At 34.7% G+C, this 94,034-nt stretch carries 64 protein-coding genes (1 of these 64 cut by a window edge); 24 read left to right on the top strand and 40 right to left on the bottom strand.

Features of this window, described 5'->3' with window-relative positions:
- Window positions 1-48: 48 nt before the first annotated feature.
- From GXM16_RS18270 to GXM16_RS18220, 11 genes are all read right to left on the bottom strand, one after another.
- Window positions 49-588: a hypothetical protein gene (locus tag GXM16_RS18270; RefSeq protein ID WP_163395937.1), complete on the bottom strand. Its 540-nt coding sequence runs from the start codon at window positions 586-588 to the stop codon at window positions 49-51.
- Complete coding sequence (locus GXM16_RS18265) at window positions 585-1,838, bottom strand: tyrosine-type recombinase/integrase (RefSeq protein ID WP_163395936.1); 1,254 nt, start codon at window positions 1,836-1,838, stop codon at window positions 585-587. The genes GXM16_RS18270 and GXM16_RS18265 overlap by 4 nt, the downstream gene beginning before the upstream one ends.
- 266 nt (window positions 1,839-2,104) lie before the next feature.
- Window positions 2,105-3,379, bottom strand: a complete 1,275-nt coding sequence (locus GXM16_RS18260; RefSeq protein ID WP_163395935.1) for an NHL domain-containing protein — start codon at window positions 3,377-3,379, stop codon at window positions 2,105-2,107.
- A 230-nt stretch (window positions 3,380-3,609) separates the two neighbouring features.
- Complete coding sequence (locus GXM16_RS18255) at window positions 3,610-3,912, bottom strand: hypothetical protein (RefSeq protein WP_163395934.1); 303 nt, start codon at window positions 3,910-3,912, stop codon at window positions 3,610-3,612.
- Window positions 3,913-4,097: 185 nt separating this feature from the next.
- On the bottom strand, window positions 4,098-4,268 hold the full coding sequence (locus GXM16_RS18250) for a hypothetical protein (RefSeq protein ID WP_163395933.1): 171 nt from the start codon (window positions 4,266-4,268) through the stop codon (window positions 4,098-4,100).
- Window positions 4,269-4,509: 241 nt separating this feature from the next.
- The gene (locus GXM16_RS18245) at window positions 4,510-5,088 is read right to left on the bottom strand and encodes a DUF4833 domain-containing protein (protein ID WP_163395932.1); all 579 of its coding nucleotides are present in this window, start codon (window positions 5,086-5,088) and stop codon (window positions 4,510-4,512) included.
- Window positions 5,089-5,331: 243 nt separating this feature from the next.
- The gene (locus GXM16_RS18240; protein ID WP_163395931.1) at window positions 5,332-5,763 is read right to left on the bottom strand and encodes a GtrA family protein; all 432 of its coding nucleotides are present in this window, start codon (window positions 5,761-5,763) and stop codon (window positions 5,332-5,334) included.
- Between the two features lies 1 nt (window position 5,764).
- On the bottom strand, window positions 5,765-6,451 hold the full coding sequence (locus GXM16_RS18235; RefSeq protein WP_163395930.1) for a CDP-alcohol phosphatidyltransferase family protein: 687 nt from the start codon (window positions 6,449-6,451) through the stop codon (window positions 5,765-5,767).
- Between the two features lie 154 nt (window positions 6,452-6,605).
- Window positions 6,606-7,412 carry a phytanoyl-CoA dioxygenase family protein gene (locus tag GXM16_RS18230; protein WP_163395929.1) on the bottom strand — a complete coding sequence of 269 codons (807 nt, stop codon included), beginning with the start codon at window positions 7,410-7,412 and terminating at the stop codon, window positions 6,606-6,608.
- 221 nt (window positions 7,413-7,633) lie between these two features.
- Window positions 7,634-8,422, bottom strand: coding sequence for an SDR family NAD(P)-dependent oxidoreductase (locus GXM16_RS18225; RefSeq protein ID WP_163395928.1), 789 nt, complete (start codon window positions 8,420-8,422; stop codon window positions 7,634-7,636).
- 658 nt (window positions 8,423-9,080) lie between these two features.
- On the bottom strand, window positions 9,081-10,382 hold the full coding sequence (locus GXM16_RS18220) for a hypothetical protein (RefSeq protein WP_163395927.1): 1,302 nt from the start codon (window positions 10,380-10,382) through the stop codon (window positions 9,081-9,083).
- A 413-nt stretch (window positions 10,383-10,795) separates the two neighbouring features.
- Here GXM16_RS18220 and GXM16_RS18215 point away from each other — a divergent pair, with 413 nt between their 5' ends.
- On the top strand, window positions 10,796-12,745 hold the full coding sequence (locus GXM16_RS18215; protein WP_163395926.1) for a metallophosphoesterase family protein: 1,950 nt from the start codon (window positions 10,796-10,798) through the stop codon (window positions 12,743-12,745).
- Between the two features lie 116 nt (window positions 12,746-12,861).
- Here GXM16_RS18215 and GXM16_RS18210 read toward each other — a convergent pair whose 3' ends face one another.
- Window positions 12,862-13,923 (bottom strand): phosphatidylinositol-specific phospholipase C1-like protein, encoded by a 1,062-nt coding sequence (locus GXM16_RS18210; RefSeq protein WP_163395925.1) that lies wholly within the window; start codon window positions 13,921-13,923, stop codon window positions 12,862-12,864.
- 461 nt (window positions 13,924-14,384) lie between these two features.
- On the opposite strand from GXM16_RS18210, the gene GXM16_RS18205 reads away from it, so the two are divergent.
- The 4 genes from GXM16_RS18205 to GXM16_RS18190 all read left to right on the top strand — a co-directional run bounded on the left by GXM16_RS18205 (window position 14,385) and on the right by GXM16_RS18190 (window position 21,045).
- Window positions 14,385-14,909, top strand: coding sequence for an RNA polymerase sigma-70 factor (locus GXM16_RS18205; protein ID WP_163395924.1), 525 nt, complete (start codon window positions 14,385-14,387; stop codon window positions 14,907-14,909).
- A gap of 83 nt (window positions 14,910-14,992) precedes the next feature.
- Window positions 14,993-15,916 (top strand): FecR family protein, encoded by a 924-nt coding sequence (locus GXM16_RS18200; protein ID WP_163395923.1) that lies wholly within the window; start codon window positions 14,993-14,995, stop codon window positions 15,914-15,916.
- Between the two features lie 75 nt (window positions 15,917-15,991).
- Window positions 15,992-19,270 carry a SusC/RagA family TonB-linked outer membrane protein gene (locus GXM16_RS18195; RefSeq protein WP_163395922.1) on the top strand — a complete coding sequence of 1,093 codons (3,279 nt, stop codon included), beginning with the start codon at window positions 15,992-15,994 and terminating at the stop codon, window positions 19,268-19,270.
- Window positions 19,271-19,275: 5 nt separating this feature from the next.
- On the top strand, window positions 19,276-21,045 hold the full coding sequence (locus GXM16_RS18190) for a RagB/SusD family nutrient uptake outer membrane protein (protein ID WP_163395921.1): 1,770 nt from the start codon (window positions 19,276-19,278) through the stop codon (window positions 21,043-21,045).
- Window positions 21,046-21,068: 23 nt separating this feature from the next.
- Here the strand turns inward: GXM16_RS18190 and GXM16_RS18185 are convergent, their stop codons facing one another.
- A complete protein-coding gene (locus GXM16_RS18185) occupies window positions 21,069-21,230 on the bottom strand; it encodes a hypothetical protein (RefSeq protein ID WP_163395920.1) in 162 nt (53 codons plus the stop codon).
- 205 nt (window positions 21,231-21,435) lie between these two features.
- Between GXM16_RS18185 and GXM16_RS18180 the strand changes: the two genes are divergently transcribed.
- The 3 genes from GXM16_RS18180 to GXM16_RS18170 are packed head-to-tail and all read left to right on the top strand — an operon-like array spanning window position 21,436 to window position 22,947.
- On the top strand, window positions 21,436-22,146 hold the full coding sequence (locus GXM16_RS18180; protein ID WP_163395919.1) for a hypothetical protein: 711 nt from the start codon (window positions 21,436-21,438) through the stop codon (window positions 22,144-22,146).
- Window positions 22,136-22,312, top strand: coding sequence for a hypothetical protein (locus tag GXM16_RS18175; protein WP_163395918.1), 177 nt, complete (start codon window positions 22,136-22,138; stop codon window positions 22,310-22,312). The genes GXM16_RS18180 and GXM16_RS18175 overlap by 11 nt, the downstream gene beginning before the upstream one ends.
- Complete coding sequence (locus GXM16_RS18170; protein ID WP_163395917.1) at window positions 22,309-22,947, top strand: hypothetical protein; 639 nt, start codon at window positions 22,309-22,311, stop codon at window positions 22,945-22,947. Before GXM16_RS18175 ends, GXM16_RS18170 begins: the two co-directional genes overlap by 4 nt.
- Before the next feature lie 272 nt (window positions 22,948-23,219).
- Here GXM16_RS18170 and GXM16_RS18165 read toward each other — a convergent pair whose 3' ends face one another.
- The gene (locus tag GXM16_RS18165; protein ID WP_163395916.1) at window positions 23,220-23,840 is read right to left on the bottom strand and encodes an FMN-dependent NADH-azoreductase; all 621 of its coding nucleotides are present in this window, start codon (window positions 23,838-23,840) and stop codon (window positions 23,220-23,222) included.
- Between the two features lie 112 nt (window positions 23,841-23,952).
- Here GXM16_RS18165 and GXM16_RS18160 point away from each other — a divergent pair, with 112 nt between their 5' ends.
- Complete coding sequence (locus GXM16_RS18160) at window positions 23,953-24,846, top strand: LysR family transcriptional regulator (protein ID WP_163395915.1); 894 nt, start codon at window positions 23,953-23,955, stop codon at window positions 24,844-24,846.
- A 245-nt stretch (window positions 24,847-25,091) separates the two neighbouring features.
- On the opposite strand, the gene GXM16_RS18155 is transcribed toward GXM16_RS18160, so the two are convergent.
- Window positions 25,092-25,550, bottom strand: coding sequence for an RNA methyltransferase (locus GXM16_RS18155; protein ID WP_163395914.1), 459 nt, complete (start codon window positions 25,548-25,550; stop codon window positions 25,092-25,094).
- A 195-nt stretch (window positions 25,551-25,745) separates the two neighbouring features.
- Between GXM16_RS18155 and GXM16_RS18150 the strand changes: the two genes are divergently transcribed.
- From GXM16_RS18150 to GXM16_RS18140, 3 genes are all read left to right on the top strand, one after another.
- Entirely contained in the window at window positions 25,746-27,401 is a 1,656-nt protein-coding gene (locus GXM16_RS18150) for a sensor histidine kinase (protein ID WP_163395913.1), read from the top strand.
- Window positions 27,398-28,030 (top strand): response regulator, encoded by a 633-nt coding sequence (locus GXM16_RS18145; RefSeq protein ID WP_163395912.1) that lies wholly within the window; start codon window positions 27,398-27,400, stop codon window positions 28,028-28,030. The genes GXM16_RS18150 and GXM16_RS18145 overlap by 4 nt, the downstream gene beginning before the upstream one ends.
- 116 nt (window positions 28,031-28,146) lie before the next feature.
- Complete coding sequence (locus GXM16_RS18140) at window positions 28,147-28,470, top strand: thioredoxin domain-containing protein (RefSeq protein WP_163395911.1); 324 nt, start codon at window positions 28,147-28,149, stop codon at window positions 28,468-28,470.
- Window positions 28,471-28,817: 347 nt separating this feature from the next.
- Here the strand turns inward: GXM16_RS18140 and GXM16_RS18135 are convergent, their stop codons facing one another.
- The 8 genes from GXM16_RS18135 to GXM16_RS18100 form a co-directional block, all read right to left on the bottom strand.
- Window positions 28,818-31,637 carry a M16 family metallopeptidase gene (locus tag GXM16_RS18135; RefSeq protein ID WP_163395910.1) on the bottom strand — a complete coding sequence of 940 codons (2,820 nt, stop codon included), beginning with the start codon at window positions 31,635-31,637 and terminating at the stop codon, window positions 28,818-28,820.
- Between the two features lie 18 nt (window positions 31,638-31,655).
- Window positions 31,656-33,722 carry a protein-disulfide reductase DsbD family protein gene (locus tag GXM16_RS18130; protein ID WP_163395909.1) on the bottom strand — a complete coding sequence of 689 codons (2,067 nt, stop codon included), beginning with the start codon at window positions 33,720-33,722 and terminating at the stop codon, window positions 31,656-31,658.
- A gap of 67 nt (window positions 33,723-33,789) precedes the next feature.
- Complete coding sequence (locus GXM16_RS18125; protein WP_163395908.1) at window positions 33,790-35,208, bottom strand: alpha/beta fold hydrolase; 1,419 nt, start codon at window positions 35,206-35,208, stop codon at window positions 33,790-33,792.
- Complete coding sequence (locus tag GXM16_RS18120) at window positions 35,208-37,211, bottom strand: TlpA disulfide reductase family protein (RefSeq protein WP_163395907.1); 2,004 nt, start codon at window positions 37,209-37,211, stop codon at window positions 35,208-35,210. Before GXM16_RS18120 ends, GXM16_RS18125 begins: the two co-directional genes overlap by 1 nt.
- A gap of 63 nt (window positions 37,212-37,274) precedes the next feature.
- On the bottom strand, window positions 37,275-38,672 hold the full coding sequence (locus GXM16_RS18115) for a RagB/SusD family nutrient uptake outer membrane protein (RefSeq protein WP_163395906.1): 1,398 nt from the start codon (window positions 38,670-38,672) through the stop codon (window positions 37,275-37,277).
- Between the two features lie 10 nt (window positions 38,673-38,682).
- The gene (locus tag GXM16_RS18110) at window positions 38,683-42,276 is read right to left on the bottom strand and encodes a SusC/RagA family TonB-linked outer membrane protein (protein ID WP_163395905.1); all 3,594 of its coding nucleotides are present in this window, start codon (window positions 42,274-42,276) and stop codon (window positions 38,683-38,685) included.
- Window positions 42,277-42,370: 94 nt separating this feature from the next.
- The gene (locus tag GXM16_RS18105; protein WP_163395904.1) at window positions 42,371-43,570 is read right to left on the bottom strand and encodes a FecR family protein; all 1,200 of its coding nucleotides are present in this window, start codon (window positions 43,568-43,570) and stop codon (window positions 42,371-42,373) included.
- 99 nt (window positions 43,571-43,669) lie between these two features.
- Complete coding sequence (locus tag GXM16_RS18100; protein WP_262892359.1) at window positions 43,670-44,185, bottom strand: RNA polymerase sigma-70 factor; 516 nt, start codon at window positions 44,183-44,185, stop codon at window positions 43,670-43,672.
- Between the two features lie 593 nt (window positions 44,186-44,778).
- Between GXM16_RS18100 and GXM16_RS18095 the strand changes: the two genes are divergently transcribed.
- The 7 genes from GXM16_RS18095 to GXM16_RS18065 all read left to right on the top strand — a co-directional run bounded on the left by GXM16_RS18095 (window position 44,779) and on the right by GXM16_RS18065 (window position 57,766).
- Window positions 44,779-45,372, top strand: coding sequence for an RNA polymerase sigma factor (locus GXM16_RS18095; RefSeq protein WP_163395902.1), 594 nt, complete (start codon window positions 44,779-44,781; stop codon window positions 45,370-45,372).
- Window positions 45,373-45,568: 196 nt separating this feature from the next.
- A complete protein-coding gene (locus GXM16_RS18090; RefSeq protein ID WP_163395901.1) occupies window positions 45,569-46,612 on the top strand; it encodes a FecR family protein in 1,044 nt (347 codons plus the stop codon).
- A 184-nt stretch (window positions 46,613-46,796) separates the two neighbouring features.
- On the top strand, window positions 46,797-50,177 hold the full coding sequence (locus tag GXM16_RS18085; RefSeq protein ID WP_163395900.1) for a TonB-dependent receptor: 3,381 nt from the start codon (window positions 46,797-46,799) through the stop codon (window positions 50,175-50,177).
- 12 nt (window positions 50,178-50,189) lie between these two features.
- Complete coding sequence (locus GXM16_RS18080) at window positions 50,190-51,560, top strand: RagB/SusD family nutrient uptake outer membrane protein (protein WP_163395899.1); 1,371 nt, start codon at window positions 50,190-50,192, stop codon at window positions 51,558-51,560.
- 65 nt (window positions 51,561-51,625) lie between these two features.
- The gene (locus GXM16_RS18075) at window positions 51,626-52,573 is read left to right on the top strand and encodes an ABC transporter ATP-binding protein (RefSeq protein ID WP_163395898.1); all 948 of its coding nucleotides are present in this window, start codon (window positions 51,626-51,628) and stop codon (window positions 52,571-52,573) included.
- A 10-nt stretch (window positions 52,574-52,583) separates the two neighbouring features.
- Window positions 52,584-54,845 carry a Gldg family protein gene (locus GXM16_RS18070; RefSeq protein ID WP_163395897.1) on the top strand — a complete coding sequence of 754 codons (2,262 nt, stop codon included), beginning with the start codon at window positions 52,584-52,586 and terminating at the stop codon, window positions 54,843-54,845.
- A 110-nt stretch (window positions 54,846-54,955) separates the two neighbouring features.
- Window positions 54,956-57,766: a M16 family metallopeptidase gene (locus GXM16_RS18065; protein ID WP_163395896.1), complete on the top strand. Its 2,811-nt coding sequence runs from the start codon at window positions 54,956-54,958 to the stop codon at window positions 57,764-57,766.
- A 32-nt stretch (window positions 57,767-57,798) separates the two neighbouring features.
- On the opposite strand, the gene GXM16_RS18060 is transcribed toward GXM16_RS18065, so the two are convergent.
- The 3 genes from GXM16_RS18060 to GXM16_RS18050 form a co-directional block, all read right to left on the bottom strand.
- Window positions 57,799-57,942: a hypothetical protein gene (locus GXM16_RS18060; protein WP_163395895.1), complete on the bottom strand. Its 144-nt coding sequence runs from the start codon at window positions 57,940-57,942 to the stop codon at window positions 57,799-57,801.
- 270 nt (window positions 57,943-58,212) lie between these two features.
- Complete coding sequence (locus tag GXM16_RS18055) at window positions 58,213-58,791, bottom strand: Crp/Fnr family transcriptional regulator (RefSeq protein WP_163395894.1); 579 nt, start codon at window positions 58,789-58,791, stop codon at window positions 58,213-58,215.
- Window positions 58,792-58,795: 4 nt separating this feature from the next.
- Window positions 58,796-59,836, bottom strand: a complete 1,041-nt coding sequence (locus GXM16_RS18050) for an SDR family oxidoreductase (RefSeq protein ID WP_163395893.1) — start codon at window positions 59,834-59,836, stop codon at window positions 58,796-58,798.
- Between the two features lie 338 nt (window positions 59,837-60,174).
- Between GXM16_RS18050 and GXM16_RS18045 the strand changes: the two genes are divergently transcribed.
- Both GXM16_RS18045 and GXM16_RS18040 read left to right on the top strand, forming a co-directional pair.
- The gene (locus tag GXM16_RS18045; protein ID WP_163395892.1) at window positions 60,175-60,624 is read left to right on the top strand and encodes a response regulator; all 450 of its coding nucleotides are present in this window, start codon (window positions 60,175-60,177) and stop codon (window positions 60,622-60,624) included.
- A 17-nt stretch (window positions 60,625-60,641) separates the two neighbouring features.
- Window positions 60,642-63,878: a PAS domain S-box protein gene (locus tag GXM16_RS18040; RefSeq protein ID WP_163395891.1), complete on the top strand. Its 3,237-nt coding sequence runs from the start codon at window positions 60,642-60,644 to the stop codon at window positions 63,876-63,878.
- Window positions 63,879-63,951: 73 nt separating this feature from the next.
- Here the strand turns inward: GXM16_RS18040 and GXM16_RS18035 are convergent, their stop codons facing one another.
- Window positions 63,952-64,710, bottom strand: a complete 759-nt coding sequence (locus GXM16_RS18035; protein ID WP_163395890.1) for a DUF1349 domain-containing protein — start codon at window positions 64,708-64,710, stop codon at window positions 63,952-63,954.
- A gap of 102 nt (window positions 64,711-64,812) precedes the next feature.
- Here GXM16_RS18035 and GXM16_RS18030 point away from each other — a divergent pair, with 102 nt between their 5' ends.
- A complete protein-coding gene (locus GXM16_RS18030) occupies window positions 64,813-65,583 on the top strand; it encodes a response regulator transcription factor (RefSeq protein ID WP_163395889.1) in 771 nt (256 codons plus the stop codon).
- Here the strand turns inward: GXM16_RS18030 and GXM16_RS18025 are convergent, their stop codons facing one another.
- Both GXM16_RS18025 and GXM16_RS18020 read right to left on the bottom strand, forming a co-directional pair.
- On the bottom strand, window positions 65,584-66,240 hold the full coding sequence (locus GXM16_RS18025) for a 3-keto-disaccharide hydrolase (protein ID WP_163395888.1): 657 nt from the start codon (window positions 66,238-66,240) through the stop codon (window positions 65,584-65,586).
- 210 nt (window positions 66,241-66,450) lie between these two features.
- Window positions 66,451-67,665, bottom strand: a complete 1,215-nt coding sequence (locus tag GXM16_RS18020) for a T9SS type A sorting domain-containing protein (protein WP_163395887.1) — start codon at window positions 67,663-67,665, stop codon at window positions 66,451-66,453.
- Between the two features lie 301 nt (window positions 67,666-67,966).
- Here GXM16_RS18020 and GXM16_RS18015 point away from each other — a divergent pair, with 301 nt between their 5' ends.
- Window positions 67,967-69,073: a pectate lyase family protein gene (locus GXM16_RS18015; RefSeq protein WP_163395886.1), complete on the top strand. Its 1,107-nt coding sequence runs from the start codon at window positions 67,967-67,969 to the stop codon at window positions 69,071-69,073.
- Between the two features lie 201 nt (window positions 69,074-69,274).
- On the opposite strand, the gene GXM16_RS18010 is transcribed toward GXM16_RS18015, so the two are convergent.
- A complete protein-coding gene (locus GXM16_RS18010; protein ID WP_163395885.1) occupies window positions 69,275-69,625 on the bottom strand; it encodes a helix-turn-helix domain-containing protein in 351 nt (116 codons plus the stop codon).
- 213 nt (window positions 69,626-69,838) lie between these two features.
- On the opposite strand from GXM16_RS18010, the gene GXM16_RS18005 reads away from it, so the two are divergent.
- Window positions 69,839-70,228, top strand: coding sequence for a winged helix-turn-helix transcriptional regulator (locus GXM16_RS18005; RefSeq protein ID WP_163395884.1), 390 nt, complete (start codon window positions 69,839-69,841; stop codon window positions 70,226-70,228).
- A 170-nt stretch (window positions 70,229-70,398) separates the two neighbouring features.
- On the opposite strand, the gene GXM16_RS18000 is transcribed toward GXM16_RS18005, so the two are convergent.
- The 10 genes from GXM16_RS18000 to GXM16_RS17955 all read right to left on the bottom strand — a co-directional run.
- Window positions 70,399-70,854: a hypothetical protein gene (locus tag GXM16_RS18000; RefSeq protein ID WP_163395883.1), complete on the bottom strand. Its 456-nt coding sequence runs from the start codon at window positions 70,852-70,854 to the stop codon at window positions 70,399-70,401.
- A gap of 141 nt (window positions 70,855-70,995) precedes the next feature.
- Window positions 70,996-71,391: a transposase gene (locus GXM16_RS17995; protein ID WP_373285437.1), complete on the bottom strand. Its 396-nt coding sequence runs from the start codon at window positions 71,389-71,391 to the stop codon at window positions 70,996-70,998.
- 382 nt (window positions 71,392-71,773) lie between these two features.
- Window positions 71,774-72,790 carry a hypothetical protein gene (locus GXM16_RS17990; RefSeq protein ID WP_163395882.1) on the bottom strand — a complete coding sequence of 339 codons (1,017 nt, stop codon included), beginning with the start codon at window positions 72,788-72,790 and terminating at the stop codon, window positions 71,774-71,776.
- 2 nt (window positions 72,791-72,792) lie between these two features.
- Window positions 72,793-78,642, bottom strand: coding sequence for a fibronectin type III domain-containing protein (locus GXM16_RS17985; RefSeq protein ID WP_163395881.1), 5,850 nt, complete (start codon window positions 78,640-78,642; stop codon window positions 72,793-72,795).
- Between the two features lie 56 nt (window positions 78,643-78,698).
- Window positions 78,699-81,155 (bottom strand): TonB-dependent receptor, encoded by a 2,457-nt coding sequence (locus GXM16_RS17980; RefSeq protein ID WP_163395880.1) that lies wholly within the window; start codon window positions 81,153-81,155, stop codon window positions 78,699-78,701.
- Between the two features lie 87 nt (window positions 81,156-81,242).
- The gene (locus tag GXM16_RS17975) at window positions 81,243-87,767 is read right to left on the bottom strand and encodes a T9SS type A sorting domain-containing protein (protein WP_163395879.1); all 6,525 of its coding nucleotides are present in this window, start codon (window positions 87,765-87,767) and stop codon (window positions 81,243-81,245) included.
- Between the two features lie 16 nt (window positions 87,768-87,783).
- Window positions 87,784-89,139, bottom strand: coding sequence for a hypothetical protein (locus tag GXM16_RS17970; RefSeq protein ID WP_163395878.1), 1,356 nt, complete (start codon window positions 89,137-89,139; stop codon window positions 87,784-87,786).
- Between the two features lie 4 nt (window positions 89,140-89,143).
- On the bottom strand, window positions 89,144-90,835 hold the full coding sequence (locus GXM16_RS17965) for a SprB repeat-containing protein (protein WP_163395877.1): 1,692 nt from the start codon (window positions 90,833-90,835) through the stop codon (window positions 89,144-89,146).
- Window positions 90,836-90,894: 59 nt separating this feature from the next.
- Window positions 90,895-92,964 (bottom strand): fibronectin type III domain-containing protein, encoded by a 2,070-nt coding sequence (locus GXM16_RS17960; RefSeq protein ID WP_163395876.1) that lies wholly within the window; start codon window positions 92,962-92,964, stop codon window positions 90,895-90,897.
- Between the two features lie 2 nt (window positions 92,965-92,966).
- Window positions 92,967-94,034, bottom strand: partial view of a hypothetical protein gene (locus GXM16_RS17955; protein ID WP_163395875.1) — the 3' portion only. Its footprint extends 3,717 nt past the window's final position; 1,068 of the gene's 4,785 nt are visible here — the last part of the coding sequence; the start codon falls outside the window, past its right edge; it ends in the stop codon at window positions 92,967-92,969.

Raw genomic sequence — 94,034 nt, 5'->3', positions numbered from 1 at the left:
ATCAGGTGGTCACTTTGCTACGGAACGCGTGGTCAATTTACTCCGGAATTAGGTGGTCAAATTGACCGGTTTTTCCATTAAATACTCTTCAGTTGATTTATGTAATAATTTTAAATTTTTATCATCTACAATTTTTAATTCTATTAGTTTGCCAATTAAAATGGAATAATCTCTCTTTCTTTTACTAAATATCCATTTTCCTTCTTCTGAAATTAGTCCTGATTTTATTGCAGACTCTTTGAATCTTTCAAATTTATTTTCCTTAAATAGTGACTTGAAATTTTTCTCAAGTATCTCGGTATTATTTGCAAACTCTATTTCCATGTTTGCTTCTTCAGTGAATAAAAGTTTAAAATATAAAATACCTATTATTAGTGCAGCAACAATAATGCCGACAACTACTATTTTGTAAATGCCTTTTGCTACATAAAATTGACTATCAAGAAAGAAAAAGGCAATTAAAAATAAGCCAACCATAATAGAAATAATGATACCCGTTCTTGGTTGCTTTCTCTTTTTTTGAGGAATGTGAGCGTGATCGGAAGGCTTTGACTGGTCTTTTTTTTCTATCTTCTTTTTCCATTTCATACAGTTTTTAATTTTAAATCCACATTAAAAACTTCATCCATAGCTTCCTTTTTCTCAGGTTCACTTATTTGATAATATTGATTCAACGTTTTCATATCATTGTGTCCAGTTATCGATGCTATCAATTTATCACTTTTGCCTTGTCTTTTCATCATAGTAATAAAAGTTCTTCTGGCAGTATGAGTACTAATTCTATCGTAAAAAAACATTTCTTGCTTAATATTTTCTTTTCCTTTTGTGGTCACCTTTTGGACTTTACTATTGTATTTCATTACCTCAAATACGTCCTTTATATATTTGTTTTGCTTTTGATTGGCTATCAATGGAAGCTTATAGTCATACTTAAGTAAAATATATCTCGAAATACTGGTTAATGGTATCTCTCTCGTTTCTTTAGTTTCATCTTTATCTTCTTTAAGTAGAATAGACTCATTTGTGACGTTACTTCTTCTTATCAATGATAACTCACCGAAACGCATGCCAGTTACACAAGCAAAAACAAAAACATCACGAACTTTTTCGAGTTTTAAACTTTCAAATTCAAATTGCATTAAATTATTCAGATCATCAATGGTTAATGCTATCTGATTTGTTATTACTCTTTCAACTTTTTTGAATTCAACAAAGTTGTCATTGTATGTAAATTTGTTTTTTTTTGCCCAAAACATAAAGGTTTTAAAAAGCCCTAGATTCCTGGCGTATGTATTGTTAATGTGCTTCAGATCATCCATGCAATAAGACGTAAGTTCGCGATGAAAAGCATGGTCTATTTTACTAAAGGTTAATTTAAACTTTCTGGCAGTTTGAAAATTTTCAAGTATATTTCTGATATTTTTATATCGTTTTATTGTCGATTCTGACCATTCTTTCCCACTCACTTTTTCTGCGGTAAATTGATCATAAGCGTTAAAAAATAAATTTTTGCCAGCTGGAGCTTTTTTAAACTGTTCATCAAATATTTTTTTTAAATTCTTCGATGTAAATGGTTCATTTATTCGTTTATATAGACTTTCTGTTTCTAAAAATAAATCAGAATAACGATTCAATTGAAGCTTTATACTCTGAGCAAATTTTGATTTCTTTTTGCCATTTATAAAAGGAAGTCTATTTTCAAAATCCCAATTTTCAGGAAGTATTTTTTCGCCCGTCGAAAAGACAAATTTTTTGTTTTCTGTCTTAAAGTAACAGGAAAATAAAATCAAAGTTTCTTTATCAATTTTAGGTTCTTTTAAATTGAAAGTGTATTTCATCAGTTGACAATTTAGTTGACAAAAAAGTTATATTTAGTTATATAAATACAACCAAAACAAATATAATAATTTCTTTAAAATTAACGTAATTTATTGATAATCAATTATTAAAAATCTAATCGGATATAGTTAGGTCAATAGCCGGCGACTCCACAAAAAAAGCCTGTAAACTTTTTGTTTACAGGCTTTTTTTATTTTTGATAATGTAAATGTAAGGTTTTTTATGTACAGCAACTTGATAGAAGACAAACTATAAACAAAAAAACTTACTCCTTAACTATCTTTATCGATTTGTTGTTGTTATTAGTATCTGTTATCATAACAATATAAGTACCTAGCTGAAGTCCGGCGGTTTCAATAAACGATTGGTTGCTACTTGCTACTTTTTGACCTAGAAGTGTAAAAATTTCAATTTGTTTTAGGTTTTCTACTGCAACATTCAAGACCTCTTTTACAGGGTTTGGATAAATAGTTATTGGATTTTTAGCATCAAAATCTTCGGTAGAAAGTGTTGAACCAATTTTTCGTATTTTATTATTACTATAGTCTGCCACATAAACATTGCCCGAAGCATCAACAGCAACTCCAGAGGGATAATTAAAACTTGCTGCCAGGCCAACAGCATCAATATTGCCAGCAACTCCTGAACCTGCCAAGGTGCTTACTACTCCTGCAGGGGTAATTTTTCGTACCTTATTATTATTTTGGTCCCCGACATACACATTGCCCGAAGCATCTACAGCAACTCCTATAGGGTAGCTAAAACTTGCTGCCGTACCAGTAGCATCGGTATTGCCATCAGTGCCTGACCCTGCCAAGGTACTTACTACTCCTGCCGGAGTAATTTTTCGGATTCTATGATTAAATTGGTCGGCTACATACAGATTGCCCGAAGCATCCAGGGCAACTCCAGTGGGATGATAAAAACTTGCTGCCGTACCAGTAGCATCGATACTACCTTGAGAACCTGATCCTGCAAAAGTACTTACAACTCCCGCTGAAGTAATTTTTCGTATTTTATGATTACCTTGGTCTGCTACATACACGTTGCCCGAAGCATCCACGGCAATTCCAGCGGGTCTATTGAAACTAGCTGCTGTGCCAGTAGCATTGGTATTGCCAGTGTTTCCCGATCCTGCAAAGGTGCTTACTGCTCCCGCAGGTGTAATTTTTCGTATTGTATGATTACTTTGGTCTGCCACATAGACATTGTCCGAAGCATCCAGGGCAACTCCAGTGGGATAGTAAAAACTTGCTGCTGTACCAGCAGCATCGATACTGCCTTGTGAGCCTGATCCTGCAAAGGTACTTACTATTCCGGTTGGACTAATCTTTCTTATTTTATGATTACCTGTGTCTACCACATAGACATTGTCCGAAGCATCCACGGCAACTCCATAAGGAATATTAAAACTTGCTGCTGTACCAGTAGCATCTGTACTGCCGGTGTTTCCCGATCCTGCAAAGGAGCTTACTGTTTGTGCGTTGTTGATTTGGCTTGTTAAAATAGCTAATGCTAGTTTAAATAATTGTTTTTTCATTGGTGCAAACTTAATTTATTATATTTTGTATTTACTATTTTACTTTCATTGTTCTTGTCAATTTGCTTCTAAAAGTTAGAAGTCTAAAGGCTAGCTTTTCATGAGAACACTTCGGAAAGCGCGGTATCTTCATATTCGTCATTCACATGAAGGATGAAATATCAGAACTTTATGGATATAAAATGACTGTTTGAAAAAGCTCAATTCCGTGCTTGTTACATTTTTATTTCTCAAGGAATAACTATTTTGCGTTTAATTTTCCTTTCAATTTCGGGTAATACTTTGTCATTTAAAAGGTTATTCATACTTAGGTCAATATTTGGATAATTAGGAGGGCTAAGTATATTTTTCTTTTTAATATTGCTAATATTTCCAACATTAAAATTTGAAACTACCTCATTTGTTTCTAAATTTATAAAAACATTATTTAAAAAAATATTTGTTCTTTTATCTCCGTTAAAAACACCTACTTTTTCAAATTCTATTCCAAACTGACCATAAACAACAAGCAAATAGTCTATATTGTATTTCATTTTTAAGTTTTTCAAATCGGCAATGTAATTAGGGGAATTCTCCTCACTAATTGTGTCTTTGACTTGCGTAATTTCAAGTTTTAAAGAATCTAAATTTTTTAAATAGGCATTAACTATTCTTTCAGTTGGATTTCCTTTTCCGGTATCTAAAAACCTGTAAGCGCCATAAAACAAATCCTTCTTGTCTAAAAAACGTTTGATTTTTCAATTGTATTAGGGACCGCTTGTCTGGTGATTCTGTAAGGACCATTTATATTAAAAATCACACCTAGTTTTTTCTTTACAGGATTTTGAGAATTGCCAAAATTAAAAAGTACAGCTGTACATACAATTAGAAATATTCTTCTTTGTTTCATTTTTATTTAATGTTAATTGAAGATTTTGAATAAGTATTTTTTGTGAACTTTATATCTTCCGTTAGTTTAAAAAGCCGTAATCATACACATGATTAACAAAGTTTCTAAATATAAATACAAAGCAAATGTAATTATTTACTGAATAAAATATGAAAAAAACTTACTTTTGTTTTTTCTTTATCTTTTCCGTTTTGTAAAGCTTTAAATGAAGAAGTGCATTCTTTGGCAAGTATATAATAACTTATTTTAACAATATCCTTTCAGCAATTATCTTATTTGAAGAAACATCAATTCCGGTAACTTCGACATATTTTACATTCGGTAACCAAAAAGAACCTCCTTCAATCCGCACAAATATTTTTTCTACCTGTATTTTTTTCTGGTTTACATTTACAAAAACATGGTATTGTTGATCTGAATCTAACTTTTTCAAGGTTAAGGGTAACTTTTTATAGGATACAAACTGAAGTTCAAAGTCTTCACTATTTAAGGCTTTACTTTCTATTCCGTATGCAAATTTGCGTTGGATATAACTAAAATCTTTTTTTTCTCCTTTCTCAGCATATCGAATCCAATACGCTTTTATGGGATTTTTTTTGTCTATTTTTCCATTTTCCTGATAGTTTAGGGCATAGATAGCTGTGTTTGTATTAGGGTCACGCTGAATGTAAAAAAGCATATTATCTATGTTTTTAGGCGTTGGAAAATGTAATGGCGATGGATTTTTGGATTGTGCCGATAAATTTTCGGAAGTTATAGTTACTAAGATCGTTATAACGGTTAGTGATTTTGTAAAATATTTAAATGATAATTTGTTCATAATGAAATGTTTATGTGTTACTTTAGGGCGTAATTATTTTAACGCATAGAAGCATAGGTTTAGAGCGTTTAAAAAAGACGTTTCACTTGTTTAAACAAATTTAGTCGGCTATGTGTTAGAAACTAATTTCTTTTTGTTTTCTGCTTTTAGATATAAAAATCTATGTTTGTATGTGTTATAGAAAAAACACGACGAGTAAGAAGCGACCAGACGAAGTAATTATACTTAACAGGTTATTATATACTAATTTGATTCGATTATGTTGTGTTTTTCATTTACTTTAAAAACCCAATTTTTAATCAGTGGATAATTAAAACCATAAGAAACAAATAGATCCGTGATCAATCTTCCGATTCTATAATCAACTTGAAATACTTTTTGAAAAATAAGCGTGCCAACTGATTTTAAGGTAATGCTTCCCAATACAACCAATGTAAATTTAAAAAGCTGATTATTGATGGGACTGCTATAACCGGATTGATTTTTAAATACCCAAAATCTATTGATGCTGAAATTAATAATGGCACCAACGGTTCCGGAGATTAGAATGGAAAAGGTAAAATGTAATTTTAATACTTCTGTGAATACAATCATTAAACCATAATCGGTTATACCACCTAAAAATGCCGCAATTTGTGCTTGCAGAAAAGTGTAAATGGCTTTTTTCCTGAACATATCAGTCTTGCTTTTGATCTCTTAAATCGCCCAACTTTAAAAGTTTTATGCTGTCTATGGTATTGATTATAAAAAGGATAATAGTAATTAAGCCGGCCAAATAGGTAATAGATCCCTGATATAAAACTTCTGTAATCAAAATGAATGCAATAATAAATCGAAGTTCTGTTGGACCTACGAAGCCGGAATCGATACTGTATTCATTCGTGATTTTGTAGCGCAACTGGCTGATGATGATTGACCAGCCATACAATGCGACAAAAGCAAAGGCTATTATTTGTGTGCCATTTTCAGCATAAATATAATAGCCAAATCCTATAAGTACAATACCAATCCAGTCAGCAATAATGTCGAGTGCAAAACCATACCAACGGCGTGGAATATTTCTGTAATAAGCAAGTCTTCCATCTAAAGAATCGCCTAACCAATTTATAATCAAACCGATATTGCCCAAAAGCAAATACCAGTTTGTTACATAAGTACCTAAAATAAAAGCTAGAAATATTAATCCCGAACCAAGTGTACCCATTACAGTAAGTAAGTTTGGCGAAATGAATTTAGGTACTTTTGGAAGTAAAAATACAATCGTTGCCTGTTCTGCACTTTTTAGGATATTAGTTCGCTTGCGGTCTGAAAATGTCCTTTGCACAATTGCTGTATTGCCTTCAATCTGTGTTTCTTTCACCATTAATTGCTCAATATTTGCAAGCCAGATACTATAGCCAGCTCCAGTTTTACAATTTTTAATTTTATTTTTCTTTGGGTATTTTTAAAAAAATCAGAGGTACGTTTTAGCTTACCTGATCTAACCAGATAACTAAATGCGATAATAAACAGCATAATTATTTAACAATACCCGCAAAACGTTGATAAAAAACCGTTGGGCTGTTCTCGTCTTTAGGAGCGTATTTTCCAGCTATGATTGGAATGTAAATAACTCTTCGTCTGCTTTCTTCGCCACGAACAGATGATTCTGCTACTCTGTGCCACAAACGGCCATCGTGAATGGTTAAATCTCCGGCTTCCGGATTGATTGAAATTTCCTCCGGATCGGCTTTATGATCTAAAAAGTATTTTTTACGAAAAAGCATCTGATAAATACTTTGCTTGTGGGTACCCGGAATGATTTTAAGGCCGCCGTTTCCGGGTTTCAGAGTGCTTAAGTGGATCCCCACATTTAACATCGGGTTTAATTTTGCACCATAAAAAATATCTCTCAAACCGTCTGTATGCCAGCCCATTTTTGCAAACTTACTTTCCGGTCCATTGATATAATGATTGAAAACCATTCCGTCTTTTTCTTCAGTACCTAATCTTGCGCCATCACCTGCCAATGGTAGTAAACCATTAAATCTTGGGTCAAGTAAGAGACCGCTTAAGGTTTGGTGGTGCTGATTGATAAAAGCAAAACGCTGTACGATAAGAGATCCGTCCAAATCTTTTCCGTATTTAATGGGAACACCATTTACTTTTTGAAGGTCATTATCAATCCATTTTTGCTGCACTTCTTTTGAGGCATCAATGATTGATGAAACAGTTTCCGGATTTATGAATTTTTTGAAGTGGATAAAACCATGTTGGTTAAAAAAGTTGATTTGCTCGTCAGTCAATTGATTACCCAGGGTGAATGTTTTATATGAAGATACCATGATAAATATATTTAATAATTGAAATAATAAGTTTGAAATTTTATATAAAAGTTTAGCAGCAGCAACAACAGCAGCACATTCGCATCATTGCGTGCATTCGGCTTTTATAAAAATTAAACGTATTTCTTTTATTATACATGTTCTATCGAATTAGTGGACATTGCAAATGTAATATAATTTTTCATTTGAAATGATTTTTTTTTCATTTTTTTGAAAAAAAATTAAATCTTATAAATTCCCGCTGCCGTTTTTTCGATGAAAGCCTTGGGTAGTATACGATTCGCGTAAACTGAAATGATATTTGTAAAACCCGGAATAACCTCTGATTTTTTGCTGAACATTGCTTTTACAGCCATTTTTGCTACTTCATCAGGCTGCATGTTAAACTTTTCAGCCATTTTGTTAAGAGCGTCTAAACCAGCTCTTGATGCAAAACCTGTAGCAACCGGACCCGGACTAAAACAGGTTACTGAAATTGAAGTTTGGGAAAGTTCAAAACGCAGGGCACGGGTAAATGATAAAACAAAAGCCTTTGTAGCCGAATAAACAGCCAGTGTAGGGACAGCCTGATAAGCTGCAGTACTCGATATATTTAAAATGTAGGCTTCTTTTTCCTGTGAAAGTATGGGTACTAATAAATGTGAAAGTTCTACCACCACATTCATGTTAAGCTGCATCATGCCAAGCTGATCGGTTAGGGCAGACTTGCTAAAATCGCCCCACACACCGTAACCGGCATTGTTTACTAAAATGCCAACCGGATAGTTATTGGTTTTTATCCAGTCGGTTACTTTTAGTGATGCATCATTTATCGAAAGATCAATCGATAAAAATGGAGTATTGATGCCGTATTTAGCCTGAAGGTTGTCAGATAGTGTTTTTAATTCCTCTTCGCTTCTTGCAACAAGCAATAGCGGATAACCCTTTTTTGCCAATTCGTAAGCAATAGATTTTCCAATACCTTTGCTGGCACCGGTAATTAAGGCATACGGTTTTGTTTTTTCGCTCATTTTATTAATTTGAGCTTCAAATATAAAGATTAATTAATTCTTATATAGTAACGCATCAAATAAAGGTAAAATGCTTATTCTCTAAAACTTTTTTCTATAACATATCAACTTAGAAACAATCATCAAAAATAAAATGTTTTGAGGTGTTCTACAATTGAATACCTCAAAGCATTTAATGGTACAACGCTTTTACAGCCCTTTCATTTTTCAGGATTATTGCAGTAGTCCCTCACCAGAATGTAAACTGAAAAAGCCAATAGGAGTATACAGATTGTGGTCAATCCTGTTTTTCGAAACTTCAGCTTTTCGCAATCAAATTCGTCATACAATAGGTTTATAACTATGAATGGGATGATTCTATATATAAAGTGCAATAGGTTGATTTTTAGTTTACAGTTTCTTTTCATAATTTTTTATTAGGGATTTCCTAAAAATTCAAACTCTACATCAATTCTTTCAAAAAAAATACTTTTTAATTTTTCCAGCATGGATTGCCGAAATACGGGATATATCTGTTTTAATATCAGTAAATTGAGTTTTTTGATCAACATAAACAGTTCAGAATCATAAAATCCTTCTGAGTATTTTTTTTCGATTTTCTTAATTATTGATCTTGGCAAATAGTATTTTATATTATTTTGAATTGATCTTTGATTTCTTACTGCTTTTTTTTTAGTCTTTCAGGATAAAATACTAATTGAATTAAATTATATTCCAATTGACTGAAGTTAATTTTCTTATTACCCATTTCAAATTCAGAAAATGGATACCATCGCAGATTAGTTCGCAGCACGATTACCTCGTCTGTTTTGCCTGGCACAATATCCCATCCCATTGTAATTCCCGGTTCAAATTGACCGGAAAATGCAACTCTCTTTTTAATACCATCTTTAGTCTCTTCGTATTTTAATTTGTCGTAGGCTAAATTTACACCTATGTAAGGAGCGAAACCAGTGTAATCAGTCAGGTATTTATTTATCTCAAGTGCAAACGATGTCTTTTTAATGGTTTGTTTGTCTCCAAATCCTTCAGTTTCAAATTTGGGATTTCTAAAAGATAAAGCAGTGAAAAAATTAGCCTTATTGAATTGATAACCAACTGATATATCAAAGTAATTACTAGAGGTAAGCTTCTGTTTTAAATAAGGGAATTGACTTTTATTATAATCTGATTTTTGGAGTGAGAAGCTAAGAGAAGGTCCTGCCCCGATAAAAAAGTCTCCGAATTTTGCAGCTCCGTAAGACAACGGAGACACAGTAGGGAAGCTGTTCCACTTTTCGATTTCTTCTTTTGTATTTTCTTTTGATGTCTCATAAGTATAAAGTAATCCAACCTGAAAAGTCAACGGTGGTGTTTTAATTTCAGCCATTTGTGTTTTACTGACAGGATATTCCCATTTTGTATCCGGAAAGTAGTTTACAGAGAACCGAAATCCAAAATTGTCATAATTGTACATCAGTCCCAGATCATAGTTTAACATAAAGTCCTTTGAAAGTACGGGTTGGTTCTTATTGGGTTTTATTTTTTGCTTAAAGTCTAACGCTCCCCAGTTAAAACCAATATATGGTCTCAGTTTTTTCTCTTTCATAGCCCACGGATAAATTCTTGCCCCGGTTGATACGGAATGCGAAATCTGGTAGTCTGTCTGATCATTTTTATTTAATGTTAGCTGACTAAGAGGAAATGTCACATATAATTCTGTATGTCCCCAAAAGTGAAATGCACCCCAGGTAAGATAAGAATTGATAGCAGCTGAATGTTTGAAGGGAGTGATCTGATTATTATCATTTAATTTTTTTCCATCAAAAGATGCGGTATAAATACCACCGCCTTCAAAATACATCTTGGCAAATTCTAAACGTTCTTTTTTGGGTTTCGTGATGAGGGAATCGTATTGTGCAAACAGATTTGTACTAATCATAATTACCAATGCGAGTGTAAATAAACTTTGCTTTTTCATTTTTTTTTAGTTATAATTTTGAAGCAAAACTATTTGGAGAGTAATCACTTTACAATCGGGCAAATGGATTATTTTAGGTAAAAAATCAAATATCATACAAAAGTATGAGGGAAAATAAAGTCAAAGTGTAGAAGAAAAAAATAGATTATTATGATGGAAATCATGACAACCCTATAAAGGACAGATTCTTAAAAGTAATCCAGATATCCATTCAGTAATAAATGATCGTAAAGATTGAAATCACCCGTTAATTCGTAAATTTTGAGTTTAATAAAGTAATGTTGCGGAATCTAATATTTTATCATTCCATAACAATATGATAAATGAATTTAGGGTTTAAATCTATAAAATTGCAGCTTATTTTGAAGAAGATTATCTAGTCAGATAAAAACCAATTTACAAAAGATTAACCTATGATTTTGAAAAATACATCTTCATATAGAAATGATAATTCTATTTGTTTTTTAATTCTTTTTTTGATTTTCCTTACTGGCAATGTTTCAGCACAAAAACAGTCAAAAACAGATGGCGTTCAGATTGCTTTTTTATCCGATGTACACTTGCAGGATTTGTTTGGGAAATTTTCAGATAGCGATTACCAGGGTATTTTGAACCCGAAAACAGGGAAATATACTTTATTGAGAACAATGGCTTCGCAATTGCATTCTACCCGAATTTTTAATGAAAATTATTTTGCCTTTATTGCCGCTCTTGGTGATATCGCAAAGCGAAAGATTAAATATGTAGCGCTTCCGGGCGATTATACTGATGATGGACAGCCTATTCACGTTCGCGGATTAGAAGAAATCCTGAATCGTTATCAAAAAAAATATGGTATTGAATTTTTCATCACAACCGGAAATCATGATCCCGTTGGGCCTTTTGCTCAGGAATCCGGTAAAGAAGACTTTTTAGGAAAAGACGGAAAAAGCCAGCCTGTTTTCAGTAAAGGCGGCATGTATCTGCCGAATTTAGCTACCGAAAATCCCGTTGTAATAACGACTGATATTGCAAAAATGGGATATTTAGGAATCACAAATGGTTTACAGCATTTTGGTTTTTATCCGGATAAAAAATACAAATTCTGGGCAACGCCTTTTTCAACTTATACCAGTCAGAATTACAGCTATGACAAGGCTTTGCAAGAAGCTGTATTATCTAAAAGGGTTTATGATGTTGCACCGGGTTATGAAGTTCCTGATGTAAGTTATGTGGTTGAACCAATTGAAGGGCTTTGGCTGATGGCTATTGACGGCAATGTTTATATTCCGAAGAAAAATGCACCTGCAGATCCGAAAGATCCTAAAAATTATCCGGAAGCCAGTACGGGTTACAACAATGTGCTTTCAAACAAAAAACATTTAATAAAATGGGTCGAAGCTATTTCGGCGCAAGCAAAAGAACAAGGCAAAATTTTGATTGCTTTTAGTCATTTCCCGATGATTGATTTTAATGATGATGCTTCTGCAGAAATAAAAGAATTATTGGGGCCAAATAAATGGCAATTGAACCGTGTTCCGGTTGAAGAAGTAGCGCAGGTTTTTGCAGATGCCGGGCTGAAAATTCATTTTGGCGGACATATGCACATCAACGATACCGGAATTCGCACGACGGCAAAAGGAAACACCCTGGTCAATATCCAGACGCCTTCATTGGCTGCTTATATTCCGGCGTATAAATTACTGACGATCCAAAAAGACAATTTAGTAGATATCCAAACAATTATAATTGATAAAGTAAAAGGTTATGATGAGCTTTTCGATTTGTACAAAATGGAATATCAGTTCTTAGAAAGTCAGAAGTCAAAAGATATTTGGAACAAAGCCATTTTAGAAACCAAAAATTACCATGATTTTACCGATTTTCATCTGAAAGAACTGGTTCGCCTTCGCTTTTTAAAAGATGACTGGCCTGAAGGTTTTAAAGATTTTATTATGAATGTTTCTGCGAAAGAGTTATTGGTTTTTGCCAATATCGAATCAGATCAGGATTTTAATTTTATTCTTAAAAATAAATCCCAGTTTCAAAAAGAATGGTCAGAAGCCGAAGTTAAATCAGAAAAAATCATGAATGAAAATAAGTTGAAAAAGAAAAATTTCAACTGGACAGGCTATGATCTTTTAATCGATTTTAATCGTTTCAGAAGCGCCGATGAACTGGCTTTTGCCGATGTTGGGATAGAAAGAGCAAAACAATATAAAGTAATCTCAAAGCTGTTTTTAGAAAATACTTATAAAGAAACTCCTTTGCAAAAACAGATGAGACTATTCTTTATCATCTTCAATAAATTCATGCACGAAGTTCCTGCGGATCATTTTATGGTTGATTTGAAAACGGGTGAAATTAACCGCAAAGATCGCTAAGGTTTACAAGGAAGAGAGTTTTTCAAACAGATTCTCTCATTTTTGTCATCCTTTGTGTGAAAATTTTGTTTCAGGTTTCAAGTCCGGCGAGAACCGGAAACCTGAAACAAAAAAACTTATTTCCCTCCATTAACAGGATTAGCTCTCAAATAAGTCCCGTCATCATATTTTATCTGGTATGGAGAATCAAAAAAAGTACTTGGTAAATAATAATCCGTTGTGATGATTTGTGCTCCGGATTTTTTAGCAGCTTCAAAATGCGAATAATCATTAGCACGGGCTTCTTTGGTGTCAGAATCGGCTCTGGTTCTGATGAAGTATCCTTTTTTGACTAAATCCGTAATCGTTGGATCTTCAGAATTATTGCGGAATAAAGTCGCGGCTTCCGGTTTTCCGGGCTCGGCATTAATAAAAACGGCACGGCCTTTTAATGAGGGATGATTTAAAGCATATAAATCTCTTTTGGCTCCGTTATTATCTAAAATAAACAAAAATTTACCTTTTGATTTTTTAAGGGTTGGCCAGTTGTTGTTCAAAACCGCTTCTTCGAGCGTTTTGTATTTTCCACGTACCATGTCTGGTGTGATTAACTTATTTCCTAAAACTTTACGAAGTTCTTTGTCTAAAGCGTCGAACAATTCGGGGGTAAATTTCTCTGCTTTTGTGCCTAAATAACTATCATCATCTTTTGGCTCCAGCGTAATAAAAACCGGAACGTGATCCGGATTGGCATCAGACCATTTTTTTAATTCAGCAAGACAATTTTGAAACGTGTAACAAGAGGTTCTAAAATCGATATCAATCATATGGAAAACTTTAAACCCAGGTTTCTTCATTTCGCCATTTGGGTCATAAGCTTTATCAGATTTTGCAATATCCAGACCTTTTGGATGCGTATATTTTCCGCCTTTGGAATCAGCCTGAACATCAATTTCAAGATTTCTCAAGCCTTTATTTAACTGGTCTGTAATGCTGATATGAGTGTATTGTAAACCTTTTAGTGAACGTGAAGTATCCTTTGCCTGAATGGCATTGTATAAGTCAGTTTCGATAGCCTGTCTGTAACTGTTGTGTGAGCCAATAACCTGAAGTTGATTGATTTTTAAATCATCGCTTTGTGCAGTTGAAGTGTAAGTTACAGCTGCGGTAATTAAAAATGTAAACAGAATTCGTTTCATAATTTTTTTTAATAGGAATTAATAAATAAAGTGGTAGTGAGACCAATGTCAATAAATTGATCAGTTTTAGCCGTCACTTCGAGTGATTTTATACATTAATGCGATAGCTTTAATATATAAAATTGTATCGAGAAGCTTTAAGTACACAAAGGTTCTCGATACTTCGTAATCATTTTCTATCGCAAATTATTACTCAACTCGAACTGACGAATCCTTAACATAAGATATTGACGAGACAGGTGAACTTTGTCATTTTTGAGATGTACTAAATTAAATCCAATATATGATTTTTGTGTTAGATTAAGAAAAAGAAATCACAAACAGGCTGTGATTTTTCTTTTGAAAAAGTAGTATTAATAAAGCAAGACGAGGGATTCCTTAATTTAAAGATAACCTTCAGGAAAAAAGCATTGGTATTACATTTTATTATTTTACATCATAAAATACCACTTCGATAATCTATGAATAATCCTGAAATTTTTGAAAAAACGTATACCCAATACTGGAAAAAATTAACTGCTTTTTCCTATACGATGACTCAGGATAACGACTTGTCACAGAACATTGTTCAGGATGTTTTTGTTGACTTATGGGAAAGAAAAAGTGAGGTTGAAATAACCGCCATCGAGCCTTATTTATTCCGGGCCGTAAAAAATCAGGTTTTTAAACATTACCAGAATAACAGATTTGACAAAACGATTCTGGAAGACAAATTCGAAGATTATGTCATTGATCATTTTGCGACGATTGATCCGGATGTGATGGATTTGCTGTATTCATTATTAGATAAGCTTCCCGAAAAAAGAAAAGAAGTTTTACTGATGTACAAAATGCAGAATATGACGATTGATCAAATTGCGGATGAACTCGGAATATCGAAACAAACGGTTAAAAATCAAATATCGTCAGGGTTGAAACAATTGCGTGCAGGCTTGAAAGACCTGGCATGGCTTGCGCCATACATCATTTTACATCAAAAATTTTAAAATAACTTTCTGTTCATGTTTTCATAATATTTCCCGATAGTACGATTTTAGATTTCCGGTACTTATAGGTAACAATAAGTATTATGGTAAAAAGAATAAAACATAGTTTAGAATATCTTATCGATAAAAGCCTGCGTAATAAAGCATCTGAAACAGAAGAAAATCTGCTTACTGATTTTGCTTTATACGAATATCAGGAATCAAAATGGGATAACATTTCAATGGGGAATCCTCAGGAGGTTTCCCAAAATATATACGAAGGAATTCAATTTCGAATAGGGGAAAAGAAAACCTTCAAACCGTACTTAAAATATATAGCTGCTGCCAGTATTTTTTTTCTTGTTGGTTTGGGATTTTTATTCAGACCAGGTGTTGCCCATGAAAAGCAACTCACATTCAAAACATCAGATGTCCCCAAGTCTATCAAATTAAGTGATGGCTCGAAAATTTATCTGGCAGCAAACTCATTATTTCGATATCCTGAAAAATTTGAAGGAGACCAAAGAAACGTTTCCCTGTTAAAAGGAAATGCATTTTTTGAAGTGGCTAAGGACAAAAATCATCCTTTTATTATTACCTCAGGAGAAATTAAAACAAGGGTTTTAGGAACTTCATTTCACATTCAGTTATCAAAATCAAAATGTGAGGTGATTGTGGTAACGGGAAAAGTAAATGTTACTTCAAAAGGGCAAAGCATAGACTTGGTTCCTTATGAAAAAGCATTGTTTTCAGGCGAAAAATTAACCAGGCTTCAGGTCGATAAATCATTGCTGATTAACTGGTATGCTTCAGATGTTACTTTAAACGAAGCTACACTTCAGCAGGTTGTTACCATTTTACAATACAAATACGGCGTAACATTTCAATTCGAAAACAAATCGGTTTTAACAGCTCCGATAACGGTATTCATCGAAAAGAATGCCTCGCTTGAAAGCGTTTTGCAACAAATAAATTATATCACAAACCTAAACTTTAATGTGTATGACAAGACAGTAAAAGTGAACTAAAATCTAAAAAAAAAAAGCAGTTGCTGAGAACAACTGCGATTAATAATTAAGTATCGAAAACCAATAACTTAAATCATGTATTTTAAACGAATCAATTTAAATTTTCTAAAGAGAACTTTCTTTTTAGCTCTGGCACTAATGACTGTTCACGGCGGTTACAGTACCACTGTTCTTAAAAAATCAAATGTAGAAAATAAAATAGAAAAAGCAACATTAGTTTCTATTTTTTCAAAACTTAGTCAGCAAACCGGCTATAAATTTAGCTACGGACAAGCCATTATTGCTGATAATTCAGTTTATGCAGTAAATTATGGCAATGAATCTGTAGCAGTGATTTTAAGCGATCTTTCTAAAGAAGCTAATTTTAATTATAATATCAACGGAAAGCTGGTTTTAATTAAGAAAACAATTGCAAAAGCTACATCCGGACAGGAAAAAATTAAAGTAAAAGGAAAAATTGTTGACGAAAATGGTGTGCCAATGCCTGGTGTAACCATTTTGGAAGCAACTACTAAGAATTCTTCGATAAGTAATTTTGACGGAGAATTCGAGATTAGCGTTCAGGAAGGCAGTAACCTTGAGGTTTCATATTTGGGTTATAAAATGAAAACTGCTGCAGTTCAAAAAAGTTTCATGATGATTCAATTAGAACCAAATACATCAGAATTGAGCGAAGTATTGGTAGTAGGTTATGGAAAACAGTCTAAAAAAGATGTGACTGGAGCAGTAACACAATTGGAAGCAGCGAATTTTAAACAAGGGGTAAACGTATCGGTAGACAATTTAATTCAGGGAAAAGTTGCGGGCGTACGTGTGGTGAATTCAAGCGGAGAGCCTGGAGCAGGAGTAAATGTCACGATTAGAGGAGTTGGGTCTATCAGAAGCGGTAGTACACCTTTATTCGTTGTAGATGGTCTGCCTTTGTCAAATGATGATGTAAGTCCGGCAGGGACGAATGTTGGTTTTGGGGCATCTGCTGCAAAAAATCCACTGAACTTTTTGAATACAAGTGATATCGAGTCGATTACCGTTTTAAAAGATGCTTCGGCAGCTGCTATCTATGGAGCCAGAGGTTCTAACGGGGTTATCCTTGTTACCACTAAAAAAGGAGCAAAAGGCGAGGGAACTATGACTTTTGATTCGTATGTAGGAATTGCAACTGTAGCCAATAAATTAGATGTTTTAAGTGCAGATGAATATAGAAAAGCGATAAAAGATCCTGCTTTTGATTATGGAGGAAACACAGACTGGCAGGATGTAATTTACAGAACGGCAATTACGACCAACAACGCACTTTCTTTTGCAAGACAAACAGCTTCAGGAAATTATTATGCTTCTGTAGCGCATATGGATCAGGAAGGAATTATCAACAACAGTAATTTCAAACGTCTTACGGGTAGAATTAACGCTGCGGAATCCTTTTTAGACAACAAACGTTTAAAATTAAAACTGAACCTTACTGCTAGCGAGACCAAAGACAACGGAGTTCCAACAAGTGATGACGGTGGTTCAAACGGACAATTGATTGTGCATACTTTAATGGCAAATCCAACAAGGCCTGTTTTTGATGCCAATGGAAATTATACGAATTTTAATAAAAACGCGCATTACAATCCGGCTTATCTTTTAAGCATTTACGAGGATGAAACACGTACATTGAGAGTGTTAGGGAACTTAGAAACTTCTTTTAGAATTATCGACGGATTAGAATATAAATTAAACATAGGTATTGACCGTTCTACAGCTGAAAGAAATACTACGATTTATCCAAACAACACCGATTTAAACTCAACAGGAAGATACGCTCAGAGCAATCTGGATTCTAAAAACTCACTTATAGAGCATTACCTGACTTACAACCTCAATTTAGACAAGCATAAAATTGAAGCTTTGGGTGGTTTCTCTTACCAGAAATTTGAAAGAGCAGGGACCAATTTTACTATCGAAAATATTAATGCTAAGGGAGTTGGGGTAAAACCATCACTGAATCCGGGAACTAAAGGAGAAAAACCGGTAGTAACAGGTTATGCTCAGGAAAACGAGCTGCAGTCTTATTTTGGAAGACTTAATTATACGTTTAATGATAAATACCTTTTAACGGCTTCGATGAGAGCAGACGGTTCGACTCGTTTTGGAGAAAACAACAAATACGGTTACTTCCCGTCATTTGCTTTGGGATGGAATATCTCTAAAGAAAGTTTCCTTGAAAACGCTACTGCTATCAGCAACCTAAAACTGAGAACAAGCTGGGGACAAACCGGAAATCAGGAAGTAGAGAACAAACTGACAAAAGCAAGTTATTCGTTAGCAGGACCGGATGGATATTACCTGTATGATGATTTGAATCTCGTAAACGGAATTTCTGTAGTAAGAACAGCCAATCCTGATTTAAAATGGGAGGTAGTGACGCAATTTAACGTAGGAACAGATTTTAGTTTATGGAACGATAAATTGTACGGAACGGTTGATTATTTTACTAAAACAACAACAGATGCGATCTTAAATGTTCCTGCACCGGTATTGAGCCCGACCACAACAATCTGGACGAATATTAAAGATGGTAAAATCATCAACAAAGGTATTGAGATTATGTTGGGTTCAAAAATAATCGATTCTAAAGATTTTACATGGAATGTGGATGTAAACGGTGCTTCATTACGAAATAAAATAGAAGATTTACCGGTTTCAGAAATCTTAACCGGAACTGTTTCCGGACCTGGACAATCCGGCGTAAATGCGAATATTTATAAAAACGGTTACTCTGCCGGATCATTTTATATGAGAAAACATATCGGTTTTGATGCTGACGGGAATGATATTTTTGAAGACCAGAACGGAGATGGGAAAATTGACAACAGCGACCGTGTTATTTTTGAAGGAGCTTTGCCAACTTTCTATTACGGACTTAACAGTGATATGAAATACAAAAACTTCAGTTTTTCATTCTCTATCATTGGCCAGACAGGAGGGTATTTGTTTAATAATACAGGGCTGAATGCTTTAAATATTAACAACCTTGCTTCAGACAGAAACGTAGCGACACAGTATTATGAGTCCGGAGCAAATTCTGCCAACTCTCCGGTTTTATCATCGCTTTTCCTTGAAAAATCAGATTTTATCAGATTAAACACAGCTCGTTTAGGGTATGATTTTAATCTGAAAAACCTAACCTGGATAAACGGACTGACACTTTATGTAACAGGTCAGAACCTGCTTACGATTACCAATTATTCAGGATATGATCCTTTAATAAATACTCCTAAATCAAATGGAGGAAATCAATCTATCGGTATTGATTACGCCAGTTATCCAACTTCCAGAACCTTCAGTTTTGGTGCAACTTTAAAATTATAATCATCATGAAGACAAAAACGATATTCAGTTTAAAAATTATAACACTTTTCTCTTTTATTTTTCTCTTTACCAGCTGTACCGATTTGGATGAGGTGGTATTGGATGAAGTATTAGGAGGCGAGGCATCAGATCCAGCAGGAGCACTAGCTGCGGCTTATGACAGATTAGGTGACAGAACATTTACAGATCATGGAGGTGTTTTTTCACTACAGGAATACACGACAGACGAAGCGATTTTGCCAACCCGCGGAAGTGACTGGGGAGACGGTGGAAAATGGAGAGATATGCATGAATTCACCTGGACTTCCAACAATGCCATTGTTGTGGATAACTGGAATTTACTGACCAACGGAATTACACGTTCTCTTACTGCAATTAAAGCTATTGAAGAAAGTACGATTCCTGAAAAAACGATATTTTTAGCCGAAGCCAAAGCACTTTTAGCATTTTACACCTATCACACCTTAGATTTGTACGGACAGGCACCATACAAAGATCCGATGATTCTGAAAGCACCTTTGCAGGTTTTTAAAGCGGATACGCAGATTGATAAATTAATTACCGAAGTAGAAGCTTTAATACCGGATTTAGCTGATTTTGGTACAGAACGTACACACCACGGAAGATTTACAAAACAGGCTGCCTACGCTTTTTTAAGTACGATGTATTTAAACCGTGCGGTTTTTAAAGACCGTTACAATGCCACTTCAAACTTCAATTTTAATGAAGCAGCTGTTTCAGGTTCAGGAACCGATATGGATCGTGTTATTTATTATACTTCATTGTTGATTGATTCTGGAAAATTTTCTTTAGAAAGTGATTATTTTAAAAACTTTGCAAGAGATAATAACAATGGTAAAGAGCTGATTTTTGCCATTTCTCAAAAAATAGATGGTATTCGCAACGGCTCAAACAGTTTTGCATATGTATGTGTAGAGCGTAACCAGAGAGCATCTGCCCTGAATAGAGGGACCAATGCCGCTTGTACCACTCCGGAATTTTATGCTACCTGGGATGGGAATCATGATGATCCGAGATTTCACCAGCATTACCAATATGCAGATGGAACATGGTTTATGAATGACGGTACAGATGTAAGTGTACCTGCAACAGATTTTGTGCCTAACAGCACTCCTCCAACTCCATGGTTCCACTTCAACAGAGGAATCCAGGCAGGTCCTCAGTATGGTCCAAAATTATTGACTTCGGCTTCTCTTGAAATGACAGGAAACCGTATCAAAGTTTCGCCTTTGTATATGGAAAAAAGTGCCGCTACAAGAATGGATTTTACACCATCATTAACTTTTACAAAACCGCTTGAATCTGTTTTTGCCCAAAACGAAATCAATCAGGGAGCCCGAATTTTTAAATATGAATTTGATCCTGAAGGAGGAAACGGTAACAGTAATGTTGATATTCCGTTATTCCGTTTAGGAGGAATTTATGCCATGAGAGCCGAGGCTTATTTCAGAAAAGGAAGCACAGGTTTAGCGATGATCGATTTAAATAAATTGCGAACCAGCAGACACAGGGAATCCTTATTCGCTAATGCTCCCGGAAAAGTACTTACCACTTTAGACGCAGCGCAATTGTATAAAGAATTAGGTTTCGAATTGTACTGGGAACTGCAAAGAAGACCACAAAGTATGCGTTTCGGAAAGTTTGACTTGGCCGGAACTGCAAAACCGGTTACAGAACCGTACAGAAGATTTTTCCCGATTCCGCAAACGGTTATAGATGCAAAAGATTTAGACCAAAACGAAGGATATAAATAAGTCAGTGTGTTAGTTTGTTTTTTTTACAAAATGCCTGTTTCGAAAGAGACAGGCTTTTGTTTTTTAATGAGGAGCTTGTTCCAGCTGTCCGCTATATTCCCGCTAACAAAAACTACGGCAAAAAAGCCTTGTTTTTCTAAAGCGGGAGATACCGCTTCCATCTGGGCTAGGGCAGCGGTTTTCATAAGAAGAAGAGTGTAGTATTTAACATCAAACAAATAAAAAAGCCTTTTGATAATTTGTAAGAAATAATAAATATATTTGAAAACTTACTAAGGCTGATATTTGTCAGACATAACTATCTAATTTAAGGTGTATAAGTCGGATATTGTCAGACATATATATAAGTTGTAGGATATTTTGAAGAACAGAAAGTTAAAAAGAAACAAAATGGAATCATCGGAATTATTAGAGTTTTTTGAAAATCAAAATTTAAACATTTCAAATGAAATTTGGAATGTAGAGATTTCATATTCTAAAACAAACTCTGAAAACAAAAAATCCGAAATTATAAAAGTAATTGAATTACAAAATAAATATAAATCAAATTCATTATTTGTCAACATTCAAAAACGGGATTCTGAAATTTATAAAAGTCTTGAAATAAGTGGTTTAGATGGAGGATTCTATCTTCATAAATCAACAGAGAATCATAAGAGTCAATCGATAAAACTAAATGAAAATAATTTAATTATGAGTTTAGGTTTTACAATTTTGTCGTTAAATCTAAACGAGATCGAAATTGATTGGATTTTAAGACCTGATACTACAGAATTATTTGAATTTTATGATTTAGAAAATGATATATTATTGAGAGGTGAACATCGAATTTTTCGCATCGATAAAAATGGAAACATAAAATGGGAATATGGTGGACGAGATATTTGGGTTAATTTAGAAGGTAAAAGCGAGGTGAATATTGAAGAAGATAAAATTAAGCTTTTCGATTTTGAATCTAACGAATATGTATTAAATTTTGATGGAGAATTATTAGAAGATAAACCAAGAATAATTAAAACGAAGAAGCCAACTTTTTTCACAAATCCTAGAAGATGGTTTAACCAAAAAGTTTGGGAGCATATGACAAAAAATGAAACTTAATAAAAAAACATCCTACAACACATGCTACAAGCAATTTGGGAATTTGGCTAATGGAAAAATTGGTTTGTATTTGGAAGTTTTGGCAAATCCGAAGATAGGGCTTAATTTAGTCCCAAACCCGCTGTGGTACCAGAACGTTACCAGCAATTATTCAAAACTATCATGAAAGCAACAAGAATTAGAATTTTGTTTAAAACTGGAGAATCAGAGTATAGAAGATTTTATTGGTTCGAGCTTAAAGAGAAAGATTTGTATTGGGGTCCGGGTTCAAAAACTGCTGTAGAAAATACTTCTGTCACATTTTCGACACCTAATGAAGGCCAAATATCAATCCCAGAAACTTTAGAGTTTGCGAAAAAAACTGAAGCAAAATATTCATATCATGAAAGCGGAAAAGTTCACCTTAAAAAGCTAGCGCCGAATGAATCTCCTATCTACGAAGATCATTCTACATGGAAACTAAAAGATGAGATCACAGAATTAACTCGGTTTTTTGCAATTATAACAAAACCAGTATTGAACTATGAATTATATAATAAAAAATTAGATTCAGGAGGGTCAAAACCTTTTATAATTGATACCGCAAATGATGTTGCAACAACTCGTCTTTATATAGAGCTTTTCATAAGTCCAATAGGAACATTTTCACTTCCCCCAAGTATATTAGAAGGACATTTAATAGTTGCCCAACAAATAAGATTGAATGAGAACTTAAGTCTTATCATTGCACTCAATCATTTCAAAGGAATTGACGAATGGCATGAAGATAAAGAAATCATATTTGTTCCTGAGAACATTTAGATTTTCAATAACTGCTGGTAACAGCAGTTTGTAGCGATTGCTAGTTTTTATTTTTACATATTCCCCGCTACGCAAAGTCTTTTTTCGGACTTTGCGTAATTTTAAAATGATATTTAAATCCTTAAAAGCATCAAAAGTCTCCCGACTTTTAACGGAGATATCTTCGTAAGCTATACGTTTAAAGAGTTATAGAAAAAACTAAAATATTAGCAACTGTTGCACAAAGGAAAATACTTCACAGCAATCTCAAAAATTGTATTTTTAAGATTGTATTAATTGGGAAACCATCTATCGATCAAAGTTTTTATTTCCAATTTCGCATTTTCAAGAATTGAATCTAATTGGTCTCTGTTTTGGTCAACCCCAAAAGCTGAAATCTGTTCTGAAGAGATACCCATAAAATCAAAATTTTGTTTTATGGTAGATGAAGCAAATTCCTTAATATTGTCGGAATTATTATAATCGAATCCGCTAACTACTATTGATAAAGCTTTTTTATCTTTACAAAGACCGCTAAAGCCTGTTTCAGGGCTAAAAGAAAATGTCTTATCACTAACGACAATAGCATCTATCCAGGCCTTTACTGTTGCAGGCATTGTAAAATTGTAAATAGGAAAAGCCAATACAATATTATCAACTGCAAGAAGTTCATCTATAAGTTTATGATGATTAGAGAGCGTTAAGAGTTCTGTTTCTGAAAAGTCTCTTTTACCCATATTCCATTCCATTATTAAATTCAAATTTTTCTCTAATAATAAGTCTGGTGGAGTTTCAGTTAAATCTAAATGTTTTATTTCTGTTTTTCCTTTTGCCAGTTCCACAAACGCATCAAATAAAATTTGGGTGTAAGAGCCTTTTCTGGGTGAATAGTTTATTACTAATGTTTTTGTCATTTTATTTTTTTTAAATAGGTTATTACTAATGCATTTGTGATTTTTTTACAAATATAGAATCAACACATTGATAATTTTAATTATTTTTGTTTACCTATTTATAATATATGTTATGATTAATTTGGAATGGCTGAGAACTTTCAGCGCTATATATGAATGTAAAAATATAACAGAAGCTTCACAGAAATTAAATATGACCCAACCCGGAGTTAGTAAACATTTATCTGCCCTGGAAAGCCATATAGGGAAAAAATTATTTGAAAGAACTACCAGGAAATTAGCACCTACCGAATATGGGAAATTTTTATATTCACAAATTAATAATCCATTAAGTGAATTAGAAAAAGTAGAATATTATTCAGGTCAAAGAACAAAAAAACAACGATCTGCAATAACAATTGGTTGTACCTCAGACTTTTTTAGGAAAGAATTAATACATCACATTTATACTTTTGACATGTATATAGTGACCCAATTTGGAACTGAAAAAGAATTGATTGAAGCTCTTGAAACGGAAAAAATTCAATTATTGGCCGGAATAAAAAAACACGATACTTACGACCATCAATTCACGTACTTAAAGACTGAAGAGTTAGAATTAATTTGCTCCAATTCTATTGTTATTCCAGAGAATATTGAAAAAAATGATACCCAATTCATCGCATGGTTACAAAAGCAAACCTGGTTTACCTATGACAATAACCAAAATGATATAAAAAAGTTCTGGGATTCCAGATTTAATACTAATCCCAGAATAGTTCCAAGATATATTTTACCCTCTTATCTGGACATAATAGAAACTTTAAAAAATAATAGTGGGTTTGGTATAGTTCCTAAACATTTATGTGATGAAGGATTAGACAAAAAATTAATTAAAACACCTATTAAGTCTTCTGAAATAATAGAGCAAAAATTATTTTATTCATTTAAGCTGAAGAACAATAACCTGAAAGAAATCAACCTTTTTATAGAAAAGATGAAAAAAGCTAATTTAGCACCTTATTAAATTGGTTTTTAAGAACACAACTAATATTCGTTTGAGTAATACTAAATTTTTAAAAACATTTATCTCCTATTTTGAAACTTAAAATTTTTTCAAAGCTTATTAATACTTGTTCTTCTTTAGCAGACAATTCTCTCTACGAATAGTCTTCTTCAAACTTTGCGTATTTTAAAATCGTATCACAATTCTGAAAAGTGTCAAAAAATCTTGGTAATGCATCGCTTAAAGAGTTGAAATAATGATTGGATTTATGATCTAGGCTTAGCCAGATTCCTGTCATACATAACAATTGTTCCAGCTACGGCGACGTTTAAGCTTTTTTCGGATTTGAATTTTACTAAATGATGGCATTTTTCCATTGCCTTTTTAGGTAAGCCATGATCTTCTGCCCCTAATAAATAGACACAGCGTCTTGGATGCTCAAAGGTTTCTAAATCGGAAGCTTTTTCATTTAATTCAACACCCACCAGTCGCGCTCCTTTAGGCAGATTTTCGAAAAAAGCTTCAAAAGTATCATAGTGAAAATACGGAATTGCCTTAACTGCATCATGGGTATCACAGGCTTGTTTGGCATATCGGTTGCCTATTGTAAATATAAAAGTAGCTCCTAAATTCTGAGCCGATCGCCACAAAACACCTAAATTTTCAGGAGTTTTGCCATTCTGGATGCCTATACCAAAGTATTCATTTACAAAATTGTCATTCATACCGCAAAAGTACAACTGTAAAACAGATAAATCAATTTTTGTTAAATGAAAAGCGATTTAAGAACGGTAGTATAATCTGAATTTAATAAATTACACACGCTGTTTTTCTGTAAAAGTTTCCACTAACTGACACGATATTTCATGAAATCTAAATTTAGCATTTGTATATTTACATAAATTAAAAAATAGATTTTAATGAACATCAAAACATTAATACTGATCATCATTAATAGTTTAATTGCGCTGGTAATTGCTTTATTGTCTTTTTCTTCATACAAGCAGTTTTCAAACGTTTTAAACGATCGTATTTTACTTCAGTTAAATTCTATTAAAACACTCAAGCAAAACCAGATTGAACATTTATTAAAATCAGAATGGGAGCGGTTTGAGGCTTCCGAATTTTACAGCCAAAAAATTGATACTACCTTATTAAAACTTCCGGACAGTATTAAAAACAGCAATGGAATTCACGATTTTACCCCTTATCAGGCTGCTAAAAAAACCACAATAGGGTTCATCTCCAATTCAAAAAGAGGTACAATAATTAAAGTATTAGATTACAACAAAATCAAACAAATACTCCTTGAACGTACCGGAATGGGGGATAGTGGCGAGTCTTATCTTGTGGGACAAGATTTCCGAATGCGTTCTCAGTCCCGTTTTTATCCCAATAAAATCCCTTACAACATATCTGTTAAAACAAAAGGGGTGACCAATGCTTTTAAAGGAATAAACGGCAGAGGTGTTTTTGAAGATTACAGGGGTATTGATGTGTATAGTGTGTACAGTCTCATAGTGGTCGGAAACTTAAAAATGGTTATTCTGTCTGAAATAGATGTTGATGAGGTTACGCTCCCGCTGAAAGAACTGAAGGAAAGACTAGTCGGTTTGACGCTAGCTATTTTTTTGCTGGCCGTAATGCTTTCTCTTTTTCTGACAAGATTTATTACCAACCCAATTAAAAATATGCAAAAAAGTCTCCGGATTATGGCACAAGGAGACTATAACCAAACCAATGAATTTATAAAAAATTCAAAGGAAATAAAGGAAATGTTTGATGCCCTGGCAAGTTTGAAAGCTTCTTTGCAGGGTGCCGTAAAATTCTCTGATGATATTGGCAAAATGAATTTGCATTCCGATTTTAAGCCTAAAAGTTCTAATGATCTGCTGGGGAAAAGCCTTTTGGCGATGAGAGATAAGCTTATAGAGTTTAGAAATAATGAAGAAAATACCAGAATACTGTCAAAACGGTTGTTGGTAAACGGTATGGAAGATGAAAGGCGCAGACTTTCGCGGGAACTCCATGATGGAGTAGGCCCGTATTTAACCTCTTTGAAACACTACATCGAAAACAGGGTTAAAAATGAAGAGAAGAAAGCAGAAATGAAAAAAATAGTGGATGATACCATTTCTGAAATAAGACTGATGTCAAATGCCTTGATGCCCGCTTCAATAGATGATTTTGGAATTGGAGTTACCTTAACCAATTTTATTGAAAGCCTGAAAAAATCGACAACTGTAAAGATTGAATATGAAGATTTAACCCAACAGGAAAGTTCTAATATCACCAACCATCAGGCGATTAATCTTTTTAGAATAACCCAGGAACTTATTAATAATTCATTAAAACATGCAGATGCAAAAAATATTCGGATTACACTTTCAGAGTTTGATGATTTTATCTCACTTTTTTATTTTGATGATGGAATTGGGTTTGATATCAGCACGGTTAAATTGGGTTTAGGAATTAGTAACATCAAAGAACGTGTAGAAATTTGCAATGGTACTATTACCATCAATGCAGCTCCCGGAAATACAACCTTTGAAATTGAATTACCTATAGAATTATGAACGAAATCAAATTAATAATAGCGGACGATCATGAGCTTTTCCGAAAAGGACTTGCTGAGCTACTAAGAAAGCATGACGATCTAAAAATAGTTAAAAGCGTTGGGGATGGCGTTGAATTTATGGAGCTTATAAACACCAAATTTGAGGCTGATATTGTATTGCTCGACATTACAATGCCAAACATGGATGGTTTTCAGGTCTTGAAAGAATTAAAAACTTTAAATTCTGATATCAGGCCTATCGTGATTTCGATGCACAATGATGGTAATTACATTGCAAAATGCGCTAAAATGGGAGCTTACGGCTACCTTTTGAAAAATACAGATGAAGCCGAATTAATCCTTGCGATAAGAAGTGTGGCTAACGGGAAAAAATATTTCAGCGCTGAAATTTCTGAAAAAATGATCAACTTTATGTCGGCACAAAGCATCAGTGAAAATGTTTTGTCTAATAAGGAAACCGAAGTTTTAGGGTTAATTGCCAAGGGTTTAACCACTAAAGAAATTGCGGAAAAACTGTTTGTCAGTTCACGCACAATAGAAACCCATCGTGCCAATGTTTTAAAAAAATTAGAAGTAAAAAATACAGCCGAACTTATTAAAAAAGCAGCAAAAATGAATTTAATATAACACATTTTAACAAAAATAGTATCCGTATAAATACGGATACAGATTGAGTAGATTCACATAATCCTAAAAACCTATTACAGCTTGTAACTTTGAAAAAACAGTAAAAAGTAATAGTCATGAAAAATATAGTATTGATTTTAGGAGTTTTATTTATGTCTTTCAGTGCATTTGCACAGGAAGAACCTACCAAAGTAAAACAGAGTGATTTAAAAGGTCCGGCTTTTAAAAATTATAAAGTTTGGGAGCACGAAACAGTGTCTACTAAAATATATTCAGAAAACAATAAAGAAGTACTGCAGGGACCAGCATTTAAAAATGCTCAGCCAGTGAAGGACACTCCAAAAAAAGAGTTGGTTGAAGTGAAAATAGGTAATCCTGAAAGACTAAAGTTAACGGGTCCAGCATACAAAAACCATGGTCCGTGGAGTAAAAAAGGATAATGTCTCAGGAATTGAATTAGATTTTACAGATGTTTGCCACTGTCTAAAATCTGATTCAATAACCAAAAAAGCAAAACAGGCTGTCTGAAAAGTAATTTTCGGACAGCCTGTTTTATAATTTGAAATCCCAGCTTTCAGCCATTCCAAATAGTCATTTACAGATGTAGGCTAGCAGTTTTACCTTTTATCCTGCCGTTAGTAAATGATCCTGATACTATTTAAGTCTTAGAATCTCTATATATAAAAAGAGCTGTCGGTAAAGACAGCTCTTTGGGTTTTTCAAGTTAGTTGTATAAGCTTACTAATTCAAAATACTTCTAAAAAATGAATGAAAAACCAATTTCTTACTATTTGGGTGCAGCAACCTGAGTTTTTGATTTCATGATTACTTCGACCGTTTTGGGTTTTGCGAAAAACTCTTTTGCAAAAGCTTTTATATCTTCGGCAGTTATTTCATTTACAGTCTTTTTATAAATTTCATCATCCTTAAAACTTTCATTATTTAACATCATGTTGTTGAGGCTGTTAAGCCAGAATCCGTTTGTCATTACTTTTTCGGCCCTGCCTTTCAGAACTGTGTTCTTAATAGACTCAATATCCACCTGTTTTGTTACAGTATTTTGCGTTAAATTAATCTGTTCGTACACAATTTTTGTTAATTTTTCTACCTTTTCAGGATCACTGTCAAAATTGATAGTCATAGAATATTCATCCGAAGGCAGTCTGCCGGCACTTGATGATAAATGGACACCATAACTTCCGCCTTCTTCTTCCCGAATCAGGTCAAGGTATTTTTTAGAAAGCAGTTCTGATAAGATATGCAGTGTAAAGAGATTTTTGTAAGTGTATGGAAACTGTTTTACAAAACGAATATACACACTGGCTTTTGGCACATTCATTTCACGAACCAACAGCTGTTTTGCAATTCCCGGCGCGGGATCCAGTTGGTTATCAATAAAATTTTCTTTTTTGGCCGTATCTGACGAAATACTTCCGATGTATTTTTCTAATAAGGGAATTGCATTTTCAGGAAGGTTTCCGGTAAAGACAAAAGTAAAATCAGCAGCATTTTGAATTCTTTGTTTATATAATTCTGAAGCTTTTTCGAAACTTAATTGCCTGATGAATCCTTCGTCAAACAGTGGGACTCTTTTATTATGGTTGTAGTTCAGCTGTGAAATTGTATCCTGAAACACTTTCGGATTGGTATTCGCAGCATTTTCCAAAGAATTTGTAAAACCTGTCAGCATTCTGTTATAAGAATCTTTATCAAATCTGGGCTGCTCAAAATAGAGATATAATAATTGCAATAAGGTTTCAAAATCTTTCTGGTTGGAAGAACCTTTAAAACCTTCGGTCAGTTCTGTAATATAAGGTTTCAGGCTTACAATTTTCCCATTTAGCTTATCACTTAAATCAGTACTTTTAAAAGCGCCTAAACCTGAATTTTCAACTAAACTTACAGCAATTTGTGAAGACGGAATATCTTCTGTTTTAATCAATGAACTTCCGCCTAAACTAAAAGCCGAAAATAAAACTTCATCTTTTGCCAAAGTCGTAGGATATAAAACAATCTTTGCACCGTTTTCTAAAATATAACTTTTTGCTCCTGAAATTCCCTGAACAGGTGTTTCTTTTGCCACTTTAGAACCTTTTAACTCCGCCTTGACCAAAGGCTGGTTGGTATCTGTTTCTTTATATTTTTCAAGAGGCATTTTCTTTACTGCCTGTATGATTTTGTTATATTCCTCTTTTGAAGGATAAACAACATCCTCCTTATCGGGACCGGTAACAGTCATGACAATATTATCAGACGTCTGCAGTTTTTTCAATGCCTCATTTACATCAGCCAGTGTAATTGATGCCAGTCTGCTTTTTATATTTTCGCATTGGGTCTCAATACTTTCAAACGGAACTGCTTTCAGGAAATAATTGACCAGTCCTTCCGAAAATTCATCATTTTCGATTTTGTCCTTATTCTGAAGTATATTTTCATAATAGCTTAAAACACTTTGTTTGTTCCTGTCCAGTTCTTTTTGTGTGAAACCATAACGGATGGCTCTTTCGGTTTCGACCATCATTTCTTTGAAACCTGCCAGTGTTTTGTTGTTCTTTGGCGTCACAAACAAATAACTTGCATCCGTTAATCTGGATACTTCTGATACACCAGCGCCAATTTTTAAAATAGCTGTTTCATTGTTCTGAATAAATTCCTGATAACGCCTGTTGAGCATATCGGTACACAAATTATCTATCAAATCCCTGCGAATCGTTTCATTGTTCTTGACTTTGCCGAAATCTCTTTTGTAATAAAGCACCACGTTTGTTTCCTGCGCTTCTCTATCTTTTGCCAGGACGTATTCCATTCCTTTGTTTTTCGGAATCTCTACATAATAACGTTCGGCAGGATTACCTGGCATTTCAATTGAAGAAAAAGTGGCAATAATTTTCTTTTCGATTTCTTTTACATCAATATCGCCTACAACAATAACGGCTTGTAGATCCGGACGGTACCATTTTTTGTAATAATCCCTTAAGACTTGGTAATCAAAATTATTAATGATGTCCAAGTCACCAATAACGTCACGTTTTGCATATTTAGATCCTTTGTAAAGCACTTTATCTGTCTGGAGGTTCAATCTGAAATCTGAATTCCTTCTGGTACGCCATTCTTCCCTGATAACACCTCGCTCTGCATCAATTTCAGCATCTTTGAGCAGCAGAAAACCAGACCAGTCATGCAGGGCCAAAAGGCATGAATCAACTAATTTTGAATCAGTTGACGGGACATTGCTTAAATTATAAACCGTCTGGTCCTGAGCCGTGTATGCGTTTATATCTGCACCAAACCGCACTCCTTTTTTTTCCAGCATATCGATAATCCCTTTTCCTTCAAAATGCTGCGTTCCGTTAAAAGCCATATGTTCCAGAAAGTGGGCAAGTCCATTCTGATCATCGTTTTCTAAAATAGCACCGACATTTTGGGCAAAATAAAAACAAACACGGTCTTTAGGATATTCATTATGCATTACATAATATTTCAGTCCGTTCTTTAATTGTCCCGAAACAACCTCTTTGCTCAACGGAATTGTTGTCGAAAATTGGGCAGCACTTTTAAATCCGATTAGAAGGATCAAAAGCCAATATTTTGATTGAAAGATTTTCATTTGCTATTTTTGTTGGGATTATTTTTTAAAATTCCGGACTCCTTCCTGAAGCCAGTTGTAGTACGCCTGAATATCAGGATTGTATGCCGAAGGTTTATTGAGGTCTTTTTCATTATGGTCCATTAATACATAATACGGCTGTGCGTTGGTTTTGTATTTTAAGATTTGAAGTTCACTCCATTTCTGTCCCGTATATTTCAGGACTTTTCCTGTGATTTTAGAAACTACCTGCTCGCTTTCCGGCAACGGTCTTTTGTCATCTACGTATAAAGAAATCAGTACGACATCATTGTTTAATACTGACAAAACTTTTGGGTCAGGCCAGACTCTTTCTTCCATTTTACGGCAGTTTACGCAGGCATAACCTGTAAAATCAATCATTACGGGTTTGTTTACTTTTTTTGCGTAAGCTAAGCCAAGGTCATAATCATGAAATGTAGTAATTCCGTTTGGACCACTTTCTGCGCCTTCCGGTAAAGCCGTTTTTTCTGCATTTACAGTGGTCGTATTTCCAAAACCATTTGGTGATTCACTATATTGTTTTGCGGGCGGAAACCCACTGATGTATTGTAAAGGAGCTCCCCAAAGTCCGGGAATCATGTAAACAACAAAAGAAACAACCAGAATACCTAAGCTTAATCTTCCGACAGAAATATGTGTTACCGGAGAATCATGCGAAAGCTGGATTTTACCAAACAGATATAATGCGAGCACAGAAAAAATACCAATCCAAATAGCAATAAAAACTTCTCTTTCTAATAAGTGTAATTGTAAAACCAAGTCGGCATTACTTAAGAATTTCAATGCCAATGCCAGTTCCAGAAATCCCAAAACTACTTTTACAGAATTTAACCAGCCACCCGACTTTGGAAGCGAATTCATCCAGCCCGGAAAAGCAGCGAATATGGCAAATGGTAATGCAATAGCTAATGAAAAACCAAACATACCTACTATAGGGGCAATTCCTGCCTGACCTGCAGCCTGAACTAATAATGTCCCGACAATTGGTCCCGTGCATGAAAATGAAACGAGTGCCAATGCCAAAGCCATAAAGAAAATGCCAATGAGTCCCCCAACTTCCGACTTCTGGTCGACTTTGGTCATCCACGAACTTGGTAATACGATTTCGAAAGCCCCTAAAAAAGAGATTGCAAAAACTACTAATAGTATGAAGAACACGATATTAAAAACGACATTTGTTGCCAGTGCATTTAAGGCATCGGCACCAAAAACAGCAGTTACAAGACTTCCTAAGATTACATAAATGGTAATGATAAAGATTCCGTAGAAAGCGGCATTTCTAATCCCCACAGCCTTATTTTTACTTTGTTTGGTAAAAAAGCTCACTGTCATTGGAATCATTGGGAATACACAAGGTGTAAGCAAAGCGGCAAGACCTCCTAAAAAGCTAAAGAAAAATAGTGTCCAAAGGCTATCATCAGAATTTTGGGATGACGATTTCCCGGGATCATTTTCCTGCGGTTTAAGAGTGTTCTTTTCGCTTGCTGTAACAGAAATTGTTGTGTCTTTTTTTATTTCCTGCTTTGTAATTGTATCACTACTAATTGTTGCAGTTTTTGTTTCTTCTGTGTTTGCCACTGTTACTGCCGCATCCTCTTTTATTGGAACATCCGATTTTTTGAAGGTGAATTTTAAATCTTTATCACCGGGAGGCAGGCAGCTGTTGTCATTACACACCATAAAAAATATGCTGGCGTTTATCGTAAAGGCATCTGCTGTTTTGCGTTCTATATTTTGCGTAAAAACCGCTTTGTCTGCAAAATATTTAATTCGCATGTTAAAAACAGGATCATCTACTTCATGTCCTTCAGGTTCTTTAACACCGCCAATTGTTTTATAATTTTTCGATTTCGGAAACGTAAAAGCTGTTGGAGCTGGCCCTCCCGAAGGAACATTCTGCGAATATATATGCCAGTTTTTATCAATCTTGGCTGTTATGATCAGCGTATATTTATTTTCTCCCAGTTCTTTTACTGAAGTTGTAAACGAGACCGGATCGTAAATCTGGGCAGTAACACTGCTTATCGTAAAGAGAAATACGATAAAAAAGATTAATTTTTTCATATTTTTTTTGAATTAACAACTGGCTTTCAGAGCCCTTTATTCTATTGTTTTTTGTCAGGTTAACAAACTAGGATTTGTTGTATTTTGCCAGAATCCATTTGGAGATATCTTCGAGGACTTCTGGAGCAAACACCTCATCAATTTCCTTGCTTTCGTTCTGGTTACAGGTGATGCAATGCTGATACATATGGTTCAGACCGGGATAAATTTTGGTCGTGACATCATTACTTTTTAAGTATTTCTTAAAGCTTCCTAAATTTTCTGCTGCAGGGACCATGATATCTTTGTCTCCGTTTACGGCAAATACCGGAATATCTATTTTAGGCAGATAATCCTGTGGATTGTAGTGAATGCTGTATCGGTACCATTTGCGTTCTGCATCATTGCCGTAGCGGTAAATGAAATCTTTTTCACGTCCGCCCCACATATGAATTTCTTTTAGTGTAGTTGAATCTTGTGTTTTTCTCCACTCATCCAGTTTTACCTGCAAAACCGGTGTTACAGAATCTGTTACTTTTGTATCGTAAACGGCTTTAAACATAATGTTGTACATTTCCATTTGTTTGTTGACCACTTTGTCTGTAAAGCCATAACTCTTAAGAATTGCAGTATTTTGCAGGTTTAGCATTTCAAGCCCGCTAACAGCAACGCCTGACAAACTCACCATGAATTTTACATTTTTGTTTCTGGCACTTACGATAGAGGCAATCATGCCGCCTTCGGAATGGCCTATTAAACCAATATGAGAAGCATCAATATTTTTATCACTTTTTAGATAATCGATCTGAGCATCTACATCATCAGCGAAATCTCCTGTTGTTGACTCTTTGAAATTGCCGGATGTTTTTCCGGTTCCTCTGTCATCAACCCGAAGTGAAGCAATTCCTTTACGGGCTAATTCATCGGCAAGGACTGTAAAAAACTGCCTGCCCATATAGGTATAATTACGATCGTGCTGACTTGTTCCTGAAATTAAAATTGCCAGCGGATATTTCTTTTTTCCTTGTGGGATTGTTAATGTGCCTCCGTAAGTTAGTTTGGTACTTTTTCCCAAAAAAGTCATGTCAATAACCTGATAAGGATAGGGTTTTTTAGGATGCTGCGCAAAATGTAAAGGCTGGATCTCTTTTTCTTTCTTTAAAACAATGGCCGTATTTGGAATGGAATAATAATCGAAAATCCCTGAAACAGCACTTTTGTCTGCAGTGTATTTTCCTTTGAAAGAAAAACCATACATTTCATTTTTAAAAGATATGCTGTCACCTTTTATAGTGGTTACTACTTTTTTATCAATTTCTAATTCAGGTATTTTAACACTTAGAGAATCGGTTTTGTATTTCGCCAAATCTCCTGACAAAATAACTCTGTATGAATGATGCTGGCCCTGCCAGATAGTTTGTGCAAAACTATACTGGCTGGTCATCATCAAGAAAATTGCCAATCCAAAAAGGACGCTGTTTCTGTTTAAATTAAATAAAACTTTCATTATTTTTTCTCTGCCTTTAAATGCTCAACAACAATTGAAATTTCATCTACTAATTCGCTTGGACTTCCAAAATAACCATTAGACATCCAACGTAATTTTCCGTTTGCATCAATAATCATTTTCTCCGGAATTCCGGAAAATTGAAATGCTTTTGCGTATTGTTCATAAGCAACATCCATTTTTCCTGTTTTAGGATTTTTTCCATCGTAAAGAACGTTAAAATCAAATCCTTTTTCTTTGATGAAAGCCTGGGTCTGTTCTTTATAATCTTTGATATATTCCATTGTATCTACAAAATAGAACTTTACATTTGGGTCATTTTTGTATTTGTCAACTGCCATCTTCATTCCCGGCATCGCATTTTTACATGGTCCGCACCACATTGCCCAGAAATCAAGTACTACAATTTTTCCTTTTTGGTCGGCCAGTTTTACTCTGCCACCTTTGCTGCTTTCTAAATCAAAACCTGCAATTGGAAGGTTTACTAATTCTGAAATTACTTTCTTTTTATGTTCTTCAATATTATTTAAAGATTTTAGAGATTCTAAGTAAGCGTCAAAACCTGCTGTTGTTCCGCCATCTTTCAAATAAAGTTCTTTTAATGAAGCTAATATTTCAGGAGTTACCTGATTTTGTTTTACCGCAAGTGCCATATAATTTTTAGCATCTGCTGTTTGTCCCTTTCTTATCAGCATTCTGGCATAAACCTCGTTGTAAGTAGCATCGTTGTACCCAAACAAAGGTTTGATTTTTGCCAGGTATTTTTCTTCCACATCATAGTTTTTTGTGGTTTCTGCTAGTTTTGCATACGTAAAATATTCTCTGGCCAGCATTTGCAATGCCTGATCCTGCCATTCTTTCAGAGATAATTTTCCTGCATACATTTTTGGAACAAATGTTAGTCTGTTCTCCAGTTCTGCCATAAAAATATCAGCGTATTTTTTTAAGGTTTCTATGTTCGCTTTTTCGGTTCCTTCATGATCTCTGTCGTAAGGAATTGATACTAAATGCCAGTGATAATCTAATAAGTTGCCAAAAGAAACCTTTTTGACACTGTTCAAAGCATAATCATAATCTTTGTTATTTACGATATAACCGTAAACAATAGATTTAACCATTTTATCATAAAACAAACTTTCATAATCGGTGTAAACATCCTCAAATTTGCTTTGCGGAAAATTCTTTTCGAAATCGGCAAATAATTTTACTTTAGTCTTAAAATCTGTTTCATTAAAAACCTTTTGAATTTGTCTGTCTCTTGCTAAAACTCCGTAAGGATATTTTGTCACCAACACTTTTTGAACAGAATCTGTAAATACTTTATCAGCTGGATTTTCTAATAAAAATAAAGTCTTCTGAATATCATATTGTGTTGTATTATCCAGATTTGGATCTGCCAACAGGCCACGCAATTCTTTTTTGATTGCTGCACCTTCATCTTTACCAGATGCTAATTGTTTTAATTTTAATCCATAATAAAAAACCTTTTTACGGCTTTCCGGATGGTATTGCAGTTCGTAATTGATCCACATCAGACCCACCTGATCGGCGATGTATGCGCTGTCATGGACTACATTCGGGACTTCATTCTGAAAGGCCCTGCTTCTCAAAATTCCCCAGCCTGTATAAGATCCGGGAACCTGTGCAAACATATAACCATTTGGGAATTTTTCTCCTTTGTCTACGATTGTATCTGATTTAAAAACACAATTAATAAACGAAGCATGGTTTGAAAGCTTCATTTTTGTTTCCCATTTTTTATCTCCGGCTGCTTTTAAAGAGATATCGTCTGCACGCCATTTAAAATTATCAAAAGTATATACAACTCCATTTACATACATAGCATTTGCAAGTGGTCCGTTTGCGGCATTATAAGTAATGGTAACTTCGTCTCCCGGATTTGGATGTTCCGGAGAAAGAGACAATACGGGCGCAGGTGCATCCTGAGCAAAAATTGCTGTGTTAATACTGAATAAAAATAAGATCAGTTTTAAATTTTTCATTTTTTGTTTTTTTTTGAATTAGTGCACTCAAAGTTTTTTGAGTGCACGTTTGAATTAACCTAATTATGGATTTTGTTGTAAGTTTGGTGCGTAATCATAATAAATTGGAGCATACGGCATTTGATAGCGATCGCTGTTTGGAGCAAGTGTGAAAGACTCCGTACCAAAAACGTGTGTAATTGTTTTAGCAAATTCAGGTTCTTTGTTTAATCGTTTCAAATCAAACCATCTAAAACCACTTGATCCCATAAGTTCTCTTCTCCTTTCTGCTAAAACTTTAACCAAAGCATCTTTATTGTCTGTTGCTGTCATGGCAGTATATTCTGACGCTCTGAATCTTTTTTGTCTTAGCTTATTGATTTCAGCCATTGCTGCTTCTCCAGAACCAGCTCTTGCCAGACATTCTGCTTTTATCAGCATCATTTCCGGTACCGTTGGCCCTCCGTTACGGCTTTCTCCTGTTAAACCTTCTTTCGAATAAGTTCTTCCTATTGTATAATCAGAACTAAAAGTACTGCTTGGCTGTGTAAACAATACATAACGCAAATCGTTTGTGTCAAATGTATCAATAAGCTCATTGCTTAAAGATAAAATCTGGGGTGCATAAGTCAGGGAACTGTATCCGTTGAACTTAGATAATATTAATTCTCTATCTAATCTTCTTCCTGGGAAAGTACTAAACTCAAAATCTTCCAGGTTATTTAACGTACTTTGAATCGCTAATGCTTTTTCTGCGTTTTCTAAAGCTTTAGGATAGTTACGCATATACAAATACGTTCTTGCCAAAAGTGCATAAGCTGATGCTCTGGAAGGAAAGGCTACATTATTACCCGAATTAATTGGTTTTAATCCTGAATTAACAGCATCGTTTAAATCACTTAGAATAATATCGTATGCATTTTGAACTGAAGTTCTTTTGATATCGCCTGAAACCGTTGGAGTTGTAAAAAGAACAATTCCCAAATCTGTAGCTGCAGTCGTCGCATCGTAGGCTTTTCCAAAAACATTTACCAGAGTTAAAAAGATATAAGCGCGGTGCACTTGTGCTTCTCCTTTAATGGCAAGTTTTTGAGCTTCTGTTCCTTCCTTACTTTGCATTACTTCATTGATCACAATATTAGCATTGTACAACGCAGTATACATAGTATTCATATTATAATCTAACTCACCGTCAAAATAAATTTGATTTGCCCACTTGTATTGATTCACAAAAGGACGAAGGTAATCTGACGCCCCTAATGCGGTGGTTTGAGCTTCATTTTGAAAACTTATATCGTCTGACGCTACATCTACATTACCGTATGTTATGTCTAATGTAGCCGAATTATTTAACAGAAATCTATAGTTTTCTGTTTCTTCAGGTATTAATCTACCCTCGGTTTTGATATCGACATAATTATCACAGCTAAAAACTACTGCTCCTAAAGCTATTATGGTGATGTATTTTAAATATTTTTTCATCTTTAAAAAATTAAAAATTAACATTAAAACCAATTGAGTACATTGCCATTGCCGGCAATTTCATATTAGATCCTGTGTAAGGCAAAAAGTCAGGATCTAAACCGTCTTTGTTTTTTCTCCAGAAGAAACCAAGATTTCTGGCCGTAAAAGTTACCGAAGCACCTGTTATAAAACCTCTGTTGATTAACTCATTTATATCGTATTTAAGTGAAAGCTCTCTAAAACGGATATGATCTCCTTCCATAATACGGTTGTCTGAAGAAAAATATCTCACAAGACTTACTCCGGATGAGCCTACAATTCCTGGAACTGATGTATTAGCCTCATCTCCAGGGGTTCTCCATCTTTGGTCAATATCACTATTTAAGTCGTACCTGCTAAATCTTCCGGATCTGTCTACATAACCTCCGTAAGTTGGTTTAAACATTACGTAATCAAATTTGTAAGTTGCCAAAATGTATAATGACAATTTTTTATACGTAAAGGTGTGACTGAAACTTCCGAAATAAGATGGAATATTGGTGCCCATGTATTTCATGTCCTCAATGTCTTTTAAAGAAGTAAAAGAGTTCACGATATTACCAGCCTTATCATATACCTGCGTTCTGCCGGTTGCATCTAATCCTGCTGATCTAAAAGCAAATACACTGCCCAACGGATAGCCTTCAACTGGCGGTGTCCCACCTGATCCATTTAAATACTGACTGAAATTTTTAAAACGGGAATCAGTTACTTCTGTAGTATTATATGTTACCACAAGACCGGAATTCCACGAAAAATCTTTTGCTTTTAGAATAGTTCCGTTTAAGCTTAAATCAACACCATTTCCGGATAATGTTGCTGCATTTTGTATTAACGCATCATTTTGAACACCGTAAAATGGAGAAATTGGGAACTCTACGATCAGATCTCTACTATTCTTTTTATAATATTCTACAGTACCGTTTAATCTACTGTTCAAGATAGAGAAATCAACTCCTAAGTTTAAGATTGCCGTTTTTTCCCAACGTAAATTAGGATTTGCAGGCCTGCTTATTGAAGCATAAGGCTGTTGTGAAAAATTATCTAAATTATTTAAAGTTATGTTGGTAAAAGGAAATACTTCCATGTTGATATTACCATTGTAACCATAACTGGCTCTTAAACTTAAACTATTAAATAAGTTGCTGTCTTTTAGGAAGGATTCTTCTTTAATATTCCATTTTGCTCCTGTTGACCATAGTGGTGTTCTTCTAAGTTTTTTATCTACTCCAAAATTGTTGTAGTCGTCTAAACGGGCACTTCCAGTGATAGTATATTTATTTTTATACGTATAACCTGCATTGGCATAATACGATAAAAATCTTCTGCGAACATCTTTATGCTCATTACCATACCCTAGCGTATAGTTGAATCCGTTTACATCAACGTAATTTAGCGATGGAAGATCTACAGAAGTTTGCGTTTTTGGATTATACCCATATAATGTTCTACCGTCTTGGCTTTCTCTGGTTTCTCTGGCTTCAATACCTGCCATTGCATTAATTAAATGATCCTGGCCAATAATGCCATCATAATTTAATTGCCCTCTCATCGTGTAACTGCTTGTACCAAATTCGTTATTCTGATAAATACCTCCTAACGGAATTGCATTTACTAAATCCCCATTACTATTTATAGAAGTTGCTGAGTTGATTCTGTCACGTGCATAGAAGGTGTTTTCATTGTACATGTTATCATTTGATGTACGTGCATTTTCTATAGAATAAGTACCTACAGCATCTAGCCCTTTTAATAGAGGAGCTGTAGCCGAAATGGTAGCACCAAAATTTAATTCATTTGATGACTTGTCGCTATTCTTTAATTCATCAATATAATTATAGGTCCATGGTAAGTATCCGGCTTGTTCCAACGGAATAGTTTGCGCACTATAATAACGCTGATAGTAGTTTACCGAATTTCCATCATCTCCAATAATTTGATTATAAGGCAATAAGGTATTTGTGTCAATTCCTAATGGCTTAAGTCCTAAAGCATTATCCTTGTATTTAAAAACAGAACCTCTCAGGCTTGTAGTCATTTTTAAATAATTGAAAAGCTTAAAATCCTGATTGGATAACAAAGTAAAACGTTGTCCGCTATTTCCTTTCAACTGAGTTTCTTCTTTTGAATACGATCCGGACATGAAATAAGAATAATCATTTTGTGCACCACTAAACGATAAATTATAATTTTGAGTAGATGAAGCCTGCAGGAAATACTGTTCTGCCTGTCCGTAAGTATTACGATTACGCAATATATCTAAGCCAGCGTTTCTTTGAGCTTCAGTAATCGTACCGCGTTTGTATTGAAACATCAGGTCCATTCCCAGACTAATAGGAGGAGCCATCATAAAGGTTATATTTGCAGGGTCTGTAACCAGATTTTTATCTACAAATTCCTGTTCTAAATTTAAAACCTGAGATGAATTCATCAAGGGAAGTTTTGACAAAGAAGGTTTATTAGAAAAACCATAATTTTGAGAAAAACTAATTCTCGTTTGTCCTTGTTTTCCTTTTTTAGTATCAATAACCATTACTCCATTGGCCGCTCTTGCTCCATAAATTGAGGCCGAAGCTGCATCTTTTAAAAACGTAATTTTCTCAATATCATTCGGATTTATAGTTCTGATATCTAATTCTGTAGGTGTGCCGTCAAGTACAATTAATGGCATTGCATTAGACCCTGCTGTACCTTCAAATGTAGATTTTCCTCTAATGGCAAGATTATAACTACTTCTTCCATGGCTCTCTCCATATGTAGATCCATAAACAAAAGTGTTGTCAGAGTCCTGTATATTTAACTGCAAACCTGCAACCTGACCTTCCAGTCTATGAAGTACATTATTAACCGGCACTTTTTCTAAATCTGCAGCTGTAAGGGCAACAAAAGATCCTGTAGAACGTTCTCTGTCAATTTTTTGATAACCTGTAGAAACTATTTTTACCTCATCCAGGTTACTTACATCTTCTAACAACACAGCATTAATAATCAAGTTATTAGAAACTGTAATTTCAGTTTTTTTATATCCTAAATATTCAAAAACAAGAACATCACCTTTTTGGGCCATAATTTCATATGAACCGTCAAAATTTGTTATCGCTCCATCTTTTGTACCTTTTACCCAGATTGTTGCTCCAATTAAAAATTCTTTTTTGGCATTGGTCACAACTCCTTTTACTTTTACCTTTTCTGCCATTACTGAAGCAGTCGCGGTTTTAACTTTGTTATTTATAGAAATGACAATCAGTTTGTTATTAATAAATTCAGCTTTGTAGCCATCGCCAATAAGTTCTTTGACAACAGCTATAACATCAGCATTCTTTGCTTCTAAATTTACTCTTCCCTGAGCATTAAATACATCATCACTATAAAAAAACTCTACGTTAGTTTTTCTGGTAATGGTTTTTAAAACAGTAGCTATAGATTGATTTTTTGCCTTTATTGTTACTTTTTGCGAGTAGGCAAAAACAACGATATGGCCTAAAAAAATGGATAATAGTAGGGATTTCTTCATAATGCTAAGAAATTTATCCCAAAGAGCGGATTTTACCCCACAATCTTTTGCGGATAGGTTTTTTTTCATACTTTTAAATGTTTTGGTTGGTTAATTGATTTCGAACTCTTTTTTTCGACTGAACAATACTAGCCGGGAAATACTGCAATATTTTCCGGTTTTTTTACTTACTTACGGTTACTTCATAGGTCTGGTTTACTTTGATTATTTTATATTTTACATTCGATGTTTTACTGATAATATCAAGCAGACGGTCTATTGGTTCTTCCTTCAAAGCAATTCCGGTAAACCTGATCTGCTCCAGCGATTTGTTTTCAAACTTCGCAGTGAAGTTGTACCATCTGGACATTTTCGCCAGGATACTTTTGAGGTTCTCGTTTTCAAAATAAAATTTACCGTCTTTCCAGGCTGTATAAACTGACGGATCAACTGCTGCAACAGTTACGGAAACATCATTTTTAGTATTTACACGTGATTGCTCCCCCGGATTTAAAATAACGGATTCGTTTTCCTTAGAATCGAAATCCGAAACTTTTACTTTTCCTTCTGCAAGGGTAGTGGTGAATGTGTGGTCTTCGGTGTAAGAACTTACATTAAAGTGGGTACCTAAAACCGTAATGTTTCCTGATTTTGTTTTAACAGTAAAAGGACTGTGCAAATTTTTGCTTACTTCAAAATAGGCTTCTCCTTCAAGGGTCACGGCTCGTTTATTGCCAGTAAATTCAACCGGATATTTTAATGACGATTTTGAGTTCAGCCAGACTTTTGTCCCGTCAGAAAGATTAACGGCATAGATACCGCCAACAGGAACAATTAAGGTATTTTCTCCGGATGCAGCTCCTTTTAAATCTTTTGTATCATAAACCAAAACCTGATTTACATTGGAGATTACGCCGTTTTTAGAAACTATCTTTTCCTTTTTGGCCTCTAACGCTACTACGGTTCCGTCTGCCAGTACCAAAGTAGGACTATTGTATTTTGGAGTAATACTGGTGACTACAACTTCTTTTTGATTTTCTTTATTATTTGTAAAAAGAAAAGCAGAGCCAAGACCGAGCAAGACCAAAAAAACTGCTGCATATTTTAGCAGGCTTTTATAGTTGTAAAGAGTAACAACAGGCGTATTGCTCTGACTGATCTTTTCTCTGATCCTTTCAAAAGCCACATCAGTATCAATGCCACTGTAAAACGATTCTTTTGATTTTAAGGTTTCAAAATCAATTACCTTTTGATAATATAATTCGTTTTCGGGTACCGAAAGCCATTTTTGCAAAAAAGCATTCTCTTGTGTCGATAATTCGCCAAGTAGCAATTCTTTTCTTATCAGATCAGCGACTATAAATTCTTCGTTTCCTAAAGACATATTTTTAATATTAAGTATCGGTTATTAACAGTTTAAGTAAATGTTATATAACTAAGAGTACGAAACACCAAAAAAGGGTGGAAAGATTTTTGAAAAATTTTAAAGAAATAGTAAAATAAATAAAAGTTCTGAATGATTTTTCAGTTTTACCTTTAATAATTCGATGGCCCGGGCACGTTGTGATTTTACAGTATTGACAGAAATATCAAGCTGTTCGGCGATATCTTTGTACTTCATTCCTTCTAAACAGGACAGTTCAAAGACTTCTTTGCATTTTTCAGGTAATGAATTAAGCGCTTCTATTAAAACAGAATATACTTCTTCCTGGAGGATATTAAAATCAAATTCCAATGGCTCATCTGAAAATGTTTCATCCAGCTGGATGCTTTTTTGCTGTTTTTTAAGAACGGCAACAGAACCGTTTTTGACCATCGTATACAAATACGATTTGACATCGTTGACTTTTTCAAATTTTAAACGATTTTCCCAAAGCAGCAGCATCACATTCTCGACCACTTCTTCTGCAGCAAAAGTATCCTTAAGGTAATTAAAACTATACCCCACAAGCCTTGGATATAAGGAATAGAAAAGTTCCTTATAGTACGCTTCATCAATTTTAATATGTTCTTGTCCGCGATTAATTTTGTAAATTTTTATTTTGGCAAATATAAATTTTTAATGAATAATACTGGCTTTAGATAGAATAATTATCATTAAATATGAGGAATCAATGAAAAAACTATATCCCGAAAGACCGATTTCTAATAATTGTGAAAAATAAAATTAGTACTAATCTTACTCAAAAACATCCTCAAATTTATTCCTGTTTTAAATAAATTCCACAGAATCAAGTATAAATATAAAGTTCGGTATTTATTAGGAACAAAATGTGTTTAAAAATTTTATTTCTGTACAATTATAAAATCCTGCTGTAATTATTTAGTATTATAAATATTTCGCAAATAAAACTCTTTTTTCTGTTTTTAAGATTGACTATCCTCAATGATATTAAGGCTTAACCTACAATACTTCAATGTTTTTTTTAATTAGAATTACATCATATACAAAACAGTAGTCTTTATTTTTTTGATATCATAATATTAAGAAGCCTAAATTATTAAAATAGTATTTTTTTACCATATTTAAGATTGTGTATACAGCTTTAAAAAAAAATAAATAATATTGCCAATCTGAAACAAATTAAAATTATGTTATCAAATTCCAGTTCGGATCAAAAGAAACTTCTTCTTGAATTATCTCAGGGAAGCGAACTGGCGTTTACAGCATTATATAACCAATACAAACATATTGTTTACGGAACGGCCTTAAAAATAACCAAGTCTGTCATTCAGTCAGAAGAAGCCGTTCAGGATGTTTTTTTGAAAATCTGGCTTAACCATCAAAATTTAGGAGAAATAGCCAGTTTTGAAAACTATCTTTTCATCATTTCCCGAAATCATATATTCAATATCATCAAGAAAAATGCTCGTGAAAGCACCCTGATGACAGAAATCACTTCCAATGATACTCCATTAAGCGATACCGATCACGCTATAAAAGATGATCAGTACAATGTTATCTTAAACAGGATAGTAGAACAGCTGCCTCCACAACAGCAAAAAATTTATAAAATGGCGAAGTGGGAAGGTTTGAGCCACCAAAAAATTGGTGAAGATTTAGGTATTTCTACAGAAACCGTAAAAAAGCATATGGCACAGGCTTTGAAATTTGTGCGTCAGAAAATTGGACCTTACATGAATCTCTTCATGGCTATGTTATTATTTGCAGGGGTTAATTTTTAAAAATTTTCTTTCAAAAAGGGATTCTTTGCTATTTTTTTACCTTTTTTTTACTTTTTTTTAACTTTTCACTACTCCCTCCCCCTTTTTTAACTGTCTTTATAATAAAAAACATGCTGAAAACAGGATTCAACCCTGATTTTAGTAGACTAAAAAATAACCTCAAGTTTTAAACAAGTACTAACCTAATTTACAAAACATGCAGCAAAAAAAATTCGAAGAATTATTTGAAAGCTATCTGAAGAATGAATTGTCGGTTTCTGATGAACAGAAAATGATGGAAATGATCCGGCAGAATTCTCATGACGATTTCATAAAAGAAAAAATTGATTTGATGCTTAGGGAAAATTCTTCTTCAGAATTGTTAGATAAGGAAAAGAGCGATTATATACTCAAAAGGATTTTGTCAGATTCAGAAAATAGCCAAAAAGTAATTTTGTTAGAGCCGCAAAGAAGAAATAAAAGGGTGGTCGTGCGCCTTCTTTTCGCTGCAGCAAGTATCATTGCTTTAATCGCGATTGGTAACAGCTTGTTTTTTAAACCAAAAACAGGTGATACAATTCCCGTTACCGAACAGCCTGCAATTGCAGAAAATACTTTAGTAGATTTTAGCGGTAAACAATTGGTTCGTCTTCCGGATGGAAGTACTGTTCTTTTAAATGATAAGAGCAGCCTGAAATATGATCAAAAATCATTCAACAGCAAAACCCGTGAAGTAACCCTTACCGGTGAAGCTTTTTTTGATATAAAAAGAAACGAAAAGAAACCTTTTATCGTACATACCGGTAAGGTGCAGACGAAAGTTTTGGGTACGGCCTTTAATATTAATGCTTTTGACTCTTCTAAAAACATAGAAGTTACAGTTGCCAGAGGTAAAGTTCAGGTTGGAGATGCAGAAAAGATATATGGTGTGATTACTCCGAATCAGCAGATTAAGGTAAACAGAAGCACTCTGAATTTTGAGCAGAATAAAATTAGTGCAGCCGTTGTGACCGAATGGAAAAGCAACTACCTGATTCTGGACGACATCAATATGGAAGAAGCTGTTGCTTTAATTTCCCAGAAATACAAGGTACAGATTTTATTATCTAATGAGAAAATCAGGAATTGCAGGATAACTGCGAGTTTCCTGAACGAAGAAGACCTGGACCATGTGATGCAGGTAATAACAAGTGTTATAGAAACAGAATACCATTATAATAAAGCCGGTACCGTAATTATAAGCGGAAAAGGATGTGAATAAACAACAACAAAAAGAATAAATAAAACCTGACAAGCTTTCTAATCTCCTACTTAGAACGCATCAGGCAGTACTAACCTTAAAAACCAAAACCAGTAAGATAAATAAAAAAGCCATCCAGCTCCTACACCAGATGGCCCAGATTCTTAATAATTAAACCAGTAACCATTAAAAAGCAAGCAAATTTATGAAATTACGCTGTAAAACAACCATGTTTGAAAGGGAAAAGAACAATTCGTTGTTCGGTCTTTCAAAAAAAACCATTATGATCATGCGCATCAGTTTATTCCACATTTTTTTACTCACCTGCGGTACTCCTATGGTATTTGCAAATAAAATGAGTGGTCAGAGTTTAGAAAACATATCTGTTGATATTGAGCTTCATAACCAGGATATCAAAACCCTGTTTAAAACTATTGAACATAAAACGGGATTACTGTTTGCGTATCAGCCACAGCTTATTACTAATTTTCCTAAAATTAATATGCCACGCGGAAAAAGACCTGTGAGTGAGATTTTAAATATGGCATTTCAGGGCAGTAATCTGGTCTACAAACAGGTAGATAAAAATGTCATTGTTTATAAAAAAGAAACGGTCATTGTATCCGGAAAAAATAATGTAGCTGAAAATGACCGGACATTAACGGGAAAAATTGTAGATGAAAGAGGGTTTCCACTGCCTGGTGTTTCTGTTGTTCTTGTAGGAAGCAACAAACACGGCATAACAGACTTTGATGGTCAGTTTTATATTGATTTACCTTCCGGCAAACATACGCTTAAAGTAACATATCTTGGTTATAAAACGCAGGAAGTTACAGTTGAAAACCAAAGTTCGATTACCATTAATATGCAGCCAGATTTAGCCAAACTGGATGAAGTGGTGATTATTGGTTATGGTACCACTACTAAAAGAACAACCACAGGATCTGTAGTTAAAATTACAGCCGAAGACATTGAAAAACAGCCTGTAACGAATATTTTGCAAACCCTTCAAGGAAGGACTCCGGGGGTTTTTGTTACACAGACATCAGGATATGCCGGATCTGATATGAACATCAGCATTCGAGGAAGAAATTTCATTGAAGGTGCTAATCTTCCACTTTATATTGTTGATGGTGTTCCGTACATTGGAGATGATATTAAACAACAAACACAAAGTTTGGATGTAATCAGAGGGGCTCAAAAATCTACCAGTCCCCTAAATATTATTAATCCGAATGATATTGAAAGTATTGAAATCCTGAAAGACGCAGATGCGACAGCAATTTACGGTTCAAGAGGAGCTAATGGAGTTGTACTTATTACAACCAAAAAAGGAAAATCAGGAAAAACAGAGTTTACGGTAACAACAAATTCAGGATTTTCTGAAGTCGCCCACATGGTTAAAACTTTAGATACCCCTGCTTACTTAAATATGCTGCAAACAGCATTAGATAATAATGGAGATGTTGCAGATGTAGATAGTAATGGTATAGCTATTACTGACTGGGATCCGAATGTGAATAATAACTGGCAGAAAAAATTAATAGGTAGTACGGCTAATTTTAATAATTTCTCTGCTTCCTTAAGAGGTGGTAACGATACCACCAACTTTCTTGTAAGCGGTGCTTATCATAAAGAAACTACTGTGGTGCCAGGAGATTTTAGTTATGATAAATTCTCAACTAACCTAAATATTAATCATAGTACACTGGACAAAAAACTAAAAGTAGGTGCTTCTGTGATTTTTGCAACAGATAATAATAACCTTCCTTTTTTTGACATTACAACATATGCGGTAGGTACTGCTCCAAACCGTCCAATGTACAACGCAGATGGGACTTATTACTGGTCTCCGGATTATTTTAGCGATATTAATCCACTAGCTGCTTTAGACAAAAGAGTAAGAGATAAGGGGATGAACTTAATCACTAGTTTAAGCCTTCAATATGATATCGCAAAAGGGTTTTCTTTTAAAACTGACTTAGGATACGGAAGAGCACAGATGCAGTCTAGCCAGACTATGCCCGGATCTGCAGTTAATCATGTTTATGCTGAAGCAAACGGCAGTAATGTAAACTTTCAAAGATCCTATACGGTTTCAACTAATAATACGAATAATTTTACTGTTGAGCCTCAGCTTAATTATACAACCAATTTATGGAAAGGTAATCTATCTGTACTTGTTGGAGGATCGTGGCAAAACAGAAAATCTGAAATGCCTTCTTATGTTAGTTCAAATGGCTATAGTGCTGATAACTTAATTGGTAATATTGCTGCTGCAGAAACAGTATCAGTTTCTAATGGAAGTTCGGAATACAAATACATTTCGCTCTTCAGCAGGGTAAATTATAACATTGCAAATAAGTACATTCTTAACGCTAATTTTAGAAGAGACGGTTCCTCTAAATTTGGAGCTAATAACCGATTTGGTAATTTTGGTTCAATAGGGGCTGGCTGGATTTTTACTGAAGAAAGTTTCTTAAAAGATCAGACCTTATTAAGTTTTGGAAAACTGCGTTCCAGTTATGGAGAAATAGGTAGCGATGATATTCCGGATTATGGATATACAGATACTTTTGATACGCGTACTTATGGTGACGGGAATACATCTATGACTGCAGCCAGAATTTCAAATCCAAATATCAAATGGGGAACAACGAGAAAATTTGAAGCTGCATTAGATTTAAGCTTCCTTAAAGATCGAATATCTTTTACAGCTGCTTATTATAAAAACACTTCAATAAATCAATTGGTAAACTATACACTTAGTGCACAGGCAGGTTTTACAACTTATACTGCCAATTTACCGGCTGAAGTAGAAAATAAAGGATGGGAATTTACATTGGCTACAACCAACATTCGTAATAAAAGTTTAAACTGGTCTACCTCTTTCAACATTTCTACCAATTCCAATAAATTAACAAGATTTGATGGAATAGAATTTACCAGTTATTACTCTGAATATGTAGTTGGAAACCCTTTAAGCAGTAGGTATGTCTATAATTTTACTGGTGTAAATGCTGACGGAATTGCTCAATTTGAAGATGTAAACGGAGATGGCAGGATATCACGCGGTTTTGCAGAAACTGGCAGAGGAGACAGAAAATATTACGGACCTACTTACCCTAAATATTATGGAGGAATCTCAAATACAATAAGCTACAAAGCCTTTACACTTGACTTTTTATTCCAATTTGTAAAACAAGAGGGAACTACTTTAATGACTTCTACAGGAGCTCAGCCTGGTTATCCATACTCTACTGCAAATTTTCAGGTAAATGAATACAATGATTATATAGCACAAGGAAATATTTTAAGTTCCGGTTTTCAGAACAGCTTCTTTAATTATATGGACTCCAATGCTTCTATTATAGATGCATCCTATATAAAACTCAAAAATGTAAGTGCCACTTATCAGGTTCCTTTGAATGAAGGAACTAAAAAGTATTTGCAAAGTATACGTCTTTCTCTTCAGGGACAAAACTTAGTAACTTTTACTAGTTATAGAGGACTTGATCCTGAAACACAAGGACTTGCTTTGCCACCAATGCGTACAATTACTTTTGGAACACAGTTTACATTTTAAATCTAAAAAATCATGAAAAATATTTCCACTAAATATACCTGTATATTCTCGTTATTTCTTGTATTAGGACTTACGGGATGCGAGGAAGCACTTGAGGTTGAACTTCCGAGAAATCAATTATCTTCAAAAACTGTTTATACCTCAGATCCAACAGCCGAGGCAGCAGTAAATGGAATCTACCAAAGTATGGTTGCCGACTTTTATTATAACAGAATCCATTCGGTACTAGGACAAACAGCAGATGAATTAGTCCCAACAAATGGCCTGGCCACTGTCTATAGTTCTAATGAAATCCAGGAAACTGACGGAACAATAAACACCAATTGGGGAGAACTGTATAAAACGATTTACAATGCCAACAATGTTATTGAAGGTGTTACTGCAAGTACTACCCTCAATGTTGTAAAAAGCAAACAATGGATTGCTGAAGCAAAGTTTCTAAGAGCTTATTGTTTCTTTTACCTGACTAATCTTTGGGGAGATGTACCATTAGTACTTACAACAAATGTAGATGTGTCTGCATTATTGCCACAATCGACTCAGGAAGCAGTTTATGCACAAATTGTTCTTGATTTGACCGATGCTTCAAAAGATCTGCCGGTTGATTACAACAACTATAACAACAAAAGAATCAGAGCTACAAAATGGGCTGCAGAAACTTTATTGGCCAGGGTAAATCTTTATTTAGGAAAATGGAGTGATGCAGCAACACACGCCTCAGCGGTAATAAACGAAACCGGAAACTATGAGATAACTACCGGATTAAGTGCATCAAACAGTCCTTTTATCGCAGATAATAAAGAGTCGATTCTTCAAATCCCGTACTTTAACGTTTTTTATACTTACGAAGGGTCTTCCGTGTTTTCAACAAACGGAACTTTATTGCTAAGAAAAGGAAATGCACTTTTTGAAACTGGTGATGCCAGAAAAACGATCTGGACAGTTGACATCAGAAATAGAACAGGAGTATTTCTTGGAATTGCACCAAATAAATATAAAAATGGATTTGGTGATTCTCCATCAGAGCGTTCTACACCTTTAAGATTAGCTGAATTGTATTTAATAAGAGCCGAAGCCAGAGTACGATTAAATAATATTACAGGTGCTCAGGAAGATATTAATGTAATTCGAAACAGAGCATTACTTGGGAATACTACTTTAACAGATTCTAATCAATTATTGGATTTAATTGCGCTGGAAAGACAGCGTGAGTTTTTTGCAGAAAACGGACACAGATGGCTGGACCTGAAAAGAACCGGAAAACTGGATGAAACACTTTCTGTTTTACCAGACAAAATCTGGAAATCTACAGACCGTTTATATCCAATACCAGAAGCTGCCCTTCGTTCTAATCCCTTCTTAAATCCTACGGAAGGATACTAAATAATAAAAAATAACGCAGGAGTGTGTTTTATAAAAAAATACATTCCTGCGATTTAAAAATCACTATGGAAACAACAATTGTAAGAGTTGAGGACTTGTCACATCAATACAGTAAGGATTGGGCAATTCAAAATATCAGTTTTGAAATCAAAGAAAACAGGATTTTAGGCCTTTTGGGGTCAAATGGAGCCGGAAAATCGACCACGATGAATATTCTCTGCGGCGTTTTGAACCAGACCAAAGGAAATATATTTATTGACGGAATCAATTTAAAGGAAAACCCTGTTGAGGCCAAAAAACTAATCGGTTTTTTACCGCAGACACCGCCTCTTCACCTTGATTTAACAGTAGATGAATACTTGATTCACTGCGCACAGCTAAGACTGGTAAAAAAAGAAGATTTGAGAAATGCGGTCGAAAAAGCAAAAGAAAAATGCGGTATTTCACATTTCAGCCACAGGCTGATCAAAAACTTATCCGGCGGGTACAGGCAGCGTGTAGGGATTGCCCAGGCAATCATTCATGAACCAAAACTGGTAGTACTTGACGAACCTACAAACGGACTGGATCCAAATCAGATTCTGGAAGTCAGAAATTTAATCAAAAAGATTGCTAAAGATAAGGCTGTGATATTCTCTTCACACATTCTTTCTGAAGTTCAGGCCACCTGCCAGGATATCAGAATGATTGAAAACGGACACATGGTTTTTTCGGATACACTCGAAGCTTTCAATAATTATATCGAAGCCAATACGCTGACAGCCAGTTTTGAAAATCCACCTGCAGTTAATATCCTGAAAGAGATTTCAGAAATTACAGAAGCTGTCTATCTTTCTCCTAAAAAAGTACAAATCACTTTTTCAGGAACGCAGGAAATAGCAGAAAAAATCGTAGCACTGAGCGTTTCCAACAACTGGAAATTACGCGAAATCCAGTTCGAAAAAGTATCCCTTGACGAAATTTTTGCCCAATTATCAAAAAAAGCACCTTCTAAAAACGCTATTCTTTCTTAAAAACAAACAAATGAAAACAATATACAGAATTGCTAAAACAGAACTCAACACGATGTTCTATTCTCCAGTGGCCTGGGTCGTTTTAGTTATATTTTCAATTCAGTCCAGCTGGAAATTTTTTGACTCGATCGAACGTTTTGAAAGATCACAGAAAATTGGGCAGGAAATGGATAACTTGTCTCAGATTATATTTTCAGGATTCAGCGGACTTTTTACTGAAATGCAGAATTATCTGTATTTATATGTCCCACTATTGACAATGGGGCTGGTAAGTCGCGAGATTAACAGCGGTTCTATCAAGCTTTTACTTTCATCACCCATTAAGATTAAAGAAATCGTACTCGGAAAATACCTGGCCATTGCTGCATATTGCATGCTTTTTATTGCGATTTTGGGTATACAAGTTATTATAGCCGGATTTTCTATTGAAAATCTGGATGTTAAATTTGCAATTTCAGGTTTGATCGGCTTGTATTTATTAGTTTGCACCTATGCTGCAATCGGGCTTTTTATGTCCTGTCTTACTTCTTATCAGGTCGTGGCAGCTATCAGTACTCTGGTCGTTTTAGCAGGTTTAAATTTCATTGGTAAACTCTGGCAGGATGTTGAGATTCTAAAAGATATTACGTATTTCTTATCTATCGCAGGACGTGCAAATGAAATGCTTGAAGGTTTAATTATCAGTAAAGATGTCCTTTATTTCGTTTTGGTCAGCGGTCTTTTTATTGTACTGAGTATTTACAAATTGCAGACAGGGCGTGATACGCAGACTTTTTCAAAAAGAGTGCTAAAATATAGTTTACTAATAACAGTTGTTTTGTCACTTGGTTATATTACATCAAGAGCAGCCCTTACGTTCTACTATGATATGACACGCACAAAAGACAGGACTCTTACTAAAAACAGTCTGGACATAGTGAAACAGATGAATGGTCCTATTAAGATTACTGCTTATGATAACCTTCTGGATGTAAATTATTACATGGCCATGCCTTATTATCAAAATGAGGACATAGCAGGCTTTGCTAAATACACACGCTATCTGCCTCAAATTGAGATGGACTATGTATATTATTATGATACTTCTACCAATGCAGAACTTTATGGTAGAAATCCGGGATTAACGGACAAACAGCTTGCTGAAAAAATGGTTGAATCACAGGATATGAAGCTTAAAAAATTATATAGTCCTGCTGAAATTAAGAAAATTATTGATCTTGGACCAGAGCAGAACCGTGTGGTAAGAACCGTGGAATATAAAGGAAAAAGAACATTTTTGAGATTTTACGATGATTTGTTTAAAGCTCCAAATGAAAAAGAAATCTCTGCAGCCTTAAAACGATTGGTGGTAAAAGCTCCGAAAATTGTTTTTACAACCGGAAATATGGAACGCAGTATCGCCAAAATCGGAGATAAGAATTATAAAACCGCTTTTAATGAAATCACGTTCAGATATTCGTTAATCAATCAGGGATTTGATGTTACTGCTGTGGATATCAATGCACAAAATATTCCGGCCGATACTGATATTTTAATCCTTGCTGATCCTAAAACGCAGCTCAGCCAGGGCGCTGTTGACCGAATTACCAAGTACATCGATCAGGGGAAAAATGTAATGCTTTTAGCAGAACCTGAAACGAATACGGCTTTGGCAGCAATAACTGAAAAATTAGGATTGAGTTTTACAAAACAGGCCTTAATTCAGGAAAGCGAAACCAACTCACCGGATTTCCTGGTAACAGAACTTCAGAAAGATGTTGATACCACTTTAATTAAACTTTCAAAAATTAATAATCCAATTCCGTTTCTGGGAAGCAGCGGTATTGTAACCGCAAAAGAAACAGGGTTTAAAGTAACACCGCTTTTAAAAACAAACCATGAGCCAGCCTGGGAATCTCAAACGGGTATTACCTCTTTCCCTCAGGAACTGAAAAAACAGCCATCTCAAAAATCAGTTCCTTTAGTTGTTGCTTTAACTAGAAATATTAATGGAAAATCGCAGAAAATAATTGTGGCAGGTGATGCTGATTTTCTGGGGAATGCCGAGTTAAGCAGGGGCGGTTCGGGAACGTTTCAGTTTGTGACTGATATTTTCAGCTGGTTCACTAATTACGAATTCCCTATAGATACAACACGCCCTGAAAAAATCGATAATAAGATTACGATCAGTTCAAATCAGGTATTCATAGGTAAAATTGTATTTATAGGATTATTTCCTTTACTGATCATCTTAAGCGGTGCTTTTATATTGATTAGAAGAAACAGAAGATAAAAAATCCCCAAGTGATGTCGTTAAAGATGACTTTGGCAATGCCTTTTGAACCTACTCAAAAAACTTCCCAAAAGATTCTTTAATGACAATCATTTGATAAAAACAAAAAAATGACAACAAAAAATATCACAATCGGATTGCTGCTGTTGTGCTTTCACGGTGCATTTTCGCAATTCAAAACCACAATTCCGCTGGATAAAAATGTAACAAGCGGAAAGTTAAAAAACGGACTGACCTATTACATCCTTCACAATGAAGAGCCAAAAGACAGGGCGAGTTTTTACTTTGTTCAGAATGTAGGCGCTATTTTAGAAGATGACAGTCAAAACGGACTGGCGCATTTTCTGGAACACATGGCATTCAACGGAACGGAGCATTTTAAAGGAAAGGGCATTATAAAGATGCTGGAGAAAAATGGTGTAAGTTTTGGTAAAGACATCAATGCATATACTGCTCAGGACGAAACGGTTTACAATATCAGCGGTGTTCCTGTAATGAACCAAAAACTAATCGACTCTACACTCTGGGTTTTGCACGACTGGTCTGGGGCTCTGTCATTGACAAATGAAGAGATAGATGCCGAAAGAGGGGTTATCCGCGAAGAATGGAGAACAAGGCGTACGAGTGATTTTCGTTTAAAAATGCAGACCGATCAGGTTTTGTATAAAAATTCAAAATACAGTAGAAGAGATGTTATTGGTGATTTGAATATCATCAATAATTTCAAATATGCAGAATTGCGAAACTACTATAAAAAATGGTACAGACCCGATTTGCAGGCTGTAATTATAGTAGGTGATATTGATGTGAAGATAATGGAGGAAAAAGTAAAAAACATATTTTCGGGCATTCCTTTAGCTAAAAAAGCAGCAGTGAGAACGTATGAAAAAATACCAAATCATGATGAGTTATATTTCGGTACAGCAACTGATAAGGAAGCTTCTTCTACAGAAATCACACTGCAATATGTTGTGGATGAACCTTTGGTAAAAGACAGTACCGTTACAAGAAAAAATGTAATGAACTCTTTTTACACCAACATCCTCAACAATCGTTTCAAAGAATTAATTTTAAAAAATCAGGGTGCTGCATTGAATATTAAGGCTTATTTTGAACCGGTTTCAAGATTAAATACCTCATTTAATATTTCGGCTTCAGCGAAAAAAGGAAAAGTAACTGAGGCTTTTGAAGAAGCTTACACAGAAGCGGAACGCATCAGACGTTTTGGCGCTGTTCAGGCAGAATTGGACCGTACTAAAAAACTCTTTATCAGTTCTTACGATGATTTCCTGGGCAATAAAGACAAAGTCGACAATGACAGCTGGGCCGATAAACTAACAGATTATTTCCTGAAAGCAAAACCTTTCCTTTCGGCTCAGGATGATTACAATCTTGTTGTCGGGATTATTAAAAACATCACTTTAGAAGAATTTAATGCTTACGCAAAAACAATCCGGAAACCAACAAATCAGGTTGTTCTGGTAACCGGAGCAGAAGACGATAAAAATAGTTTTCCAACAAAAGAAAGTGTTGTAAACGTGATGAAAAAGGTTGAAGGCATGAATTTGAAACCTTACACCAAGGAACAAAACAATTCGCCTTTAATAGAAAAAGAATTAAAACCTGCTGCTGTCAAAAAAACATTTGAAGTTGCCGGAATAAAAGACGCCAAAGGATATATTTTAGAAAATGATGCTAAAATAATTGTACTTCCAACAACGTATTCTCAGGATCAGATTGTGTTTTCTGCTTTCTCAAAAGGTGGAAAATCTTTGATTAAAACCGAAGATCTGAATTCGGCCGAAATCGCTACCACAATTGCCAGATCTTCAGGATTGGGAAATTTTGACAATATCGGATTAAAAGAAAAGCTAACCGGAAAAGTAGCTCAGGCAAGTCCCTTTATTGGAGATAACACCGAGGGATTTCAGGGAAGTTCAAACAAAGCAGATTTCGAAACTATGCTTCAGCTGCTTTATCTTTCTTTTGAAGCACCCCGTTTTGATCCAAACATTTTCAATATCCTGAAAGAGCAGTACAAAAGCCGTCTGGAAAACATTCAAAAAGATAATGGAAGCGCTTTTAACGATGCTGTCGATTTGGCCAATTCGAACAACAATCAAAGGACTTTCTTATTCAACGATAAATTTCTTGAAACAATTGATTTGAAAAAAGCTGAAAGTATTTATCGTGACAGAATTAAAAATGCAGCTGATTTCACTTTTATTTTTGTTGGAAATATTCCGGAATCCGGTTTAGAATTGATTCAGAAATACATTGGAAATATAAAGTCCGATCCAACTGTAAAAGAAAATTATGTTGATCATAATATTGAACCTAAAAAAGGAAAAACAGTCGTTCATTTCAAGCGTCCGATGGAAGTTGCAAAAACTACGGTTTACCTGAACTTAACAGGAAAAACGGAATACAGTAAAGAAAATGCACTTTCTATGTATGTGATTGGTCAGCTGTTGTCAAAACGATTTTTGCAGACCATTCGCGAAGAAGAAGGCGGAAGTTATGGGGTAAACGTTGGAGGTAATCTTGAAACAATTCCTTCACCAACTTTTAGTCTTGCACTGACTTTTGACTGTAATCCGGATAAGCAGGAAAAATTAATGCAGATTGTATGGAAGGAATTAAATGATTTAAAAACGGTTCCGGTTAATGCAAATGATCTGGAAGACATCAAAAAAGCGCTTCTTAAAAACCGCGAAGAATCATTAAAAACCAATTCTTTCTGGAACACGACCCTTTACAATAACACTTTAAATCAGATTCCTTTTTCTCAGGATGAAGAATATAAAAATTTAATTTCTAAAATTAATCAAAAAACTATTCAGCAGTTTAGTAAGCACGTTTTGGATAGTTCAAGCAGTGTCGAAGTTATTATGAGTCCTGAAAGCCAATCAGGAAAATAAGAAACTTCAGAATACATTTTTATTTTATTAGTTCAGAAGGCTGTCCCGCCAGACAGCCTTTTTTGTAGCATTTCTGCTTCAGGACAGCTGTAATTTAGATATGCTGTGAATCTGTAATGAACCTGAATGGTTTGCGTTTTTAAGGAAAAAGCAGGATTTCTCCTTGAGGAATTCATTTTGTTTTTTTGTTTTTGATTTCGTATCAGGCTTACCGACCGAATATTTTGCAAACACAAGACGGAATAGTAAAATTATCAAGAATTGATAAAGGTAAACTGCATCTTACTGCAGGGCAGAACAAAAATAAATTGGTTTTTCATTTGTTTTATTTTAGAGTATTTTGGATTAGTAAACTTATACTGCTGACTTGAAAAACCTCAAAAAGAGCTGTTATTATAACGGCTCTTTTAATTTGTTGTCAATATTTAGAATGCTGTTTCTATGAGTTATCTGTTTTTAACAATTTGATTTCTGAGTCTGCTGAGGGATTGCGGGGTAATTTTTAGATAAGAAGCAATGTAGTGCTGAGGGACATTTTGAGCCAGTGAAGGGTAGCGGCTCATAAATTCCAGATATTTAGTTTTGGCATTGCCATAATTTAAAAAATCATTGTCTTTAATTTTATTTAAAAGATGCGCTTCTGTTATGCTTTTCAAAAAGATATAAAAATTCGGAACTCGTTCACTCAATTCATCGAGTGTCTCTTTTGTTATTGAAAAAGCTTCGGTATTAACAACTGCCTGAAATGCGTCTTTGTTTACCGTGCTGGTATAGTAGCTTTCCAGATCTACAAAAAACTGATTTTCGCGTACAAAATATTTCGTTACTTCTAAACCCTCCTTATCGGTTGCATAAACTCTTACAATCCCATTTTCAACAAAACCAACTCTGTTTGAAATTTTATTAGCATCCTGTATGATTTCATTTGCCTTAAAATAATTTTTCTCAAACAAAAGCGCAATTTCATCAATAGCTGCTGTGGTAAGAATGCCTCCAAAACCTAAAACAGATTTTAATTTTTCCATATATTTATTTAACAATATTCAATGCTATGACACTTTTGGCGCAGGATAAAATAGCTTCTTCCATTGGTAATGGCTCCCAGTTAAGCTCATTTACAGCTTTTGACCGGTCTATTTTCCTTTCGATTCCTAAATCAATCAAAATTGGTTTTAATGATGTTTCAAAATTGGACAGCAATTTAACAAAAAAATTAGGTAATTCTTTAGATGGGACTTTTCGGTTCGGATATTCTTTTTTTAAAATTCCGGCAATTTTTTTGAAAGACAAATATCCCGAAGAAGCCAGATAGCGTTGTTGATTTGCCTGTGGTAATTCCATCGCTTTAATTAATAAATCAGCTACTGAACGCACGTCAATAATTTCGACACCAATTTTTGGAATTGCCGGCATACTGCCGTCGATAGTTTTGATGACAATATTTGCTGAAGTGCCAAAATCATCTTCTAAAACAGGGCCTAAGATTGCACCGGGCAAAACAGTAACCAGTTCTAATCCGGACGGATTGGTTTTAATAAACTCCCACGCTGCTTTTTCTGCAATAGTCTTGCTTCTGAAATAAGGGGTTGAATCTTTTTTATTTGATTCATCTGTCCAGTCATTTTCTGTGAAAGTGGTATCAAGCTCACTTTTGTTTTTACCATAAACCACAGCTGCGATTGAAGATGTAATTACAACCCTTTTTACATTATTTGCAGAGGCATTTTTTAAGATATTCAGCACGCCATTTTTAGCAGGCTCAATTAATTCAGATTCATGTTTTGGCAGTACGCGGGGAAATGGTGATGCAATATGCTGGATAAAATCCATATTTTTTGTTAGTTCCTGCCATTTGCTTTCGTCATTTATATCTGCTTCTGCTATAGTTAAATTTTGGATATGCGGAGTATGTTTTCCGATAATAGCTTTTAAGGCAGCTGCCCTGCTCAGATCCCGTATGGTACCTGTAACTTTGTAGCCTTTATTTAACAATTGAATGGCTGTGTGGGAGCCAAGGAAACCTGAAATTCCGGTAAGTAAAACTTTTTTATTGTAGAAATTTTGATTCATTTTCTTTTTGATTTTGATTTGAAACAAAATTACCAACAGCTTATCAGCTGGCAATTATCATTTGGTAAGAAGAATAGAAAACTGAAAATAAAGAATGCCGTTTAACACCATTTTCAGGAGAAATTGCAGAAATTTTCATTTGTTTATCCCCGGTATTAAATTTAACACGACAGTATTGACTACTGATAGTAAAATTAGTTTTATCTTAGCTGTAGCTTTACATTTATAATTCGGGATTATCGAAAAAAATGTAAAAGAAATAGGCTTACAGCCAAACAATTTTGACACTTCAGAAATGATTTGAGCATATTGGAACAATTTAAACTTATCCTGGACAAATGAATAAACAAATTTACAATCTTCTGTTGGCTGACGACGATGAGGACGATTGCATTTTTTTTAGAGAAGCACTTGATGAACTTTCATTTCCTGTAACGCTTGTAACTGTCAATGACGGAGTTGAGCTTATGGATTTTCTGGATGTTAATATTTCGGATAATTTGCCGGATATTCTTTTCCTGGATTTAAACATGCCACGCAAAAACGGATATGAATGTCTGACAGAAATAAAAGCGATTCAGGAACTAAAGAGACTTCCTGTAGTTATCTTTTCAACTTCGCTGGATACGGAAATTGTAAATAGAATGTATGATAATGGAGCTTTATATTATATTCGAAAACCCGGTGATTTTTCAAAATTAAAACAAGTAATCGGGAATGCACTTAAGGTAATAGAAGAAAATAACTTCAAAAAGCCTGAAAGAGAGAATTTTGTTCTTCAACCTTAATATTTACCTGGATACCCATGACAAATAAAGAGTATTATTTTCTTCAGGGCGGAGGTGAAATGGGAGAACTCATTCGAAGTAAAGACTGGAGTAAAACATCTGTAGGCACTCCTGATATCTGGCCTCAAAGCCTTCGCACAACGCTCGGCATTATTTTAAATTCAAAGTTTCCAATGTTTCTGTGGTGGGGAGATGAGCTCACCTGTTTTTACAACGATGCATACCGTCCGAGTCTTGGTAATGAAGGAAAACACCCAAATATTTTAGGACAAAAAGGAGAAAAGGCCTGGCCTGAGACCTGGCCAGTTATATATCCCCTTATTCAACAGGTATTAGCAGGAGAAGGATCAACATGGAGCGAAGATCAGCTTATTCCAATATACAGGAATGGTAAAATAGAAGATGTTTATTGGACATTCAGCTACAGTCCGGTACATGATGAGTCCGGAAAAATTGCCGGTGTAATGGTAATTTGTAGTGAAACTACAGAAAATATATATTCTCTTAAAAAATTAGAAGAAAGTGAGCAAAAAATAAGGCAATTGGTAGAAAATGCCCCTTTTCCTATTGGTGTTTATACCGGAAAAGAAATGCGTATTGAACTTGCCAATAAATCCATAATGGATATATGGGGGAAAGGGAATGATGTAATAGGAAAACTGTATACAGATATTTTGCCGGAACTTGAAAATCAGTTGGTTTTTGAGCAGCTTAATACAGTTTTGGAAACGGGAGAATCATTTCATACAAAAAATACCCCTCTGGATCTTACAGTTGATGGAAAACTTCAGACGTATTATTTTAATTACAGTTTTACACCTTTATATGATGTAAAGGGAAATGTTTATGCCGTTATGAATACTGGCGTCGACCTGACTGATTTAAATCTTGAGAAGAAAAAAACAGAAGAGGCAGATAAACGTTTTCGTGATGTTGTGAAACAGGCTCCAGTGGGAATTACTATTTTAAGAGGGCCGCAGCATGTGGTAGAAATGGCCAATGAAGCATATCTTAAATTAGTAGACAAAGAAGAAAGTACTTTTGTAGGCAGGCCTTTGTTCGAATCTTTACCTGAAGTAGAATCTACAGTAAGTTTGCTGTTGATGGATGTTCTAAAAACTGGGTTTCCATATCATGGAAATGAAGTGCCGGTGCCTTTAAAACGCTTTGGAAGATTAGAAGTTTCCTATTTTGATTTCCTTTACGCTCCGTTAAAAGAAGAAGACGGTACAATTTCAGGTATAATTGTAATCGTGACAGAAGTAACCGAAAAAGTACAGGCCAGAAAGAAAATAGAGCAAAACGAAGAAAGACTTAATATTATCGTAGAAGCAAGTGAGCTTGGAACCTGGGAACTGAATGTTAAAACCAAAGAGCTGCATTATTCTAAGAGATACCTTGAAATTGTTGGTGGATATAAGGAGTTGGTTGATTTAACACACGAACAGTTAATCGAGCATATTCACCCTGATGATATGCCTATTCGAAATAAAGCATTAGAGGAAGCACTTCGTTCAGGTGTTTTAAATTATGAAGCACGATTAATCTGGAAAGACAAATCGATTCACTGGATGGAAGGAAAAGGAAAAGTTTTTTATGATGAAAATGGAAATCCCGAAAAGCTGATTGGAACAATTAGGGATACTACAGCCGAAAGAAAACATCAACAGGAATTAGAAGAAAGCGAAAAAAGATTCCGCTCACTTACAGAGAGCATTCCGCAGTTAATTTGGGAGACCGATGAAAAAGGTAATGCATTGTTTACATCAGGTAAATGGCTCGAATATACAGGAATTCAGCCAGGAAAAGAAGATAGCTGGAAAATGATGATTCATCCGGAAGATTTTGAGGAAAATATAAAAAGATGGAGCCATTCATTAACAACAGGTGAAGGATACAGGGCAGATGTAAGAATTAAAAGTAAAGACGGAACTTACAGGTGGCATGCTGTAATTGGTGAGCCTATTCGGAATGAAAATAACGAAATCATTAAATGGGTAGGGGCATTTACAGATATTCATGCTGAAAAAGCCTTTACACATGAATTAGAAGAGCAGGTAAATACCCGTACCAAAGAATTAAACAATATAAATGAATCACTGAGAAAAAGTGAACAGCGTTATCATTTAATGGTAGAGGAAGTGCAGGATTATGCCATATTATATCTGAATGAGACAGGTACAATTGAAAACTGGAACAGGGGGGCAGAAAAGCTAAAAGGATATAAATCAGAAGAAATAGTCGGAAAATCTTTTTCAGTCTTTTATACTGAAGAAGACCGAAAAAACAATCTGCCCCAAAAATTATTGCAGATTGCACGTGAAAAAGGTAAAGCCCTGCAGGAAGGATGGCGTGTTCGAAAAGATGGAACCCTCTTTTGGACAAGTGTTGTCATTACAGCTGTCCATAATAAAAATAATGAAGTCATAGGGTTTTCAAAAGTGACGCACGATCTTACAGAAAAAAAGAAAGCAGAAGACAAATTAAAACGAAATGCATTAGAACTGGAACAAAAAAATACAGAACTGGAACAAATGAATAAAGAACTCCAGTCTTTTGCCTACATTTCAAGTCATGATTTGCAGGAGCCGTTGAGGAAAATCCAGACTTTTGCTACTCAGATTATAGAAAAGGAATCACAAAACCTCTCTGAAGTTGGAAAAGATAAATTTCAGAGGATGCAGAATGCAGCAAAACGAATGCAGGCTTTGATTAATGATCTTTTATCCTATTCAAGAACCAATATTCAGGAAAGAGTATTTGAAAAAACAGCTCTTTCTGAAATTATAGAAGAAGTAAAAGAAGATTTAAAAGAAGAGATAGAGATGCAGAAGGCTGTCGTGAAAGTAGGTCAGACTTTTACTGTAGATCTGATTCCGTTTCAGTTTAGACAATTGCTATATAATTTGCTAAGTAATGCGATTAAGTTTTCACGACCGGAAATTTCTCCGATAGTAAAAATAAATAGCGAGATTATCAAAGGATCTTCATTAAATAATCCTAAAGCTATAAACGAAATAAATTACTGTCACATTAGTATTTCAGATAACGGAATTGGTTTTGACCAACAATACAGCGCAAAAATATTTGAAGTATTTCAGCGCTTACATGGAAAACTGGAATATACCGGAACCGGAATAGGACTAGCTATTGTGAAAAAAATAGCAGAAAATCACAACGGTTTTATTACAGCAAGCGGTGAAGAAGGCAGAGGAGCCACTTTTGATATTTATATTCCTGTAAACGAAGCTTAAATAATCCAGGTATAAGTTTAAAACTAAAAACTCCAAAACTATTGTTTTGGAGTTTTTTGAATATGACTTAAGTCTAAATTCCTAAACGAAAATCGCTGACACTTTTTTGTTCTAGGGAAATTTCTTCAAAATAACTGGTTGTACCTTTCTCTACCGGACATTGTGTGCTGATTCCTGCCCAGATTAAGGCAGGGTAATTGTTTTTGTAAAGTCGGACCAATTGCCAGTTTTTATTATCCAGTGAATAGTAACTGGCAACAGTCTGAGTATCGGATGAAATTTTCATATAGGCAGTTTTTTGTCTCACAATATCATGATTGTTATCGTCAGAAGTCCCAATTGTACGAACGGTTACCATTCTCTGATTACCGCGTTCATCCTGCTCAAAACAAAATTTTTGATAAAAATTATCATGAACATACAAGTACAAAACGCCTGCATTGTATAATCCTGTTTTTGTAAATTCCGGACTTACTTTTGCGACGAGCGTAAAAGGTTTTGTATTGTCCAGCTTAGATAACAGAATCGGGGCAGTATTGTTGGATAATTTATTGTTCGGATCTGAAAAATAATCTTTTTTCTCGCCAACGTGAAAGACGATATTGTTCTTGCTGTCAATTTTTGCAAGTGTATCTGCGCCATTAATTGATTTTGTAAAATGAATTTCTGCCAGTTTGATATCGCAGGCGGTACCGCGTACAAAGGCAGAATCGGTAGATTTCGAAACAGTACTTTTCGGTTTGGATTCAGTATTGTTTTTAGGTTTTTTTTCGCAGGATGCCAGAAACAGGATTCCGAAAAAAACGCAATAAGCTAGAAGATTTGATTTCATAAAATTTTTTGTTAGGAATAAAAATCATAATTTAATTTTTCAAATTTACATTTGCTTTGTTGCATCGGCAATACGTAAAATTAACCAATTTATAAAATAGTTATGTCAAAGGAATCTATCGAAAATCAGTTAACTTCTACTTTATTACAGCAAAAGTTTTTGGAAGAGGAAATTTTTGATATTGAAGATTATAAAAAATCTGTTTCTGCCTATGTAGCTATAGAACAATGTGTAGCGGTTCTTTCTGATTTTCAGGCGGATTGCAGTTATATTTATTCCGGTAGTTTTGGGACATTTTTCGGACTACCGTCAGCAAATTCGGTTATTGATTCTGCTTTTGAAGACTGTATTTTCAATAAAATAAATCGGGAAGATGTTACAGAACGTCATGCTCTAGAACTGCAGTATTTTCAATATCTAAAAAGCCTGCCGGATGACGAATATCGAAAATACAGTACTTTTAGTCGTTTGCGAACTTCAGAAGCAGTAAATCCGGGATATATCAGCCATCGGACCATGTATCTTAAAAAGAATCCCAGCGGAAGTATCTGGCTGGCACTTTGCTTATATGCACCGTCAGCTGATTTTCAGGCAAGGCCGGGTATTGACGGCAGGATTGTAAATATGCAGACGGGTGAAATAATCTCCTCTGAAAAATACAAACCTTATGCAGAAAACCTGCTTTCAAAACGGGAACTGGAAATTCTTAATCTCTTGTCGCAAGGAAATAACAGCGTTGAAATTGCAGATCAACTCTGTATTTCAGTTTATACAGTGCGTCGTCACAGGCAAAACATAATTCAGAAAATGCAGGTAGCCAATACAACAGAAGCTTTAAAAACGGCATTTGTCATGGGGCTTGTTGAGGTTTAATTATTCTTGGGAAATGTTCTTTAGTAAGATATTTTTAAAATCAATCGGGGCACCTTCATAATTTAAAGAAATTTTACCTTCATTAGAAGAAGCTTCTGTACATTCATTTACCAGTTTTCCGTTCAGGTACTGGGTAATTTTTCCATTAAAAGATTTAATTACAATAGAGTTCCATTCGCCGTAAGGTTTTTCGTTTTCAATGAATTTGGAAGAAGTAACACTTGCACCGGCTTCAACTAATTTTCCGTTTACTTTGGCCGTTACCTGATCTAAAAAAATAAAATCGCCCGTAGTATTCTCTTTGATTTGAAACTGAATTCCTTTTGGCCAGATCTTATCCGGATAATCAGCAGGAATGTTATACATAACGCCGCTGTTTTTCTTGTTTTTTGTTTTAAACTTCTCTTCTGTATTCCATCTGTATTCTAAACTAAGCTCAAAGTTTTTGTAGCTTTTTTTAGACATCAGATAACCGTTTGTTTCGCCATACATTCTGATCATATTATGTGAGAACTCATAGGCTTTTGATGGCTCTTGTCTTTCAGTACTGGTTTTTGTAAAAGCATACCAGTCATTTAGAGATAAGTTTTTTTGTTGGACCGCACAGGAATTTAAAAGAAAAAGTAAAACGAAAACAAAAGCTGTTTTTTGGAACATAATTAGAAATTTATAATCGGAATGAATTGAGATGATTGTTTTTATAAGATATGAAATAGCAAATTTAAAAGTTTATTTGAAATTATTATTTCCAAAAATAAGTAAAAGGCATTAATCGCTGCTTTGTAAATTATTTTTATGACAGGTTTGTAACAGAAAAGAGGTTGCTCATAAAATGATACAACCCCCTTTTAAATTGAAGTAATAGCTTTATTTTACAATAACTTTTTTAGTACTTGAGCCTTTTTCAGTTTCTACTTTTACAAAGTAAATACCTTTTGTCTGATGAGATAAATTAACAGATGTTGTATTGTCGGAAGTAAGAACCTGTTTTCCCGCACCATCAAAAACGGTAATTGATTTTACATTTTCAACGCCATTAAGAGTAACCAGACCGCTCGTTGGATTTGGAGAGACTGTAATGCTGTTTTCCTCTAAAGTGTTTTCATTAACTCCCAATTGCGGGTTTACATACAAAGTATTGGGTACCGTTTGCTCTGTCAAAAGATAGGCTGCATTTCTCCAAAGGGTCAAAAATTCGTTTGTAACATTTTTTCCATCTCCGGCAGCGATTGCTCCATAATTGCATGCAAAAGTAATCATATCTTTTGTGCCTAGCTTATCATTTGCATCAGTACCTAGTTGAGTTCCGGCAGGATAACGATTTATTAATAATGAATTCGTGTTTGAAGTAGTTGAAATAGCGGTTCCAGCAGCAACAGTTCCGCTGGCACCAGCTAATAAAGTGGCAGTTCCAGGGACTGGAGTAGTAATTTCTAAATCATTTACAAGAGAGAGGCCTTTAACAGCCGCAGTTGCAAGAGCCCCAGAAGCTACAGTAGCTCCAAGGTCAGTTGCACCTGCAAAGAAGATAGGGATACTTGTACCTGTGATGCCATTAAAGATTGGGTTGGCCTCATTACCAGATGTTACCTGCACAGCTAAAGAACTTGTACTTACAACATCATAGGCAGTTCCGGTAGTAGAAGTAATAGTTCTGTTAGCTCCTTTTTGAAAAGTAAATGACTTGTTATAAATAAGGGGAATATTTAGTGCGCCAAGTTTTCTGAATGCAAGTATTCCACTTGGTCTGATGGCAGCGGAAGTAGAACCCCATGTTTCCTGCATTATTATTAAATCAGGCCCAAAAGTAGGAATTTCTGTGTCAACTGATACATTTGTGGCAAGATCTAATCCATTAGCATCACAAGCATAAACTTTCACATTAAAGCCTGTGGCAGTAAGCATTCGGGTAATGGCATCACTTCCTGTAATCGTTGCATTACCTGTTTGTGAAGCTGTAGCATCCATAACTTTGCTAAATTGTATATAGGCCACTTTTTTCTGTGCCATCAATTGTGGAGATGTTGATAATAGCAAAATTACTGTGAGTAATAATTCTTTTTTAAGTAGTTTTTTGGTCATAATTGGTAAAGTTTTAAGATTAAAAATAATAATTGAATTACTTTTTAAGTAAAATTAAGAAAATATTATTGCTGAACAAGTTATTTGTTCATTATTATGTAATCGATTCCGCTTCTGAAATATTTAAGAGGTTAGCAATAGCATTATTTGTAAGACAGATGCTTTTTTCAATTTTTTTAATTTTTATTTTGTAAAAAAGACTCATAAATTATTCCTAAAGCATTGAATTAGTTCAATAAATTAAATAAGGATTTCTGTAAAATTTGTACCACAAATTAATTAACCCCTAAATCTATTAATTATGAAATTTAAAAAAATTATACCACTGTTGCTCGCTTCATTTTTTTTTACTGTTTCCTGTAGTAATGAAGACAACAGCAGTGTTAAAAATGAAAATTCATTAGCTTCAGTCACTACTTCGCCAGGTACTGCAAAAGTTGGTAATTGTAGTGAAGTTCCGGGTTGGGCTTCTCAAAATGGAGGAACTACAGGTGGTGGCAGCTCGCAGGAAACGGTTGTGGCTAATTACACAAGCTTGAAGACGGCTATCGAAAACAGTAATGTAAAAGTCATCAAAGTATCAGGGACTATTGCAATTCCTGCTACTTCTACCGGAAGATTACTCCTTCAGGGGCAATCGGGCAAAACTATATATGGTGAAAGCGGAGCAAAACTGGTTTCAACAGATCAGACTACTGCAAATTCCGGAATTATTAATATTAAAAACTGCACTAATATCATTATAAGGAATTTAATATTTGAAGGCCCCGGCGCTTACGACACAGACGGCTGGGATAATGCCATAATAGATAACTGCCAGAATGTTTGGGTTGATCATTGTGAATTCAGAGATGGCGTAGATGGTAATTTAGATATCAAAAATAAATCTGATTTTGTTACGGTATCTTATACAAAATTCACTTATCTGAAAACTCCAAAAGCAGGTGGTCCCGGAGGTACAGATGATCACAGGTTTTCAAATCTAATTGGTTCAAGTGACACGGCTACAGGTGATCGCGGAAAATTGAGAATTACTTTTGCAAGATGCTGGTGGGGACCTGGCTGTAAAGAGAGAATGCCAAGAGTAAGATTTGGAAAAGTGCATATTATAAACAGTTATTTCAGCAGTTCGGTGAGCAATAAATGTATTATGGCTGGTTTTGAAGCGGATATCAGAATTGAAAAAAATGTATTTGAAAGCGTTAATAAGCCTATTGATCTGATGACTGGTTTTACAGCTGTAACAGTCCTGGATAACAGTTTTCCTAATACCACAAATACTGTAAGCGGGAGTAATGCTTTTACACCCCCATATAATATCGTTACGCTGCTTACAACCGCTGTAAAAGCCGATGTTACCGGCAATGCCGGTGCAACTTTTACCGGCAATATTTGTGGTTCTTTTTAAAGTTAGTCCGTTGGTGTAATTTTAGTACATAGAAATGTATGTAATAATTATGGTAAAAAAAATGTATTGAATTAGACTTTGAATTACCTGACGGGCTACTGTTTTTTGAAGCATATATTTAGTTTTTAGAACTGTAATATATGCTTCATATTTATGCAAAAATGTACTTGAGAAGAAAAAATAGCCAGTATTCGGATTGTATTATTTCTTCTTTGCCGTATCAAGTTCATTAGTCTTGTCTTCTAAAGCCTTTTCAAGAAGTTTTATTTTTTTCTGATAGATTTTATTAAGCTTGACAACAGCATCAATTTCCGGAGTTTTTTCAACTTCAGTTTTAACAGATATAGAACTTTGAAAATTAATAATTTCATCGACGCTTACTTCTAAAACAGCAGCTATTTTTAGTAAACGGTTTTTTCCTAAAATAGTTTTTCCCTTTTCAATCTTATTGTAACCTGACTGTGTTAGTCCCAATTGTCCGGCTACATATTCCTGGGTATAATTTTTTAATTCCCTTATATTCTTGATATTATTTAGTATTGCGTTCCACATATAGTAAGGATAGTAATAGTCTTATTTGGCAATACGCAAAATTATATACATTTATGATTCATACATATAAACTTACCTCAAGGTAACTATAATATCATTTTTGATTATACCAGAATAAAATTTAAGCATATATATCCTACATAACAAATGGTGAAAAGATATATTTTTGATTTAGTTATTAATAAAAAAAAGTAACCCAAATATTTGTGACCAATGATTATAACTGATGAAAGTATCCCTGACGGGAATGATAGAAAAGAAAGGATTTTGAAATGTAAAACAGAAGTAGTTTCTATTATGGACGCTATTTACGTTATAGCAGGCAGTAAATGGAGAATCCCTATTACAATAGCACTGATGGAAGGAAATAGAAGATTTGGCGAGATTATGAAAGAGATTCCTAAAATTACTTCCAAAGTATTGGCACAGCAATTAAAGGAAATGGAACTCAACGGTTTTGTTGAAAAAAAGATTTTTAAAGATAGTGCAATAAGAACTGAGTATGAACTCACCGAATACAGCTGGTCAGTCAAGCCGGTAATATTGGCGCTAAGGGATTTTGGAATCAGTCATCGTGAAAAATTGAGACAGGAAATACTGTGAAAAGATAATTTTAATTTTTTTATTTTATAACGAACTAAATATAATGATAACACCGATATCATCGAAATCATTTTCCGGATCTGGTGCAAAAAAGAAATCTTAATATCCTTTATTTTGTTTTTTGTAAAAATAATTGAATTGCTATCGCAAATAATAAGGCTATTGAAAGTTTAGTTTTCATTTTTACTTTTTTTTGTTACAGTGATTAAGCACGGAATTATCATTATGATTAAAGCATAGATAATTATACCGCTAAAATAAATTTTTGGGCTCAATTTATTTTCCTCTCTTAAAATCATTTTTTCTACTTTCTTACAGTACCATACTTTTAAATATTCGCCTTTAGAATCGGATAATGTATTTTGTTTCAAATAGGATCTATTATAATAGATATTATCTTTTTTTTGATGTTTTTCTAGGGTACCATAATACCATGAATTTGACCCACTAGAACTTGTAGAATTGTTTTCTTCTTTTTTAGAAATATATAATTTATCTTTTTCATAATACTTGTCTGGATATAAATTATAATAAATTAATTTAAGATTCATAAACCCATGCATTGATTCAGAGACAAATGTACCAATAGCAAAAACTAATAGGATGTAACACAATATTTTTTTCATTTTTATTATTTAGGAGTTTCTACTATTTGTGTTTTTTTATAAAGCGGGGCTGTTTCATATTTTATCCCATCTCCCCCGCTAGCGCGAGCGTCTCGCTCGTGCCCGCAACGATTATCAATTAATATCAATTTCTAAAATAGTTTAGTCATTATCTCCATAATTTCTGGCAGAGCTATATTTCCAGTCTATAGGATTTATTACAAAGCCAGTTTCAACGGGATTGTTATGGATGTAATTTAATTTTTGCTCAAAAACTTTTAAGGACCAAATTTCAATAGATTTGTTGTTTTGCTGCCAAAACTGCCTAAGTTTTACTTTGCTGTTTTTCTTTCCGGATCTTTCAAACATCCATAACATCAATTGTTTCCTGCTTTTTTGTGGATTTTCTTCAATTGCTTTGAGCATTTTTCTGGATGTAAAGCCTTTAAAGTCTCTTATTAATCCTGAAGGATCTCCATTTGCCGATCTAAAAATCAAATGAATATGGATAGTCATGATACAATAGCCATAAAGTTCCATAGCCTTATATTTCTGCAATAATCTAATGACTCAGTAATGTTATGTAAAATATTCATCTGTTGTAAATACATCTATCCAGTAAACCGTAGCAAAACTTATAAAGTATGCTCCGGTTTTTTCTCCAAACTTGTATTTTCTGCTAATTTGTTTTTTTGAGCTAATGTAAGAAATACTTCTATATTTATTAACTGTATAGTTTTGAGTTATGTAAAAAATATACCTTGTGTTCACGAGCGGGACGCTCGCGCTAGCCGGGGGATTATGAGGAGATAAAAAAAAAAGCGCAAAGTCAGAGACATTTGCGCAGCAGTATCAGCAGTATCGTTTTTCATGAGAACACTTTGTAGAGCGGAGAAATTTAGTGTATATCCGAGCGATCGGGTTGCATTTTATATTTTATTTATTGTTGTTTTTCAAAGATATGTAATGTGCCTCCCGTATCCAATGCATACAAATTATTATCTCCTATTTGAATGTCGTTTATAATAATTGATGGGCGTGGTGCTAAATCATTAATACGTTTGTACCAAACAATTTTGCCACTGTGTCTTTCTATTATTGAAATAGTAGAAATTTCTATATCTCTGCAGTAAATATATTTATCGTCAAGCCTCATTCCTTCAGGATTTGACCACTCGTTTTTAAAGTAATCTGGATTTATTTGAGTAAGGTTATAAACTTTTAGACCAGTTTCGGGTTGGGTTAAATCTATTTCCCAATATTGCTTGTTATAAACTCCACAGAGTTTTTTATTAATCTCATCAAATAAAGAGTAGGAATAAGTTGATAATGAATTACTGTCAGGAGCTTCAAAACCGACGTGTCCAAAATTTAAAAGATGTTTTACTGTTCCATTACTAATATCAATACCAACCAATATTCCCCAATATGTAGTAAGCCATAATAGATTTTCTGCTATTCCAAATATATTTTTTATATAATCATCTTTAGGAATACTTGGTTTTAAGTCTAATGTCCATTTATATTCACCAGTAAGAACTGATAGAGATTTGATAAAATAATTTTCAATATGACAATATATAAAATTGCCAAACGACATGTAATATTTAATATTATCAACTTGTCCAACATTTATAATTATCTTATTTGTAATAGTGGATAAACAACTTCTAATTGAATTTTTAAAGATAAAAATCATGTCCTTTATTTCTCCATTTAATCCTATGTTAAAATCCAATTTAGTTAATATAGACTCATTAATATTTATTAGGTAGTTTTCCCAATTCTCATCTTTCAACCAAACATTGTTCTTAGTAATATCGAATTTTAATAGTATCGGAGCAATATTATATTGATCTCCATTAATAAAAAAAACATTATCAAGTGTATAAGCAAGAATTTTATTTAAACACAAAAAATTCTTTATTTTTTTTTTTTCTTCAATTTTTTTATACATGATTACCTTACTTTGATAAAATCGTAAAAATCATTTTCAGTTTCACTAATAATCTCCTTGAATTGTTCTTTAGGAGCTTTTGTAGCTGTGTCAGATAAATCAAACAAAATTTGTCTTAAGCTCACATTGTTCCAAATAACTTCAAACAATTCATTTCCTTTAGCACTCAAGCTTGGAGTTTCTGTACTACAACCACTGCACAAGAAGTTCTGAAATTTTAGCTTGACAGCATCTTCTGTTCCTGCTTTTCTTTGTTCAAATACATATTCCAATTGATTGATACTATTAATACGACTAAAGTACGCTTTTAATTGGCTAAATTTAGGAATACTTGCTTCTGCATAACTTTTATATTCATACCACTTAGGATTGCCACTTCGCATTTCTACATCAAACTTACAAGAAGAAGGATTAGTAGCTGTACCGCAATCAAGTATTTCATCAAAATCTAAATCTACTCTTGCCACATCATCTGCACTTAGTGTATTCATTTGCTGTATGCCAAACCACATCCCATCAAAACCATTTTGGGTTTGTGTTTTAAGCGGGCTCAAGCTTTCTTTAAAGCCAGAGACACCATCATAATTATCAATCAGTAGTTTTAATGCTTTTAAATATTCAATTAACGCCACACTGTTATTAAACTTAGTTTGTGGGGTTAGGACATTGTGGTTTTTTACCACTTTTGTTAACATGACTTTATAATTATCGGTTCCCTGATTTAAATTGTTTTGCACTTTAGTATCTGTTAGCATGGAAACTATCTGGTTAATGTAATCCATATTTTTTCGATGAACAGGGTAAACGCTTAATATTTGCCATGCATTTACAACATTAATATTTATTTGCGGTATGTTATCCCTTAGTTGCGGTGTTGATGCAGTAGTTGTACCGGTTACATCATTAAAAAATAATAAGATTTGATCTTTATCCCAATTCAATAATTCAGTTATTACCGGATTTGCATTTATTGCAGTTAAACCAACACATAGTTTAGCTATGGCGGCATGTGCACCAACTTTAGCTTGTAGTTGCTCAAATTTTTTGCATGTAGCCTGATCATGTTTAACACATACGGTACACTTATCTTTCTTCTCTTCCTCTTCTTTTAATTTTTTGGCCACTACTGCCGAAGCATATACAATCTGAACTACACCTTTTACGGATTCTGTTTCTGCTACAATTAGTTCAATGATACCTTCTTTTCCTTTAAAAGAAGTAAGTTTGTATGGTACCAGTTGTATAACTGGTACATTTTTAACTTCAGGTATAATTTTAGTTACCGGGTCTGTTGGATACATTTGAATAAGTTTCCCTTCTTTTGCAATTCCGACCTCTGCTATATCTTGTAGGGCGTATGCAGCATTTCCGTCATAAGCACTAAAATTTTGGAAAGCATTATTTGTAATCACATTTCCTTGCTGATTTAGTTGCCTTATTGGAGTACTAGCGTTTTCAAAAGAAACTCCTGCGGAATTTGGGGTCCCTTTAATAGGCATCTCATCAACTAAACTAATTATTTTTGCACCACTATTAAGGTCACTCAAATCATCTAAAGCATTTTCAATATCTTTTAAGGCTTTACTTTCAACAGTAGCTATAGTTTCTCCGGTTGTAGCATTTTTAATAAGCGTTTTTCCTTCTGCTTCCATTAGAGTGACTCCTTTGGCCGCTAATTTTTCATTCAGCATCAAAGCATTTTCAGTAAGCGAAACACTTATTTTAGACATTTTAGCAATCTGGCTAATTTTTGCTACAGCATATTCTCCAGCTGTATACAGAATTGGAACAATCATTACAGTCAATTGCCCATAACGGTAATAACAGATATCCGCAACTTTTCCTGTTTTTAATATAGTTTTATCACATTCAGTGAAATAAGTTTTTTTGAATTCATTTCCAATTTTTATTGCCTTATCGATGGTTTCAGAGTACGTATTGTAAGGTGGTATCAATACTACATTTATTATCTGCTTTGGTTCTAATTGACCGCCTTTGTTAATAGTAGTACTAATTGATTTTAAATTTTCATAATATTTTACGTAACCCTGAAGATTTGCTTTTAAACCTTCTTTTACTAAAGTAGCTAAACCGTCAACTAGAAGAACTACATCAATCATTGCAATGGCTTCATGAGTTGCCCCTGCTAAATATTGCTCTACTCCACCTGCATTTGCAATACTTTCTTCATTTGTAGCACAATACCACATACCAAAGAATCCCTGATAGAATACAGTACAAATTTCGACAGCAGCCTGATCAGAAGGCTTCATGTTTTTATATATTACATTCTCATGAAGTTTTGTTAGACTACTATTTATGTAATCTACCATACAATTGTCTGAAGTTTTGAAATCAGGAAATAGATCCTTAATTGATTTAGGAATTTGTAATTGGTATTGTAGTTTTAAAGTTTCTTTTCCAGTACTATCATAAGTAGCTAGTATATAAGAAGCTTTTTTTAAAGCGTCGGCTAATTTTTCTTTGTATTTAGGATCGTTTTTATCTAAAATTATTACTTCAGAAGCAACTGCATCATCACCAATTTTTGCATCAAGTTTACTAATAAGGTCTTTTAGTCTTTGTTCGTCGGTACCATTACCATTGCCTGTGCCACTATTACCAACACAACCTAACGTACTAGAGTAAATTTTTAACTTATCTGTTTTTTCAATTTTGTTGATTTTGGTGATATAGTCTGTCAAGTCTTTTTTAGCAAGGTCAGTTTTTATTTGATCATAATATGTTCTAATATATTTTCTTTTACTACAATCTTCATTATTTTTATAAATTAGCCAAAAAACCGTTGTTTTTTCATATTTTTCTTCAATTTTAGTTTTATAATTCATTTCAGGATAATCTTCACCAGTCCCATCAACTTTATATGTGTTACTTGTAGTATTCCATATATAATTTACGGTTTTGCCATTTTCTGAACTTTCGAAACCCCCTAACATTCCTTCAGGAACTATTGGGACTAGCCCTCCAGAAAGTATTGTAGTTTCATTAGTTCTTACAAATTTCCAGTTAGGTGTAAGTCCAAACCCTCCCGCCAAAGCCCCAGAAGAACTCTTCTGAAATCCATAAAACTTCCACCCACCACTGTGAATAATATCCCAGTCGTTATGAGACAGTATAGTACCGTCTCCGTAATCCATTAAAAGATCCGTTTTTCCTGATTCTGCATCAGTTGAGAATGGGTGTTTCAGACCAAAAATACCGTGACCTAATTCGTGTGCAGCAGTTTTTAAAGTACCATTGTTAAATACAAAAGCATACTGACTTCCCAAAGGCATAAAACCTTTATAACCATTTCCACCTGACTTTCCTGTATATAAAACATAATAGGTTTTATCGTTGTATTTAAAGTCAGCATTGGATTCTATCTGGCTGATGATATTGTTTTGGTCATCGGTATAAAGTTCCAATGCTCCACTATCTCCACATTGTATTTCATCTGGTAATGAACCAATAGCAACCTTTTGGGTAGTAACATCAAACTTAATCCCAACTTTGTTATAGACTTCATTAAGGAAAGTTTTTGCCTCATTAACATCAGGAGTAGTGGCTCCGTTTACACTTAAAAGAGTGATATTTATAACAGGCTTTTTGGTCAATTGCCAGATATTAACTTTACCGGCAATGTCTGATTTTCCGTCAATAGTTTTGGCGGCATCTTTAGAATCTTTCTCTTTTGCACCTTTTACCGTTGCAATGATGCTTTCTTTAGAGAAGTTTAATGTTCGTTTAAGTGTGATCTCAGCTTTCGTAGCACTTTTCCATTTTACATCAACAGAGGAGCCGGTATTGGTTTTAAAAACAATATCGTCTTTGGTTTTTCCGTTTTCAAAATCGGCTTCTGCAATTAAGATATCAGGACCATTTAAATCTGAAACCGCTTTGTAGTTTACGTTATAGACATTTCCATCTTTTGTTTTAATGGTTTCATAAGTAGCTTTAAGCTTTTCAGAGCCAGAATCAGGCAATTCATCAAAAGCGTAAAGGGCTTTAGGGCCGTCCTCAAAAGTAACTGAAACATCAGAAGAGGATATTTGTGTTACCTCTCCGCTGCTCGAAATTCCGTTGGTGTTTGCCGCAATAGCTCTACCGCCTTCTGCAGATTTGATAAAGGTAGGTGCACCGCTGCCATTAGCCGGAATATTGACTACATCACCGCTTTTATCAATATAAACCTGATCATAAACTGATTTAGGCAATGTGGTCGATTCGCCATTAGTACCTTTGATGGTGGTACTGCCATCCGAATTCAATGTAACTCCGTCTTCTTTTACTTCATATGCTAACTTGCCTTCAATAGGTTTACCGTTGCTTCCGGCAATATCATTAGTAATTTTATCGACATCGAGCATTTTATCCCAGTTATCTTTGTCATAACTAGCCACAATCTCACCCGAAATCAGTTTAAAGTCGGTGTTGACACCAATATCTTTGAAAGTAATTTTGATACGGGAGAACTGACCAATGTTGATCTTTTCACCTCCCAGGGCATCAGCAGCATCAATCAGCTTTCTGAATTTCTCTAAGAAGGGAAGCGTTACATAACCGTCACCAGTAAAAGTTCCGTTGCTTCCAGTACTATTAAGGACTACAATAGGAAAATCACCTGCAGTAACAACATCATTAGGGAATAGCTCAGGCAGAGGATTTTTATTAGACAGATCTTTAGGATCCGGTTTGATACCACAGCCCTGAAAAGCAATTTCGTCTTTAACAAGGGTTGTAAATTCCTTAATCGTGCTATGGGTATATTTTCCAACTTCGCATGATGCTCCTACGGTGTATTCGTAAACAGCATTTGGTTTTAGGTTGCTTAGCGTTAAATTTTCCCTTGGTGTAACGAGTTTATACCATTCTGAATCTGCATTTTTTTCACGGTAATTGACCTGATAATCATAATTATCGATATTGCCGCTCCAGGTTATTTTGGCCTGATTTTCACTAACTCCTGAAGTTGCTATACCAAGAGGTGCAGTACAATAGGTTTCGTAATCGAAAGAAAAAATTTCGCTGTATCCGTTATTTTTGAAAACACCTATTTCTTCGGCACCAAAAATAGCCTTCGCTTTGATACGCCATGCGTATTTTTTTCCGGGAATCAACTGCGGTTCATTAATGCCGTATTGCAGTGTTGTGTTTCTTGTGGTAGTAGTATACAATGGGGGAGAGTAGGCAAATGCATTTTGAATGGGAGTGTATTTGTCCCAGATTTCTACTAGTGAGAATTCGTATTCTACATTGCTGACATTGATGCTTCTTGGCGTCCAGCCGAAAACAATATTCTGAATATTTTGCTGCATGAAAGAAGCATTATTCAAAGGCAGATTCAAAAATGGAGGATCGTTCTGGAAAATAATAGTATTGGTGCCGGTTTTATTAGAAAGCTTTCTGCCGGTAGCAAAATCATATACTTCTACATAAATATTGTAAAGCCCTTCCGGTAAAGGCTGTGCATACTGATTAGGAGTAAGTCCCAGAAGGTTTTGATATTCAAAGTAAGGAGCCAGATCTACATTAGTCAACTGTAACGGAACTCCTCCTTCTAGATACAGCGGACGGGCACCTGTAACAAAATCATTGGTGTTAAACGATATTCCGTTGCCCTGAAAGTAAATTTTCAGTTTTACCTGTCGGTTCGAAATGGTTAAATCGTTTAAAACAATCTGAATTTTTATCGAACTGTTAATTGTAGATGCATCGGCATAATGGCTTAGATAAATAGGAGAGGGCTGCTTGATTTGTGTTGATACCGATATGGGATAACTCTGTGCATAGCTCTCAAAGCTGGCAAAAGAGCTTAACAGCAATAGGTACAGATATATTTTTTTTAACATTTTAGGTAAGTTAGGCTTGTCCATTATTTTGACGGTTTAATATCCTGGTATGTACTTTATTTTTGAATATATTTTAAATCAATTTCATCATTTGAGGCATTTTGAACTGCCAGATCATGATAAAACGGAATTATTTTTAGTTCGATGGCGTCCACTATTTCGGATGCATTCTTTTTTTCTTTAATCAATTTAAAAATGGCTTCAATATTTTGTTTGCTGAATTCGGCTGCATTTTCATTTTGCTGGATTTCTTGTGAAGGGATTTTAGAAAGTATCGCCATTTCACGAAGCATCCATCGGTGGTTTTTCAGTTGGTTGCGGCTGTTGTTGCTTCTTTCTACCAGTTTTAAATATGAATTATAGCTGGTTCTGTCAGTAATATCGGTTTCTTTTATATTATGAAGCGGGTGACTGTTTACTCTTCCAATAGCTGCTGTGTAAGCATTTTCAAGACTTTCATCTTTTTGGCTCATTTCTTTTTCGAGTTTCTGGGCAGTTTCAGCTAAATAAGTGTTGTATTTTTCTGAATTCTCTTTTTCTTCGTTAAATGCTTCCAGATAATCCAGCACTTTTTCCTTCAGTTCCTTATCGTCAGGCGTAAGGGAAGCCAGTGTTATTAAATGCTCTAAATGCTCTTTTTCGGCTATTGGCAAAGAATTTAAAGAAAGTTGTTTTTCTTTCAGCTGGGCTATAATATCTTCACGGGTTCCTTCAAATAGCTGATTCTTAAAATTGATTTTTAAGACAGGTGCAGAAGCTGTTTTATCCTGATTTTCCGGAAGAGGTTCTCTTTTTGGACGCATTTTAATTTTATCAAAGGAATACGTATAGGCTAAGGTTGCTGTAAGATCATTATTCTTTTGGGTTGCTGAATTACTGAATAAAGCAATTACACCCATATTGAAATTGTGGTTTTGAAGATAAATATAAGATCCGTTTAACCTGAAATTGATGATGTCATTTTGTTTATCACCATTGTTATAACTGGTATTGTAGCTTGTAGAAGCATTAGTGGTCAGTTTTTTGTCAAAAAAGAGCTTTGAGGCACCAATCGTTGGCCCAATTATGAGATTTTTCCCGGAATCAGTCTTCCCGTAAGTATTGTTTAAGGATCCTGTAAAATTCAAATCTTTTTCAGGATAACCTACAGTGTAAGCAATACCCGAGTTGTAGTAGGTAGAAGCGCCTCCTTCTATTGTTCTTCCTTGTTGCTGGTTTACGGCATCCTGCATAGAAAAATTAGCATTTATGGCTTTTTTCAGGCGCTTGTCACTTTTTATCAGATAGTTGATATTTAATGCAGCATTTTGATTGACCTGCCTGAAATTTAAGGTATCCAGATAATCATAATCAGAAACCTGATTGATATAGTCAAACTGGTTTCGGCTGTTGGTATAAGACTGAAAATTAGAGTAGTTTACATTCAGGTTTAATTTTTCATTAGGCCTGAAATCGGCTGTAACAGAAGATACCACACGTTTCATCTGGCTTTGTTTTTGTTTGTCCAGATTGTCTTTTTGAAGACCAAGGTTTAAGGCTAGTGAAACTTTGTCCTTTAATATATTCTGAGTAGCATTCACTGTAATATTTTCCAGATCATTATTGAAATAATATCCTCCTAAAGTTCTGTAATTAGGGTCAATTCTTTCATATCCAAGTCCAAGCGTACCTTTTCCGGCAGGATAAGTAAGCTGACCTTTAAAAGCATCGTAGCTGGTTGTAGTACTGTTTTTATTTAAGAAGAAAGACGAGAGGCTATTTCCTGTTCCATTGCCGTCAGCACGTAAGTCTTCAGTAATGCTGCTGTTGGCATATTCAGCAAATACCTGCATTTTTTTAAATACTTTAAAAGAAGATTCAATACTGATGGCCGCATTGTCTTTTGGAGTTACTCCTAATTCAAAAGGAACCGGTGCAGATAATGAACCGGCTTCATCTTTTGCTTTAAAAAAGGTAACGCCCAGATTCACTTTTTCAAAAGCATAAGATGTTTTAAAACCGTATCCGACCCTTTTATAAATGGGTACAATTTCGGGATAAAGATTGTTATACTCACTTCTTTTTAACAAACGTCCGTACATGGCACTAATTTTAAAGTTGCCCTGTGGAGTAAGGTCAACACCCACTCCTGAAAATTGATGTCCGCTCAGGGTATAAGGAGAAAAAGTCATACTCACATCTCCAATATGTCCTGTAATCCATTTATAAGACGGATGTATGCTTAATCGGTTCATCAGTACAGGTTTACCATAACCCAGTTTTTGATTGGTGTATGAAAATGAAAAAGGTAAATTGTATAAGCCTGCTACATTTACATTAATGTTTCCGTTCAGAAAATAACTGAAAGGCTCTCTTGTTGCATTACCAGAATAAAAAACAGTATTGGCAGATGCACCACCGCTTACATTAACTAATTTGGCTTTGCCGAGTTCCTGTACATTAAAGTTTTGCGAAAAACCAAATGCACTTAGTAAGAGCAGGTAAGTATTAAATAATATTCTTTTTAAAGTCATTCTTTATATGCTGTGAGCATCAAATTCGAAAAAGTGTGCTCTTTGGGTTCGTTATTAAATTGATGTTTGTTGTCGGATCAGTTAAGATTACTGAATAATGATTTTTCTCAGTTTGCTCCCCTGCTGCGATTCAAACAGTACAAAATAAAGTCCTGGTGGCAATCCGCCTAAATTAAAGTTGAACAGATAATTGTCTTTTCCGTCTTCTTTTTTAGAATCAATAATAAGGTTGTTGTTTAAGTTGTATACCTTAACATGTGCCGGCATAATTTTATCCAGGGTTACATCAACTGTAAAAATTCCCTGTGATGGGTTCGGATAAATTTTCAGGTCAAATTTTTTCTCAGTAATAGGTTCGTCATCAGGATTTTCTTCATATTCTCCTTCGGTAACCAGAATTTGTTTGGTCTGGAAAGCGGTGCAATTTCCTTTTTTAGTGTTTAAAGTAATTTCATACTCTCCGGTTTCACTAAAACTGATTTCGGCATAATCCTTATTTTTAGTTACGATGTTTGCTTTAGCAGGTAAAACCCATTCAATTTCATCAGCGGCAGGATTACTGATGTCCACAATGATAATTTTTTCATTTTTGAATACCTGGCTTGACATGGCAAATTCAGCATTGATAGCTGTATTTTGACTAAATATCTGAATGGTATCTGTAGCTTCACAACCTAATTTATTGGTTACAGTTACGGTATAATTCGCAGGTTCAGAAACTGTAATCATGGCTTTATTGCTGCTAAAACCTTTGTCAGATTTCCATGAATAAGCTGCTTGGTCATCTGCAATTGTAGCATTAATAGTTAAAGTCTGTTCCCAGCATAAGGTCACATCTTCACCAAGGTTTATAACATCTTTAGGTGGATTTTCGATAGTATAATTTCGGGAAATAATGCAGCCTTTAGCATCTGTAATTTCAATTGTATAGTTTCCTGCCGATGCATTGCTTAAAGTATTTGTTTTTTCTCCGGTATTCCATGCATAAGTATAAGGTGCAATTCCGGCTATGGGAGTTACTACGATTGTAGCATCAGAACCGCCATAGCAGGTTGGAATTTTTATTTTTTCTGCTGCATCCAGATGAGCAGGAGCTGTTGTTGTAATCGTTTTTATAATTGTACAGCCACCACTATCAGTCACCACTACACTATAATTTCCGGGAGGGACGTTTTGTATACTGGCTGTTTTAGCTCCTGTATTCCACGAATAATTGTACGGCTGGGTACCACCTGTTGGTGTTGCGTTTATAGTCCAGTCATTAAAATCTCCGCATAACACATAATCAGATGTCAGTATATTGGTTAAAATTGCAGGTTCTGTTACAGCCAGAACTGGACTTGTAGCTTTATTACCATTAGAATCAGTAACAATTGCATAGTATGATCCTTTACCAATACCGCTTAAAGTTGCAGTTGATGCAAGGGCTGTTGGATTTCCGTTTTCAAACCATTGGTATGTGTAGTTTTCTCCGGACTTTAAGAACCCTCCTGTTGTCGTTGATTTTAAGCTTCCGTTTTTATCACCATAACACAAGATACCATTTTGAACAGCAATACTTGTTTCCAGCAATGGCGGTTCTGTTACTTCTAATAATGCAGAAGTCAGTTCACAGTTTTTAGAATCTGAAACCACAACGTAATATTTGCCTGCAGCTAAGTTTGTTGCTGTATTTGTATTTTGATTGATAGTGGTATTATCACTTTTAAACCATTTATAGGTATAGTTGCCATTACCTCCCTGTGTAGTAATGCTGGCAGATCCGTTGCTTAAACCTTTTCCGGTAGCTGCAGACGTGACAGCAGTTATGCTTAATGCAATAGGAGAAGTAATTTTGATAGTCGTATTTGGACTATCACATCCTTGGGAATCTTTTATAAAAATGGTGTATTCTCCTTCGGCTAAATCCGAAATAGTTGTATTGGTTGCATTAGTGAAACTTTGCCAGTCTTTAACTAACAAACCTTTGTAAAAATAGCGATAACTGAAATTTCCATTTCCTCCAGAGGCTGTTAAGGTAATTTTTCCATTACTGTCCCCGAAACATTTTACAGGTTCCTGTGTTGTTGAAAATACTAACGGATCAGGCTGTGTAATAACGATTGTATTGCTGGTTACTTCTACTTTTTTTGAATCTTTTACAATAGCATAATAACTACCTGGTTTTGCATTTAGCAGGACATCCTGGGTTTCGTCAGCTAATAAAGTATTATTATGATACCAAGAGAATGTTTTACTACCCCAACCACCATCTGCAGTTATTTTTATAATCCCGTTATTGGCATTATAACAGCTAATGTTTTGATTCTGGTTTACACTTATAGTTAAAGGATTGTCCCTGAAATCAAAATCAGCATATTTGATACATCCGGTAGCATCCTGAGCAGAGATGTAATAATGATCCTTTGTCAATCCCGAAAAATCAGCTGTTATTGAAGGACTATCGGAAATCGTTTGTATTATTGTTTCTGCTCCTGCACCATTTTTTGTATAAAATTTATATTCATAGTTAGCTTTTCCACCTGTGATTTCAAAGTGCAGAGTACCGTCATTACCGTTTACTGCAGTCGGGTTACGATAGGTTATTTTTTCAATATCAAATCTAAAATCATCAGGTTGGGTGATTTCAATGTTTTCTAAAACGCCAATACAATGAGTAGCATCGCTAATATTATAATTTGCATCACGAACTTCAACTGCATAGATACCTGCTGGGAAAGTATTTAATGACGTTGGGGTAAAGTTTTCGTAAATAGAGTTGGAGAGATTTTTCTTTTTCCATTGATAGGTGTATCCGGGAGTTCCACCTGATACAGAAAGAGCAATTGTTCCGTCCTTATCTCCAAAACATCTTACGTTTGATTTTGAAGCTAATGAAACAACAATCGGCGTAGGTTGTTTAAAAACTACATCAATACTATTCGATTCGATTCCGCTTGCATCAGTTGCAGTAAGGGAATAATCTCCATCAGCTATGTTAGCAAAGTTTGCTGTATTACCGTTAATGCTGGTTACAGCAGTCGTATTTTTATTTTTTAAATTATAGGTGTAAATTTTATCCGCCTGATTTTGATTATAAGTTGCCCCTCCATTGGCTGTAGCAACTAGCGAACCTAATAAGCCATTACATTTAGCCTGAAGATGTGTTTCAGTAAGTGCAGGTTTCGTAGGCTGCTCAATTATATATGTTTTTGAATCAAAACAATGATTAGAATCGGTTACCGTGACACTGTAAATACCAGCAGGAGTATTAGAAAGCACAGCACTGTTCGTACCCACAATTGTACCAGCATTATTTTTCCATTGGTAGGTGTAAGGTAATGTTCCTCCCACTGCGCTTATTTCTATTTTTCCAGTTGATAAACCAAAACCGGTAGTTGGTGTAACTATTGCATTATCTTCTATAATTACGGATTTAGCAGGCTGGGTGATCTGAATAGTTTGTTCAACAGGTCCGCAAAGATTTTTGTCATTTACTCGTATCGTGTAAGTTCCTTCAGAAAGTCCTGAAATGATTCCGTTCTGATGATCGACATTACCTCCAGTGCTAATTATAGAATAGGGTTTTGTGAGGTCAGTATCTTTTGTTCCCCCAGTTATGTGGAGTGTAATCGTTCCGTTATTTCCTCCAAAACAGGAAACATTTTCTTTTGTGTATGTAAAAGCCAATTGATCCGGTTCAGTAATCGTAAATGTATTGGTTCCAAAAAGAGCATTACTATTTGCATCTTTAACAGTAACTACATAACTGCCTGCTCCTAAACCAGATGCTTTTGAAGACGTTGAAGCAGCAGAAATGATCTCGTTAGAAGTATATTTTATTCCGGTCGTAGTGTTGATCCATTCAAAACGATATTCTTTAACACCACCTTTTACTATCATTGTGTATTCTCCTGAAAAATCTCCCTTACAAAGAATATTTGTAAAAGGAGTCTGAATTAAACTAACCACTTCAAGTTTATCAGGCTGGGTAACAGTATAATCAATTTGAGGCAGCGTACAGCCATTAGCATCTTTTATAATTAAGTGATAGATGCCGGCGCTGAGATTGGCTATTGAGGCTCCAGTACCAATTATTGCAGTTGCACTGCCTTTTCTCCATTCGTAGCTATAATTTGGTTTTCCACCGGTAACAGTAACGGATATACTTCCATCATTGGTTTCAAAACCTTTTAGATGTACAGGTCCCGGACTTGAAACCTGAAGTGGGGCAGTGGGTTGGCTAATTTTGACTGGCTGGCTAAGAGTTGCAGTACATTCATGTCCAATTGCATCTTTAACAATTACGTTATATTCACCAGCTTCAAGCGTATTTAAGTTTCCTGTATAGCTTGTACCGTCTTTGGTCCATTGCTGGGTGTAAGGTGCAGTTCCTCCTTCAATTGTAATTTCGATAGCACCTGTTGCTTCACCAAAGCACAAAACATTGGTTTGCTTGGAAAGGGATACTTTTAGCTTGTCAGGTTGCACTAATGTAAAATTGAGTTGTTCTGCGGTAGCAAAAGGCCCGGGTGCAGGATTTGCACTATCAGTCACAAAAACGCTATAATTGCCGAATCCTATATTTGAAAGACTCGCTGAATTTTCTCCGGATAATGTAGTTCCATTCTTTTCCCATCTGTATTTATAAGGCGCAACACCTCCTGTAACTTCCGTAATCAACTGACCATTAGAGTCCCCGTTACATTTAATAAAAGCAGATTCTTTAATAATTACTTCCAGTTTGTTTTTTTCCAGAATTGTAAAACTGTATTGTACAGACTGACATAAGTTTTTATCAGAAACGGTCAAGTAATAAATTCCTGCCCTGACTCCGTTTAAATCTCGTACACTCGATGTAAAACTATTACTGGATGTCCATTTGTATGTATAACCACCATTACCGCCTACAGGATCTGATGGAAAAATAACAGACCCTGTACTTTGGCCATTAATCGCAACATGTGTTACAGACGGGGATGAAATAGTTATTTTAGCCGGATCTGTAATTATGATATCAGTAAGGCTTTGTGTACATCCGTTTGCATCTGTAACGGTTACAGAATAGGTTCCTGTGGATAGTCCGTATCGGTCTTTGCTGACAGACCCGTCACTCCATTTGTATGTATATCCTGAAGTTCCTCCACTTACGTTAATTTCAATTTTCCCATCACTTCCACCATTACAGGAAACATTTTGTTGCTGGGTTGCAGCATTACTTGCAACCGATAGCGGCTGCAATGGAGATGTAATAGTATAAACAGCCGAGGTGACAGGTACCATTTTATCATCCATTACCTGAACAGAGTAAGAACCTCCTCCAAGGTTATGTAATGTTGCATTTGTTTCGTTATCTATTTTAGTGGCACCTTTGTACCATTGATATTGGTAGGCAGAGTTATTGGCAAGAGTTCCTCCAGATGCCTGTACAGTTATTGTACCTGTATTCTCTCCATAACATTTTACATTTTGCTGGCTGACAAAAGTTACCGCTAATGCTTCTAATTTTGCTACAGCAGGTAAAGAAGTACAATTGTTACTGTCTTTAACCACAACCTCATAAGTACCATTTTCAAGATTGGTAATGATGTTATTGCTGTGTGATGATGTAATTCCGCCTTTCGTAAGGAAATAGGTATAAGTGCCTGTACCTCCGGAAGCATTAATAGTTATTTTTCCATCAGAACTATTCGTCCCGGATGGTTGTGTAGTTGTTAGAGAATTAATACTTACTTCTGAAGGAGCAGTAATTATTATATCATTAGTGCTATCATAGGTACAGCCATTTGCATCGGTAATAGTATAATAGTAATTTCCAGGAGGTAAACCTGTTCTGTCTGCTTGTCCCGTTATATGGGTTGTGGTAAAGGTACCATTCCAAAGAATTGAATATCCTGGAGTACCACCGTTAATATTTAGTGAGATAGTACCATTATTGCTGTCATTACAGGTTAGGTTAGTTTGGGTTTCTGTAACAGATATAGCGGCTGCAGGCTGGGAGATATAAAATTCATTAGACCATTCTGAATTTGCGGGAGTCGCATTGTCAGTAACTAATACCTTATAAGTTCCTGTATACAAACCGCTAGAAATTGTAAGATCTGTTCGGTTGATATCATCAAAAGTACTCCCGTTGCTTTTAAACCATTTATAGGTATAACCTGTAGTCTCTGTTCCACCTAGTGTTTGAGTTACAGAAAGTGATCCTGTATTTTTACCATGACATAAAACGGCGTTACCATTAATAATAACCTCAAGCTTAGCAGGTTGCCCGATTGTAAAAGGATAAGCCAGACTTTCACATACACCATTCTTATCTTTCGCTTTTATAGTGTATTTTCCATATGTTAATTTTGACCAGTCAGTTACAGCTGTAATAGATGAGCCATCTTTCGTCCAGATATAGTCATAAGTGCCAGTTCCGCCTTTAAAGACTACAGTTAATGTACCATTTGCCAGACCAAAGCCTGTCGCATCTGTTTTGTTGAGTACTCCGTCAATCTCAATAGGAGCAGGATTGACAAAAGTTACAGTTCTGGCACCATCAACAGCATTCGGGGTAACAGTAGCCTGAGTTTGTGAATAACCCCAAAAACTTGTGATAAGCAATAATAATAGTAAATGTTTTTTCATAATTTTTATCTTAAGATTATTGCTCAATGCAGTTATTTGAATCTGTTACTTTGATGTTGTACTCTTTTAGTTCTGCCTGTTGTATGGTCACAGTTTTTTTATTTTTGTCTGATGGATCAAATTGTATTCTTTTTACCTGTGTTACTCCGTTGACAATTTCAGTTTCTCCATTTAGGTCATTATAAAAATAAGGAGGAGTGCCACCATCGGCTTCAATATTTATATTAACTTTTCCATTATAGCATATAGGATTGTCAGCCCTGACTTGAAAAGTAAGTGGAGGCGGATTATAATAAGTAAAAGGTTTTGAACCTATCAAAACACCTTTCAGTATGGAAGAATTAGGAACGGTAGGATGTTTGACTTGTGCCTGATAAAAAACTTCATATTCCCGACCACTCTCTAAACTTGTAAAATTTGATATATTAGAATAAGAATATATTTTAGAGCCAGCAGGATATGTAACATTGCTTACAGAAAACATTGGGGTTGATTTGATTTCACCAGAATTGTTTATAGTTTCTCTTATATATAATTGGTAAAGATTTTCATCTTTGTTAGTATCCAATGCCCTGTCGAATGTAATTTCCAATTTTTGAATGCCCTCTCCGCTGCAATTAGGACCTTTGTATTGTACATCGGTAACAGTTGGTGCACAGGGATTATAATCAATTTGAATTGTATTGGTAGAGAATATCCGGTCTTGATTATATCCAATTCTAAAGTATATAGGGCCATAATGATTTTTGTGATTTTCACCTAATAGATCAAAAATAGAAAACCTTGAAACTTCAGTATTATTCATGTTGTGCCCGCCTACAACTTTTTCAGGTACATCACTCCAGGTAATTTGACCATCTAAAGAGTATTGCCAGTGATAAACATAGTTATGAAATCCGGCAGGTGTTGCTACTAAATTTAACATTTCTCCGGCGCAAACTTCAGTTGTTCCTAAATTTGATATTGCCAGGTCGTTGGGGGTTAGTTCAGAATATGCTTCACCTCTTAACTGTTTGTATACACTGCCTTTTAGTAAGTCCTGAATAGAAATTGCATTATTAAAATCATCTAATTCACCACCAAAGGTTATGTATCCCCATAATGAAAACCTATAGTTAGTTGTATTCAGGTCTACAGGTACATTGTTATTAACATAAGTAGATCTGGGTGAATTTAAAAAAAAACGGTCAGCTCCTGTAAGATTAACCGCAGGGCCACCGGACGGATTATATAAATACTCATCATAAGTATACCATTCATAATTAATATTGTCGGTAATGGTTTGATAAAATAAATAAGTATAGCTAGGAACTATCTGTCCAAATCCATTTAGACAAAATCCTAAAAACAATAATAAGTAAAGTTTTCTCATAAACCTAAAGCGATTTTTCGATGCACCCATGTTCATCTATTACTTTTATTTTATAACTTTTTTTTGCGTCGGAAATAGATAAGTTTAAGGGCTGACTGGCACTTCGGCTTATAGTGGTTATATTGTTTGTAGTGGTTGACGTTTCAACTGTTGTCACGGTAAACGGAATTGTAGTTCCTTCGTCTAAAGAATAAGAATATTTTCCGGACCCTCCTTTAACGTTTATGGTCAAACCTCCTTCTCCATTATGGCATAAGGGGTCTGTAGGATCTATAGTAAATGTTAAGGGCTCAGGATCCTGATATACAAAAGACTGTTCGGAAAGGAGATAACCTCTGCCGACTCCACTAACCATGCCTTGGTATTCAACTGCATAGCTGGTATTATTTATGAGTTTATTATTAATGGTTGTGATGATAAAAGAATATTTGTATTTATCTTTTACAGGATCATAAACGAGATCGTAAACCATTTCCTGTGACAATTTAGGCTGATCCTGGTCTATTTTAGGATAGCGAACAATTTGAAGCGGCCATATTGACTCTCCTCCTTCTAATTTTCGGTCAAAATACACATCAAGACTTGTTACAGGATCACCACTACATTTAGGAGCAACATATTCTACGCCCGTTACTACCGGAGCCCCGGCTTTGTAATTAAAGTGTAGGATATTGGTAAAAGACCTGTTTGCTGTACCGTATCCCAGCCTGAAAGATACAGGGCCAAAAACACTGGTATGTGCATCACCAAGCATTTCCTGCATCGTAAAAGCAGTATTGTTGGTTTTGTTTATTTTAAGACCATTAACCAACTTATCTGGTACGCTTTCCCATGAAATTCCTCCATCCGTACTGTATTGCCAGTTGTATACAAAATCCGGAAATAAGCTTGTAGTATGTGCAGCGGGTGTAGTGGCTTGTAAGCGTATTTGTTCACCCGCCAGTATATCAGTTGAGGCCTTGTCCATTCGGGTAATCAAAAGGTCGTTAGGGAAGAAGTTTTTTATTGTAAGATGGCCGTCTGGAGTATCATCAACACCATCATAAGCAATGCCGCCTGTAATAATAGAACATTCTATACAATAATCACGATCAAGAGGATCGCTTGCAATTGTATTTTCATTTCCCTGATAGGGAATACGGCTATAACAATTTGAACCGGATATTCTGGAAAATGGTACTTTTATAAATAAATCATCATAAGTATCACTTCCCCAGGTGTTTGATCCTGAATATCTAAGTTCATAATTCCAGTTAATATATCGATCCTGAAAAAAAATACGACCATTCGCTTCACCATAATATAGATCAGAATGTGGATTAGGATATTGGCCAGGCCAATAATAACGACTGTTTTGTGTATCAACATTTCTTCCCGGGAATTTATCCCCTAAAGGATTAAAAGAATTATCATAATCGTAATGATATCTCAGAATAAAATCATCGTTGATAGGTATAGTATAAGTCCCTGTTATAGGTGTATCCCTGCGGCCTCGAAAATCTTCAGTAGTACCAAAACTCCAAAAATAGGAATTAAAGGTCTCACTACTATAGTACCAACTACTTGAAGTTGAATTAGGCGAACAATAATTAGAAGATAGTCCACAAGCATAATATTCAACATCAAAACTATAGGTAAGCTGTCCAAATGTCCAGTATGAAGTTAAAAAAGCAAAAAGAAGTAAAAGTTTTTTCATATTCAATTCATATTTTACAATCATTGGGTAATGATTTCAAATGTTGTTCGGACACTGGCTTAAAATTTTAAACTAAAGAAATCCATTTTAGAAGTCCTTCCATCTTTAAATACAGCCCTGATCCCATATTTATAATTGGTATTAATGGTAATAGTAGGGTCAGACAAACGTTTTGTTTTTCCGGTAAGCACCTGAATCAACTGTAAAGGTTCAGTATCTGATGCCTTATAAATTTCAAAACTGTTTACCTCGGTATTCGCATATTCCCAGGATAAATCAATAGTATTGGTCATTTTATTGGCTTGCGCAAAAAATCCTTTAATAGCAGGCATTACAGAATATTTAGGCACAAACATAGCCACTTCAGGAGATGCTTTAGAGGTTAAATTACTCTCGTCTTTTGCAAAAATGGCATAGCGATAGGTGTTTCCTTCAACAACTGTTTTATCTTGGTATTTTTCTTCCTTGTTTTTGGTATCCAGAATAAGTGTCCAGTCTTTCTGGTCATTTTCTTTTCTGTATAGCTGATGGCTGACTACATCTTCGCTCTGGCTGTTGACCCATTCCAGGAATACGGCACCTTCTTTTATTTCGAAATCTGAAAAGATAGGGGAAGTAGGAGGGATTACATCAGGTTTTTTAATGATCAGGACTTCTGAAAAATCCGACATATTATAGCGGTTATCAACAGCAATAATTTTATAATATACTTTAGGGTTTAAGTTTTTAATTTGTACTTTATCTTCATAAGAAATAGATTCATGCGGACTCACGGTTATCTGACTGAATTCTTCCTGAGCAGTATTTCCTTTATAAATACGGTATCCTAACAAATCCTTTTCTTTGTTAGCTGTCCAGGTTAGCTTTACTACGCCTAAACTGTCAATTACCCCTTTTAATCCTACAGGTTTTGCAGGCGGAATAGAATCTACAGGCTGTACAAGCATTGGAAAAGAAGTTCTGTTGCTCCCTTGTTTACCGATGGCAGTAATAGTAAAATAATTCGTTGACGAAAGTTTATTGTACGTTACCGAACGGTTTTTTGCAGGTATATTTTTTATTACAGTAGTATAGTTGATATCGTCGCTGTCAGAACGGTTTAATTCAAATCCGGAAATTTCAGCATCGCCTTCTTCCGGAAATTCCCATGTCAGGGTAACAGTTGTATCATCTTTAAAATCCTTAACCTTTAGATGAGGTACGAATTGCAAAATGGCAGTTCCTTTTCCGGTAATGACCTGAGAATAAGGGCTTAATTCTCCAAATGGAGAAATCCCCTGTATTCTGTAGCTATATGGCTTATTGTTGGCTATAGAATCAACATAAAAAATACGGTTGTTATTTGCATTTTCCTGATTTAAAGAAGTGTATGGCTTTTCAGTAATTCTTTCAAAAGTCTTTTTATCTGTAGAGCGTTCTATATAATAACTCCCATACACTTGTGATAAGGTTTTAAAATTCCAGCTAAGCATACTGCTTTTATCTGTAAAGTGAACAGTAAAATCAAGTGGTTTTGGTAGTGGTTCATATTCTTTAAGCCCCACGAATATTCCGCCATAGTCTATGCCGAGTTCATTTTTAGGAACATTTGAAACTACTCTGTAGGCATATTTTTCATTTATTTTGGCTGTTTTATCTTCAAAGCCCAGACCAGCTTTTCTGGCAATTTCAAAATCTTTATCGGCACTAAATAAGGCAAATGTAAAACGTTGTTCATTCTCTTCAGAAAGGTTTACAATGTTTTGAATAGTACCACCTCCCTCTACGGCAAAGCTCTCACCATAAATAGCCTGTGCAATAATAGCGGCATTATCATTATTTTCAATAATTTTTTCCCATGATTCTAGCGGTTCAGGTTTTATAACTTTGGCAAGAATCAATTTTTCAGGTTGCGTCAGGGTTTTATTGTCACGTGTTACTGTATATCTTTCTAATGTATAACCATAAGTATTTAATTTTTTCCAGGCAATTGGGGTAGTAACAGCCCATCGCAATAAGATTCTGTCTTTTTGCACTCTGGCTATAACTTGTATTTCTGGTTTCTTTTCAGTTATAGTATCTTCTTTACTTTGGGAAAAACTGGTAAAACCTATTGTAAAAAAGAATAGGATTGAAAATAGGGATCTCATGTTTAATTTGATTTGTTGAAAGTAAAAACAGAACTGGTTCCTGACTGTCCGCCAGGTAGCGTGTAATTCAGTCTTATATTATAAAGCCCCTTTTTTATGTAAGGGAATTCTCCATTTATGATGCGATCATATTTTGCGATCATAGCCTGATTAGATGTATTTAGATATTTGTTTACAACCTTATATCGTAAATCGATAAAGTCATTTTTAAAATAGAATGGCAGGTTATAACGATATGGCAGATATTCTTTTAGCATAAAGCTGGTTGGATTGTTAAAAATATAATCCTGATACCAGGCCATGGTTTCAACTCCCCTCACAGGTGGAACACCTAAAGCAATATTAATACTCTTATCCAGTTTTAAATCAGCTTCCAGAGGATATCCCTGATAAATAAGAGGATAGATCTCATTGTTATAATAGTTGTTGTCTAAAATAGCTTCTGTACTTACAAGCGGTTGAAACAGAGTTTTTGAATTACCAATAAGTTCTGCTTCATCAAAAGGTTCTGTCGAACTGTTTAACGATTGTAAAGCATGAACATCCATGTAAATAATTTCAACTAATGTCTGTTTAGGTTTTTTGGCAGCCATTTTTTCCTGAAAAGTATTGTACTGGCTGGTGTTAAAATTGTATTGTACCAACTCAATAGATTCTGCACCGGAAACAACTTCTTTAAGTTCATTGTTTTTTACATCAACATTGTTATCGTCCGCCAGATTTTGAGTCTGGTAATTTTCAGCTAAATTACCATTGGCTTCATTTTGTTTTTCCAGTGTCATTAATGATAAATTGTAAGGCTTTGCCTGTTCCAGTACAGGTAAATCAACAATTACTTTTTTCAAATCAGAATTATATCGGATAGCAGTGTTGGTTGTTTTGTTTCCGGTTTTATAAAAAGCTTCTTGGGATTGACCTGGTTTTAATTCAAACAAATAAGTCTGACCTTGTTTCAACACTATATAAGCTTCCTTGCTTTCGTTTTGATATACATACTTTTGGTCAAATACAGGATAACTGTAAGCGATGTTGTTTACCGGAATGTTTTTTGGGGCTGCACCTGTAGTAAA

This window comes from Flavobacterium limi (assembly GCF_010645075.1).
Lineage (GTDB): Bacteria > Bacteroidota > Bacteroidia > Flavobacteriales > Flavobacteriaceae > Flavobacterium > Flavobacterium limi.
This window is presented reverse-complemented; position numbering and strand designations above follow the sequence as displayed.

Coding starts and splice junctions, on each gene's coding strand:
- GXM16_RS18215 (WP_163395926.1), top strand. CDS start 10,796: ATGATTTTGAAAAATACATCTTCATATAGAAATGATAATTCTATTTGT.
- GXM16_RS18045 (WP_163395892.1), top strand. CDS start 60,175: ATGAATAAACAAATTTACAATCTTCTGTTGGCTGACGACGATGAGGAC.
- GXM16_RS18240 (WP_163395931.1), bottom strand. CDS start 5,763: ATGTTCAGGAAAAAAGCCATTTACACTTTTCTGCAAGCACAAATTGCG.
- GXM16_RS18190 (WP_163395921.1), top strand. CDS start 19,276: ATGAAGACAAAAACGATATTCAGTTTAAAAATTATAACACTTTTCTCT.
- GXM16_RS18130 (WP_163395909.1), bottom strand. CDS start 33,722: ATGAAAAAATTAATCTTTTTTATCGTATTTCTCTTTACGATAAGCAGT.
- GXM16_RS18185 (WP_163395920.1), bottom strand. CDS start 21,230: ATGAAAACCGCTGCCCTAGCCCAGATGGAAGCGGTATCTCCCGCTTTA.
- GXM16_RS18005 (WP_163395884.1), top strand. CDS start 69,839: ATGATTATAACTGATGAAAGTATCCCTGACGGGAATGATAGAAAAGAA.
- GXM16_RS18110 (WP_163395905.1), bottom strand. CDS start 42,276: ATGAAAAAAAACCTATCCGCAAAAGATTGTGGGGTAAAATCCGCTCTT.
- GXM16_RS18235 (WP_163395930.1), bottom strand. CDS start 6,451: ATGGTGAAAGAAACACAGATTGAAGGCAATACAGCAATTGTGCAAAGG.
- GXM16_RS18125 (WP_163395908.1), bottom strand. CDS start 35,208: ATGAAAGTTTTATTTAATTTAAACAGAAACAGCGTCCTTTTTGGATTG.
- GXM16_RS18225 (WP_163395928.1), bottom strand. CDS start 8,422: ATGAGCGAAAAAACAAAACCGTATGCCTTAATTACCGGTGCCAGCAAA.
- GXM16_RS18105 (WP_163395904.1), bottom strand. CDS start 43,570: ATGTCTTTAGGAAACGAAGAATTTATAGTCGCTGATCTGATAAGAAAA.
- GXM16_RS18180 (WP_163395919.1), top strand. CDS start 21,436: ATGGAATCATCGGAATTATTAGAGTTTTTTGAAAATCAAAATTTAAAC.
- GXM16_RS18220 (WP_163395927.1), bottom strand. CDS start 10,382: ATGAAAAAGCAAAGTTTATTTACACTCGCATTGGTAATTATGATTAGT.
- GXM16_RS18210 (WP_163395925.1), bottom strand. CDS start 13,923: ATGAAACGAATTCTGTTTACATTTTTAATTACCGCAGCTGTAACTTAC.
- GXM16_RS18175 (WP_163395918.1), top strand. CDS start 22,136: ATGAAACTTAATAAAAAAACATCCTACAACACATGCTACAAGCAATTT.
- GXM16_RS18070 (WP_163395897.1), top strand. CDS start 52,584: ATGAAAACAATATACAGAATTGCTAAAACAGAACTCAACACGATGTTC.
- GXM16_RS18270 (WP_163395937.1), bottom strand. CDS start 588: ATGAAATGGAAAAAGAAGATAGAAAAAAAAGACCAGTCAAAGCCTTCC.
- GXM16_RS17965 (WP_163395877.1), bottom strand. CDS start 90,835: ATGAAAAAACTTTTACTTCTTTTTGCTTTTTTAACTTCATACTGGACA.
- GXM16_RS17960 (WP_163395876.1), bottom strand. CDS start 92,964: ATGAGATCCCTATTTTCAATCCTATTCTTTTTTACAATAGGTTTTACC.
- GXM16_RS18245 (WP_163395932.1), bottom strand. CDS start 5,088: ATGAACAAATTATCATTTAAATATTTTACAAAATCACTAACCGTTATA.
- GXM16_RS18250 (WP_163395933.1), bottom strand. CDS start 4,268: ATGAAACAAAGAAGAATATTTCTAATTGTATGTACAGCTGTACTTTTT.
- GXM16_RS18010 (WP_163395885.1), bottom strand. CDS start 69,625: ATGTGGAACGCAATACTAAATAATATCAAGAATATAAGGGAATTAAAA.
- GXM16_RS18055 (WP_163395894.1), bottom strand. CDS start 58,791: ATGGAAAAATTAAAATCTGTTTTAGGTTTTGGAGGCATTCTTACCACA.
- GXM16_RS18075 (WP_163395898.1), top strand. CDS start 51,626: ATGGAAACAACAATTGTAAGAGTTGAGGACTTGTCACATCAATACAGT.
- GXM16_RS18155 (WP_163395914.1), bottom strand. CDS start 25,550: ATGAATGACAATTTTGTAAATGAATACTTTGGTATAGGCATCCAGAAT.
- GXM16_RS18095 (WP_163395902.1), top strand. CDS start 44,779: ATGTTATCAAATTCCAGTTCGGATCAAAAGAAACTTCTTCTTGAATTA.
- GXM16_RS18260 (WP_163395935.1), bottom strand. CDS start 3,379: ATGAAAAAACAATTATTTAAACTAGCATTAGCTATTTTAACAAGCCAA.
- GXM16_RS18040 (WP_163395891.1), top strand. CDS start 60,642: ATGACAAATAAAGAGTATTATTTTCTTCAGGGCGGAGGTGAAATGGGA.
- GXM16_RS17980 (WP_163395880.1), bottom strand. CDS start 81,155: ATGACTTTAAAAAGAATATTATTTAATACTTACCTGCTCTTACTAAGT.
- GXM16_RS18145 (WP_163395912.1), top strand. CDS start 27,398: ATGAACGAAATCAAATTAATAATAGCGGACGATCATGAGCTTTTCCGA.
- GXM16_RS18195 (WP_163395922.1), top strand. CDS start 15,992: ATGTATTTTAAACGAATCAATTTAAATTTTCTAAAGAGAACTTTCTTT.
- GXM16_RS17970 (WP_163395878.1), bottom strand. CDS start 89,139: ATGAGAAAACTTTACTTATTATTGTTTTTAGGATTTTGTCTAAATGGA.
- GXM16_RS18230 (WP_163395929.1), bottom strand. CDS start 7,412: ATGGTATCTTCATATAAAACATTCACCCTGGGTAATCAATTGACTGAC.
- GXM16_RS18000 (WP_163395883.1), bottom strand. CDS start 70,854: ATGAAAAAAATATTGTGTTACATCCTATTAGTTTTTGCTATTGGTACA.
- GXM16_RS18115 (WP_163395906.1), bottom strand. CDS start 38,672: ATGAAAAAATATTTAAAATACATCACCATAATAGCTTTAGGAGCAGTA.
- GXM16_RS18060 (WP_163395895.1), bottom strand. CDS start 57,942: ATGAATTCCTCAAGGAGAAATCCTGCTTTTTCCTTAAAAACGCAAACC.
- GXM16_RS18160 (WP_163395915.1), top strand. CDS start 23,953: ATGATTAATTTGGAATGGCTGAGAACTTTCAGCGCTATATATGAATGT.
- GXM16_RS18120 (WP_163395907.1), bottom strand. CDS start 37,211: ATGAAAAATTTAAAACTGATCTTATTTTTATTCAGTATTAACACAGCA.
- GXM16_RS18140 (WP_163395911.1), top strand. CDS start 28,147: ATGAAAAATATAGTATTGATTTTAGGAGTTTTATTTATGTCTTTCAGT.
- GXM16_RS18020 (WP_163395887.1), bottom strand. CDS start 67,665: ATGACCAAAAAACTACTTAAAAAAGAATTATTACTCACAGTAATTTTG.
- GXM16_RS18025 (WP_163395888.1), bottom strand. CDS start 66,240: ATGTTCCAAAAAACAGCTTTTGTTTTCGTTTTACTTTTTCTTTTAAAT.
- GXM16_RS18170 (WP_163395917.1), top strand. CDS start 22,309: ATGAAAGCAACAAGAATTAGAATTTTGTTTAAAACTGGAGAATCAGAG.
- GXM16_RS18080 (WP_163395899.1), top strand. CDS start 50,190: ATGAAAAATATTTCCACTAAATATACCTGTATATTCTCGTTATTTCTT.
- GXM16_RS17975 (WP_163395879.1), bottom strand. CDS start 87,767: ATGAAAAAACATTTACTATTATTATTGCTTATCACAAGTTTTTGGGGT.
- GXM16_RS17990 (WP_163395882.1), bottom strand. CDS start 72,790: ATGTATAAAAAAATTGAAGAAAAAAAAAAAATAAAGAATTTTTTGTGT.
- GXM16_RS18015 (WP_163395886.1), top strand. CDS start 67,967: ATGAAATTTAAAAAAATTATACCACTGTTGCTCGCTTCATTTTTTTTT.
- GXM16_RS18090 (WP_163395901.1), top strand. CDS start 45,569: ATGCAGCAAAAAAAATTCGAAGAATTATTTGAAAGCTATCTGAAGAAT.
- GXM16_RS18205 (WP_163395924.1), top strand. CDS start 14,385: ATGAATAATCCTGAAATTTTTGAAAAAACGTATACCCAATACTGGAAA.
- GXM16_RS18135 (WP_163395910.1), bottom strand. CDS start 31,637: ATGAAAATCTTTCAATCAAAATATTGGCTTTTGATCCTTCTAATCGGA.
- GXM16_RS18255 (WP_163395934.1), bottom strand. CDS start 3,912: ATGAAATACAATATAGACTATTTGCTTGTTGTTTATGGTCAGTTTGGA.
- GXM16_RS18035 (WP_163395890.1), bottom strand. CDS start 64,710: ATGAAATCAAATCTTCTAGCTTATTGCGTTTTTTTCGGAATCCTGTTT.
- GXM16_RS18200 (WP_163395923.1), top strand. CDS start 14,993: ATGGTAAAAAGAATAAAACATAGTTTAGAATATCTTATCGATAAAAGC.
- GXM16_RS17985 (WP_163395881.1), bottom strand. CDS start 78,642: ATGTTAAAAAAAATATATCTGTACCTATTGCTGTTAAGCTCTTTTGCC.
- GXM16_RS18165 (WP_163395916.1), bottom strand. CDS start 23,840: ATGACAAAAACATTAGTAATAAACTATTCACCCAGAAAAGGCTCTTAC.
- GXM16_RS18150 (WP_163395913.1), top strand. CDS start 25,746: ATGAACATCAAAACATTAATACTGATCATCATTAATAGTTTAATTGCG.
- GXM16_RS18085 (WP_163395900.1), top strand. CDS start 46,797: ATGAAATTACGCTGTAAAACAACCATGTTTGAAAGGGAAAAGAACAAT.
- GXM16_RS18050 (WP_163395893.1), bottom strand. CDS start 59,836: ATGAATCAAAATTTCTACAATAAAAAAGTTTTACTTACCGGAATTTCA.
- GXM16_RS18030 (WP_163395889.1), top strand. CDS start 64,813: ATGTCAAAGGAATCTATCGAAAATCAGTTAACTTCTACTTTATTACAG.
- GXM16_RS18265 (WP_163395936.1), bottom strand. CDS start 1,838: ATGAAATACACTTTCAATTTAAAAGAACCTAAAATTGATAAAGAAACT.
- GXM16_RS18065 (WP_163395896.1), top strand. CDS start 54,956: ATGACAACAAAAAATATCACAATCGGATTGCTGCTGTTGTGCTTTCAC.